The sequence below is a fragment of the Pseudoalteromonas rubra genome (assembly GCF_004212645.1).
Taxonomy (GTDB): domain Bacteria; phylum Pseudomonadota; class Gammaproteobacteria; order Enterobacterales; family Alteromonadaceae; genus Pseudoalteromonas; species Pseudoalteromonas rubra_G.
This window is the reverse complement of the sequence record NZ_PPUZ01000023.1, coordinates 57,672-143,461: the sequence shown is the minus strand read 5'-3', so window position 1 is coordinate 143,461 and position 85,790 is coordinate 57,672. Positions and strand designations below refer to the sequence as shown.

The window sequence follows — 85,790 nt, the reverse complement described above, 5'->3', positions numbered from 1 at the left end:
TCAATTTGACGGAGCAAATATGACGCTAACGGCGTTAAAAATTTCTCATTTAGAACAACTAAATAGCAAAATTTTTGCCTTGTTATCGACCATATTTTCTCGCCTCAAAATAGCACACTTAATTAAGCAAATTGGTATAAATTCTTTTTTATAGAACAAAAGGCGCGATTTTTAGAAATTTTAAAATCTAAAAACGAATTTATACTGTTTCATATCGGCTGAGGGGAAAACAACTAAGGGCGTTTCCCGCAGGCCCTGGCTTTGATATTACAAACTTGAGGAAACGGTAATGACTAAATTAATTCAACTATTCGACCAAAACGCTTCTTTATCTCATCTTGCAGCGCTGCTGGCGCGCGTTGGCCTGTCAGCGATTTTTATTCTGGCTGCAATGAACAAAATTCAATACTTCGAGGGCAACGCCCAGTATATGGCGTCAAGCGGTTTGCCAGCAGAGCTGCTGCCACTGGTGATTGCGTTTGAACTGATCGGTGGCCTGATGATCCTGGGTGGCCTGTTGACACGCCTGACGGCGATTGCATTTGCTGGGTTTAGTCTGGTTAGCGCCTTGCTGTTCCACTTCAACCTGGCAGATCAGATGCAGTTTATTATGTTCTTCAAAAATGTCGCGATGGCGGGTGGTTTCCTGGCGCTGGCGGCCCACGGTGCGGGTAAATTTAGTATTGACCAAAAAATACTGACATCTCAGGGGCTAGTAAACGGTAAACTTGCTTAATTAAACCAGATAAAAATGATTAACACGCGCGGTGGCTTAGCTCACCGCGCGTTTTTGCTGTTACTCTGCGGCCATTACGCGCTTACCATTGGCATCAACCACAAGCAGGTAAGATTTACCAAAATCACCGTTACACAGGTCAATGGCATTGCCGCCAACTTTAAGCCCGTCGGCACAGCTGCTCACCGCATAATAGCCCGTAACCTGGCCTTTTTCTGTGGTGGTCACTTTATCGCCGCCCACCATAACGTCGTAGCTGCCATTAGCAAACAGGCGTACGTTAAAGACATCGGCCTTGTTTTCCTGCTTTTTGCTTATCACAGACAAGGCACGATCGCCGCTTGATTCCCAGGCAATTACCCACAGGTTAGCGCCATCTTTGAGTGTGGTGTTCATGCGGTCTTGTTTTTCACCGCTGTTGCTGTCTTTAACGCCCAGGTTGATCATATTATTGATAGCCTTGTAGCTATAGCTGTAGGTCTTGCCAACTTCCTTGGCAGGCACATCTGCCGACACCACGTTATCGCTGTCGAATAAACCGCTGTAACCAGAACTGATAGAGCGTTTTTTGGCATGAAAATCGGCCATATAGTCTAGCGAGTTAACAAAAGACAGTTTCGCATCATGACTCAGCTGCTCGTCCAGCTCGTCGCTACCTTCACCGCAACCAGTCAGGGCCGCTGATAAACCCAGCAAAACTGTAAGCCCTAATCCTTTGTTGACGTTCTTCATAATCATCTCCGTAATTCCATTCAATAAAAAGTCATTCTCTCAGGCGCAGTGGGGCCTGAAGCAAGTTATATGCATCATCCGGCGCAAGCCTAAGGCAATACCAGACGGCGTTGTTTATGTGTGTCTACCCTTGTTTTTCATGCGCAAATATTAACATGTTTATTACCTTCGCCAAGGTTGCCAAGTGTACACAATTGTTTAATTTTGTAAGCTGAATGACAGCTCTGTCATTCAGTTTGCACAGCCGCCTTAAAAAACCAAAAAACACTTTAAAATCATAAATTAAAACACACCCCAAAGATAAGGCAAAAATATGACAAAAAGGTGATATTGCGCATTGGACAAACACCCGTATCAGGATAGGGCTGGCAGGTTAATCGCAGCTTAAAACATAGAAAATTCACAATAATGTAAAAATTAAAAGCAACCCGGGGGAGTTTACAATCGGGTTGCTTTTATCGGCTCAAATCTCAAGCACTTCTTCGTCTTCATCAATGTCACTGTCGTCAAAGGCAGACTGCAAAGCCATTTCGCTATGGATAAGCTCTGCCACCTGGCCCAGATACTGACACTCAAAGACCTCGGCCACACTGGGCTCAATCTGCCAGTGTGCCTTAATTTCGCTTATCAGTCGCATCATCAGCAACGAATGCCCGCCCAAATCGAAGAAATTGGCCGACATACTGATGGTGTCGGGATCAACCTCCAGCAGGCGTGCAACCACAGCAACCAGTTGCTGTTCAAGCGGTGTTTGCGGCGCGACATATTCCTCTGTCATACCTGTCAGTTCCACTTCGGGTAATGCCTTTCTGTCAATTTTGCCATTGGCAGTGAGCGGCCAAGCGTCGATCAGCAGCCAGGCCGACGGCACCATATAAGGAGGCAAACTGGCAGCCAGGTTGGCCCTTAACTGCGTTGTCAACTCGCTTTCAGGCAGCCCTGGTTGTGGCTCAACGTAGGCCACAATCAGGCCACGGGCTTTATCCACCGTAACCAGCGACTGCGCTACCCGCGAATCCGTGTTGAGTGCGGTTTCAATCTCGCCCAGCTCGACCCGAAAACCCCGGATCTTGATTTGGTCGTCCATCCGCCCGATGTACTCTAACAAGCCATCCGGGCCAAAGCGCACCAGATCGCCGGTTCGATACAGCCGCGTTGCCTGCCCCGACTGAGTAACATACGGATTGGCAATAAAACGCTCATTACTCAGCTGCGGCTGGTTCAGGTACCCCAGCGCCAGGCCATCGCCGCCCACGCACAGCTCCCCCGCCACACCACTTGGCAACAGTCGTCCCTGTGGACTGAGGATCAGGATCTCATCGCCCCGAATACCCCGACCAATGGGCACACCGGCGCTGATGTCCTTGTCTGCCGGTATCGGATAGCAGGCGGTAAAGGTGGTATTTTCAGTCGGACCGTACCCATTGACCACAGTCACCTCAGGCAGCGCAGTCTGCACCGCTTTAACGGCCTGAGGGTTAAGCACATCGCCTCCGGCCAGCACGGTTCGCAATGCCAGTGCATCGCCGGTTAATGTGCCACAGCGCTTGCTCCATTCGCTAAACAGGCCGGAAGTCAGCCACATGGCGGTGATCCCTTGTGCACTCAGCACTGTGTTGATCCCTTCCAGCGACAGATAAGCCTCGGGATACAGCACACAGCGCCCGCCGTTGAGCAGTGGTCCCCAGATCTCCAGCGTGGCGGCATCGAACGCAATATTGGCACTTTGCAGAAACACTGTCTCGCGGCTGAATGTCATAAAGTTGGGCTCGCACACCAAGCGATTCACAGCCCGGTGTGGTGTCATTACGCCTTTTGGTGTGCCGGTCGAGCCCGAGGTGTAAATCACGTAGGCCAGCGACTGAGCCGTTAACCCTGCAGGGCGGGGTAAATCTAAGGTGTCGAGCGTTGACCAAGGGGCATTGTTACCATCCAACACTACTTTAGCCACGGAGCTAAACGCCAGTGCCTGCTGCTGCGCCTGCTCGGTCAGGATCACGCTCAGCTGGGTGTCTTCAATCATATATGCCAAACGAGACTCTGGGTATGCCGGATCCAGCGGCACATACGCCCCACCGGCTTTTAAAATAGCCAAAGTCGCAACCAGCAGATCCAGTGAGCGGCCAATACACAAGCCCACTAAGATGCCGGTGCCAACCTGATACTCGTCACGCAGATACCGCGCCAACTGGTTGGCACGCGCGTTCAGCTCGCCATAACTGAGCGCCTGCGCATCAAGTTGCACCGCAATCTGTTCAGGGGTTACCGCCGCCTGCGACTCAAATAGTTCATGAATACAAGACAAGCGCGGATAGCTGGCCTGCTCACTTTGCCATGCGTTTTGCAGCGCTAATTCAGCCGCTGGCAGCACCGCCAGGGTCGCCACTGGCTGACTGCTGTTGGTGTTGAGTGCCGTAACCAGCGCATTAAGCGCCGTGTCCATCAAAGCAGCAATGCGGCTTGCCTCCACGCTTTGTTCAATCTGAAAATCCAGTGTAAAGCTGGCTTGCTCACCCAGGTCATTGACCGACAGATCAAACGGATAATTAGTCCGTTCACGGGTACTCAACAGCCTGGCAGTGCCTTCACCACCGGCCTCGGCGCTTGCATCGTGTGCGGTATGGCGATAGTTGAGAATGGCGCTGAACAAAGGCGTGTTGCCGCTCAGGCCGCTGTGGCTTTGCGCTTCGGCCAGCGACACCTGCTCGTAAGGCAGCAACGCTTGCAGTGCCGCGTTGACCTCGCCCAGCGCAACCTCAGCACTTTGCTGTCCCAGCGAAACGCGCAGCGGCAAGGTATTGATCAGCATTCCCATCATGCGCTCTATGCCAGGCATTGCATTCATCCGCCCCGACATCACAGTACCAAAGACCACCTCATCGCGGCCGGTGCAAGCGCTTAACACCTGTGCCCAGGCCAGATGGAACAGCGCCGCCGGGCTGCATTGTAAACGTCTGGTAAGCGCGCGGATCTGCTGTGACAGCTCCATGCCCAGCTCGGTACTGTATTCCGCCACAGCATTACCATCGCCGGTTACCTGAGACAAACCAAATGGCAGCGTGGGCGTATCAATGTCGCCAAGCTGCTCGGTGAAAAACGCCGCTGTGTCCAGCTCAGCGCTTTGCGCCATTGAGCGGGCAATAAAGTCACGATAAGGCAGTGGCGCAGGCAACTCGGCTTTATTCGGTGCGCTCAGCTCAGAGAGCAAAATTTCCAGAGAAACATGGTCGGTGATCAAATGGTGGAATTTAAGTAATGCATAGACTTTGCCCTGCTCATCCTGCGGTGACACCATCAGCTGAATAAGCGGTGCTGACTCCAGCTCAAAGCCGTGGGCGGCGTTGGCCACATAGTCTTCAAACTGGGCTTTTATCTGTGCGTGTTCGAATGGCAACTCTGACACCAGCAGCTGCACCTCACGCAGTACTACCTGTACCGCCTGTGCACGGCCGCGCCAAAAAATCGCGGTGCGCAGCACATCATGGCGCTTAATCACAAAGTTCAGCTCATCGATGAGCTGTGCCAGTTGGGCGCTATCTGCAAGCTCAAATGCCATGGTGCTGACATAGGGGTCGTGCAACTGGTTCAGGGTGTGCACAAACAACACCCCTTCCTGAAGCGGCGCCAGCGGATACATATCCTGCACGTTCGCCGCACCACCGGGCACCTTTGCAAGCATGGCATCGATCTCGTCCTGAGCCAGCTCAATCAGCGGCAACATCTCAGGTGTGATAGTGCTGGCCTGTTCGGGAATGCGGTTTGGCGGCACGCTGAACGCAAAATCAACCTGGGGTTGTGCATCCAGATGCGCGGCCATCGCACTCAAACTGCCCGCCTTAAACAAGGCTTGCGCCTGACACTGATAGCCCAGCTGTTTAACCCGTGACAGCAGCTGCATGACCAATAAAGAATGGCCGCCCAGCGCAAAGAAGTTGGCATCGCGGCTTATTTGCTCAACGGGCAGGTTAAGGACATCGGCCCAGATTGCCGCCAATGTGCGCTCTGTGTCGCTCTGTGGTGGCACATAATCGCCGCTTAAATCAGCTTGCTCAGGCGCGGGCAGCGCCTTGCGGTCAATTTTACCGTTAGGCGTTTGTGGCCATTCGTCAATCAGTACAAAGCTGGCCGGGATCATGTACTGTGCCAGTGACTTGCTGAGCACAGTGACAATCGACTCAATCAATGTTTGATCCGGCTGTTCGGTGAGCGGTTTAACGTAGGCCACCAGACGCTGGTTGCCTTGCGTATCTGAGAGCGCCATCACCAGGGCCGAATCAACTTCATGATGCTCACCAATGTGGTATTCGATTTCGCCCAGCTCGATGCGCAGGCCGCGAATTTTCACCTGATGGTCCATCCGGCCCATATATTCTATGCTGCCGTCATCACGAAAACGCACCAGATCGCCGGTTTTATAAAGCTGTGCGCTTGGCAATGTATCCGCAAACGGATTATCAATAAACCGCTCGGCCGTCAGCTCAGGGCGGTTGTGATAGCCGCGCGCCAGACCTTCACCACCAATATGCAATTCACCGCAAGCACCTTGCGGCAATAGGTTCAGTGATTCGTCCAAAATCACCAGCTGGATATTCTGAATGGGTTTACCAATGGGCACGCTGCTGCCGTATGGCTGGCTGCAATCCCAGTAGCTGACATCAATGGCCGCTTCGGTCGGACCGTATAAGTTGTGCAGTTGTGCGGATGGCAAACAAGCCCTGAACTGTTCAACATGGCTTATTTGCAGCGCTTCACCACTACAGAATACCTGATTGATGGAGGTGCAGCGCTCAAGGTTGCCGTGCTCCAGCATTACCCCCAGCATAGAGGGGACAAAGTGCAACTTGGTGATCCCCGCTGCGACAATCAGCTCGCTGAGGTATTCCGGCTCTTTGTGACCACCCGGTTTAGCAATCACCAGCTCCGCCCCTTTGAGCATAGGCCAGACAAATTCCCATACGGAAACATCGAAACTGTACGGGGTCTTTTGCAAAATTCTGTCGTCCGGGCCACAGCCGTATTCATTATCCATCCAGTCGATGCGATTATGCAGCGCCTGATGTTCAACCAGTACGCCTTTTGGCAGCCCGGTGGAACCTGACGTGTAAATGGTATAGGCAAGATTGCGAGCACTCAGGCCAATATCACTCACTGCAATATTGGTATGCGGATAAGCGCTAAAATCAAACTCATCCAGTCGCGTGACGCTTGCTTTGCCAAGGCTCACTCGCCCGGCAACCTCTGCTGTGCTGAGTACCACAGCCGCATTGGCATCTTCAACCAGATAGCTCAGGCGTGCCGGTGGCAGCTCAGGGTCCAGTGGTACATAAGCTCCACCGGCTTTGAGAATACCCCAAATCCCGATCACCATCTCCAGCGAGCGCTCAACACACAAACCCACTAACGCATCCGGTCCGATGTTATGCTCTGCCCGCAGATAATGGGCTAGCTGGTTAGCTCTGGCGTTCAGCTCGCCATAGCTCAGGGTCTGCTCACCAAAGCGCAGCGCAATCTGCTCCGGTGTGGCCGCAGCCTGCTGCTCAAACAACTCGTGAATACACAGCTCGCGGGGGTAATCCAGCGCCGTGTCGTTCCAGCTGTGCAGCTGTTGCTGGCGCTCCGCCTCGTCAAGCACACACAAGCCCTGCACCGCTGTATAGCTCTGGCTGTCCAGTAAATCCAGCACCTGATTCAGGGTCACTTGCAGGTACTGTGCAATGCGCGCCGCCGGAGCACGTTTGTCTACCTGAAGCTCAAAGCCAAAGCCATCGCCGAAGTCATCTACCGAGAGGTTAAACGGATAGTTGGTGCGCTCTTCACTGCTGATAACTCTAAATCCGGCACCCTGCTCCAGCTGCGATTCTTCCACCGCCGAGTGACGGTAGTTCAGCATCGCGCTGAACAGGGGCAGCTGGCCGCTTACGCCGCTACAGCGCTGTGCCTCAGCCAGTGACACCTGCTCGTACGGCATCAGTGCACGCAGGTCGTCATTAATTTGCGCCAGCAGGCGCATCGCATCCTGCTCGCTCAGCGACACCCGCAGCGGCAGGGTGTTGATCATCATCCCCATCAGCTGGCTGCTCAGGCCATCGTCGCTCATGCGGCCCGATAACACAGTACCAAACACCACCTCGGACTGACCGCTACACACGCCCAATACTTTGGCCCACACCAGGTGGAACAGCGCCGCCGGGCTGCTGTGGTACTGGCGGGTCAGGCGGCGAATGCGCTGCGCCTGTGCGTCATCCAGCGTAACATGCACGGTTTCAATGCCCGAGCCGTCATTCAGTACATCGGTCAGCCCATAAGGTAGGGTGGGTTCGCTAACGTCCCCCAGCATCTGAGTGAAGAAGGTTTCGGTATCCAGACTCGCGGTGCGTGCCAGGGTTCGGCCGACAAACTCCCGGTATGGCACAGGCTCACCCAGGCTGGCTTGATTGCCCTGCAGCAGCGCCGTTAGTTCATGGACCAGAATCTCCAGCGAGACGTGATCTGAGATCAAATGATGTTCACACAACAGCGCATAATGCTTGCCCTGCGCGGCGTCTTCACACACGCTCAGTTGCAACAGTGGCGCGTTTTCCAGTTCAATCCACAGCGGCTGCTCAGCCACATGCTTACTAAACGCGGCCCAGACATCTTCAGCCTCGCTAAAGTCCAGCTCAGTCACGGGCAGGTCGACCTGACGTTGTACCACCTGAAGCGCGGTAGTGCGGTTGCGCCACAGGATGGCGGTGCGCAGTACATCGTGGCGGGCAATCAGCGTATTCAGTGCCCATTTAAAGCGCTCAAGCGACTCGCGACTGTCGAACTCAAAGGTGGTGCTGGTGACATACGGGTCCTGCCCTTCGCTCATGGTGTGCACAAACAGCACGCCTTCCTGCAAAGGTGCCAGCGGGTAGATGTCCTGAATATTGGCCATGCCACCGGGGACGGTTGCCGCAATATCAGCAAGCTGTTGTTCATCCAGCTCAGTGAGCGTAACCATCTCCGGGGTGATTTTGCTGCAGTCCGCCGGAATTAAATTGGCGGGCACACAACTTGATTCCTCATTCCCAAGTGCCCGAACCTGGCGTGCCATGTCCTGTAGCGTGTGTGCCCTGAACAGGGCCTGCACATCAGCCTGATACTGACGTGCCCGCAGCTGACTGACCAGCTGCATGATCAGCAATGAGTGGCCGCCCAGCGCAAAGAAATTAGCGTGGACACCCACCTTATCGACGTCAAGCGACAACAAGGAGGCGACGATCTCGACCACCATTTTCTCGGCGTCGGTGTGCGGTGCCTGATAAGGCTGCTCCACCGTTTTAGCCGGCAGGGCCAGCAATGCACGCTTGTCCAGCTTGCCATTGGCAGTCAGCGGCCACTGCGCCACAAAGTTGTAAGCCGAGGGCACCATATAATCCGGCAGGTTGCCGCTCAAATGCTGTTGCAGTGCGTCAATTAAGCTGCTGTCTTGCGCACTTTGAATGAAAGCACGCAGTACCTTGCCGCCTCTGTTCGTACCATCAAGAGTACCAGCCTCGGCCAGGACCACTGCCGACTCCACCTGCTCATGGCTCATCACCTGGGCTTCTATCTCACCCAGTTCGACCCGGAAGCCACGGATCTTGACCTGATCGTCACTGCGCCCGACAAACTCAATTTCGCCATCTTCGCCCATGCGCACCAGGTCGCCGGTTTTGTATAAACGGGCACTCAGCGCTGGATTAGCCGGGTCGAAGTATGGATTACCAATAAAACGCTCGGCGGTGAGTTCGCTTTGATGCAGATACCCTCTGGCCAGACACTGACCACTGACATACAGCTCCCCGACCACACCCGGCGGGCATAACGTCAGCTGCTCGCTGAGCACCAGAGTGGCAGTATTGACGTTGGCGCGGCCAATGGGCACCGCACGGGGCGCATCGTACCCGCCGCTGATGGCATAGCCGGATGCCGTGACTGTGGTCTCAGTCGGACCATAAGTATTAAGCAATACAAAACCCGGTTTAAGCGTGGCCACCGATTGTTTATCCAGTGCTTCACCGCCGACAATCACCAGTCGCAGCGCCAGGGCTTCAAGCTCTGCTTCGCTCAACGCCAGCATATGCCAGAACGCCGTGGGTAAGCTGGCCACACTGATGGCATGGCTGTCGCAGAAGGCGATAAAGGCCTCGCGGCTCAGCGACACGTCTTCATCGCGCAGCACCAAAGTGGCGCCCTGAGTCAGCGTTGCCAGCCACTCTTCGACAAAAATATCGAAGTTCATGGTAGAGAACTGCAACACGTTGTCCGCTTCGGTGATTTCGTAGCGCTGCTCGCAGTTGGCGGCAAAGTTGATCAGGTTATGATGGCTAATCATTACGCCCTTGGGATTACCGGTTGAGCCCGAGGTGTACATCACATAGGCCAGGTTCTCGGGGCTCAAAACCACATCCGGGTTACTGATTGGGTAGCTTGCAAACTGGCTGGCATCATCCAGCTGCACAGCAGTGACGTTAAAGTCGTTCAGGATCCCGGCGACTTTTTGCTGGGTCAGCACCACAGACAGGCCGGTGTCTTCGACCATATACGCCAGACGCTCCTGCGGGTAATCCGGGTCCAGCGGCACATAAGCGCCACCGGCTTTGAGGGTAGCCAGCACCGCCACCATCATTTCCAGCGAGCGGCCCACACACAGGCCAACCAGGGTATTCGGGCCCACCTGATGCTCGGCCCGTAAATAATGGGCCAGCTGGTTGGCGCGTTCGTTCAACTGCTGATAAGTCAGTGTGCCATCATTGCTCTTGACGGCAATACGCGCGTGGCTTTGTGCGGCGCGTGTTTCAATCAGCTGATGTATCTGAGTAGACGGCAGGGGCACGCTCGGTCCACACAACTGTGCAAGATGTGCCTGTTGCTCCTGCTCTTCCATCAGTGTCAACTGAGCAAGTACAGTGCTGGCAGCACTGTCACTGAACAGTTGCAGTGCGCGAATTAGGTGACGATTCAGGGTTTCTATATAATCGGCATCAAACAGCGCCAGATCGTAGGTCCAGCGCAGTGTGTAGCCCTCATCCTGTGGGGTAATGTCGATATCTATGTCGTACTTCAGCGACACTATCTCGCGCTCATATTGCGCAAAGCGCAGTCCGTCCAGTCCAGCATTGGCCTGATCGCTGACACCAAACTCGCTGTCCATCGACAACATGATCTGAAACAGCGGATCGTGCGACAGGCTGCGCTCGACATTCAAACGCTCCACCAGTTGCTCAAACGGCACATCCTGATTGGCCTGCGCATTGTGATGTACATCGCGTACATGAGCAAAATAGTCGCCCAGCGTAGCGTGCCTGGTCTGAGTTCTGAGCACCAGGTTATTAACGAAAAAGCCGATCAGCGGCTCCAGTTCACTTTGCAAACGGTTGGCAACCGGTGTGCCGATCAGAATATCCTGCTGATTACTGTGTTGTGCCAGCACCCAGCTCAGTGCACTATGGACCAGCATAAAGGGCGACATGTCATTGCGCTTTGCCACTACCGTGAGCTGTTGGCTCAGCGCACTGTTTAGGCTAAAACTCTGGCACCCGGCAGCGTGTTGTTTTTCTTCCGGGCGCGGTTGTTTCAGCGGCAGACTGTGGACCGAGGGCGCATCGGCTAAGGTTTCCTGCCAGTATGCTAACTGTGATTCCAGTACGTTTTCCTGCAACCAGGTTTGCTGCCACAGCGCATAATCGGCGTACTGAATGGCCAGCTCTGGCAAGGGGTTCTCCGCTCCTTGTGCAAACGCGCGATATAAAGTCAGAAACTCCTGGCTGAGTAATTCAATCGACCAGCCATCGGAGGCAATATGGTGCATGTTGAACAGCAACACCCCTTGTTGCTGCTCAGTACCAGGGTTTGCCAGCAGAATATAGCGTGAGCGCATCATCACATCCTGAGTCAGATCGAATGGCGTGTTCAGCTCTTCGTCAATCAGGGCTTCAAGCTGCGCCGAACGAGCACTTGCTTCCAGTGCACTCAAGTCGGTCTGTGCAATGGCAAAGCGCACCTCGTCGCGAATGTGCTGCAATGCCCCGTTTTCACCGTCAACAATCACAGTGCGCAGCACTTCGTGACGATGGATAATGGCCTGACAGGCAAGCTCGGCCACCGCCAGATCAAGCGTTCCTGTGACCGTCATCAGGGCTGGCATATTATATTGTGCCGAGCCCTGTTGCAGCTGGTCGATAAACCACAAGCGGCGCTGCGAAAACGACAGCGGCGCTAAGGTCTGATACTGTTCATCGCGCGGCGTAACGGCCTCGCGCTTAGGCTGGGCTTCGCTGTCACTCAGATAAGCCAGCAATTGTGTTTTATTCTCTCTGATCAGCTGCGCTATCTCTGCGGTGACTGCGCCCTTTTCAGCTTCGACTACGAGCGACCCGTCAGAGACACTCACCAAAATCAACTTGTCCTGAAGCAGACTAACTAACTGTTGCGGTTTCATTAAAACACAATCCTTTCTACATTATCTGATTGTTCTAACTTAGCTTTTAGTGCTTTCGCGGCCAGCAGTTCGTCAATCTGCCCGGCTTGCTCAGCCACCGAGGTGTACTTAAATAACTGTTTGATGGTAAGCGTGCAGTCAAAGTGGCTTTCGATGTCCTTCATCAACTTGATCACCAGCAGCGACTGGCCGCCCACGGAGAAGAAGCTTGCCTGGGTACTGACTTGCCCTTCATCGAGGCCCAATACCTGAGACCAGATAGCCACCAATGCCTGCTCAGTATCGGTTTGTGGCGCAATATACTCGCCGCCCAATCCGGCATGCTCCGGGGCAGGCAAGGCTTTGCGGTCAATTTTGCCGTTCGGAGTTTGCGGCCATTCATCCAGCAATAAAAAACTGGCTGGGATCATATATTCGACCAGTGACTTACCCAGTTGCGACTTGATGGAGTCGATCAATACCTGTTGAGATGCTTCATCGCCCAGTGTATGCGGCTTCACATAGGCGACCAGATGTTGATTACCTTGGGGGTCATCGAGCGCCATCACCAGTGCTGAATCCACTTCATCATGCTCGCCGATGTGATACTCAATTTCGCCCAGTTCGATGCGCAGTCCGCGAATTTTCACCTGATGATCAATACGGCCCATGTATTCAATGACGCCATCGCTGCGATAGCGGACCAGGTCGCCGGTTTTATACAAGCGCTGACTGCTGCCAGCCTGGCTGTCGTCATAAAATGGGTTGGCAATAAAGCGCTCTTCTGTGAGCTCTGCGCGATTGTGATAGCCACGCGCCAGACCCTCTCCGCCGATGTGTAATTCACCACAGGCTCCCTGTGGCAACAGATTGAGTGCGTCATCCAGTACATAAAGCTGGATATTCTGGATTGGCTGACCAATGGGCACGCTGCTGCCATGTGGCTGCGCACAATCCCAGTAACTCACGTCGATGGCAGCCTCGGTTGGGCCATATAGATTGTGCAGCTGCGCCTCGGGCAACACGGCCCGGAACTGCTCGACATGGCTGATCTGCAATGCTTCACCACTACAGAATACTTGTTTAATTGAGGTACAACGGCTCAGGTCACCATGCTCCAGCATCACGCCCAGCATAGAGGGCACAAAATGCAGCTTAGTAATGCCAGTTTCGACTATCAGGTCACTCAGGTAATCCGGGTCTTTATGACCGCCCGGCCTAGCGATTACCAACTCAGCGCCTTTGAGCATAGGCCAGACAAACTCCCACACCGACACATCAAAGCTGTACGGCGTTTTTTGCAATATCTTATCGCCCGGCCCACAGCCGTACTCTTTATCCATCCAGTCGATGCGGTTGTGCAACGCCTGATGCTCAAGCAGCACACCTTTTGGCATACCCGTAGAGCCGGAGGTGTAAATGGTATAAGCCAGATTGCGGGCGCTCAGGCCAATGTCGCCCGGTGCAATATTGGCATCGCTGTGGGCGCTATAGTCAAAGCTATCCAGCTCAACAACCCGGGCTTCGCCCAGTGCAACGCGCCCGGCAACCTCTTGGGTGCTGAGCACCACATCAGCATTGGCGTCTTCAACAATGTACGCCAGTCTGGCGCTCGGCAGCTCAGGGTCCAGCGGCACATAAGCCCCACCGGCTTTAAGAATGCCCCAGATCCCGATAACCATTTCAAACGAGCGCTCTATACACAAGCCAACCAGTGAATCTGGCCCTACGCCGTGTTCGCTACGCAGATAATGGGCCAGCTGATTAGCTTTGCTGTTGAGCATTTCATAACTCATGGTCTGCGCACCAAAGCGCAGTGCCGTCGCCTGAGGTGCTCGGGCAACTTGCTGCTCAAACAGCTCATGAACACACCTCTGGCGGGCGTAATCGCGCGCGGTATCATTCCATTTGTGCAGCTGCTCATAACGCTCCTGCTCCGACAGCAGTGGCAGGGTATCGAGCGGATTGGCCAGCTGCGCCTGAGTGAGGCGTGCCAGATATCTGAGCACCCCCTGCAAATGTTGGTCGAGCGCCGCAATATGCTGCTCATTAAACAGGCCTGCGTCGTACAACCAGTTAACGGTCAGCCCGGCATCGTCCAGATCAATGTTTATTTCAATATCAAACTTGGTGGTACAGGCCTCTGGCAACCTTGGCGTAAACGCCAGCCCAGCCAGCCCCTGCTCGGGCTTGTCTGCCAGGGCAAATTCCGAATTGGTGGTCAGCATAACCTGGAACACCGGGCTATAGGCAGTAGAGCGCGGTATTTGCAGGGCATCGACCAGCTGCTCAAACGGCACATCCTGATGCGACTGAGCACCAATGTGCGCCTCTTTAACATGCTCAAGGTAATCGCCCAGATTATGATGGCGGGTGCTGACTCTCAGCACCAGGGTATTGGCAAAATAGCCGATAAGGCCAGCCACTTCGGGCTGGGCGCGATTTGCCACCGGTGTGCCAATCACAATATCCTGCTGATTACTGTGGCGCGACAGCACATAAGCCAGTGCGCTGTGTACCAGCATAAATGGCGTCACTCGGGCCGCTTCCGCAAAGCCTTTCAGCCCCTGACTCAGCGTGCCCGGTAACAAGCTGGTGAAGCCTTTGGCACTGAATGTTTTTTCTTCCGGGCGCGGTTTATCCAGTTGCAGGCCGTGCACAGCCGGTGCATCGCTTAAGGTTTCGCGCCAGTAATTAAGCTGCGTTTCCAGTGCTTTGGCGCCACCATGCTGATTGTTTAGCCACTCGCGCTGCCAGAGTGCATAGTCGGCATACTGGATTGCCAAAGGTGGCAACGCAGCCACAGTGCCCGAAGCAGCCGCTTCATAGAGCGCCATAAACTCATTGGACATCAGCTCCACCGACCAGCCATCCGAGGCGATATGGTGCATATTGAACGCCAGCACACCGCGCTGGGCCTCGCCCTGTTCGGCATAATTGAGCAGAATATACTGAGCACGCAGCATCAGGTCGCTATCCAGCTTGAATGGCGTCAGCGCATCTTCGCTCAGCAACTGGTTCAAACGAATGGTTTTGCCATGTTCGCTCAGCTCGCTTAAGTCGTGCAACGTCAGCGTCAGCTGCGCCTCTTTACGGATCAGCTGAACCGGCTCGGCATCCTGCTCCAGATAAACCGTGCGCAAGACTTCGTGACGCGCAACCAGGCTGTTTAACGCAGCCTGGGCCGCATCCAGGTCTAAGGTGCCTTCCACATCAAAGGCCACCGGCATGTTGTACTCGGCACTGCTGCCATTAAGTTTGTCGATAAACCATAAGCGTTGCTGGGCAAATGACAGCGGCAGGTGCGCATTGTCTTCACGCGGCTGCGCCACGATTGGTGGCTGCACCACAACATCAGTTTGCTGTGCAACACGCTCGGCCTGCTGTGCAATTGTTGTTGCGGCAAAAATATCCTTAACACTGAGCTCGCATTGCAGCTGAGTTCGGATCCCAGCCAGCAGTTTCATCAGTAGCAGTGAGTGTCCGCCCAGTTCGAAAAAGTTAGCCTCCACGCTTATCTGACCGGGCTCCAGCTTGAGTAAATCAGCCCAGATCCCAACCAGGGTATATTCATTGTCGTTGCGCGGCGCAACGTACATTTTCTCGCCCAGTCCGGCATCGGGCGCTGGCAGCGCACGTCTGTCGACTTTCCCATTGGCTGTCAGTGGCCACTGAGTCACAGTAACAATAGCGCCCGGTAACATGTAAGCCGGTAACAGCTCACCAAGCGCGGCTTTTAGTTCACTCAGCCATTGCTCATCGGTGTTGGTTTCAGCACTTTTCACGTAAGCAACCAGTTGCAACGTGTCATCCGCCAGAGGCATAGCCTGCACCAAAGCAGAGTCAACCATGGCCAGCTCAGTAATGCGATTTTCCACTTCGCCCAGCTCAATGCGGTGACCACGAATTTTAACCTGATCGTCCTGACGACCCAGATAATGTAGCTCGCCATTTTCGTCATAACGGGCCAAATCGCCCGCACGATATAAACGCTCCCCAAGCCAGGGATAGCGTTCCTGGTCGAACGGATTGTCAATAAATCGCTCGGCACTGAGTGCTTCGCGGTTAAGATAGCCCAGGGCCAGACCTGCACCACCGACATAAATTTCACCCGCACACCCATGAGGCACCAGCTTCAATGCATCATCGAGCAACACAATGTGCTGATCGCGCAGCGGTCTGCCAATGTTGATCGGCGCATTGGGTTCTAACCGTTTATAGGTCACATGCACTGTGGTTTCTGTGATCCCATACATGTTAATGAGCTCAGTTGGCTGCTGTGCAAAGTGCGTCCACCACTGGCTGACATGACTTGGTGTAAGCCCTTCACCACCAAATACGATACTGCGCAACGAGGGCAGCGCCTCCCCTGCCGTCACCAGATAGTCGGTCAGCTGTTTAAAGGCGCTTGGTGTCTGGTTGAGAATAGTAAGTTTATGGCGCTGACACAAAGCCACAAACAACTGGCTGTCTTTAACTTCATCCAGACTGGGCATCAGCAGCTTGCCACCAAACAGCAAAGCACCCCAGATCTCCCAGACACTGAAATCGAAGGCGAAGGAGTGGAACACACACCAACTGTCATTTTCACTAAAGTTAAAGTCGGGCTGAGTCACATCAAACAGGCGACCCACATTGCGGTGCGTTTGCAACACCCCTTTGGGTTTACCCGTAGAGCCCGAGGTGTAAATCACATAGGCCAGATTGTCCGATGTCAGCCCTGCCTGCTGCACGTTATCCGTGCTGAACTCCGTCAAAGCCAGCTGATTCAGGTCGATAATAGGCGTGTCCTGAAGTGCCAAAGCATCAGCCACCTGATCTTCGCTCAGCACCAGCGCCACACCCGCGTCCTGACAGATAAAGTCGAGACGCTCCTGCGGATAGTTTGGATCAAGCGGCACATACGCACCACCGGCTTTAAGAATAGCCAGTATGCCCACAATCATGTTGACCCCGCGACCCACGCACAGTCCTACCAGCGTATCCGGGCGGATATCGTGTACGTCAACCAGATAGTGTGCAAGGGCATTGGCCCGTGCGTTCAGTTGGCGATAAGTCAGCGACTCTTGCTGATACACCAGTGCAGTGCGCTCGCCAAATTTGGCCACCTGACGCTCAAATCGCGCCTGAATGCAGCTTGTTGTGTCTGTGTCAACGGCATGTGCTACATTCGCGCGCAGCAGCGCATCTTGTTGCGCCTCGCTCAGCACACTGAGTTTTGCCACCGGAGTGTCAGACTCGTCATGCAACGCACGCAATAACTGTTCAATGGCGCACGTCACATACTCGCCTATTGCGTTGATGTCGACTGAGCGGTCAACTTGCAGATTGAACGAGAAATCCCTTCCCCAGTCATCCACACATAAATTAAACGGATAGTTAGTACGCTCTTTAGCAGCGATGGCCTGTGCGCCCCCCTGCGCTGGCGCTTCTGCCAGGCGGGAATGACGATAATTGAAAATGGCGCTGAATAATGGCGCTTGTGTACCAACACCACTGCATGCCTGCGCTTCGGTCAGCGACGCCTGTTCATACGGCATCAAACCGAGCAGGGCCTGGTCGACCTGCTGCAATAGAGTATCCGCCGCTTCATCGGCCAAATTAACACGCAGTGGCAGGGTGTTGATCATCATCCCCATCATCTGCTCTATGCCCTGCTGGCCACTCATGCGGCCCGACAACACAGTACCAAATACCACATCCCGGCTCTGACTACAGGCCGATACCACCATGGCCCAGGCCAGATGGAAAAATGCCGCCGGACTTATACCGCGTTGCTGCATCTGGGTGCGGATCTGCGAAGATTGTTGCTGACTCAGCTCAACATGCAACTCGTTGCAGTGCAGCTCGTCGGCCTGGGTGCTGTCCAGCCCAAACGGATGACACGGCGTGTCGATATCACCCAGCTGTTCGGTAAAGTACTTGCGACTATCCAGGTGCGCCACATTGTGCAGCGTCTGGGCAATAAACTGTCGGTAAGGTATGGCATCAGGTAGCTGTGAAAAGGCTTGCTCATCCATCGCCAGCTCAGCCATGATCATTTCAACGGAGATATGGTCGAGCAGGATATGATGCTCCTTGAGCACCCCGCAGTATTTATTCGTTTTTGGATCATGGGCCAGTTCCAGCTGAACCAGCGGCGCCAACTCCAGATCCATACGATGTATGCCCTCGGCAACATAGGCATCGAGCTTTGCCCGGGCGTCCGTCTGGCCAGAAAACGACAGCCAGGTTGGCAGCAGCTCACAGTGGCGCAGCACCACCTGTAAAGGGGCTTGACACTCTCGCCAGGCAACCTGCGTGCGCAGCACGTCGTAGCGTGCAATGATCTGATTAAAGCGCGCAACAAAACTGTCTATGTGGGCTTCACTGTCAAATTCCAGCGTGATGGTGGTGACGTAAGGGTCGGATTTTTCCGTCGCACTGTGGACCAGGAATATGCTTTCCTGCAAAGGGGCCAGCGGATAAATGTCCGCAATATTAGCCGCCCCACCCGGAACACGCTCGCTTAACGAATCAAGCTCGCTCTGAGTCACCGAGGCCAGCGTCACCATATCCGGGGTGAGCCGCGCACAGTGTGCCGGGATGCCATTTTGCGGTAGCTCAGGCTCGATCTGCTGGGTGGCGGCTGTGATGGTTTTGGCCATTTCACCCAGCACCCGGGCGTTAAACAACGCCTGTACCGAGGTGCTCAGGCCTTGCTTTTTCAATCGGCTGACCAGCTCCATCACCATCAGGGAATGGCCACCCAGCTCGAAGAAGTTGGCCGCCATGCTGACTTCGCCAGGTTCAAGATTTAACAGCTCGGCACACAGCGCTGCCAGCGCCTGCTCCTGCTCGGTAACCGGGGCGAGATACTCCACTTCATAGTCCAGACTTTGCGGTACCGGCAGTGCTTTACGATCAATTTTACCATTTGGCGTTTGCGGCCATTCGTTAAGTACCACGAAATTCGATGGCACCATATAATCGGCCAGCGACTCGCTCAGCTGATTTTGCACCGAGGCTACCAGCGCCTGTTGCGTCTCATCCGTCAACTCGCTGCTGGGCTTAACATAAGCCACCAGTCGCTGATTGCCTTTGTCATCACTCAGTGCCATCACCAGCGCAGAATCGACCTGTTGATGCTCGCCAATGTGATATTCAATTTCACCCAGCTCAATACGTTGACCCCGGATCTTAACCTGATGGTCCAGACGACCTATGTATTCGATGTTGCCGTCTTCACGAAAACGCACCAGATCGCCGGTTTTATACAGGCGTTTGCTGGGGCTTTGCGGATAAAACGGGTTGTCGATAAAGCGCTCGGCCGTCAACTTGGGGCGATTGTGATAGCCACGCGCAAGACCTTCGCCGCCAATGTGCAACTCACCGCAGGCGCCCTGAGGCAACAAGTTAAGCGCATCGTCCAGTATGTATAACTGAATATTCTGGATAGGTTTACCAATGGGGATGCTGCTGCCATGGGGCATCGCGCAATCCCAGTAACTGACGTCGATGGCCGCTTCCGTCGGACCGTAGAGATTATGCAGCTGAGCGTTGGGTAACAGTGCCTTAAACTGCTCAACATGACTGATTTGCAGGGCTTCACCACTACAGAATACCTGCTCAATTGAACTGCATGTGGCCAGGTCGCCATGTTCCAGCATCACGCCCAGCATAGAAGGCACAAAGTGCAGTTTGGTCACACCGGTTGCGACTATCAACTCATTGAGATAAGCCGGGTCTTTGTGTCCGCCCGGCTTGGCAATCACCAGCTCGGCCCCTTTAAGCATGGGCCAGACAAATTCCCATACCGACACATCAAAGCTGTAAGGCGTTTTTTGTAAGATTTTATCCTGCGGCTTACACCCGTATTCGTTATCCATCCAGTCGATGCGGTTATGCAGCGCCTGGTGTTCCAGTAATACGCCTTTGGGTTGACCCGTCGAGCCCGAGGTATAAATAGTGTAGGCCAGATGCTGTGCCGTCAGGCCAATGTCGCTAACCACAATATTCGAGCCCGGATAGGCGTCGAAGTCGAAGCTGTCCAGTGCAATGACCGCCGCATCGCCCAGCGATACCTGTTCAATGATCCCCTGTGTGCTCAACACCACCTGGGCGCTGGCATCTTCAACTAAGTAGTTCAGACGACCTGATGGCAGTTCCGGGTCCAGTGGCACATACGCGCCGCCAGCCTTGAGAATACCCCAGATCCCAATCACCATTTCAAATGAGCGCTCGGTGCATAAGCCAACCAGCGCGTCCGGGCCAATCGCATGCTCAGTGCGCAGATAATGGGCCAGCTGATTCGCCTTAGTGTTGAGCGTGTCATAGCTCATGGTGCGCCCGTCAAAGCGCAGCGCGATGGCATCTGGCGTGGCTTTGGCTTGCTGCTCAAACAGTTCGTGCACGCAACGCTCGCGCGGGTAATCCAGCGCCGTGTCGTTCCAGTCAACCAGTTGCTGCTGACGCTCAGTCTCAGACAGCAGTATTAAAGTATCGGGCTTGGCCGATAAATCAGCTGGCTGCAACGCAGCCAGTTGTGACAGTACAGTATTTAAGTGAGCAGCAATCGCAGTGACACGTTGTGCACGATACAAGGCGGTATCGTAAGTGATCTCTATCGCTACGCCCTGCTCGTTCACTGCCACTTCAATTTCTAAATCAAACTTAGTGGTCACACTACTGGCAGAGCGCTGCGCGATTTGTAAACCATCCAGCGCCAGTTGCTGATCTCTGACACCATAATCAGAATTGGTGGTCAGCATGATCTGAAACAGCGGCGCATGGGCGCCGCTGCGGGGAACCTTGAGCTTTTCGACCAGCTGCTCAAACGGCACATCCTGATTGGCCTGAGCGCCCAGGTGTACGGATTTTACATGGGCAAAATAGTCGCTAATGCTGGGCTGCTCGGTATTAACGCGCAGCACCAGGGTATTGGCGAAATAGCCAATCAGGCCTTCTAATTCTGCATGCCCCCGATTGGCGATGGGCGTGCCAATCACAATATCACAGCTGTTGCTGTGGCGTGATAACACGTAGGCCAGCGCGCTGTGGATCAGCATAAAGGGCGTTAGCTGATGCTGGCGGGCTAAGTTTTGCAGCGCCAGTGCTTCATCGGCCCCCAGCTCTCTGCGTACCAGTGCACCATGCAGCTGTTTGGTCGCTGGGCGCTCAAAGTCGGGAGTGATCCCGTGGACAGCCGGCGCATCCGCCAACGTCTGTTGCCAGTAGATGAGCTGCTCGGCAAGCGCTTCTTTGGTCAGGTGCTCGCGCTGCCAGTGCGCGTAATCCGCATATTGCAGTGGCAATGGTGCCCAGCTGGTAACCTGTCCGGTGACTCTGGCCTGATAGGCCTGCACAAACTCGCGGGTCAAAATTTCCATCGACCAGCCATCGGACACTATATGGTGCATATTCAGTAGCAATACACCCTGCTGCGTGCCATCACTGTGTTTGTGCGTGCACAGATAGGTCACTCTGAACAGCACATCTTTTGTTAAATCAAATGGTGTCAGGGTATCGTGCTCTATCTGTGCAGCCACTTCTGCTGCCAGGTCGTCGCTATCACACAAATCAATTTGGTGGATATTAAGCGCCACATCATCGCGGATAATCTGCCTGGGTCCATCCTCAGAATCATAGTAACCGGAGCGCAAAATCGTATGGCGCATCATTATGTCGTTGAATGCATCTTCTACGGCCGCCAAATCCACGCGGCCCTGCACATCCAGTGCAAGAGGGATATTGTACTCGGCCGATGGCCCTCGTAGCTGTTCTAAAAACCATAAGCGCTGCTGTGAGAAAGACAACACACTTTGCGTTAACCCCAGAGCGGGGATCGCACCCCCGGATTGGGTTAACGCATTTGGTTTTACTGCCTGCTGGCTTAACAGCTCAATAAGCTGAGTTTTGTTTTCCTTGAGTGCGCTTCTCAGCTCATCAGTCATACTGCCTTTTGCTGCTTTAAACTTGAGTTTGCCCTGCTCGACATACAGGTGAACGCCCTGTGATATCGCTAACCCGAAAGCCTGATGTACATTCATTAAATCTCACCATCCTCAACTAAATCCTGATCGCAGATACTGTCTGCCGCCTGTGCATTGAGCTGTTGCATTCGCAGCAGGTCGATGTGCTGGGCCAGCTGGGCCAGTGACTGCGCCGTAAAAATGTCCTGCATGTCTATCTGTTGTAGCTGTAATTCCGGGTCAGATGTGATTGCTCTGACCAACTTACTGACCAGCAGAGAGTGGCCACCCAGCGCAAAGAAATTGGCTGAGGTGCTTATTTCACTCTCCGGCAAGTGCAGCAGTTGCGCCCAGATGGCAACCAGACGTTGCTCGCTGGGTGTTGCAGGCGCAATATATTCCCCTTCAACGGCGGCCAGGTCCGGCTCTGGCAGCGCCCGTTTGTCTATCTTGCCGTTGCTGGTCAGTGGCCATTGGGATACCGGCACAAACATCCCCGGCACCATGTAGTCCGGTAGTTTGTCGGCCAGCTCCGTCTTGATCCGCTGGACAGCCGCCTTATCATCATTAATATTTTCATGGCCAGAGGCACTATTTTTGGCATGTTTGTTGTTCAACTGCACATAGGCCACTAAGTGTTTGGCACCCGTTGCACTGCTCGCAACAGTCACCACGGCCGCATCCACATCAGGGCACTCGCTCAGCAAGCCTTCAATTTCACTGATCTCAATCCTGAAACCGCGGATCTTCACCTGCTGGTCGATCCGACCCAGGTATTCCAGCTCGCCATCAGGTAGATAACGAACCAGGTCCCCCGTTTTATACAAAGTTTCGGTTACACATTTATTGTGGCCATCGAAATAAGGATTCGGGATAAATCGCTCTGCGGTTTGCTCAGGCAGCTGGTGATAGCCGCGCGCCAGTCCCACACCACTGATGTACAGCTCACCCACCACGCCCGGCGATAGCAAGGCCTGGTTGCTGTCGAGCACAAAGGCACTGGTGTTTTTCAGCGGCTTACCTATGGTGACTTTCTGACCGGGACGTAACTCTGCCCAGGTGGCGCAGATAGAGATCTCGGTCGGGCCGTAGGCATTGACCATGCGATACGCGCCGCCCCACTGTTCAACCACTTCCTGATCGCAGGCCTCACCGCCCACAGCCAGCGCTTTCAGTGCTAAGTCATCACGAAACTCCATCATGGCCAGGAACGCCGGTGGCAAGAGCACATGGGTAATGGCTTCACTGTGCAGCAGCTGACCTATACTCTCCGGAGACAAACGCTGAACGCTGTCAGCAATTACCAGAGTGGCGCCGCTCAGCAGTGCCATCACATATTCCCAGGTGCCGGCATCAAAGCTCATAGAGGCGAAGTGCAAGACCTTGCTTTGCTCATCGACTTTCAGATAGTGGCGGTGGTTAAATGCAATATTCACAATCCCTTTGTGTTCAAGCAGCACGCCCTTTGGCTTGCCGGTTGAACCTGAGGTATAAATGGCATAGGCCAGGTTTGACGACGTCAGCCCCCTTACCAGCTCGCTTGGGTTGTGGGTGGGGTAATCGACAAAGGTCTGTACCACTTGCTCATTACCCAGGCCATCAATGCAGACGCTGTGATAATCGGTTAAGTCAAGCTGCTCAATAATAAAGTGGGTTGAAAGGATAATTTTAACGCCGGAGTTTTCCATCATGTAGGTCACACGCTGGCGCGGATAGGCCGGATCTAACGGCACATAGGCTGCACCGGCTTTGAGGATGGCCAGAGTACCTATGATCATTTCCAGCGAGCGCTCAACACATAAGCCGATAAAGGTATCCGGCGTCACCTGATATTCACGAGTCAGGAAGTGGGCCAGCTGATTGGCACGCTCATTCAGTTCGCGATAGGTCAGCTGTTTGTTACCGAACTTAACGGCAAGCTGATCCGGGGTTTGCAGCGCCTGCTCTTCGAACACTTCATGAATGCATTTATCGACCGGGTAATCCGCCGCATTGTTATTCAGACCGTCGATCAAATAGGATTCCAGCTTGTCACCCAGAATAGACAGTCGGTTTAATGGTAAGGTACGACGCGCCTGCGGCGACATATCCGCCAGCGCGATCAAAGCGTTATTAAAGTGCTCACTCAGCTGCTCAACAAATTCAGCGTCGAACAGGGCCACATCATAGTTCCAGGTGGTCTCAATCTGGTTGTCGCTGATATTCAACGCAATTTCCAGATCGAATTTAATTGCCGGATGACTGCCTTGCAGCGGTGACAGGCTCACGTCTGGCAGTGCCATCAGGGCCGACTCGTCGTTACCATCGGTAAACTTATCATTGGTGGTCAGCATGACTTGCACCAGAGGCGTATATGATGAGGTGCGCGGCAAGTTCAGTGCATCAATGAGCTGCTCGAACGGCACATCCTGATTGACCTGGGCGTTCATATGCACCTGGCGAACATGAGCCAAGTACTCAGTCAAGGTGCTGTGACAAGTATTAAGGCGCAGCGCCAGGGTATTAACAAAACAGCCAATGAGCGGGCTCAGCGCCTCATCGGCGCGGTTTGCCACCGGCGTACCAATGACAATATCTGACTGGTTACTATGACGGCTAAGTACCACACCCAGCACGGCATGCATGAGCATAAATGGGCTCAGCTGGGCCTGTCTGGCCACCGCGCCCAATTGCTGTGCCACAAATGCAGGCAAAGTGGCCGTAACATGTGCCCCCTGGGTTTGTTTGACTTCTGGCCGATGATGCTGGGTTGGCAGGCTGTGTGTTAGTGGCGCATCTTCCAGTGTCTGCTGCCAGAATGCCAGCTGTTTCTCAAACTCGCCGCCCTGCATTTTGTCTCTTTGCCAGACGGCAAAGTCGGCATATTGCAGTGCCAACTCAGGTAACGGGTTAGCCTGCTCAGCTGAATAGGCCCGATACAAGGTCACAAACTCATTGATCAGCACGTCCATCGACCAGCCATCAGAAGCAATGTGGTGCAGTGTCAGTAACAACACGCCACGCTGATCATGACCCGTGCCCAAAAGCTTGAGGTACTGTCCGCGGATTGACAGCTGCTGGGTCAGATCAAATGGGCGTTGTGCTTCTTCAAGCAGGCACTGAGACAACTGCGCCTGCTGCTGTTCACCCTGACTGTCACTGAGGTCGACAAAGCCCAGCGAAAAGTCGTACTCAGGCAGAACATGCTGGCGCACTTCATCATCCTGTTCGCGATAGACAGTACGTAAAATCTGATGGCGCGACACTATAGTGCTAAGCACCTTTTCAACCAAAGTCAGCTCCAGCGCACCTTCCACATTCAGCGCCACCGGCATGTTGTACTGACTCTGACCGAATTGCATTTGCTCAAGCAGCCAGAAGCGCTGCTGAGTATAAGAAAGCACACAGCCATCCGGATAGTGTCCGGGTTGCGGCCCCTGCGCATTGCCGGACGCCCCTGCTGCATGCGACAGAAATGCAATGATCTCTGCCTTGTTTGCGATGATGTCCTGCTTGAGTGCGGCCGGAAATTCGGCCACCGTCAGGTCAAAATGTAACGCGCCCTCTTTGGCATACAGATAGACGCCCTGATCTGCTGCCGACTTAACTAATTGTGCAATCATTATAGTGTTCCACTCATCATTACCGATTCATTGGCTTTTTTGTCTTCGAGATATTTTTGTGCCAGCTTGCTCTCAATTACCTGCGAAAGGACCGCTAATTCTGCAGCGTCGAAAATTTCCCGTAATGTCAGCTCGATTTCGAACTGGGTTTTAATTGCCCCCGCCAGCTTGATCAGATACAGCGAATGGCCGCCCAGCTCGAAGAAATTCGCACTGGTACTGATCTGCTCGCTGTTGAGGTCGAGTAGTTCCGCCCAAATTGCCACCAGGGCATGCTCTGTCTCACTTTGCGGTGCAATGTATTCCTGACCTGCCAACATACCTTGTGGTGCTGGCAGGGCTTTTTTATCTATTTTTCCGTTTGGCGTCAGCGGCCATTCCTCTATCAGCACAAACTGACCCGGGATCATATGTGCCGGTAAATCGCCTTCCAGTGCGTTTTTCACATCAACCAACCAGGCTTGTTGGCGTGTCTCATCGTTTGTCTCACACGTGAGACAAGGTTGCAGATACGCCACCAGATAGTGGCCTCCATCACTGTGTTCGCGCGCCATAACCAAAGACGTGACGACATCCGGATGCGCATTGAGGCGATGTTCTATTTCACCCAGCTCAATCCTGAAACCCCGGATCTTGACCTGATCGTCTATCCGGCCAATAAACTCAAGACGACCATCTTCGCGGTAACGCACCAAATCGCCGGTACGATACAAACGCTTGCTGTTATTGACCCCCGTCGCTTCATAGTAAGGGTTATCAATAAACCGCTCCGCCGTCAGCTCAGGACGATTTAAATACCCTCGCGCGACACCGGCACCACCCAGATAGAGCTCACCCACACTGCCGGTCGGTAACAATTCCTGAGCACTTCCCAGCACATACGCCTGACTATTCGCAATCACCCGGCCAATATCCGGCACCTGGTTCAATGCGGTAGTAAAACGAGCCGCCGTAGAGTAAGTGGTGTCTTCCGACGGACCATAGAGGTTACATACGGCAACCCCCGGACAGGCCTCTAAAATCTGATTCACCTGTTGCGCGGTCAGAGGCTCACCCGCGAGGTTAATCACTTTAACCCCTGACGGCACCGCCCCGACTTCCAGCAGGGCCTTCATCGCCGACGGCACGGTGTTGATCATGCTGATATCCAGCTGCTGCTCGGCCAGTGCCATGGCATTTTGCACAATCACACTTTGATAGCCAAAGCACAGCGGCAAGAACAGCTCATAAATCGACAAGTCAAAGTTCAATGACGTCGAGGCGAGCACTTTGTCCAGCTCGACATCGCTGTAGGCTTGTTTCGCCCACTGCAACATAGCCACGGTATTGCCATGCTCAATCATCACGCCTTTTGGTTTACCGGTCGACCCCGACGTGTAGATAAGATAAGCCAGGCTCTGAGCACACACGCCCGTTTCTGCTCGCGTTAAATTGTGTGCAGGATAAGCCGAAATTATGTCGTGATTATGAGACTCTGGTGCGTCCAGTAAAACGACGTTAGCATATCCCAGCGATACCTTATCTGCAACATTCTGTTGACTTAATACAACATTTAGACCGGCGTCTTCAATCAGATAGGCCAGGCGCGATTGCGGGTAGTTAGGGTCCAGTGGTACATAAGCCCCACCGGCTTTGAGGATACCCCAAATGCCTATCACCATTTCCAGTGAACGCTCTACACATAAACCCACTAACGAATCCGGTCCGATATTGTGCTCGGCGCGCAGATAATGGGCCAGCTGATTGGCTCTGCTATTGAGTTCACCATAGCTCAGCGTCTGCTCACCAAAGCGCAGCGCAATCTGCTCCGGCGTGGCCGCGGCCTGTTGCTCAAACAACTCGTGAATACACAGCTCGCGTGGGTAATCCAGCTCCGTGTCATTCCAGCTATGCAGCTGTTGCGTACGCTCCGCTTCGTCCAGCACACACAAACTCTGCACCGCAGTGCTGCTCTGGCTGTCCAGTAAGTCCAGCACCTGAGTCAGGGTCACTTGCAGATACTGGGCAATGCGCGCAGCCGGGGCACGTTTGTCTACCTGAAGTTCAAAACCAAAGCCATCGCCGAAGTCATCTACCGAGAGGTTAAACGGATAGTTGGTGCGCTCTTCACTGGCAATCACCTTGAATCCGGCATCCTGTTCCAATTGAGACTCCTCTGTTGCCGAGTGGCGGTAGTTCAGCATCGCGCTGAACAGGGGCAGCTGCCTACTCACACCGCTGCAACGCTGCGCCTCGGCCAGCGACACCTGCTCGTAGGGCATCAGTGCACGCAGGTCGTCATTGATTTGTGCCAGCAGATTCATCGCATCTTGCTCACTCAGCGACACCCGCAGCGGCAGGGTGTTGATCATCATGCCCATCAGCTGGCTGCTCAGGCCATCGTCGCTCATGCGGCCCGATAACACAGTACCGAACACCACCTCGGACTGACCGCTACACACTCCCAGCACTTTGGCCCACACCAGGTGGAACAGCGCCGCCGGGCTGCTGTGATACTGGCGGGTCAGGCGGCGAATGCGCTGCGCCTGTGCGTCATCCAGCGTGACATGCACGGTTTCAATGCCCGAGCCGTCATTGAGTACATCCGTCAGGCCATAAGGCAGAGTGGGTTCGCTGACATCCCCAAGCATTTCACCGAAGAAGGTTTCGGTATCCAGACTCGCGGTGCGTGCCAGAGTGCGGCCAACAAACTCCCGGTATGGCACCGGCTCACCCAGACTGGCTTCATTGCAGTTCAGCAGCGCCGTTAATTCATGGACCAGAATCTCCAGTGACACATGATCTGAGATCAGATGATGCTCACACAACAGCGCATAGTACTTACCCTGTGCGGCGTCTTCACACACGCTCAGTTGTAAGAGCGGCGCGTTTTCCAACTCAATCCACAGCGGCTGCTCGGCGACATGGGCACTGAACGCGGCCCAGACATCGCTTGCCTCGCTGAAGTCCAGCTCAGTCACGGGCAGCTCCACCTCGCGCTGTACCACCTGTAGTGCAGTAGTGCGATTGCGCCACAGGATGGCGGTGCGCAGCACATCGTGACGGGCAACCAGCGTATTCAGTGCCCATTTAAAGCGCTCAAGGGACTCGCGGCTGTCGAACTCAAAGGTGGTGCTTGTGACGTATGGGTCCTGCCCTTCACTCATGGTGTGTACAAACAACACCCCTTCCTGCAGCGGTGCCAGCGGGTAGATGTCCTGAATATTGGCCATGCCTCCCGGGACGGTTGCCGCAATATCAGCAAGCTGTTGTTCATCCAGCTCAGTGAGCGTAACCATCTCCGGGGTGATTTTGCTGCAGTCCGCCGGAATTAAATTGGCGGGCACACAACTTAGTTCCTCATTCCCAAGTGCCCGAACCTGGCGTGCCATGTCCTGTAGCGTGTGTGCCCTGAACAGGGCCTGCACATCAGCCTGATACTGACGTGCCCGCAGCTGGCTGACCAGCTGCATAATCAGTAGTGAGTGGCCGCCCAGCGCAAAGAAATTAGCGTGGACACCCACCTTATCGACCTCAAGCGATAACAGGGAAGCGACAATCTCAACCATCATTTTTTCGGCGTCGGTTTGCGGTGCCTGATAAGGCTGCTCCACCGTTTTAGCCGGGAGGGCCAGTAGTGCGCGCTTGTCCAGCTTGCCGTTGGCGGTCAGCGGCCACTGGCTGACAAAGCTGTAAGCCGACGGCACCATGTAATCCGGCAGGTTGCCGCTCAGGTGTTGCTGCAGTGCATCAATCAGGCTGCTGTCTTGCTCACTTTGAATGAAAGCGCGCAGCACCTTGCCGCCTCCGTTCGTACCATCAAGAGTACCGGCTTCGGCCAGCACCACCGCCGACTCCACCCCAGAGTGGCTCATCAGCTGAGCTTCTATCTCACCCAGCTCGACCCGGAAGCCACGGATCTTGACCTGATCGTCGCTGCGTCCGACAAACTCGATTTCGCCATCTGCGCCCATACGCACCAGGTCGCCGGTTTTGTATAAACGGGCGCTCAGCGCTGGATTGGCCGGGTCAAAATAAGGGTTATCAATAAATCGCTCGGCGGTGAGTTCGCTTTGGTGCAGATAGCCACTGGCCAGACACTGACCACTGACATACAGCTCACCGACCACGCCCGGCGGGCATAAGGTCAGCTGCTCGCTGAGTACCAGAGTGGCGGTATTGACGTTGGCGCGGCCAATGGGCACCGCACGCGGGTCATCGTAGCCGCCGCTGATGGCATAGCCGGATGCCGTAACTGTGGTCTCGGTCGGACCATAGGTATTAAGCAGCACAAAGCCAGGTTTAAGGGCAGCCACCGATTGTTTATCCAGCGCTTCACCGCCGACAATCACCAGTCGCAGCGCCAGCGCTTCAAGCTCCGCCTCGCTCAGCGCCAGCATATGCCAGAACGCCGTGGGCAAGCTGGCCACGCTGATGGCATGACTGTCACAGAAGGCGATAAAGGCCTCGCGGCTCAGCGACACGTCTTCATCGCGCAGCACCAAAGTGGCGCCCTGAGTCAGCGTTGCCAGCCACTCTTCGACAAAAATATCGAAGTTCATGGTAGAGAACTGCAACACGTTGTCCGCTTCGGTGATTTCGTAGCGCTGCTCGCAGTTGGCGGCAAAGTTGATCAGGTTATGATGGCTAATCATTACGCCCTTGGGATTACCGGTTGAGCCCGAGGTGTACATCACATAGGCCAGGTTCTCGGGGCTCAAAACCACATCCGGGTTACTGATTGGATAACTTGCAAACTGGCTGGCATCATCCAGCAGCACTGGCGTGACGTCAAAATCGTTCAGGATCCCGGCAACTTTTTGCTGAGTCAGCACCACAGACAGGCCGGTGTCCTCGACCATATATGCCAGACGCTCCTGCGGATAATCCGGGTCCAGCGGTACATAAGCGCCACCGGCTTTGAGGATGGCCAGCACCGCCACCATCATTTCCAGCGAGCGGCCCACACACAGGCCAACCAAAGTATTCGGGCCCACCTGATGCTCGGCGCGTAAATAATGGGCCAGCTGGTTAGCACGCTCGTTGAGCAAGTGGTAAGTCAGGATGTCATCGTCATAGCTGACGGCAACGCGGCCCATCGTTTTCGCGACCTGCAGCTCAAACAGCTGATGTACCGAAGCGTGTGGTAAAGTCACAACCGGCCCTTGCTGTGCACTCAGTAACGCCTGGCGCTGCTTCGCAGAATAGGCTGTCCAATGAGCCGGTGATTCCTCGGAGTCGCGCATGGCGTGGTGTAATAAGTTGTCGATGGCAGTATTCATCAAGTCTGCCACCAGCGCCAACGGCACACGCGCATCCGCCTGGAAGTCGAGGGTGAAGGCATCACCAAAGTCATTCACCGACAGGTCCAGCGGATAGTTACTGCGCTCACGTACCGCGGCAATGTCGTACAGGCTGCTTTGTTGCTCATCGAGGTTTTCGGAGTGGCGGAAATTCAGCGTGGTGCTGAACAAAGGCGAGCTGGCATCCACCTGCGAATGACGCTGCGCCTCGGCCAGTGCCACCTGCTCGTAAGGGATCAACCCCTGTAGCTGCTCGTGCACCTGAGTCAACAAAGTTCTGGCATCCACATCCGCAAGCGTTACACGCACCGGCAAGGTATTGATCAGCATGCCCAACATGCGTTCTACACCTGCTTCACCACTCATACGCCCGGAGAGGACAGTACCAAACACCACATCCTGCATATTACAGCAGTGGCTTAGCACCTGTGCCCAGGCGGCATGGAACAGCACCGCCGGGCCCATTTGTAACTGCCGCGACAACTGACGAATACGCTCACCCAGCTCAGGTGCCAGCGCATAGCTAAGCTCCTGCGAATTCGACCCGTCGCCCAGCGTATCGGCCAGACCAAAAGGTAAAGTTGGCGTATCGACCTCCCCCAGACGCGCCGAGAAAAAGGCCGCGCTGTCGAGGGTTTTAGCAATGTGCTGTGATTTGGCAACGAACTCGCGATACGGCACCTGAGGTGGCAAGCTGGCCTGCTCGCCCGCCACACACATGGCCAGCTCTTCCAGGATCAGCTCGACGGAGACATGGTCGGTGATCAGGTGGTGATGCTTAAACAAAGCGTGCACTTTGCCACTGGCCTCGTCCCGAACAACCTGAATGCGTACCAGCGGAGCCTGCTCCACATCAATTTTATGATTGCCGTGTTCAACAAAGTCATTAAATGCGGCCAGTACATTTTGCTCAGCACCAAAGTCCAGCCACTCAACCAGACTGCCCACTTCGCGCTGTACCACCTGCACCGCCCGTTCACGGCCGCGCCAGAGGATCACGCTGCGCAAGATATCATGGCGTGCAACCACCTGCTCCAGCGCCGTAACGAAGCGCTCAAACTTGGTGTCATCCGCAAAGGTTAGTGCTGCAGAAATCACATAAGGGTCAAACTCTTGCTGCAAAGAATGGGCAAACAAAATGCCTTCCTGCAGGGGTGCCAGCGAATAGATATCCTGAATGTTCTGCACACCGCCGGGGATCTGCGCACAGACTGAATCAATCTCGCTTTGGCTCAGAGAGATCAAGGGCAGCATCTGTGGCGTAATAACCTTGGTATCAGCCGTTATCCCATTTGCGGGCACATGCCAGCTACTTTCTTCTTTCAGCTTAGTCACAGTGGAAGCCATCTCGGCCAGCGTCTGGGCCTTAAAAATAGCCGCCGCCTCTGCCGTAAACCCGGCCTGTTTAAGCCGGGCATGGATCTTCATCACCAGCAGTGAGTGTCCGCCCAGTTCAAAGAAGTTTGCGGTGCGGCTGATGTTGCTCGCTTCAATCCCGAGCAACTGCGACCAAATGTCGCTGAGCAGAATTTCCGTGTCCGTTTCGGGCGCTTCGTACTGGCCCTGCCCTGCGGCCATATCTGGTGCCGGCAGTGCACGTTTATCAATTTTGCCATTGGCATTGAGTGGCCATTGCGTCATTGCCACAAACGCACCGGGGACCATGTAAGCCGGCAAACTATCGCCCAGCGCCTCACTTAACCACTGACCGATTGTCTGGCCCTCAGGCACCTGAGTTGCAGGCTCCACATAGGCCACTATCATGGCATTATTGCTGAGGTCTTTGCGGGCAACGACCAATGCCTGCTCAACCTGCTCCAATGCATTGAGCGTGTGTTCGATTTCGCCTAACTCAACGCGAAAGCCGCGGATCTTGATCTGGTCGTCTACCCGACTAACGTACACAATCTGACCCTGCTCATCGTAGCGTACCAGGTCGCCGGAGCGGTATAAGCGCTGAGGCTGTCCGTCACGCCCGGCAAAGGGATTATCAATAAAACGCTCAGCACTGAGCTCAGCCAGGTTGAGATACCCGAGCGCCAGTCCGTCACCACCAAGGTAAAGCTCGCCCACAGCGCCCACCGGCAGCAGTTGTTGCTGTGCAGACAAGATATAACAGCGGTCGCCACAAATCCCGCGGCCAATCGGCAACACGCCACGGGCGATATCGTCGCTGTTCACCGCATACCAGGTTGAGAAAGTGGTATTTTCTGTCGGCCCATAAACATGTATAAAGCGACAATTCGGATTACTGGCCAGGGCTTTTTCCCAGCTGTTCAGACGAGCGGCTTCACCACCAGACAACACACAACGCAGAGAAGCCTGCGTAACGCCGGTGCGGCTCCATTCATCAAACAGCCCGGTGGTCAGGAACATATCGGTGATCTGTTGCTCACCAATCACCTCATCCAGACGAGACACTGTTAAAAACTCATCCGGGAACAGCACACAACGACCGCCGTTCAGCAGCGGCCCCCAGATCTCTATGGTCGCAGCATCAAAGGCGATGTTGGCACATTGCAAAAACGCCGTGTCGCTTCCCAACTCAATAAAATCCGGGTTATCCACCAAACGCACCACCGCACGATGGGGTGTCATAACGCCCTTGGGGTTGCCGGTTGAGCCTGACGTATAAATCACATAGGCCAGAGACTCGGGCGATTGGGTATTGGCATACTGCGGATTGTTCGTGGCATACTGCGCAAAGCGTGCGCCATGGGTGTCCACGGCCAGTAATTCGGCATTGCTAAATGCCAGTCGTTCGATAAGCGCCTGCTCCGTCACTATCACCTGCGCACCGCTGTCTGCCAGCATATATTCAAGCCGGGACTGGGGGTAGTTGGGCTCCAGTGGCAAATAAGCACCACCGGCTTTCACAATGGCCAATGTCGCCACCACCATCTGAATGGAGCGGCCAATGCACAGGCCCACTAAGGTGCCATCAGTCACCTTATGTTGCTCACGTAAGTAATGGGCCAACTGGTTTGCCTGCGCGTTAAGCTCACCATAGCTGAGTGTTTGTTCATTGAGTTGCAGCGCAATGGCATCGGGCGTCTTTGCGGCCTGTGCTTCAAACACCTGTTGGATCTGTATGTCGTTGCGATACCAGGGCGCATTCCCCTGCCACTGCACCAGCTGTTGCTGCTGCGCCTGCTCAGGCAGCACGCTGTAAGCAACGGGTTGCTCCGGTGTGTCTGCTAATGCTGTCACCAGCTGCGTCAGCGCATTAGTGAGATAAGCGGCAACCTGCTGTACATCGACTTGCCGATCGATTTGATATTCCAGCGAGAAGCCTTGTCCCAGGTCGTTCACCGACAGGCCAAACGGATAGTTGGTGCGCTCTTTGGCGCTCAGCAAAGTCCAGGCAGCATTGTCCTGCTGCACTGCAGGCGTGTCATCCTTTGCCGCAGAATGGCGATAGTTCAGCATGGCGCTGAACAGGGTGGCACCGCTGGCAAGACCACTGTATTTTTGCGCTTCGGCCAGCGATACCTGCTCGTAAGGCAACAAGGCTTTAAGGCTCTGATCAACGCGCTTAAGCTGAGTCAGCAGCGGGGCATCATCCAATGAAACACGTAGCGGCAGGGTATTGATCATCATCCCCATCATGTTCTCAATGCCCGCCATGCCATTCATCCGACCCGACATCACACTGCCAAACACCACCTCCTGGGTGCCACAACAGGCCGCAATCACCTGCGCCCAGGCCAGGTGGAACAGGGCTGCCGGACTCAGTCTTTCGCGACGGGCCAGGGTGCGGATTGCGTCACTCAGCTCAGCCGGTAATGTGTCATGGTGATCAACGATAGTCTCACCACTGCCTGTCACCTCACTCAGGCCAAAAGGCAGCGTGGGGGTTTCTATATCGCCCAGTTGCGCCGAGAAGAAACCAGCAACATCCAGATTGCGGTTATGCTCCAGAGTATGGGCAATAAAAGCACGATAAGGCAAAGGCGCAGGCAACTTGCTGTCGGGGTCATCACATAGCTGTTGTAATTGAGAGACTAAAATATCCAGCGACACGTGATCGGTAGTCAGGTGGTGGAAGGTTAAAAGCGCATAGTGCTTGCCCTGCGCATCGGCCTCGGTGATTGCCAGCTTGATAAGTGGTGCAACTTCCAGGTCTAAGGTGTGCGGATGCGCCGCCACGTAGGCTTCAAACGCCGCTTTGATCGGCTCCTCGGTATCAAACACCAGATGCGATACGCTCAATTGTGCCTTGCGCAGGACCACCTGTACGGGGGTTTCGCGTTCGCGCCACATAACGGCGGTGCGCAGCACATCGTGGGTCGCAACCATCTGTTGCAGTGCCTGCTGAAAATTCGCCAGCTGCGTTGTCCCATTAAACTCAAACGCCGCCGTGGTGACATACGGATCAGCCTGGGTATTGAGGGTGTGCACGAATAGCACCCCTTCCTGAAGCGGTGCCAGCGGATAAATATCGGCAATATTGCCATGCTCGCCCGGTATTTTTGCCACTATTTCGTCAATGTCCTGCTGACTCAGTTCGACCAGGTTGAGCATCTCTGGCGTCACGCGTGCGCAATCCGCCGGGATACCATTAACAGGCATAATATAGGTTTGTGCTTGTTTGCCCTGTTTATCGAGCAGCTCGGCCATCTCCCGCAAAGAGGCCGTTGCAAATAAATCGTGTACCCGAGCCTGCCAGCCCAATGCCTGAAGCTGACTGGCCAGCTGCATCAGCAACAGTGAATGCCCCCCAAGCTGGAAGAAGTTGGCCGTTGCACTCACCTCTTCCACTTTCAGTAACTCAGACCACAACGCAGCCAATGTGATTTCAATCTCCGTTTGGGGCGCCAGATATTCCCCCTGCAACGCAATGGTTGTGCGGGCCAGCAGGGCTTTTTTATCAATTTTACCGTTCGGGGTCAGCGGCCACTGGGTCAGTAAGGTGAAATGGCCGGGCACCATATGTGCGGGCAGTGCCTGCTCCAGTTCGCGCTGTAAAGCAAAGACAAATTCAGCTTGCTCCGACTCGGCCACCGGGTGCTGCGGGATCACACAAGCCAGCAGCTGATTAGTGCCGCCCTGACGTTTTGCCAGCACCACGCAAGAGTGCACCGCCGACAGTGCGTTCAGGCCATGCTCAATTTCCCCCAGCTCAACCCGAAAACCCCGTACCTTGACCTGATCGTCGGCGCGGCCAACAAACTCCAGCTCGCCATTGGGCAGGTAACGGACCAAATCGCCACTGCGATACAGCCGGGTTCCGGTCTGTGGGTTTTGCAGATAAAAGGGATTAGCGACAAACTTCTCTTCGCTTAATTCAGGGCGATTGAGATACCCCTGCGCCAGCCCGGCACCACCAATGTATAACTCACCAATCGAGCCAACCGGCAGCATTTTCTGGTATTCATCCAGAACAAACAAAGACACATTATCGAGCGCCTTACCGATGCGGATGGCACTGCCAGGGTTCAGCTTACACACAGTCGCACAGACCGACGCTTCTGACGGTCCATAGGCATTGTAAAAACCATAGCGCGCCGACCATAAGTCGACTAGCTCCTGCTCACAGGCCTCACCGGCCACAATCAGGCATTGCAGCGCATAATCGTCGCGACATGCCATGGTGGCCAGAAATGCCGGTGGCAAGGTCACATGGGTGATCTGCTGCTGGACAAATAAATCGGCCACTTTAGCCGGTTCAAGACGCGCCTCATCACTACAGATCACTAAGGTGGCGCCGTTGAGCAGCGCCATGACCCAGTCCCAGGTGCCCGCATCAAAGCTGATTGAGGCGTAATGTAACACCCGGCTTTGCGCTGTGATGGCGAATCGGGCTTGCTGATTCTGCGCCAGATTGACGATACCTCTGTGAGTACACATCACCCCTTTGGGTTTACCCGTCGAGCCCGAGGTGTAGATCAGATAAGCCAGTTCGTCGCTGTGCTGGTGTATCTCTTTGCTGAGGTTGTGCGGGCTGCACTGATCCCATGCGCAAACCTGAGTGTCCAGCGAAATCACTTTGTCTGTGGCAAATGTCAGCGACGTACGGCTGCGCTCATTGGTGAGGATCACGCTCACCGCTGAGTCTGCCATCATATAAGCAAGACGCTCTGCCGGGTAGTTGGGGTCCAGTGGTACATACACGCCGCCCGCTTTCAAAGTGGCGAGTATCGCTATCATCATTTCAGCAGAGCGGTTAATACACACGCCCACATAGCTGCCCGGTGTCATCCCCTGGCTTACCAGATAGTGGGCCAGCTGATTGGCCCGCTCATTCAATGCCCGATAGCTCAGGGAGGTTTCTCCAAACACCAGGGCGCAGTGCTCTGGGAGCGCAGTAACTTGCTGCTCAAACACTTGCTGTATCGTTAACCGAGACGCATAGTCGACCTGGTTGCCATTCCAGTCGAACAGCTGCTGCTCGATTTCCTGCTCCGTTGCCAGCGTGTAATCACCAATCAGCATGGTGGGGTTGGCCACCACATCGGCAATCATGGTGGTCAGGCGACTGACATGGGCGTCAATTTCGTCTTCATTAAAGAAGTTGCGGTCAAAGTTAAACTCGACATGGACGTTATTAATATTATCATGGCTGCGCACGTAGATAGACAAAGGATAGGAGCCAAAGCCACTGTTCAGAACCACCTTGTGACTTTTCACTTCGCCAAACTGGGTATCCGAAGGGTGATCTTCTACAGACAACTGAATGTCGAACAGCTGGCCTTCGCCCTCATTCATCGGCCTGAGGTCGCGGATCATTTCATGCAGCGGGTATTTTTGATATTTGTAGCTGCGCTTAAGCTCGGCGGCCACCGCTTTGAAGGTATCGGCAAAGCTGTCGCTACGTGAAAAGGCAACCCCAACCGGGATCACCGAGGCCATCATGCCGATGGTTTGACGTAATTTGGCCGAGCTGCGGTTGTGCACCGGCATACCAATATGTACCAGCTCACGCTTGTCGTTCATCTGCGAAAAATACACCGCTATCAGGGTGGTGAAAAAGTGTGTGGCCGAGCAGCCATAGCGCGCAGCAACGGCCCCTATCTGATTGTACTGTTGCTGCGTAAATTCGTATTCACGACGGGCGAATGGCTGGTCATCAAACTGATTGGTTTTCTTCAGCAGCAGCGGATCCGGTAAGGTTTTAAACTTCTCCAGCCAAAAAGCCCGGTCCTTTTCAAACCGGCTACTCTGGCGGTAGGCCAGGTCTTTTTCAATAAATTCGCTGTACGACGGGCGTTCAGGAACGTCTTTAACAAAGCGCCCCTGAGCATCCATTGCCAGATAGGTTTCGCTGAGGTATTCCAGGAACAAACTACCGGCAATACCATCCACTATCAGGTGGTGGAACACCATACACATGGCACTTTCCTGCTCAGAGATTTTTAACCAGTGAATGCGCCATAAACAGGGGCCATAAATATCAAAGGGCGTAGACATCTGCTCCTGGCAGTAGTCTGACGCACGCTGATGCGCATCCGGGTAGTCACTTAAATCGATGCACTTCCAGTCCAGTTCTAAATCATCATTGATGATTTGCCATGGCTGAGTGCCTTCGAGTACCAGATTGATGCGGTAGGCATCGGTGTTTGCCACAACATGATCCAGTGCATGTTTAAAGCGGATCGGGTCCAGTGCCCCTGTTAATACAAACCGACCCCCAACGTTATACAGCGGGGACTCACTTTTGAATACTTGCTCCATCCAGACGGGTTGCTGGGATGATGTCAGGGGATAACGTCTATTATTCATTATTGGTCTATCCATACTCACTGGCCCCGGTTTGCGGGAACCTTAATAATACTCTGGCCAAAAAAGGCAACGAAACGTGGCGGACCTGCGCCCGCCAATCTGGCGGTTAAGCCAGGGCGACAGGCTGATGTTTATCAACGGGCTGTGTCGCCGGGAATGACGCGGTGACGTCTTCCATCTGACCGGCCTCAAACTTGAGGATGCGGTCAGACAGCGAGAAGTAATGCTCGTCATGACTGATCACAAATACCGTCTTACCCAGCGATTTCAGCTCGGGTAACAGCTCGCGATAAAAGAAGTTTCTGAAATACGGGTCCTGATCGGCAGCCCATTCATCAAAGATGTACAGCGGCGTGTCTTCCATATAAGACAACAGCAAACCCAGACGCTTTTTCTGACCCTGAGACAGCTCAGTGGTGGACAAAATGCCCTTGTCTACCGTGACCTTTTGGTCCAGTTTGAGTTTGCTCAGGTACTGGCGAATTTTATTGTCGTCTGCCAGCATGCCGTTGGCGTCGATCACTTGCTCAAACAGGTAAAAGTCAGAAAAGATGGTGCTAAAGTGGCAACGATACCAGTCCATCGCCTGTGCGGCATCGCGACCGTCAAGGCGAATACGACCCTGAGTTGGGGTATACAAACCACACAGCACTTTGGCGAAAGTGGATTTACCGCAGCCATTGCCGCCGATCAGAAAAACGATTTCGCCGCGCTGAATTTGCGTACTAATAGGCCCGATGGAAAAGTGATAGTCGTCGCTGTCATCGCGGCGGTATTCATACTCAATGGCCTCAATGTCGAGAGTTTGCCAGTTGTGCTCCGGATTCAGCGTGTTATCCAGCTGGTCGGTCAGGATCTCCTCAGACAGTTGCAGCTTTTCAATTTTCTGACTCGATACTATGCCCTCAGCCACCACAGAATAGGTGTTGATCAGCACCGTCAGCGGCCCTATCACATACACCAGCGTCAGTACAAAGCTCACCACCACGGCCGTGGCAATGCCGCTCAAAAACAGCTGTGACATAAACACCACAGAGCCCAGAGCCAGAAACAGGATTAAGTTGGTCCAATTGCTCAGAATAATGAAAACAATGTGCGCCGAAATCGTCGACTTTTTAATTTCCTGAATATTCGGCGTCACCACCTCTTTGTAGAAAAAGCGCTTGCGGTTGAAGTTAATGTTGAGCTCTTTGCCGCCGTCGATCAGCGCACGAAAGTTTTTAAATAAGCTGTCATCGAGCTCCCGGACCGCCTGAAAACGCTGTATGCCCAGCCCCATCAGCAGCTGTGCGACCACCATGGCCAGTAATAAAACGCCGCCGACAAACAAAAATAGTTGCCAGGACTGATAGGCCATGTAGGCAAAACACAAAAGCACGGTTGCCAGGTTATACGCAACATGGGGCACCGCACTGAGGGTTGCGGTGAGCGATTCTATGTCTTTGGTCAGGGTTGCAAATATGCGATGGCCGCCAACGCGCTCAATCTGCTCATAACTGGTAGAGAGTACCCGCTGTACCAGGTTTTCGCGAATACTCACCATGATTTGAACCGACAACTTGGTCAGTATGTATTGAGAAATCACGCTGAAGGTTAAAAACCCCGTCAGCGCAGCGAAAAAGATGGCCAAGCCCAGGAGCACATCCGAGTCGGGGTTAGACACATTTTCTATCTCCGCATTGACCAGTGAGATGATACCAATGCCGGATAAGGCACTGACCACACTCAACAAAGTGGCAAGAATGAGGAGTTTCTTATGAGATAAAACGAGCCGGTATAACATAAAACAGCCTTGTAATGGTTACTTAAAACTAAAATGGGTGTTACTCAGGCTGAGGCACGATTGCCTCAGCCTGCCTGTTTGGGTCAAAGAACCCGCTTTTTGTGCTGTTCACTCATGCCAGTAGCGTCATGAGCTTATCTGCCAGACCACTGACATAAGGGCTTTTCACCATAGTGACGTGTTTGCCCTGGGTGTTAATGGTCGTAATTTGGGTGCTGACATACGCCTGCAACTGCGTCTGTGTTTGCTGCCAGTAATCCTCTCCCAGCTCGGGGGTAATGATCATGCAGACCGCGCCCTGAAGACTGGCCTCGGGCTGATAGCGCCGCGACCAGTCAACCTGCTGGAAATACACATTGAACAAGCGCTGGGTCATGGCCAGACTGAGCCAGGATAACAACTGCTCCTCGCTGTCTTCGGGTTTCAGTTCTCTGGCGTAAGACAGCATGAGTTCGTGCTTTTCGGCTTCGCTTATCTCGAACTCGGTCTCATCATCGGTTGCCACCAAACACTCACACAGTAGCAGCTGTGTTTGACACCCTAATGACTCCAGCTTCAGTGCCGTTGCAAATGCCACGGCGCCGCCAGAGCTGTGGCCCATCAGCACCACGGGCTCCGTCTGTGCACCACGCGCATTGCGCTCGCTGATAATGGCGTCGGCGTAACAGGCTATCAGCCCATCCCAACTGTCGATTTGCGGGTCCTGCTCGCTCATACCCACAGGCTCCAGACTCATCAATTGCACCTGAGGTAATGCCCGCGCCAAGTCCATGTATCCGCCGCTGGTCATGCCTGCCCCCGGTGCCAGATAAATCGTTGCTGCCGGGTCAAAGTCCAGTGATAACACAGGGCGAATGGCCTGCCATTCATAGTCGTTGTGATCTGTGATCAGCTGCGCCATGGCGCTGAGAATAGGTCGCTCAACCACCTTGTTGATGGCAATACCATGGGTTTTGAAGATTTGGTCGATGTTCTGTACCAGCTTCATCACCAACAGTGAATGGCCACCCAGCGCAAAGAAGTTAGCATCGCGACTGATCTGCTCGGCCGGCAGCTTGAGTACATCGGCCCACACCTGCGCCAGCATTACTTCCGCGTCGCCCTGTGGTGCTTGGTATGCGCCAGCCAGAGCAGATAATTCAGGCGCAGGCAGCGCTTTGCGGTCAATTTTACCGTTGGGGGTTTGTGGCCACTGACCGACAAACACAAAGCTGTCGGGCACCATGTAGTCGGCCAATGCCTCGCTAAGCTGCGCTTTGATGGCGGCGGTGAGTGCCTGCTCATCGCACTCGTGCAGTGGCTTCACATAGGCCACCAGGCGTTGATTGCCATGCTCATCCGTTAGGGCCATCACCAGCGCCGAGTCTACCGCGCTGTGCTCACCGATATAAAACTCAATTTCGCCCAGCTCAATACGCAAACCCCGGATTTTTACCTGATGGTCCATCCGGCCCATATATTCAATGTTGCCATCCTCACGGTAGCGCACTAAGTCGCCGGTTTTGTATAGACGCGGGCTGCTGTTTGCCGCGCTGGCATCGAAAAAGGGATTGGCAATAAAACGCTCTTCAGTCAGCTCCGGGCGATTGAGATAACCACGGGCCAGGCCTTCACCACCAATGTGTAGCTCACCACACGCGCCCTGTGGCAGCAGATTGAGTGCTTCATCAAGGATCAGCAGCTGAATATTCTGAATGGGTTTACCAATGGGCACGCTGCTGCCATGAGGCTGCGCACAGTCCCAGTAGCTGACGTCGATGGCCGCTTCCGTTGGCCCGTACAGGTTGTGCAGCTGCGCCGTTGGCAAGCAGGCCTTAAATTGTTCAACATGGCTTATCTGCAATGCCTCACCGCTACAGAACACCTGCTGTATCGAGGTGCAGCGGCTCAAGTCGCCGTGCTCCAGCATCACCCCTAACATTGAAGGCACAAAGTGCAGCTTAGTCACGCCTGTGGCTGCGATCAGCTCGCTCAGATAGCTGGGGTCTTTGTGTCCGCCCGGTTTAGCAATCACCAGCTCGGCACCTTTGAGCATAGGCCAGACAAACTCCCACACCGACACATCAAAGCTGTATGGCGTCTTTTGCAAAATTTTGTCTTTGCTATCGCAGCCATATTCCTTGTCCATCCAGTCGATGCGGTTGTGCAGCGCCTGATGCTCCAGCAGCACGCCTTTGGGTTTGCCCGTGGAGCCGGAGGTATAGATCATATAAGCCAGATGGCGCGAGGTAAGACCGATGTCGCTCACCGGGATATTACGCTCGTCATGGCCGTCATAATCAAAGTCATCCAGCGCCACGACGGTGGCCTCGCCGAGTTCAACGCGACTGGCCACAGCGCGGGTGCTGAGCACCACATCGGCACTGGCATTCTCAACCAGATAATTGAGTCGTGCTGCGGGCAGCTCAGGGTCCAGCGGCACATAGGCCCCACCGGCCTTAAGAATGCCCCAGATGCCAATCACCATTTCCAGGGAGCGCTCCACGCACAAGCCAACCAGTGAATCCGGGCCAATGTGATGGGTGTCTCGCAAATAATGCGCCAGCTGATTGGCCTTGCTGTTCAGCGCGGCATAAGTGAGGGTCTGTGCCTCGAAGCGCAGTGCGATATTCCCAGGCGTCGCCGCAACTTGGTGTTCGAACAGCTGATGCACACACACCTCGCGCGCATAGCTTTGCGCGGTATCATTCCACTGGCTCAGATAACGATGCTGCTCGTCATCTGGCAACACTGGCAGGGTGGCAACCGGCTGCGGTGAGTCGCTTTCAAGCGCGTCCAGCAGCTGAGTCAGCGCCGCTATCAAATAGCCATTCATGCGCTGGCCCCCTACGCTGCTGTCGACTTGCAGCGTCAGGGAAAAATCACCGCCAAGGTCATCGACTGACATCACGCATGGGTAGTTAGTGCGCTCTTTCACCCCTAACAGTTTCAGCTCGGCCTGTTCATCGGGTGCGCTGACATCGTGCGAATGGCGATAGTTGAGCACCGCGCTGAACAGCGGCATATTGCCCGCCACGCCCGAGGCCTGCATGGCCTCAGAGAGCGGTGCCTGCTCATGGGGCAGCAGCGACTGAAGGGTGGCATGGGTATCGTGCAGGGCCGTGCGCGCGGTGCGCTGATCCAAAGTCACACGAATGGGCAGGGTATTGATCATCATGCCCAGCATCTGTGCCAGCTCGGGGCCACCTTGCATCCGTCCCGATAACACAGTGCCAAACACCACATCCTGCTGACCCGCGCAGGCTGCAACAACCCGCCCCCAAGCCAGGTGGAATAAGGCCGCCGGGCTCATCGCCTGGCTTTTTGCATAGTCTCTTACTTTTCTTGCAAGCTCGCCCGTAATACGCTGTTTAAATTCATCAATATGACCACCGTCACCGTTTACCTCACTGAGCCCAAACGGATACGCCGGCTGATCAAAATCCCCCAGTTGCGCTTTAAAGTACTGCTGAGCGTCGTGATTTTGTTGGTCGTGCAACACCCGGGCAATAAAGTGGCGATACGGAGTAACGGCAGGCAGACTCGCTGCTCCCTCGCTTTCTATCTGCGCCAGCTCGGCCATCAGAATATCCAGCGACACATGGTCAATCAGCAGGTGATGTACTTTAAGCACCGCATAAATTTGCTGCGTCTGCTTATCCTCCATGGCCTGCAACTGCATCATAGGGGCCGATTCCAGCTCAAGGCGGTGCGCGCCATGTGCAACGTAGTTTTCGAATACCGTTTGTACATCCTGCCCCGCCTTCACCGGCAACCATTGCGCGGCAATGTGCGCTGCTCGCAGGACCACCTGAAGCGGCTCTGTGCGACCGCGCCATAAAATCGCGGTGCGCAATACATCGTGGCGGGCGATAAGCGTATTGAGCTGAGCTTCCAGCAGCGTCAGTAATTCCGGCTGCGAGAAGGAAAATGCCATGGTCGTGACATAAGGGTCACGGCCATCGCTCAGGGTGTGCATGGCCAGGATCCCTTGCTGTAGCGGTGCCAGCGGATACATATCCTGAATGTTAGCCGCCCCGCCCGGCAGTTGTGCCGTGATCTCATTTATCTCATTTTGGGTTAGCGTGATCAGATTCAGCAGCGCCGGCGTTAATTCAGTGCAGCCCGGTTTAATTGGATTCTCGGGCACCACAAACCCCTGCCCGCGGTCTTCTGTCAGTAAACTGGCCATCCCGGCCAGGCTGCTGCTGGTAAACAGCGCCTGACTGTCGACCTGATAACCGCGCACTTTAAGTTTGGCTATCAGCTGGATCACCAGCAGCGAGTGGCCGCCCAGCGCAAAGAAGTTAGCCGAAGTGCTGAGCTGCGCCGGGTCGCGCTCAAGCAGCTCAGCGCAGACTTCGACCACCGCCCGCTCAGGCGCAGTCACAGGTGCAATATACGTTTCGTGCGCCTCGATAAAGTCGGGCTCTGGCAGTGCCCGGCGGTCGATTTTACCATTGCTAGTCAAAGGCCACTGCGCCACCAGCATCAGAGCGTCCGGCACCATGTAGGCAGGCAGAATACGCGCCAGCGTCTGACTTAGCTGGGCGCTGTCGGTGCTGCCATGCTCGCGAGCAGTGGCGGTCAGCTCAACATAGGCCACCAGACGCTTGTGGGCATCGCCTTTTACAACCACCAGCGCACTGGCGATGGCATCAAGCTGTGTGATTTGTTGTTCAATTTCGCCCAGTTCAACCCGAAAGCCGCGGATCTTGATTTGATTATCGCTCCGGCCAATGTATTCCACCACGCCATCATCACGCATACGCACCAAATCGCCGGTGCGATACAGACGCTGATAGACTGCTGGCTGGGTCTCGTCATAAAACGGATTGGCGGTGAACTTTGCTGCGCTCAGCGCCGCTAAATTCAAATAGCCCAGCGCCAGTCCGGGACCACTGACACACAGCTCGCCCACACAGCCATGTGGCACTAATTCATTGCCATTAAGCACCATCACGCTGTCGCCCTGCAGCGCCTTACCAATTGGCACGGCACTGGCCGGGTCAAAGTCGGCAGGAAGCCGATAACAACAGGTGAAGGTGGTGTTTTCCGTCGGCCCGTAGCCATTGACCAGCTGCACGTCCGCTAGTGCCCGCTGCACCCGCGCCACCGCCTGCGGCTCCAGCACATCCCCCCCCGCCAGCACAGTGCGTAAAGTGCGCAACTGCTCAGGCGCATCTGCACAGCTTTTGCTCCATTCGCTGAACAGTCCGGCGGTCAGCCACATGGCATTGACCTGCTCAGTGGCGATGACCTGGTTTAAGGTATCCGGCGTGATATGTGTTTCAGGATAGATCACGCAACGCCCGCCATTGAGCAGCGGGCCCCAAATTTCTAAGGTGGCCGCATCAAAAGCCACGTTCGCAGCTTGCAGGAAAACCGTATTCTCATCCAGCGTCATAAAATTCGGCGACATCACCAGCCGGCTGATAGCCCGGTGTGGCACCACCACGCCCTTTGGCAAGCCGGTCGACCCTGAGGTATAAATCACATATGCGGCACTGTGTGGCTCGCTCTGACACTCGGTTACGGGCGCTGAGCCAAATCGCGCAAACGTCTCACACCCGGCGATGCTCAGTTCGGGCGTTAATACCAGCGCCTGCGCTTTACTACCTTGCAATAACTCTTTGTGGACTGCACAAGTGATCACCTGTTGCAGGTTGGCATCTCTAATGATGTGGTCAATGCGGGACTGCGGATAATCCGGGTTCAGCGGTACATAGGTTGCGCCGCTTTTTAGTACCGCCAGCATGGCCACAACCATTTCGATACCCCGCGGCAATAATAAGCCAATATGGGTCTGGTGGCCTTGTGCCAGCAGATAGCGCGCCAGCCGGTTAGAGGCGCTGTCAAGCTCGCCATAACTCAGTTGTTGCTCACCACACACCAGCGCAATCTGCTGCGCGGCACGCGTTGCGCTGAGGCCAAACAGCTCGGTCACCGTTAACTGAGCGGCGTCGCTCAGCGCCGAGGGCGTCATCAGGGCTTGTTGCTTGGCCAGCTCATCCGGATGCAGTGCGGTTATCTCACTCAGCGGCAGTGCATTGGCATGGCTCGCGGCATCGGCCAGACGCTCGAGAATGACCATCAGCTGCGCATTAAAGCGAGCGATCAATGCCGCGCTGAACAGCGCCTTGTCGTATAACCAGGTGATCTGCACACCCGACTCATCCAGGCTCAGGTTAAGCTCAATATCAAACTTACAAATGGGTTCATCGCTCATCAGCGGTGTCATGCTCAGCTCAGGCAGGGCCACACCGGCGGGCTGCTCAGCGGTCACGCCATAGTCCGAGTTGGTGGTCAGTACAATCTGGAACACCGGCGTGTGCGCATTATCACGCTCAAGGTTCAGCGCCTCCACTACCTGATCAAAAGGCACATCCTGATGAGACTGCGCCTGTTGATTCACGCTGCGAATATGGGCTAAAAACGCTGCCAGCGTTTCGTGCTCTGTGTTTGCTCTGAGCACCAGGGAATTGACAAAAAAGCCGATTAAGTCTCTGAGCTGAGCATCGTTACGATTGGCAATCGGCGTACCAATAACGATATCCGAGCCGCCACTAAAGCGCGCTAAGGTCAGCGCCAGCGCGCCATGCATCAGCATAAAGGGGCTGAGCTGATGTTGCTCGCAAAGATTGCCAAGTGCGCTTGCGAGCGTCGCATCCAGCGCGGCATCGAGTTTAGCGCCCAGATAGCCCTTTTGCGCCGGTCTTGGGTAGCTCAGCGGCAGGCTATGCAGCGCCGGGATATCGGCAAGCGTCGAGCGCCAAAAATCCAATCCGTAGGCGAGCACCTCATCGCTCAGCCAGTCACGCTGCCACTGCGCATAATCTTTGTATTGCAGTGTTAATGGCGGGAGCGGCGCGCTTTTGCCCTGTGCAAGGCTGGTGTACAAAGCAAAAAATTCCTGGCTCAACACCGCCATCGACCAGCCGTCCGAGGCAATATGATGCATATTCAGCAGTAAATAACCCTGCGCCTGAGTAAGGTCTGCGGATAAACCCAGATCTACCCAGGTTGCCCGGATCATCAAGTCCTGACTTAAATCAAAAGGTGTTCTGGCATCCGACTCTATCAATCTATCCAGCGCCTGCTTCGCCGCCTGCTCGTTATGCGCACTTAAATCGACACAGGTTAAGGTAAAGGTCACCTCATCGCGCACTACCTGAGTTGCCTGTCCCTGATGCGACTGATACACCGTACGCAGCACCTCATGGCGCGCCACGATTTGCGCCAGTGCCTGCTCGACCAGCACGGGCTCCAGCTGGCCTGCTACCCGATAGATCTGCGGCATGTTGTAGTGTGCACTACCGCCGTGCAATTCGTTAAGCATCCACAAGCGCTGCTGGGCAAAGGATAAAGGCGCCCGGTTAGCGGTGGTTTTGACCAGTACCGGACGCTTGTTACTGCGAGCATAGAGCTGGTGTAAAAACGCCTTGAGTGCGTCTTTGTTCTCTGCCAGCTGGCGCTTTAGCTGGCTGTCCATCTGTTTGGGCAGCTTGAGGGTGATTTTCTCGTCCTGTGACTGAAAAATAACGCCCGCCTGTTGCAGTTGTTGAAAGAGCGACTCCACACTCATAGCTCAAAATCCTCAAATTCATCGTTGTCTTGTTGCTGTGGCAGGGCCTGGTGATGAATGGCCTGCACCGACTCTATAAACCCGGCTATCTGCTGAATGTTCTCGCAGCGGTATAAGTCGGCAATTTGCAGCTCAATCTCCAGCCGCTGGTTGAGCAGCTGAAGCAGCTTCATCACCAGTAGGGAGTGGCCGCCCAGCTCGAAAAAGTTCGCGCCCGTGCTTATTTGCTCCGGTGGCAGGTCCAGTAGCTCAGACCAGATGGCCACCAGCATATCTTCAAGCTCGCTGGCCGGGGCCACATACTCGGCCTGCATCAGGCTGAAATCCGGCTCTGGCAGTGCCTGCCGGTCAATTTTGCCGTTGCGGGTTAACGGCCATGCTTCTACCGGCACAAACGCCGCCGGAACCATGTAAGCGGGCAGCTGTGCGGCCAAAGCCGCCGCCAGTGCCTGCATCTGGGCACCCGAGTCTGACTGCTCGCAGCCGGGGGGTAATTCAACATACGCAACCAGTTGCTTGTCGCCTTCACTGCGCGCCCTGATGGTCACCAGGGCCAGAGAGACATCATCCAGCGCTTCGAGCTGGCGTTCAATTTCACCCAGCTCGACCCTAAAGCCCCGGATCTTGATTTGATCATCGAGGCGGCCAACATAGCTGATCAGCCCATCATCCGTGCAGCGCACCAAATCGCCGGTGCGATACAGCAGCTCGGGTTGTCCGGCTTCGCTGGCATAAGGGTTGTGAATAAAGCGCTCTTTGCTCAGCGCGGGCTGGTTCAGATAGCCCAGTGCCAGGCCATCGCCGCCCACGCACAACTCGCCGACTACGCCCTGTGCAGCCCGGCGGCCCTGCGGGGTTAAGATCAGGAGTGTATCGCCCTGAACACCACGGCCGATTGGCACCCCGGCACTGATGTCACTGTCTCTTGGCACCGGGTAACAACAAGTAAAGGTGGTGTTTTCCGTCGGCCCATAGCCGTTAATTACCGTAACCTCTGGCAGTGCTTGCTGCACCGCGCTAACGGCATGCGGGTTCAGCACATCGCCCCCGGCCAACACATGTTGCAGCGCAAGCGAGTCAGTACTGAGTTCACTGCAGACCTTACTCCACTCAGTAAACAAACCAGAGGTCAGCCACAGTGCCGTGACTCCTTGCGTGCTCAATACGGTATTGAGCCCGTCCAGGGTGATCTGGCTGTCGGGATACAAGACACAACGCCCACCATTAAGCAGCGGTCCCCAGATCTCCAGTGTCGCGGCATCAAAGGCAATATTGGCGCTTTGCAAAAACACGGTGTCTGCGTTCAGCGTCATAAAATTCGGCGTATGAACCAGACGGTTCACCGCGCGATGGGGCGTCATCACGCCCTTTGGTGTGCCTGTGGAGCCGGAGGTATAAATCACATAGGCCAGCGACTGAGGCGTCAGCCCGGCGGCCCGTGGCAGATTCTCATCACTGAATGATGACCAGGCGCTGTGTGGATCATCCAGCACTACCTGGGTAATAGGACTGAATGCCAGCGTTTGCTGCTGTGCCTGCTCGGTCAGCACCACGCTCAGCTGGGTGTCTTCCAGCATATAAGCCAGTCGCGATTGCGGATAGTTCGGGTCCAGTGGCACATAAGCACCGCCCGCCTTAAGTATCGCCAGGCAGGCCACCAGCATGTCGAGCGAGCGGCCAATACACAATCCAACCAGAGTACCGGCATTGACCTGATGCGTCTCGCGCAGGTAGCACGCCAGCTGGTTTGCCTTGGCGTTCAGCGCCGCATAGCTGAGCGTTTCGCTGCCCAGCTGCACGGCGATGCTGTCGGGCGTGGCTTTGGCATGCAGCTCAAACACATCATGAATACAGGCACCGCGCGGGTAGTCGGCATCCTGACTTTGCCAGCGCTTAAGCATAGCTAGTTCAGCGTCGCTTAGCACCCCAAGCGTGGCAACGGGCTGCTCGGTGTGCTCAACCAGCGCCGCAAGCAGCGTCGTCAGTGCGGTGTCCATCATAGCCGCAATGCGCGTTGCCGGAACACTGTGCTCAATCTGATAATCGAGACTAAAACTGTCGTTCTCACCCAGGTCGTTCACCGACAGGTCAAACGGGTAATTGGTGCGCTCACGGGTGCTGAGCAGGGCAATGCCAGGGTCGGCTTGCTGTTGCGTGCCCCCAGGCGCTGAATGCGTGGCTGAGTGGCGGTAATTTAAAATCGCACTAAACAGTGGCGCATTGCCGTCAATTCCGCTGTAACTTTGCGCTTCGGCCAGCGACACCTGCTCATAGGGTAGTAGCGCTTGCAACGCCTCGTTGACTTGTTGCAGTGCCATATGGGCTGACTGATGGCCCAGAGATACGCGGATCGGCAAGGTGTTGATCAGCATGCCCATCATTCGCTCTATGCCTGGCATGCCATTCATCCGGCCCGACATCACAGTGCCAAACACCACCTCGTCGCGGCCACAACAGGCACTTAAAACCTGAGCCCAGGCCAGGTGGAACAATGCGGCGGGGCTGCACTGATGGCGCTTGCAAAGGGTGCGGATCTGCTCAGACTGCGCGGCACTTAACGCCTGGGTGTATTCCACCGCCGCGTTGCCATCACCGGCGACCTGCGCCAGCTCAAACGGCAAAGTGGGGGTATCTATATCTCCCAGCAGTTCGGTGAAAAACTCGGCCGTGTCGAGCTGCGCACTTTGCGCCATCGAGCGGGCAATAAACTCCCGATACGGCAAAGGTGCAGGCAATGCCTGTATGTCGTCGGCTTCCAACTCGCCCATCAGGATCTCTAGGGAAACATGGTCGGTGATCAAATGATGGAACTTGAGCATGGCAAAGATATGGCCCTGCTCATCCTGCGGGCTGGTGATTAACTGGATCAGTGGCGCAGACTGCAGGTCAAAACCATGTGGACCGCTTGCCACAAATTCGCCGAACTGCGCTTTGAGGTTGTCCCCGCTCAGTGCCAGCTCAGTCACAGCTAATGTCGCTTCACGCAGTACCACCTGCATCGCCTGCTCACGGCCGCGCCAAAATATGGCGGTGCGCAGCACATCATGGCGCTGCACTAAAGCGTTCAGCTGGGTCACAAACTCGGCCAGCTTGTCTGCCGAGGCAAACTCAAAACTGGCCGTAGTCACATAAGGGTCGTGCTCCGGGTTGAGAGTATGGACAAATAATACCCCTTCCTGAAGCGGCGCTAACGGGTAGATATCCTGAATGTTGCGCATACCGCCCGGCACGGCAGCGGCAATGACCTCTATCTCGTCTTGCTCAAGGCTTGCCAGCGTCAGCATCTCGGGCGTGATGGCCTCACAGTGCGCTGGTATTTTATTTTCGGGGACTGTGAATGCCTCGTCGGCGTTGTCAATCACGGCAGCCATCGCGGCCAGGTCTTTGGCCTGGAACAGTTGTTGCGCGCTGCTGCTAAGCTGTTGCTGCTGGAGTCTGGCCAGCAGCTGCATGATCAACAAAGAATGGCCACCCAGCTCAAAGAAGTTGGCGGTAGCACTGATCTTGTCCTGCTCCAGCCCCAGTAATTCGGCCCATAAACCTGCCAGCAGCCGAGCCCGCTCAGTCTCTGGCGCAACATATTGGGCACTGCTTTGCTGCAGTGCGTCGGGCACAGGCAGGGCTTTTTTATCAATCTTGCCGTTGGGTGTCAGCGGCCACTGTAGCATGACGACAAACAGGCCGGGCACCATATGGGCAGGCAGTTGTTGCCCCAGGCGCGTTTTAATCTCGGCTATCCAGTCTGCCTGTTGCGTCTCATCCTGAGCTGTCTCACACGTGAGACAGGGCTGCACATAGGCCACCAGCTGCTGTTGGCCATCGTTCAGTGTGCGCGCCAACACCTGCGACAGTGCAATGTCGTCAAGCTGATTGAGGCGATGTTCAATTTCGCCCAGCTCAATACGGAAGCCCCGGATCTTGACCTGATCGTCGCTGCGACCAATAAACTCCAGTCGTCCATCCGCGCGATAGCGCACTAAGTCACCGGTGCGATACAAGCGCGGGCTGTTATCGTGCGCACTCGCCTGATAATAAGGGTTGGCAATAAAGCGCTCCTCGGTCAGGTCGGGTCGATTCAGATAGCCGCGCGCGATACCTGCGCCCCCCAGATACAGCTCACCGACACACCCCACGGGCAAGCGCTCCAGTGCGTTGCCCAGCACATAAGCCTGGCTGTTGGCTATTACCTGGCCGATATCCGGCACGGAAGTCAATTCACCGCGAAAGCGTGCACAGGTTGAATACGTGGTGTCTTCCGAGGGACCATAGAGGTTACACACTTCAACCTGAGGCAAGGCAGCAAAGATCTGATTGACCTGCTGGGCCGTGAGTGGCTCACCGGCCAGGTTCACGGTTGTCAGGCTCTGCGGCAACGCGCCAACATCCAGCAAGGCATTCATTGCAGAGGGAACGGTATTGATAAGACTGATATCCAGCGCCTCATCCGCCAGCGCCAACGCGTTTTTGACCACCACCACTTCAAAGCCAAAACTCAGCGGCAGGAAGATTTCAAACACCGAGAGGTCAAAGTTCAGCGAGGTCGAAGCCAGTACCCGGCGCAGCGCCTCATCGTTAAAAGCAGCGCGCCCCCAGTACAGCATGGCCACGGTATTGCGGTGTTCAATCATCACCCCTTTGGGTTGCCCGGTGGAGCCTGAGGTGTAGATCAGATAGGCCAGATGTTGTTCCGTCACACCGCTTTCGTTGCGGCTGATATTCGCGGTGGAATAACGCGAGAAAGCACTGCCCTCGGTATCCAACTCATCCAGCATCACCGCCTGAGTACCGGGCAGCGCCACTGTGCTGGTCACACTTTGCTGGGTCAGCACCACACTCAGGCTGGCGTCTTCAATCAGATAAGCCAGGCGCTCTGGCGGGTATGCCGGGTCGAGCGGCACATAGGCCCCGCCGGCTTTAAGAATGGCCAGCATGGCGACTATCATGTCTGTACCACGCTCAAGGCAGACACCCACCGGACAATCCGGGCCGATATGGTGCTCAAACCGCAAATAATGCGCCAGCTGGTTTGCCCGGGCGTTGAGCTCACCATAGCTCAGCGTGGTCGCGCCGTGATGCACGGCACTGCGCTCGGGATGTTGCGCTGCGCGTGCTTCAAACAATTCATGGATACAAAGCGCTTGCGGATAAGCCAGGGCGTTGTCGTTAAACGCGCAAAGCTGTGCAATCTCGGTATCGCTCAGCATAGGAATAGCCGCGGTGCTCAGTGTGCTATCGGTATGCAGCTGTGCCAGAAAAGCCAAAGTGTTGTTCAGATGCTGCGCCAGCGTTTCAATGCGCTCGCGCGTGAACAGTGTCACGTCATAGGTCCATTCAATCACGCCGCCTTCATCACTCAGCGAGGCATTGATGTCGAGATCAAACTTGGTTGTTGCGCCACTGCCGCTCATGGGCGTGATGGACAGGCCCGCCAGCTCTGTGGTGTCGGCATGGGGCTCGCTCATGCCATAGTCTGAGTTGGTGGTGAGCATGATCTGAAACAGCGGACTGTGCGCGGTGCTGCGGGGTACTTTCAGCACCTCGACCAGTTTTTCGAACGGCAGATCCTGATGGGACTGGGCATCTAAGTGCACTTGTCTGAGCTGCGCCAGATAGTCGTTAAGAGGCTGGTCCTGCGTGTCGACCCTCAGGATCAGGGTGTTGACGAAAAAGCCAATCAAAGCTTCCAGCTCAACCTGACGGCGGTTGGCTACCGGCGTGCCAATCACAATATCATGGTGATTGCTGTTGCGGGACAACACCAGCGCCAGTGCGCCGTGGATCAGCATAAACGGAGTCAGGGCATAGCGCCTGGCCAGGCTCGACAGCTTTTGACACAGCTCGGCACTGAGCGGCTGCGAGACCACCTCTCCCTGATATGCCTTGACCTCAGGCCTTGGAAAATCCAGTGGCAGGGCATGCACCCGGGGCAATTCGGCCAGTTGTTGTTGCCAGTAATTGAGCTGGGTGTCCAGCACCTCCCCTTGTAACCAGTCGCGCTGCCACTGGGCATAATCGGCATACTGAATTGCCAGCTCGGGCAGCGGGTTGGGCTGGCCATAGCCATAGGCGTGGTAGAGCGTAAAAAACTCCCGGAGCAAAATATCCATGGACCAGCCGTCGGTGGCGATGTGGTGTATATTGATAAACAGCACCCCGGCGTCTTCGGTGCTCAGCGCCAAAAAGCGCACGCGTAGCATAAAATCCTCAGCCAGATTGAAGGGCTGTGCGGCCGCATCATCAATAAACTGCGCAATCCCCGCGGCTTCATCTTGCTCGGTCAGGGTTTCTTGTGCCACACAAAAATCTTGCGGGTCGAGCAGTGACTGCTGCACGCCCTGCTCAGTCTGAGTAAAGACCGCTCTGAGTACGTCATGGCGTGTCACTATCTCGCGAAATACGCGCTCAATCAGCGCCACATCAATTTGGCCACTGAGCCTGAACACCATCGGCATATGGTATTCGCTGGAACCGCCCTGAATTTGGTCCAGCGTATACAAGCGCTGCTGAGCAAAGGATAAGGGGTAGCTGCTGAGGTCGTCCCGATGAGTCACCGGACTCACCATAGTGGCTTGCTGGTGCTGGGCCAGGGTCTCAACAATGGCGCTTTTATGTTGTTTGATCTGCTTTGCGATATCGGCCGTGATGGCCCCTTTTTTGGCTTTCGACTTTAATGCCCCATCTTGCAGAAATAGTCGGATCCCCGCCTGCTCGAGCTCAACGAGTAGCTGTTTGATGTTTTCCATAATGACTGACTAACTCATATCTGTGTTTACTGCAAAAGCGCTGTGCCTGTGGCTAGGTGTTACCCGGGTCCCGAATAACGCCCAGTCACAGGCTTTGCCTCTACGACTTAACACCAGCCTGCGTTGCCAGGCCGGCAGCTTGTTTACTTGTTTGTATGTGTGCTTGTTTATCAGGCCTGTGGCCTGACTCGGTTACCAGTCCATTTCCTCCAGCTCGGCATCATCTTCTGCCTGCGGGTCGCTCTGACGACTGAGCAGATAATCTATGTGCAATGCCTGCTCCTTTAGCTGTGGCTGTGCAAACAACTCTTTGACAGCAAACTCGACGGCGAAGCGATGGCGGATCTGGGTTTCCAGCCGGGTGACCAAAATAGAGTTGCCACCTTGCTCAAAAAAGCGTGCATGACTGCTTATTTCGCTGATCTCTATACCCAGCAAGGCTGACCAGACTTCTGCCAGTGCCTGCTCGGTGGCCGTCTCGGGTGCTACAAAAGGTTGCTCACTGTCTGAACCCGCCACCTCAGGCAGCGCTTTTTTATCTATTTTGCCGTTGGGCGTAAGCGGCCACTGGGGCACCACCACAAAGCGGCTCGGCACCATATATTCCGGCAGCTGTGCATGCAAATACTGCTCAACTTGCTGGATAATCGAGGCGTCGTCCTGTTCGCTGCGCGGCTGAATATAAGCGATCAGCATATCCGTACCATTACTGGCTTGTTTGACCAGTACCACGGCCGAGTCGAGCTGCTCACAGCGGTTAAGCTGAGCCTCCACTTCGCTCAGCTCAATACGAAAACCGCGAATTTTCACCTGCGCATCGAGACGACCGACAAACTCTATGTTGCCATCGGGCAGCACCCGGGCCAGATCGCCGGTTTTATACAATCGCGTGCTATCGCGGTGGGCCGGATAATAATAAAAGGGATTCTCAACAAACTTTTCGGCGCTCAGCTCAGGGCGCTGATGATAGCCGCGCGCCAGCCCGTCACCACCAATGTGTAGCTCCCCTATCACCCCCGGCGGCACCAGCGCCATCTGGCCATCCAGTACGTAAAGGCTGACATTGTTCAGTGGTTTACCTATGGTGATGGGAGTGCCGGGATACAGGCGCTGATAGGAGGCACACACAGAGGCCTCGGTCGGACCATAGGCATTAAAGAAGGGATAATGTGCCGACCACTGATTGACCAGCTCCGGCTCACAGGCTTCCCCAGCAACAATCAGGGCCTGCAATGCCAGCGAGGTGTCGAGCGGCATCATGGCCAAAAAGGCCGGGGGTAAAGTCACATGGCTTATTTGCTGCTGCGCCAGCAGTGCGGTAATGGCCTCGGGCGAGCGCCTTTGCTCGCTGTCGGCGATCACCAGCGTGGCACCATTGAGCAGCGCCATGGCATATTCCCAGGTGCCGGCATCAAAGCTCATTGAGGCAAAGTGCAACACTTTGCTGCGCGGCGAAATGGCAAAGGCACGGCGCTGGTTGTCGGCCAGGTTCACTATGCCCTGATGTTCCAGCAGCACACCTTTTGGCTGACCCGTCGAGCCAGAGGTATAGATTTCGTAAGCCAGACTGGTGGGCAGCAGCCCCAGTGCCCTGCTGTCTAAATTCTCTGCACTGCAATGACTGAACTGACCTAATCCGGTTTCCTCAAGCAGATCATCCAGGGTGATCACGGCAAACTCAGCGAGGTTCACCGCAGCCAAAATCGCCTCACAGCTGATAATGGTCTGTATGTTGGCATCTTCCAGCATATAGCTCAGTCGCGCAGGCGGATAAGCCGGGTCCAGCGGCACATAAGCGCCACCGGCTTTAAGTACCGCCAGCGTCGCAATGATCATTTCCAGCGAGCGGTCCAGCGCGATGCCAATCAAAGTATCTGACGACACACAGCCCTGCTCACGCAGGTAATGGGCCAGCTGATTGGCCTTGCCATTGAGCTGCGCATAACTCATTTGCTGGTCAGCAAAGATAAGCGCGGTGTGGTTCGGATTACGCTCAACCTGTTGCTCAAAGGCCTGATGAATACACAGCGTGCGATCATACTCATGGTAGTTATCGTTGAGGGCATTGACCAGATACTGACTTTGCTCGCTCGCCAGCACGCTCAGCTGCCCCGGCGGAGTGTTGAGGCTCTGGGTCATCTCGGTTTGTACCAGGCGCTCCAGCAACAGCATCAGGTGCGCGCTCAGGTCGCTGATATGTACCTCTGAAAACAAGGAGGTGTCGTAGATCCAGTTGACCTGCAATGCCGTTTCGCTTAATGAAAACTCCACTTCCAGGTCGAATTTTGCCACGCACCCGGCCTGCATCAGCGGTGTAAAAGTCAGCCCCTCAAGCGCAGTGTGATCAGCCATGGGCTGGGCTTGGGTGCTGTTAAATGAGGCCATGATTTGGCACAGCGGCGCATGGGCTTCGCCACGGGGGATCTGCAAGGCATCCACCAATTGTTCAAACGGCAGGTCCTGGTGGCTTTGCGCATCCAGGTGCACATCTCTGACATGTTGTAAATAACTGTCCAGCGAAGGCTGATCCGTGTTCACCCGCAGCGCCAGAATATTCACGAAAAAGCCAATTAGTGGCTCCACTTCGGCCTGCAGGCGGTTAGCCACCGGCGTGCCAATCACCACATCCATACTGTTGCTGTAACGGCTGATGGTCAGCGCCAGCACCGCATGCAACAACATAAACGGCGTCATCTGATAATGCGCGGCCATATTACGTAATTGCGTTGCCAGCTGAGCGGAGGCTTTGCCCGACACCATGGCACCCTCGTAACACTTTTCAGCCGGTCTTGGGTAGTCCAGTGGAATAGTGTGTACGCCGGGTGCATTGCTCAGCTGAGCCTGCCAGTGATCCAGTTGCTGCTGTAGCACATCGCCCTGTAACCAGTTGCGTTGCCACTGAGCAAAGTCGGCATACTGAATATCGAGTGGGGCAAGCGGATTGTCCCGGCCGTCCTGCAAGGCGGCATATAAACGGAAGAATTCATTGCTGAACACGTTCAGTGACCAACCGTCCGAGGCAATATGATGCATATTAAGCAGCAACACGCCCCGCGCCGGGCTCAGGCTGATAAAGCTGGCGCGCAGCATCAGATCAGTGGCCAAATCAAACGGCGCCTGTGCATCTTCCGCCAGCAAGTGTTCGAGCTGTTGCTGTGCCTGTGCCCCTGCCAGATGCTCCAGCTCTAGATGGCGGATAATCACAGCTTGTGGCGCCAGGATCACCTGCACCGGTCCATTCGGCCCTTCCTGATAAACAGTGCGCAACACTTCGTGCCGTGCCACTATCGCGCTCAGTGCCTGTTGTGCCACGCTTAAGTCAAACGGGCCGTCGACCTCAAAGGCTAACGGCATATTGTACTGGGCCGAGCTGCCCTGAAACTGATCGATAAACCACAGCCGCTGCTGGGCATAAGATAACGCAAAGCTGTCGGTATCGCGCGGCAATGCCTCTATCACGGGTCGTGATGCCTGAGCACTTTGCTCAATCAGCGCAGCCAAAGCAGACAGCGTACTTGCAGAGAAAACCTGCTTAACGGCAATGTCGACCTCAAACTCACTGCGGATCAAGGACACCAGCCGTACCGAAAGCAAAGAATGGCCGCCAAGCGCAAAAAAGTCCGCATCCCGGGTTAACTGCTCGACGTCACACGCCAGCAATCCTGCCCAAATCTCGGCCAGCACTTGCTCCGTCCTGATATTGGGCGCTTCTCCCTGGGCTTGTTGTATGTGCACCGCAGGCAAGGCGCGCCGGTCAATTTTACCATTTGCCGTGAGTGGCCATTGCTCAACCACCACAATCGCCGTCGGTACCATATAAGCAGGCAAGACGGACCTGAGTGCGCTCAACAGCCTGGCGGTCAATTGTTGCTCTGCGTCGCTTGTCTCACGCGTGATACAAGGACGTACATAAGCGATCAGCTGCTTGTTGTCGGCCTCGCCGATTGCCAGTACCAGTGCCGACTCAAGCTCATCAAAAGACTCCAGCACGGCGCTGATCTCACCCGGTTCAATGCGAAATCCGCGAATTTTTATTTGTTCATCGCAGCGACCGAGATACTGTAAATTGCCCGAACTGGTCATGCGGACCAGATCGCCGGTTCTGTATAGTCGCGACGAGGTTGCCGGTAACGCCTGTACATGTACCGCATCAATAAAGCGCTCATCCGTCAGTGCCGGGTGATTGTAGTAACCCAGGGCAACACCCGGCCCGGCAACATACAACTCGCCGACACAGCCGCTGGGCACAGGCGCCAAATCGGTATCCAGAATCAAACACTGAGTATTGGCAATCGCCTGCCCTATGCTGGCTTCGTCCTGATCAAACTGAGTAACATGGCAGGTTGTGGCAACATGGGTTTCGGTAGGGCCATAATGATTGTACAAGTCACACTGAGGATGGCGCGCCATAAACTGGCGAATGCTGGGGGTCAGCTTCAGCACATCACCGGCAACACATACCTGTCTGAGCGCCGTCATGTCGATGGCCGGACTGCTGCCCGCCTGCTCAGCCATTAAATCAAAAACCGCGGGGGGCACAAATAAGCGCGCTATCTTTTGCGCCGCCACCAGGCAGGCCAGGTCCTGTAACTGATCTTTTTCTTGCTGCGACATCAGCACCAGACATGCGCCGGTACGCCAGCTGGTCGCTAATTCCTGCGCCGACACATCAAACGTCAGCGGGGTAAACTGCAAGGTCCGGTAGGGCTGAGTCATGCCATCCACCTGCGCCTGATGGGCAGTCAAATTCACTAAGGTGCTGTGACGCTGGTGGACGCCTTTTGGCCGACCGGTGGAGCCGGAGGTATACAGAATATACGCACTGTGATCGCCGCCCACTTCAGGCAGTGCAGTCGTGTGTTCCGGTGGCTGCCATAAGTCCGCCTGGTCCAGTCGCACACAAGGGAGTCCGGCAAAGGTATCTTGTGTGTGTGCCAAAACCAGCGAAAGCGATAACTCGTCGATAATGTAATTGAGTCGTTCCTGCGGGGCATCGGGGTCAAGTGGTACATAGGCTGCGCCCGCTTTGAGCAGGGCCGCTACAGCACATAGTGTGTCAATACTGCGCTGCGCCACAATGGCTACAGGCTGCCCTACCGTGACGCCATATTCCGCCACCAGACGCATCGCCAGCGCATCGGCACGGGCATTGAATTCGCCATAAGTCAGCTGCCTTGCCTGCGCCTGCACCGCAATGGCATCCGGGTTATGCCGGGCCTGATATTCCAGCAGCTGATGCACGGCTTGCCACTGGCAAGTGATCGGTGCGCCACTTGCCAGTGTCAACGCCTGCTGCTGCTCTTGTTCACTGACCATAGCAATAGCAGCCAGCTTAGTCGGGCCTTTTTCTGTGTGAGCCAGCGCCGCCATTGCGCTTAGCACGTTGCACAAATGCTGATTGAGCTGGCGAATATGGGCTTGTTCAAACAGGGCCACATCATAAGTCCAGCCGACGGACACGCCTGTCTCATTCAGTGATATATGAATGTCTAAGTCAAACTTGGTGGTCAGGCTAACTTCCGACATCGCCTCCAGTGACGCGCCACCCAGCTGGACCTGCTCAGCATGCTGCGCGCCTGCACTAAATTGGTTATCTGTAGTCAGCAAAATCTGAAACAACGGGCTGTAGGCGTTATTGCGCGGCACATTTAATACTTCAACCAGCTGCTCAAATGGCACGTCCTGATTGCTTTGCGCCGCCAGATGCACGGCCCTGACATGTGCCAGATAATCGTGCAAAGTGTCAAAGTCCGTATTCACCCGCAGCACTAAGGTGTTGACGAAAAACCCGATCAGCGGGGCCAGCGCCGGATCCTGGCGATTGGCAACCGGACTGCCGATAACAATGTCCTTGCTGTTGCTGTGACGACTAAGCACCAGCGCCAGCGCGCCATGCAGCAGCATAAAAGGGGTCAGCTGGCAGGCTCTGGCAAGCGCTAGTAGCTCGCTGGCGACCTGGCTGCTCAGTTGCGATGTGACAAGCTCACCCCGGTATTGTTTTTCGGACGGGCGACTGGCGTCCAGTGGTAATTGGTGCAGCGCTGGCACCCCTTGCAGTTGCTGCTGCCAGTACGCCAGCTGTTTTTCCAGCTCGCCTTGCGCAAAGTGCTTTTGCTGCCAGTGCGCGAAGTCGCGATACTGGATAGCCAATGGCGTCAGTGGACAGGGCACGCCTTGTTCAAGCGACTGGTAAATGGCAAAAAATTCTTTGCTCAGGACGTCCATCGACCAGCCGTCGGAGGCGATATGATGCATATTAAAGCTTAAAATCGCCTGACAGTGCGCAGTCTCATCGTGTGATAATTGCAAATAGCTGGCCCGCACCATCAGATCCTGACTGAGATCAAACGCGCGGTTGGCTTCGCGAACCAGATAAGCGTTGGCAGCTTGCTGCGGCGCATCCTGCTCACTCAAGTCCAGCACTGTGATGCTCAGGTGGGTGTCTTCCAGCACACGCGGGCAGGGTGTGCCCGCTTGCTCATCAAATACCGTTCTTAGCACCTCATGGCGCTGCACTATGGTATTCAGGGCTTGCTCAACTTTGGCCACATCCAGTTGCCCGTGCACTGCAAATGCCATCGGCATATTATATTCGCTGGAGCCACCATTAAGCTTGTCAATAAACCACAAACGCCGCTGCGAAAAAGACAATACCGGCGGCTCGTCTGATGGCGCTTTGGCAATCCTAACTGGCGACTCAACTGCACCACTTTGGCGCAGCTCTATTGCGTGGATGATCTCTTGCTTATTGTTCTTCAGAAAATCTTTTTCACTTGCAGTCAAAGCCTTAAACTTGCCTCTGACCAGTAGCTTACCCTGATCATCAACACTGAGTTTGATCCCTTTCTCGCCGAGCTGTAAAAAGAACTGTTTCATATTTTCGCTTTTGCAATCAAATTGATGATAAAGAAAAATACCGGGATCAGCCCCCCAGATAGCGGGCGGTGATGTCGCCAGTACACAAATCCAATCAGTCTTAATCCTTTTGCCATCTGAATGGCACGTCCAGCATGCAACGCATAGAGGCTTTTTCAGTGCTTGCTCGCAATTGAGTTACTTTGCTGCTGCGCACCTTTCGCTCCACAATAGCGCACCTAGTTAAGTGAATTGGCATAACAAAGCCCTGCATATCAGTGCAGCCGGCTCTGTCGTTTTTATTTTGCTATTATTGTCCGTCAGCGGCGCTAAGATATGTATAAATTCATAGCCCGACTTATGCGTCAAGCTCGCTTCCACTTAATGAACGCAGTGACGAATCCGGGCAAACGTATACACCACTACAACCGTCTTTGTAACCAAAGTCATAGGCCAATTTGAAGATATGATGGAGCAGCTGTACATCAACCGCACCTGAATTGGTGTTGTGACTATTCAGATTGATACTCAACTCTGTCAATGCGTCATTTTTCATCTTATCAGTCCATGTTAAATAGTATTGCAAAGTGTTAATTTTTTAAGAGAACGCATTATTATGTGTTCTGCACTTTTTTTCTACACTTTTATTTATGAAAATTATAAAATTCATAAACCAAATTAATAGGCTTTTAAGTTTATTGGCTTGAGCGAAACGCTTGCACTCTGCCTTTAAAACTGGCCTTAATTCGGCTAAGAATAACGAACCATAAACTTACAACAATTAACAACCACGCCTGTCAAAGGCGCCTTAGCATGCAGACTCCTTACCACAACTGATACAACACACCCTCAAGTCAGGTCCGCAAACTTCATTGGGGAAGTTATACCCCATTCATCGGGACAATAACATGACGGTTTGAGGAATTATATGTTGCAAAATGATCCAAAAGAGACACAAGGGGCCTAAACACGACCTTTGATAAACCGTGTTTATACTGCTTACCAGGCTGATTATTTTGCAGATTATATTTATACGACAACTGACATAATAAAGTCATAATAAATAGACTTTTTACTGTCATAGTCTCAAATATCGCGTATTTATTGGCACAATTGCAAAACTGGCACAATACCAATTTGCTTAATGAAGTGTTCTATTTAGAGGCGAGGACATAGGGTCAATAACAAGGTAAAAAGGAAAGGCCCTGAGCTGCGCGGATTACGCCGCGCTATTCTATGGCTTGTTTGACTGGGCAGAAACCTCTGCCCATAGGTCTAATTAGGCTTGTTCGAGATGAGCAAGCACCTGTTCCAGTGCCGCTGAAACCGCTTTTTTATCCTGCCAGTCGAGTGTTGACCAGTCGACACCCGATGCCAGTTGGGTGACATCCTGCGTCAGCAACTTTTGCAGTGCTGTGGGCGAGTTGAATGATGTGGTGATGAACGGCGTGTTGCTTTTTGCGGGCTGCTTTTTAATGCCTTTGAGCTGCTGCTCAATGAGATCTGAAATGGCGCGCTTATCCAGTGCGTTTAAGGTCGACTTGTCGTGCTCAGCTTTATACTGCGATTCTACCGACAAAATCAGCCGCTTCATTTTAACAAAAGAGTAATTACACCCGGACTCGTAGGCCGACATCACAACAGGATAGCGCGACAACACATTGTAGTTATCGAATGCGCCCATCGAAATACCAAGTTTAGGCACAATCGTTCTGACTGTAAGGCGAGACAACCCGGCTTGCAGGCGTGCCTTGTTAAGTTGCTCAATTTCCGTCATGGCCTGAGTGAATGCCTGCAACTTTCCATACTGAGGTAAATCCTCGCGGCTGGCATTTTCCTGAAATTGCTTCACCTTGGTCAATAAGGGCTTACTGTCATAGACCTTAAACTGAGCGGCAGCCCCATACCCTTTGGCATACACCAGGGCAAAGAAACGCCGGTGGCCGGTCAATATTTGAAAGCGCCCTTCTTCCAGCGGATATACAGTGGGCACCTGGATCATCTCGGAGACCGAAATGTTATTGCCCAGCTCAATGATTGAGTCTATGGTCTGAGACGCACGCTTCCAGTCTTCTGTGCCGTGCTTCAGACAATTAATGATAATCGATTTGCCGATCAGCACATGGTTTTCTCCCTGGTACAGCTTGGTCAGCAGTGCTTTGCTCAGCTTGCGCGCCACAAATAAACGCGCGTCTTCATCGCTGACAAAAATCGAGGGTAAAAACCGGCCATTGGTAGGGTCTGGTACAACGGAGCTTAGAAAAATGCTTTTGTATTCAAAAGACTCATCATTGAGTTCGGTTTTATTGTTCAGGTTGCTCAGCAGCATTTGCTCTAACATAATGATCACTCTGTTGACTACTGACTCAGGCCGTCAGTAAGGCGCTCGCCAGCAGCTAAAAACAGGGGTTCCTCTCCTTTGTCACTGGCGCATTGACTCTCGGCTTTAGTTTAACTGAAACGGCGCGCTGCAACAATCTGCGCAGCTCAGCCTGCCAAACCGACTAAAGTAAATGCCACATTGTGGGTTCGGTCAAGGCAGGAGATTATTATTTTGTTCGCTATACCAATTTGCTTAATTAAGTGTTCTATTTTGAGGCGAGAAAATAGGGTCGATAACTAGGCAAAAATTTTGATATTTAGTTGTTCTAAATAAGAAATTTTTAACACAGTTAGCGTCATATTTGCTCCGTCAAATTGAACAGGTATTGAGTGAAATTGGTATCACAGAGCGTCTATCAGGTTGTTGATGGCCTGCTGCTGCGATACCTGACCTGCCATATAGGGCTGCCAATATTGGTTTAGTTTAGCAAACGGGTCCTGGCGGTTTTTATATAACCCCTTCCAGTGCGCATAGGGCACAAAGGTCTGTCCCTGTTCGGCGAGCGTCTGTCGGGTTACCTCACCAACAATGTAAAACAACATGGGGTGCCACAATGACTTAAATTCAGCCTGCTTGCCTTGCGCTTTCGCCCGGCTTTGCAGCGCCTGATACAAAGGAGAATCCGGGAAGCTGGTGTGTGCTACCTCATGAAACAACATTTCGAGTGCAAACCAATCTTTAAAACCCGCCTGATAGGTATTAATAAAGGTGATCAAGTTCCTGCCAGAGGTAAAAGCACCGCCGTGTGTAAACGGCCGGGCAACGGTTAAAACACGGTGCTGCTGCGCCACAATCACACTGGTCCCAAATATATCAGTCAGTCGCGAACAAACCTGTTCGCCATACTTATCAAGCAATGCGATGCTTTGCTGCGTCCAGGCCTGATTCTGAGCCTGATGTTGCGGCCATATCTCGTCCCGATAGCTGCTCATTACCGCAAAATAGCCGCGCGTCAGGTCGTTGACCGGCAAGTCGGTCACCGCACTGCTGGCATCAAACAGATGCTCCGTCAGCTCACTCAGTTCCGAGTCACTGAACAGAGGGTGGAACCTGGGCTGGCTTGTATGTAACTGGTATTGTTCGATGGCGGCATGCCATTTTTGCCTGTCCTGCGCGTTCAATCCGCCCGGAAGAGCGCTGGGGTTGCGCGCCAGAAAGCTCAGATAGGCATGTAAGTTGTTTTCGGCTTTATTATTAAACACCAGCGCCTGCTCATTGCACTGCCAGCGTGGCTCAGATGCCTTTGCAGCAACGGGAGCCTGCAAAACAACACTCACTATAGCAGCAAGTAATCCGATTTTATTCATTGTGCTTTCCTTACATTGGGTCTTTCACTGTTGGTCGCACTCAGGCGTACCTTATTATTATACGCCGCCAGTATCTAACCGCTCAACTGAGCGGCTCCTGAACAGTTTAAATTCTATTAAAACGAACAAAACCTTCAATATTTGCAAATTTCATTCTCGCATTGCCATTGCTAAAGTGAACTCATCAGGCAAACACAGCGCATTGGACTAACTTTAACTGATGGCGCAGGCAACGAGGTTTTTATGCAAATTATTCGTATCAATAAAGCGCAGGCGACGCAGGATGGCGCAGGCGTGAATATCAGCCGTATAGCAGGCTTCGATGGCAAAAGTTTAGATCCCTTTTTGATGATCGATGAACTGAAATCGGACAACAGCAGCGACTATATGGCGGGCTTTCCGCCCCACCCGCATCGCGGTATTGAAACCTTTACCTACATTCGTAAGGGCGGCTTTGAGCATCAGGATCAGATGGGCAACAAAAAAGCCATTCGTGCCGGAGATGTGCAATGGATGAGCACCGGACGCGGCGTGATCCATTCGGAAATGCCACTCAGTGACGCCGAACAGGGCATGCATGGTTTTCAGATCTGGCTCAATATGCCGGCCAAAGACAAAATGCGTGCGCCCCGCTATCAGGACACAACCGAGCACAAGGCCCCCGTGATCACCACCGACTCCGGTGCAGAGCTTAAAGCGCTGGCAGGTAGCTGGCAACTGGACGGGCAAACTATTCAGTCGCCACTGAATGACTTAGCCGGTAGTGGCGCCATTGCCGATGTTACTTTGCCAGCGGATCAGCAAATCACGCTGGATATGTCGGGCTACGGCAAAGTGCTTATTTACATTCACAGCGGCACATTGGCAGATACGCGTCTGAGCGCCACTTATCAGCTGGAGCTGGACCCGGCTCATCCAGTCACACTGCAAAGTGGTGCCCAGGGCGTTGGCTTACTGGTACTGGCGGGTCAGCCAATCGGAGAAAAAATAGCCCATATGGGTCCGTTTGTAATGAACACCCAGGAAGAGTTGCAACAGGCCGTGCGTGACTATCATGCCGGCAAATTCGGTAGCATCTAAAACTCAGCGCAGTAAAGATTTAAACAAATTAAGAGGACAAGACAATGGGACGATTAATTGAAGGTAAATGGCATGACGTCTGGTACGACACCAAAAGTAACCAGGGCAAGTTTAAACGCGAAGACGCGCAACTGCGCAACTGGGTAACGGCCGATGGCAGCGCCGGGCCAACTGGCGACAGTGGCTTTAAAGCCGAGTCTGGCCGCTACCATTTGTACGTATCGCTGGCCTGCCCCTGGGCGCACCGTACTCTGATCTTTAGAAAGTTAAAGCAACTTGAGGCACACATTGATGTATCTGTGGTCAGCCCGGATATGCTCGAACATGGCTGGACCTTTGATAAAGCAACCGGCAGCAGCGGCGATGCTCTGTTTGAGCAAAGCTATATGCACCAGTTGTACACGCGCAACAAGGCTGATTATTCGGGCCGTGTCACTGTGCCTGTGTTGTGGGATAAACACACACAGCGCATTGTCAGTAATGAGTCGAGCGAGATTATTCGCATGTTTAATTCGGCATTTAACGAGCTGACCGGCAACACCGATGATTATTATCCTGAGGCACTGCGCCAGGACATCGACGACATCAATGAATTTGTTTACCACAAAATCAATAACGGGGTTTACAAAGCCGGGTTTGCCACTGAGCAGGCGGCCTATGAAGAGGCAGTACAAGCCCTGTTTGACGCACTCGAACAGTTAGAGCAGCGACTAAGCACGCAACGCTATCTGGTCGGCGATACACTCACGGAGGCCGACTGGCGCTTATTTACCACGCTGATCCGCTTCGACAGCGTCTATCATGGTCACTTTAAATGTAATCTGAAACAGATTGAAGACTATCCCAACCTAGCCGGTTATATCCGTGAGCTTTATCAGTGGCCGAATGTCGCCGAGACGGTGGATTTTTACCATATCAAGCGTCATTACTACTTTAGCCACACCATGATCAATCCAACGCAGGTGGTGCCGGTCGGCCCGGATATCGACTACACCCAGCCGCATAATCGTGGATAAGCCCCGTATACAGCCACTGTAAACCCCGTTTACAGTGGCTTTGCATTGCCCCTCATAACCTATCTTTGCTTGTGCAGCGCTCACTGCTGTCTTTGTCATAAAAGAGTGTTTAAATAAATGGCACACCGCATCATTTGGTGATAAATTAATCGCTCGTGACTTTAAGGAGTGAAATCATGAAAGTTGATAAAGAAGCCCGTAAAAAAGCCGCCAGCAAAATTGGCGTCAGTATGGCCACCGGAGTGGCCGTTGGCACCGCTATTGGCGTTTCTTCCGGTGATATCGGCAACGGGGTTGCGCTGGGTATCGCAATCGGTGTCGCCGTGGGTATGCTGTTGGATATTAATGGTTAGGGTGTGATCTTAAAAGTTCAGATACTCAGGGCAACAAAAGCAATATCGATGCTCGTATCGAATCTAATGTATCAACACTATTCGTACCCTCGTTACTGGGCATATCTTTTGTGCCTATCCATATTGGCCTACTTCAGTCACCCGTTAGAGCAGTTTTTCAGCTTTGTCACACTAAATTTCCTGCTCGGATTATTCAATCTGGTCCAGATGAACAACTACAAACTGGGGTTACCTCTCTTTATCGGCCCTCCCGAATATACCTGCCCCAACAAGCCTGAGTTTAAGCAGCTGCGTAAAACCTGGTATGCGGGTTATACGATAGTTTTTTGGTGCGGCATTATCATTCAGCTCACCATGATTACAGTTCACTTACTGACATAGCACAGCAAACTTATACAAATACGTTCTGACTCAGTGAATATATTGCGAGAATTTACCTGCGAGGCAAACGCCCCACAGTTTCAGTCATCACTAAGCACATCTGCAGCTATCGCAAACACTTTTTCTAGGTTACTGCGCTCGCCCGGTTGCGATAATTTATAGTGCCTCGGGCTGTCAATATGAAAGACTTGATGATCTTCAAGCATTTTGATCCGCAACATTTCACGCTCTTTGGCGCTAAGGTGGTTTTCGTGCAGCTTGTCCAGCTCGCCGGTATCAAGCCAGATCCCGCCACAACCCGGGCACTCGTCAATTTCAACGACCCGTAACGGGCTAAAATAACGCCGCATCATAACGATTTGTGGACATTTGGGGCAGTTTACTCGCGCGCTTTCATCACCCAGAGGAGCAGAAAACTGACGCAGGTGTTTTGCCAGCACTTCTGCACGCAGATCAGCCGGGTTGGTAAAGTTGCTCAGCACCTGGTTGTCGAAAAAGACCCCTCCACTGCGCTCGGATATATACACCACAATGCCACCCACTTTGGCTGGCTTCAGCGGGTGTGAGGTTCTGGGACACTGCATGTTAAGACTCCAATCAACTACGCTGGCTAAAATCAGCAGTATACTTTTTGTGCCCTGAATTGGAAAGTACCCGGCTGAGGCCGCTATTTATCTAATCACAGCCCAGCCTCTTTGGGTTTATCAAACAAATACCCCTGCGCATAATCCACACCCAGCTGTTTGGCAATATCCAGCTGCTGGGGCGTTTCTATGCCTTCTGCCAGCACCTTGCCACCATACAAATGTACCGTATCAACCACTTGTCTGATCTCGTCGATGATCTCAGCGCCATAGTCCAGGCGGCTGATAATAGTAATACATAGCTTCACCACATCGGGCTTAACGGTATTGATCAAGGTCAGCTCAAAGAAACCACAGCCAACATCATCGAGCCAGAAGGTATAACCCAGCTGACGCAGCGCTGCCATTTTTGCTTTGACGGGCGCCCAGTCATCCACCGGCAGGTGCTCTGTCAGTTCAATACACAGCAGATGCGCATATGGGTAATTTTGTAGTGTGTCTGATACCTCATTATCAAACAGCAAACCCGGAGAAAGATTGACGGTTAACCTCTGTGCACCATGATGCTCACAATAACGTGCATGGGTGGCCAAATGAGTGCTCAGTGCCAGCTTTTCCATCTCATACTGCTGCCCCTGTGCCATGGCAGCGCCAAAGAGCTTATCCGCTCGGTGCAAAGGCGACGCTTTCGGGCCGCGGATCAAGGCTTCATAACCAAATATACCCTCACTTTGCACCCGCTGAATGGACTGCCAGTAAGGCAGCAGATTTTTGTTGGCAAATACCCGCAGCAGATCCTCTTTACTGTCCGGGTAAAGCGCATTCAGTGCACAGGCCGCATCTGAGCGAATACTCAGCTCCTGCGCGGCTTGCTCAGTCACGGCGGCCGAGCTTACCTGAATTTCCGCCTCATGCACCAGCTGGCAATCTAACTCGCTCAGCAGCTGCTTCGCAACAGCCTGACTCAACGCCTGCTGTGCCTGCGCCGGGGAGGAAAATTGCTCGGTTTCGAACCACAGCTCGCCCAGCTCAAAAATGTCCTGCTGCAAGCCATATTGCGCATTTTGCGACAGTAAAGCCGCTAACGCATGCCATACTTTCTGCGCAGTTGACTGACCAATGCGCTCAATGATGTCGGGCCATCCCGACAAAGACACTAAAGTTAACGTACGCAAGCGACCTCCAGGTATTTGATGCTGCTGTCCGGTTGCAGTATAGCAGGGCAAATGAAAAGCAGCCCTGAGCATTGGGTTTTGCACGCTTTGTACACGCCTGGTTAAAGCCCATAAAACTCAAGGCATTAAAAACAATGTTCTCAAAAACAGAACGCTTTATCCGGATCTTTGTTGCATTCATGCTCACATCAAGCTGCTACCATCGCTGGCAATAACAAGTCTTTATCTGGAGCAAACCTGTGAGCATTAAAAACACGGCACGTGACTACGGCACCATTGCGAAATGGCTACACTGGGGCACCGCCCTGCTGTTTCTGGCCGCCTATGTCAGCGTCTATTACCGTCAGTGGTTTACTGAAGCCAAAACCCCACAAAACTGGACCGCATTGCAGCTCCACTTGTCACTCGGTGTGTCGATTGCCGTGATTGTTGCACTGCGGCTCATCTGGCGCTGGCTGAATACCCAACCCACAGCAGAACCCGGCACCCGCATCGAACATCTGGCGGCGCACCTTGGGCACTACGCCTTGTATGCAGTGATGATCATTGCCCCACTGACGGGCTATATTGGTACGGGCGTAGATACCGAGTTTTTCTTTTTATTCGATATTCCTAAGTTTGAAAGTACCGCGTTATTCACGGCACTTGTCGAGCAAGGCATGGGCCTGTCGTTTGCCGAATTTGAAAAGCCCATCGACTTTATTCATAAGGAGATTCTGGGCGCCTGGCTTATCTGGATACTGATCCTCGGCCATATCGCAGCCGCGCTGTATCATCATCTGGTCAAACGCGACCGGACATTACTGAAAATGACCCACGGTGGTGAGCGTTAAGCTCACCTAAAAACAAAAAACACACTATGTGACGCACATCTTGCCAATACAACAACGGCCATATATTGGATTAAAGTAACCACTCAATTAACAGGTTGCGCATAATTTTGCCATTGTTTTTTCATCTCTAAAACGGGAAAAATCCGCATTACAGGAGAAAATAACCTAAGGAAAACAATGAAAAAGCTACTTCTACCCTGCATCATTGCCGCAACATTTAGTGCGCAAGCCAACGAACAACAACTGCCGCACACCTTCCAGGCAAATACCCCTGCAAAAGCTGCTGAAGTCAATGAAAACTTCAACTACCTGTTACAAGCCATCACCACAACACAAGATGATACCCAGGCCCAGGTAAACACACTCAATGGCACATTGGTGCAACTGACACAAGATATAGAACAGCAGAATCAAACACTGACATCAGCTGGCAACACGCTAACAACGCACGGTACTAATATCAACGCGCTTCAGGCGCTGACCACAGCTCAGTCTGAGCAGCTTACTGAGCTGCAAACCAGAACGGCCAACCACACCGTTTATTATGGCGAGCTGGCCAGTGCATTAGGCGCACAAAGCAGCAGCCTTGATGCACTAAGCAACCAGCTAAATAGCGTACAATCGAGCCTGACATCAGCAAACTCACAGTTAAACTCAGTTCAAGGTACAGTCGGCAACCATAGCGAGTTACTAACGGTTCAGGGAACGTCGATTGCCAACAACGCCAATAGCATCACCCAACTCAATACCCAACTAGGTGACCTGAATACACAAGTGGCCACGGCCGCAAATCAGGTAACGATAAATACCGGGCAAATTAGCCAGCTATCTTTGGAAACGGCGACACAACGAGCTGTACTGACAGACATAGCGAATACAACAACCAGCCACTCAAGCACCTTAACGGCCTTAACGACTGAACAATCCGCGCTGTCAGCTAAGCAGCAAAAACTGGATCAGGACCTGGGCGCTCTGGACACCAGTGTTATGGACCTAAGCAACGCCGTAAACAGCAACACCAGCGCCGTTGCGTCAATGCAAACATCGGTTAATTCGGTGCAAGGGTCAGTCACTCAGCAAGAGAGCAGGCTCAGCGAGCTGGAAAGTGAACGTGTTAAAAAATACATAACGCCAAAAGACGTACATAATCACGATGCTGAATTTGTCTACAACTATCGACCAACGACTCCAGGACAGCAGATTTCACTTCAGGGCCATACCTATCGCATGTACCGCCTCCCAATAATCGATATGGAGACAGGACAGAAATACGCGGTCGATATACCTATGGCAGAACATAGCATATATCGCTCTCAACGTTGGAGTACTAGCCATCAATGCTCAACTTTTATGTATAACCCATCCGTAGAAGTCGGCGCAGGTGCGCTTGCCGTATTCTCGCCTGAACGGAGAGACCAGCGAGAGTATTGGCTGAGTTCAGACAAGTTTTCAACAGAGTATGAAGGCGAGCTACTTGGCCCAACCGTGCACATTAGAATTGGCGAAGCTACCTGTACAACTTTCTATATGCCGCGTACTCAAGATATTGAAGAGGGCGAAACAACAGTGCAAAGTGATGATTATGACCTAACCGACAACATAGATTGGATCACCAAAGGTGACCGACAGGATGAGTTTCCTGACTTGAGCGAGTTGCTGCATTATATCCGTGTTGTTGCGCTATAAGGAAGCTATCATGATGCGTTTTATTTCGATTTTATGCCTGAGCCTGGTGCTGGCAGCCTGCGGTGGCGGCGGAGGGTCCGATAGCCCGTCGTCTGGCAGTGCAGCATCAGGCAACAAAAACTCAGCCGACACAGGTAGCACAGGCAATGATACTGGCGGTGGTGATGCTGACAACGGTAATACTGACAGCGGTAATACTGACAGCGGTAATACTGATGGCGGTGATACTGACGGTGGTGATACTGATGGTGGTGGTACTGGCGGTGGTGATACTGACGGCGGTTCGGGAGACAAAGATACCGTCCCGGCAGAAAAGAGTCAGTGGGAAGCTGCCAGCTGGGACACGCTGGAATGGCAGTAACACGTTTGCCTTAAAAATATGGGCGGATTAACAGCCCATATTTTTGCTAAATCAAAGCAGCCTAGGCTGCTTTTTTATTGTTACGGTTAGCGTGTGCAGCCGCTATCAACGCCAAGCAGCTTCCAGACCCCCCAGGTGCCCGACTCGCTTGGCACATCACCACGCGTCCACCAGCGCGCTTCATACTTAAAACCCTGATAAGTCACCTGATCGGGTGTGTTGTAAATCTTGTTCGCATCCCAGTTGCCAGGGCAGCCGGTATCGCCACCAGACGTAACGGTTGCGGTGGCTTTAGCGCTGTAATTCACCTGGCTTTCTTCCAGCGTAAAGTTCACAGCAACACCGGCTGAGCCGCTGCGGCTGGCACCAAACTCCACACCGACCTGACAGCTCTGATTAGCAGCCAGCGTGCTCGCGCTACACGTATCAACCGGCTTAACCAGACCAGAAGTGACACCACTGGCGGTTACATTTAAGGTCTTAAAGCTAAATGACGTGTTACCTGAGTTAGTGATGGTGAAGGTATGTGCTTTGGTTTCGCCAACCTTAAAGCCGCTCAGTGTATCGTTTTCTTTAAACGACACAGAAACCGGCTCTGCGCCCCCTTTAACGCTGTCTATCCAGCTGCGCAGTGCCGCTACATCTGAGTAAACGCCATATTTGGCAGGACGCGCACATCCAATCCCCCAGCTGACGATCCCCAGCTGCACAACCTGGCCGCCAGAGTTTGCGACGATCGGGCCACCACTGTCGCCGCTGCAAGAGTCTTTCTGACCCTCCGGGTAGCCTGTGCAAAACGCCACGCTGCCCACATTCTGATACGAGCCGCCGGATTGACGACACACCTGATCAGAAACCAGCGGCACGTCTACCTCATATAGGTTCGTCGGGCGGCTGCCGCCTTCGCTCAAGCGGCCAAGGCCCGCCACAGAAATTAAATCGCCAACCCGCACATATTGCTCAACATTGCCCTGTGCCAGCGTAACGCTTGCGCCCTGAGCTGGGGTACGCACTAACTTAAGCAGGGCAATATCATGGTTTAGCGTGCTGCTGCTATATTGTGGATGCACGTATTTCTCGGCCACTGCGATACGGTCGCCATCATTACCACCAAGCACAAAGCCCGCCACCTTAACATTGAGGCCACTTGCCGATCTGCCACTCACACAGTGTGCCGCAGTCAGTACATAACCGTCACCCACGTAGCTGCCACCACAAAATGCCGTGGTGCCATTGGCACTTAAAATTTGCGTATAAAACGGCCAGTCGCCGTATTTGCCGGGTTACCACCGACAATTTCAGGCTCATAGTAATCGCTACCCACCTCGGCAGGCTGCGCCATCAACGCACTACTCGCGCCCAGTGCAAGCAGCACGGACAACGCTGTCATAGAAAGTGTTTTTTTAACCTTTAACATGTGTATACCTTTATTTTTCCTTTATTGGGAACTTAAAAATATAAACACTTAATTTACACTTGTAAATAAAAAACAGTCAGCAATTGCTCATTTTTTTATCATTATTCGGACGAAGTAAGACCGATGATTAAATATCGTCGCAGCTTGCTGAGGTGAGGTCATGGATCCATATGGGTGTGGAAAAGTAGAATAATGCAGGAGCAATTATCGAGATGAGCGATGGGCGAAACAAGACCGACGATTAATTATCGTCGCAGCTTGCTGAGGTGAGGTCACGGACCCACACGGATGTGGGAAAGTAGAATAATGCAGGAGCAATTATCGAGATGACCGATGGGCGAAGCAAGACCGACGATTAATTATCGTCGCAGCTTGCTGAGGTGAGGTCACGGATGACCGATGAGCGCAGCTACACGGATGTATTCCAGCTCGGTGCTTATTGTTGCTTCGTACGATCCCCTCTTGTGCGGGGAGCACAACTTGGCTGTTTAACAATGCCTATGTATGCGAGCTGTCTCAATCCCCTCTCACGCGGGGAGCGCAGCCGCTGGTTAAGACTGACATTAATTATGCTGTTACGTCTCAGTCCCCTCTCGTACGGGGAGCACAACCACGCATCACTATGGAACCGTACGTTCCTAAACCGTCTCAATCCCCTCTCACGCGGGGAGCGCTGCAGACATTGTTGGAAACGCGTTCGAGACCAATAAAGTCTCAATCCCCTCTCACGCGGGGAGCACAGCCGTTACAAGTATCAAGAGACAAATAGAGCGAAAAGTCTCAATCCCCTCTCATGCGGGGAGCGCAACAAATTATTTCAACAATGTGCTTTGGATTCATCCATGAAGCGCTAAGTAGCGCGTTCGCCAGAATCGGCATCCATTGCCTGTTTTACTGATTTGCTGTCCATGCAAATCACCAAAACCGGCTTTCGGCTTCCCGCCTACAGTGTTCAAAGTCATTTAAGCGTTGCTTAAACAGCATGACTTTTCACCGTTCACGCCTGAAAAAGCGGCGCTTTTTCCGAGCGGCGTTCACCCTCTCACGCGGGGAGCACGGCTACTTATTTCAACAATGTGCTTTGGATTCATCCATGAAGCGCCAAGTAGCGCGTTCGCCAGAATCGGCATCCATTGCCTGTTTTACTGATTTGCTGTCCATGCAAATCACCAAAACCGGCTTTCGGCTTCCTGCCTACAGTGTTCTAAGTCATTTAAGCGTTGCTTAAACAGCATGACTTTTCACCATTCACGCCTGAAAAAGCGGTGCTTTTTCCGAGCGGCGTTCCCCCTCTCACGCGGGGAGCACAGCAGGGCAGATCGCATACACGGGATATGAAGACCTCGTCTCAATCCCCTCTCGTACGGGGAGCGCAGCTGACGTACCTTTCTGCCCTGAATGTGGCAAAGATGTCTCAATCCCCTCTCTACGGGGAGCGCAGCGTGGAAAGCATGGCCTTGTAAGGCTAAGCGACCTGTCTCAATCCCCTCTCGTACGGGGAGCACAACTTTGTAAGGTTAGGGAGTTAATTATGATACACGGTCTCAATCCCCTCTCGTACGGGGAGCACAACAGAATGCCGCGAACTCATGATCTACAAAGACAAAGTCTCAATCCCCTCTCGTACGGGGAGCACAACCCATATTGGTAAAACGCAGCTCAAGTGGGATGATGTCTCAATCCCCTCTCGTACGGGGAGCACAACACATTATCGACGTCGATAACAGCGGCGTTTGGGTGTCTCAATCCCCTCTCGTACGGGGAGCACAACAAAAATATCTACACTCAATGGCAGGCAATGGATGTCTCAATCCCCTCTCGTACGGGGAGCACAACGTCCTGCTTTAAACCCCGCATTATACAAGGCCAAAATCGGCTTTTTGCGCTAACCTAGGTCAAAATTGCCAAACGCAACTGAATTTTGTGTAACAAGATTACACAATACCATAATAAACATCAACATACAGAAGCGCTAACCTCCCGGGGTTTTTATGAGAACCAGGGGTTAGCGCAAATAACATGATTGACTGGGAAAATTGGCCTCAGGCACACAATGACAAAGCACAGTACAGCAGGGGCAGAGCCCTAAAGTCAAACGCCCACTCCGTCGTCTTACCGACAATCACGATTCTCAATAAGCAGATTATATATCTGTGCCAGAGTTCTACCCAGCTTCAATGTTCATAATACGGAAAAAACAACCGTACCCGCGCGCCCTGCCCGTCAGGGTTATTGTCGAGTTTAATGCTGCCGCCGTGTGCGAACATGATCTGCCGGCACAGGGCAAGGCCAATGCCGCTGCCTTGTGCTTTGGTGGTGTAAAAGGGCACAAACACATTGTCGGGGTTTGCTATCCCGCTGCCGTTATCCGCCATGGTCAGCACCAGCTGACCGAGCGAAGTTGCAGAAGATAAAGTGATTTCAACGCGCTGGCCACTCGGTACAGCCTCCTGCGCATTCTTGGTGAGGTTCAGCAATACTTGCTCCAGCTGCTGTTGATCAGCCAATACGGCAACAGACTCGTCCAGTGCAAACTGCCAGTGTATTTCGGGATAAAGCGTTTTCAGTGTACGACTAACAAATCCCAGTTTGAGCGGGGTTTTGTTGGGCTGAGGTAAGTGAGTGAGGCGAGTATAGCCTTCTAAAAAGCGGCTCAGCGACCCGGCGCGTTCACTGATAATGCCTACGCCCTGGCGCAGGCTGTCGGTTGAGGGCTGGTTATCTGGCTGTGCCAGGCGCTTGTTAAGCTGCTGCGCTATGGTACTGATGGGGGTGAGCGAATTATTTACTTCGTGACTCAATACCCGCAGCAGACCCTGCCAGGCCGTGCGCTCTTTTTCCATCAGCAAACGCTCAGCATTGCTGATAATTAAAAACTGCTGTGTTTTGCCCTCGCTGATAAAGCGCTCCCGTAATACCAGATACTCGCCACTGATCTGGCCATCGTCCAGCATCACAATTTTGCTGTCAGACTCGAGCAGTTGCCGACCCACCTCGTAGCTTTCAAGCGCCAATGGCTGCGCTGCACTGGGCGTGCTTTTGAGCAGCACCGTTTGGGCGGGCTGATTGGCCATGATCACCCGCGCCTGGTCATCCAGCACCAGCACCATGGCGTCCATCTGATCAATGAACTTATTGAGCATCAGGCGCGATTCTACCGCCTGAGTTTTATGATGACCGAGGCTCTCAGCCAGCAGGTTAACCTGGCTGAGTAAATCAGACATGGCCTGATCGCCGCTCACCCGCCCGCGCAGCGAATAATCTCCCATTGTCATTGCTTCAATCAGGTTTGTTAAAGTGCGCAGCTGATGGGCCACCAGAGTCTTGCTGGCCACCACCAAACAGCTCAGCAGCAGGGCAAACACAGTGGCGATAAAGATCACCAGATAACCGTTCCAGTTGGCCAGATACAAACCGGCAACCATCAGCAGATAACAGGGCAGACAGATCGCTATGATCAGCTGTTGCAGTTTGGTCAGGGCAAACCCTGAAAGCGTGCTCATTCGTGTTCAGCCAGACCAAACTTGGCCAGTCTGCGATAATACCCACTGCGGCTGAGCCCCAGTGAACGAGCGGTTTCGCTGGCATTGCCCTGATGATGGCGCAGTCTATGGCGCAGCACCGCCTGCTCGATTTCATCGAGCGTCAGGTTAGGATCATCGATGTTGGCTACTACCTCTTCCCCGCTTGTAATGGCCAGATCATCCGGTGTGATTTGCGCTGCACGACACACAAACAGCGCCCGTTCCAGCACATGGCGCAACTCGCGAATATTGCCCGGCCAGTCGTAATGGCGCAGCGCAACCTGAGCGGCCTCACTCAGTTGTGGCACAGGTTTGTTGTACTTTGCTGCGAACTGCCGCAAAAAGTGCTCCGTCAGTGGGGTTATGTCTTCTACTCTTTCTCTGAGTGAGGGCACTCTGAGCTCCACGGTGTTCAGCCGGTAGTACAGATCCTGGCGAAACGTGCCCGCCTGGATCTGCGCCGGTAAATCACCATTGGTGGCCGAGATCACCCGCACATCAGCCACCTGCGACTGACTGCTGCCCACGGCCTCAAACTTACGCTCTTCCAGCACACTTAACAGCTTGGCCTGTTGCGACAACGGAATATTGGCTATCTCGTCCAGAAATAGGGTGCCGTGGCGGGCCATTTCAAAGCGCCCGGCTCTGGCGGCCTTGGCATCGGTAAACGCCCCTCTGACATGGCCGAACATTTCACTCTCGAACAGGTTTTCGACAATTGCGCCCATGTTGGCCGTTACAAAAGGCTGCTCAGCACGTGCCGAACAGCGGTGGACATAGGCCGCCAGCATGCTCTTACCCGTGCCGTTATCGCCGGTGAGTAAAATACTCATATCACTTTGCGCCAGCTGCTCAAGCTGAGTCAGCAACTGCTGCATTGGCTGAGAACAGGCGACAATGTCACTGCGCAGTTGCGGGTGCGCCGCTTGTTGTAACAACTGGTTTTGTTGTTTAAGCCGCTCATTCAGCCCCTGTGATTGGGCAAGCGTGATGTGTGTCTGCAATGTGTGCAGCAAACGCTCGTTATCCCAGGGTTTTTGCACAAAATCCTGAGCACCACTGCGCATGGCATCTACCGCCAGCTCAATCGTTGCCCAGCCAGTCATCATGACGATTGGCAAATGGCTGTCGAGCTGCCTGAGCTCGGTGATAAGCGCAAGTCCTTCTTGCCCTGAGGTGGTGTCCTTAGCAAAGTTCATGTCCAGCAAAGCGCAGTCAAACGACTGCACTTTGACTTTTTCCAGCGCGGCCTGAGCCGTGGTAACACAACTCACCTCATAGCCTTCGTCCTGCAACAAAAAAGATAAACCAGCAATGACGTTCATATCGTCATCGGCTATCAGAATATGTCGTTTTGTGCTCATGCCGACTTTTATATTTCCTTCATTGTTAAAGGGTTATTCATAACGCAGCGCTGCCACGGGTTCAAGTCTAATCGCCCGTTTGATGGGGATATACACCGCCAGCAACACCACACCCGCGAGTGCCACACTCACCGCCACCGCCATCGCAAAATAGGCACCAACCGGGAATAAGCCCTCGGTAAACTGCTGAAAGCCCATTGCCAGCAGTGCAAACAGGAGCAACGCCAGGCCAAGACCAATCGCCAGCTGAACCGCGCCCTGACGCATAAACAACCGAACAATGGTGCTGTCTCGCGCCCCCACAGCACGGCGAATGCCAATTTCGTGGGTACGTTGTGCCACGGCATTGGCCGTCAGGCCATAAATGCCAATCACCGCAAGCACCAGGGCAAAAGCGCCGGTTGCAAACGTCAAATTTGAAATAAACTTCATTGACTCGCGCATTTTATCGCGGTTTTTAATGGCCGGCATAACCGTTTGTACGATCTCCAGGTTAGGCGCAACTTTGTACATCGCCTGATAAAAGATCTCATCGGCATTGCGCGTACCGGGCAAAATACGATACGACAGCTTTTGCAGGGTTTGCACAAACTGACTGCCGCTGATGTAAATTTCATCGGCCGAGTCGAGTTTACCAAACAGAGATTTCGGGTTCATCAGGTTAGAGACCACGCCCACCACAAACACTTGCTGCTTTTTACCCTCCAGTTCCATGGTAAAGTGTTGCTCCAGCGCCGATTGCCCCGGCCAGTAGCGCTTGGCCATAGACTCACTGATGATCACCACCTTGCGCTTATCCGTGGTATCGCCCGAATTAAACAAACGCCCCTCGAGCAATTGTACGCCGGTGGCCTGAAAATCTCCCAGCATAGAAATGGTATCTATGTCGGTGCCCTTTTGCTCGTCGCTATAGGCTTTATCGGCAAAATACACAACACGTGGGCCCAACCACTGTGCCACCGATACGTGTGTCACCGCATTGTGATTTTGCACCGCATTCATCAGCGCATAGGTCAGGTTCAGGCGCTGTTGTGCGCTGGGGTAGTCGTGCTCTGGAGTACTGTAGCGGGTACTCATCACGTTCTGATAATCATCGCCCAGGTCAAGGTTAACAAACTTATTGGCGATAAGCGCTGATACGGAGCCGATCAGCATTAATATGGCCACTAAAAAGACCTGAGTGGTTACCAGGATACGAGACAAGCGACCGGCTTTGCGACTTTGCGCGCCTCGGGTGCCATCTCTGAGCGTGGCATTGATATCCTGACGGGTACTGCGCCAGGCGGGTAAAAAGACCGCCAAAAACACCGTGCTCAGCATATACGCCAGCGCCATCAACAGCGTTGCGCCATCCAGCCCATATTGCCACCAGAACAGTCCGGCGCCGGGCAACCAAGAGCGCAGCGCAACGTTAACATAATCCAGCACAGCACCGACCAGGCAGACACTCAAAAAAGTGCCCAGCAGGGTGATCAACACGCCTTCCCACATCAGCTGGCCGATAAGGCGTCGTGAGCTTGCGCCCAGCGCGTTGCGAATGGTGGTTTCTTTTTGCTTTTCAAGTATTCTGGCCAGCAGCAGATTGCCCACGTTGATACAGGCCAGCAGTAGCACCACCCACGAAACCGCGCTCAGAAAGAAAAACACCGTAGCGCCTTCTCCGCCGGTTTGGGCCATCTGAAAGGTAAGAATACGGGCCTGCTTTTGTACCGGCTCCATGCCATAATGCTGCTGATTTTGCTGTTGCAAGGTGTGCAGGATTTGCGTTATCTCGCGCTCTGCCACCGCAATGTCAACGTCCTCCTTGAGGCGAATATAAGCGTTAAACTGCTCGCTCACAGGTGCCTGGGCGTCGAACACTTTGTCTGGCAGCGGCAACCAGATCCGCGCAATATGCGGAAAACGATAGCCGCTTGGCATTATCCCAACCACCTCGGTTTGCACGCCATTAAGCTCAATGGCCTGACCCAGCAATTGCGGGTCGCGGTTAAACTCATCGTCCCAGATCTCTTCACTCAGCACCGCTACGGCTGGTGCGCCTGGCTGGCAGTCTTGTGCATTCAGAGTTCGCCCTGCCAGCACTTTAGTGCGGCTGAATTCAAAAAATCCGCCCTGCACCGAGGCACCAAAAAAGTTGCGGCCCGCATCACCTTTGCTCAAACGCACGTCCTGATCACGAAAAATACCTATCTCAGCGAAGCTGTTGGCACTTTGCGTGATGGCCTGAAACTCCCAGGCCGTGGGCATATCAAACTCGCCGTCGTTATACACCACCAGGCGCTTTGCTGTTGCACCATCCGGTAAAGGCAGTGGCTTGTAGATAGTGGTATACAAAAACGAAAACGTGAACAGAGCTATCGACAGACCACCTAACAGCACGCCCAGCGTCATCGCACTAAAGCGGGGCGACTGATAGAGCTGTCGCAGCGCGTATTTAAGATCCAGCAACAAGGCCATCATAGTGCCTCCAGATCCAACGTGTTATTTGTCATCAGCTGTGGCGTGTTTGAATTGCGGGTATCCCCCACCAGGCGACCGTCAAACATTTCCAGGCTGCGCTGTGCCCGCTGTGCCGATGCCGGGTCGTGGGTGACCATACAAATAGTGGCACCTTCTTGATGCAGCTTGTCGAACAATTCCAGCACCGCTGTAGCGTTTCTGGAATCCAGGTTACCCGTGGGCTCATCGGCCAGGATAATGGCAGGGTCGTTCACCAGCGCCCTGGCAACCGCAACACGTTGCTGCTGACCACCGGACAACTGGGATGGAAAATGCGCAGTGCGATGGCTCATCTCTACTTTTTCAAGCACTTCCTGCGCCTTGGCCAGCATGGTTTTGCGATTCACTCCGCTCTGGTAGCTTAAAGGCAGCATGACGTTTTCTGCCACGGTAAGGTCAGAAATGAGATTGAACGACTGAAACACAAAGCCAATTTGCTTACTTCGGATGGCTGCACGCTCATCGCGCGACAGACTGGATACATCCTGGTTGCTCAATATATAGCGTCCCTGTGTGGGAGAATCCAGCAAGCCCAGCAAAGACAACAGGGTTGACTTACCGCACCCGGATTGCCCGGTCAGGGACACATATTCCCCCTCTGTGATACTCAGGGTGACCCCGTGCAACGCCTGGGTTTCTATTTCATCGGTGTAAAAACTTTTACTGATTTCTTCTAATCTTATGAGTGCGCTCATGCATGACTCCATTTCAGAGCCAACAGGGTGCAGCAAACCACCTCTGTTGGCAAGGTTAAGGCGTTACGGCCAGCTTGTTTCTTTACTAGAAACGCATTAATTCAGTTTGATTTCGGCATGATCCTGCCAGTCGCTGCTGTCGGATATGATCACTTCATCTCCAACGCTCAGCCCAGAGACTATCTGCACCCGGTTAACAGACACCTGGCCCAGCGCCACCGCCGTTTTATGGGCAAAACGCCCTGCTTCATCGAGCTTATAAAGCTGGATCTGAGTGGATTTGGGGGCGTAGGTTGGACGCCGGACATACAAAGTGTTGCTCAGGTGGCTGATCTGAACCTGAGCGTCTACGGTCAACTCAGGGCGGGCATCTGCGGGCAGGCTTGCGGGTAACGCAACATCAACCAGCACCATGCCGTTTTCTACCGCCGGATCAATGCGCGCAACCGTGCCGGTTATCTCGTTGTTGCGGGTGTCCAGCGTCACGCTCTGGCCAATCTGAATATCCTGAACTCTGACTTCCGGCACTTGCAGCTCGGCATATAAGTTTTGCTGGGATGCCAGCAGCGCAATGCTGCCACCCAGGCTGACCTGCTCACCCAGCTCCAGCGAAATTTGCTGCACTACGCCCGCTTTGTCGGCGCGTACCTGCAAAGCATCAACCTGTTCCTGCATCCGCCTGAGGTTGTTCTCTAAAAGACCAGAGCGGGCGGTTTGTGCCGCTTTGGTTGCCGCTATTTCGGCGCGCATCTTGAGTGCTTTTTGCCTGGCCGCCTGCCACCTTTGCTGCTCGCGTTTTACCGCCAGCTGACTTTTTTGGTAATCAAGCTGCGATACCGTGGCATTGCCCTGTTCGATTAACAGGGTTTCGGCGTCAAGCTTCAGCTTTTCGGCCTGATGACCCAGCTCTGCCGAGACCACCTGGTTGTCGAGCTCGACCAGTTGAGATTCCAGCGCAACAATGGTGGCGTTATTCTCGGCCCTGGCCGCTTCGAGTTCCCAGCGTGCCTGCTCAAGCTCACGTTGCAACTGCGGATTAGATAGCTTGAGTAGCAACTGCCCCACCGTGACCTCGGCACCCGCTTTAACCAGCACCTGTTCAACCCGACCCGATACCTGTGCCGCCACCCAGCGGATCTCAGCGGGCTTTAGCACCCCGGTGGCCCGAACATTCACCTGAAAATCGCCCTGCTCCACTTTGGCCGTGACAACCGTTTCCCTGTCAACAAAGTAAGACGCATCACCGGTAAAGCGCTGCACGGCATAATAACCCAATGCCAGCACCACAACCGGCAGCACGTAACTCAGTTTTTTCCACCGTGCAGGCTGTTTAAGCTCTCTTTGTATATCCATCTACTTTTCTCTTCTGTTATGGATCGGTTTGCAGAAGGTGTTACAAGGGGTATGCCAGAGTTGAACCAAGACTATTGCATTGTTTTTATTTGATTTTATTTTCTATCTTGAAAAATAGCAGAAGCAGGTGTGCCGATACTGGCACAGGTGAAACAGACAGGTGTGTCGAAATTGAGACAGGTTCTTGAGTGTGCATAAAAGGCAAATCAGCACCGGCAACGTAATCTTATACCAATTTGCTTAATTAAGTGTTCCATTTTGAGGCGAGAAAATATGGTCGATAACAAGGCAAAAATTTGCGAACTCATACCTTAGGTAAAGGTTCTAAATGAAAGATTTTTAACACAGTTAGCGTCATATTTGCTCCTTCAAATTGACCAGGTATTAAGTAAAATTGGTATTAAGCCAGGTAAGGCCATTAAAGAGCCTCCGGGCTTTGATCCTTACACTTTGCGGTCGATTAAGTGGCTGTCAGTTGTTTTCATTTTGTAAAAAAGCGGGGGGATGTCCTGAGCCGTTTTCCAGTTTCATCTATATTCCTTATAAATCAGTGGAGACTCTCCTCATGTCGGCGTCAAACAGGAATGCTTTAGCGGCAGTTAATGATTTGAGTGGGCTTATTGGATGGAGATCCACAGGAAATCTATGCTCGGCTTAACATCGGTGAGGCGTCTATATGAGTGTTTTTCCCTGTATGTTGATATATGATTGTAACGGGTGTGAAGATCTTCATTGGGATTTCAAATGATAGCAAAAATAGCTTTACCTTTAATTTTTTTATCATCAAGCGCGTTTGCAGGAAGTTCCACGTTTAAAGGGACAATCAACTCTATCGTATGTCATGCAGATAATATATCGCCAGTCTGCCATGTTAAAGTCAATGGTACTCCGGCAAATTTAGGTTGTGGGACTTCAAATTGGCACTACACATTTGACGCCACCACTACAGAGGGACAAAACTTCTTGTCTATTCTTCTAGCCGCTCAATTATCAGGTAAAACCATTAGTGTTGCTGGGCAAGGTACGTGTAACTTATCTGGAGGTAGTGCTGATTTAAGGCATGTGATTATTACCACAGAAAATTGACACTGACGTGGCGTCAAAGAATTTCAAAAACCTAATAGGTTGCATGACCCCAAAGTGCTCTACTGGACAGCACTCATATCAGGCTTGAATACACGCGAGGCTTTCTTCACCGTTCCGCCTCTCTAAACGCCTTGTGCCTGAAAACTGGCTCAAACTCATCACACGATTAACCAAAAAGGCGCACCGGATCGCAATCTCATACTCACTGTCTCACCGGTTTACTTCCGTGTGGTGTTTAAGTAGATCCCGGCTCGCAAGCGTCCGGGATGACAGTGTTGTTTGTCAGTTTTATTGTTAATCAGAGACTAAGGCATGGATTTAAACGGACTGTGTGTGCATCGACCATAATCGGCTACTCGGAAATGTGCGATAACATACTGTTTTAAACAGGCCTCTGCGAACATCAGTTTCGTGAGGGTGCCTTTTAAAAAACGCCCCCCAACGCATTGACAAACGCATCCGCCACTATACTGCTAAAGTTCCAGCTGGCCTCATTCCCAAATAGCTTGTCTGAGCCGTATCTCAGCGCACTGTTAGCTATTCCTCCTGCCGTATCAAACACCATATTGCCTGAGGTCATGCCCCCTGCCAGACTATCCCGGTTGCCCAGCCCAAGCTTACCACCTGCATATGCGCTCAGTGCCGACGCCGCCACATTGCCCCACCTGAAACTGGTGTCATTGCCCACGACCTTGTTGGCAACCACCGTACTCACCGCACTGGTGGCACCCAGCGCCGCTTTACCCACGCTACTGAGTTTGTACACCCCATCCAGCGCTTTGCCAGCACCATTAACGGCGTTAATCGCGTTACCTGCTTTGTCTGCCGCCGCAAACACCTCCATCCTTCTGAGCACATGTCCGGCACCTGCCGATAAGCCTGCCGTTAACCCCGAACCCAGCGCTGATTTTAATGAGAAGCCGTAAACCAGATAGCTTTCGCACTTATTATCTGAAATCAGGAGTACCACCAACAATACTATTGCCAAAGGCATCAGCTAGAGTTTATAACTATTGGATGCCTTTTAGGCTTCCAATAGTTAAGCGTTATTCCTTTTTTCTACTTTTAATATACAGGGAATATCCAATGGCCGCTTTTCGCCTTTAACCATTGCTGTCGGTCCTTCACCTTTAAGCCAGATATAATGTATTCTAATTTCACCTCCCAAAGAGAAATCTTTTGAACCAGAGACATACTCTTTCCAACAACCAACCTTCGCTGCATGATGGGTAGGACTAGGTCTAAATAGTTCAACATTTTCAACTATTACTTTCTCCCCTATGTATGGGTCATATGTA

Annotated in this window: 31 protein-coding genes and 1 CRISPR repeat array (1 of these 32 only partly in view); of the genes, 8 read left to right on the top strand and 23 right to left on the bottom strand. The window is 53.5% G+C overall.

All coding sequences use genetic code 11. The features are described from left to right. Positions 1-289: 289 nt before the first annotated feature. The gene (locus C3B51_RS09160; RefSeq protein ID WP_125717363.1) at positions 290-736 is read left to right on the top strand and encodes a DoxX family protein; all 447 of its coding nucleotides are present in this window, start codon (positions 290-292) and stop codon (positions 734-736) included. A 60-nt stretch (positions 737-796) separates the two neighbouring features. Here the strand turns inward: C3B51_RS09160 and C3B51_RS09155 are convergent, their stop codons facing one another. The 12 genes from C3B51_RS09155 to C3B51_RS09100 form a co-directional block, all read right to left on the bottom strand. Further along, on the bottom strand, positions 797-1,468 hold the full coding sequence (locus C3B51_RS09155; RefSeq protein WP_130244847.1) for a hypothetical protein: 672 nt from the start codon (positions 1,466-1,468) through the stop codon (positions 797-799). A gap of 463 nt (positions 1,469-1,931) precedes the next feature. Then, positions 1,932-11,915: a non-ribosomal peptide synthetase gene (locus C3B51_RS09150; RefSeq protein ID WP_130244846.1), complete on the bottom strand. Its 9,984-nt coding sequence runs from the start codon at positions 11,913-11,915 to the stop codon at positions 1,932-1,934. Further along, on the bottom strand, positions 11,915-21,922 hold the full coding sequence (locus tag C3B51_RS09145) for a non-ribosomal peptide synthetase (protein WP_130244845.1): 10,008 nt from the start codon (positions 21,920-21,922) through the stop codon (positions 11,915-11,917). Before C3B51_RS09145 ends, C3B51_RS09150 begins: the two co-directional genes overlap by 1 nt. After that, positions 21,922-25,446: a non-ribosomal peptide synthetase gene (locus C3B51_RS09140; protein WP_130244844.1), complete on the bottom strand. Its 3,525-nt coding sequence runs from the start codon at positions 25,444-25,446 to the stop codon at positions 21,922-21,924. The genes C3B51_RS09145 and C3B51_RS09140 overlap by 1 nt, the downstream gene beginning before the upstream one ends. Continuing rightward, on the bottom strand, positions 25,446-38,450 hold the full coding sequence (locus C3B51_RS09135) for a non-ribosomal peptide synthetase (protein ID WP_165389131.1): 13,005 nt from the start codon (positions 38,448-38,450) through the stop codon (positions 25,446-25,448). Before C3B51_RS09135 ends, C3B51_RS09140 begins: the two co-directional genes overlap by 1 nt. A 106-nt stretch (positions 38,451-38,556) precedes the next feature. Further along, positions 38,557-40,233 carry a cyclic peptide export ABC transporter gene (locus C3B51_RS09130; protein ID WP_130244842.1) on the bottom strand — a complete coding sequence of 559 codons (1,677 nt, stop codon included), beginning with the start codon at positions 40,231-40,233 and terminating at the stop codon, positions 38,557-38,559. A gap of 112 nt (positions 40,234-40,345) precedes the next feature. Then, entirely contained in the window at positions 40,346-47,797 is a 7,452-nt protein-coding gene (locus C3B51_RS09125; RefSeq protein WP_130244841.1) for a non-ribosomal peptide synthetase, read from the bottom strand. Beyond that, entirely contained in the window at positions 47,794-54,540 is a 6,747-nt protein-coding gene (locus tag C3B51_RS09120; RefSeq protein ID WP_130244840.1) for a non-ribosomal peptide synthetase, read from the bottom strand. The genes C3B51_RS09125 and C3B51_RS09120 overlap by 4 nt, the downstream gene beginning before the upstream one ends. A gap of 192 nt (positions 54,541-54,732) precedes the next feature. Then, positions 54,733-61,416 (bottom strand): non-ribosomal peptide synthetase, encoded by a 6,684-nt coding sequence (locus C3B51_RS09115; RefSeq protein WP_130244839.1) that lies wholly within the window; start codon positions 61,414-61,416, stop codon positions 54,733-54,735. Between the two features lie 337 nt (positions 61,417-61,753). Then, positions 61,754-61,951 (bottom strand): hypothetical protein, encoded by a 198-nt coding sequence (locus C3B51_RS09110; protein ID WP_046005128.1) that lies wholly within the window; start codon positions 61,949-61,951, stop codon positions 61,754-61,756. A gap of 723 nt (positions 61,952-62,674) precedes the next feature. Next, on the bottom strand, positions 62,675-63,736 hold the full coding sequence (locus tag C3B51_RS09105) for a hypothetical protein (protein ID WP_130244838.1): 1,062 nt from the start codon (positions 63,734-63,736) through the stop codon (positions 62,675-62,677). 383 nt (positions 63,737-64,119) lie between these two features. Continuing rightward, positions 64,120-65,085 carry a hypothetical protein gene (locus C3B51_RS09100; protein ID WP_130244837.1) on the bottom strand — a complete coding sequence of 322 codons (966 nt, stop codon included), beginning with the start codon at positions 65,083-65,085 and terminating at the stop codon, positions 64,120-64,122. Positions 65,086-65,328: 243 nt separating this feature from the next. Between C3B51_RS09100 and C3B51_RS09095 the strand changes: the two genes are divergently transcribed. The 3 genes from C3B51_RS09095 (at position 65,329) to C3B51_RS23565 (ending at position 67,534) form a co-directional block, all read left to right on the top strand. Further along, the gene (locus tag C3B51_RS09095; protein WP_130244836.1) at positions 65,329-66,165 is read left to right on the top strand and encodes a pirin family protein; all 837 of its coding nucleotides are present in this window, start codon (positions 65,329-65,331) and stop codon (positions 66,163-66,165) included. Positions 66,166-66,209: 44 nt separating this feature from the next. Next, positions 66,210-67,181, top strand: coding sequence for a glutathione S-transferase family protein (locus C3B51_RS09090; RefSeq protein ID WP_130244835.1), 972 nt, complete (start codon positions 66,210-66,212; stop codon positions 67,179-67,181). Between the two features lie 176 nt (positions 67,182-67,357). Further along, complete coding sequence (locus tag C3B51_RS23565) at positions 67,358-67,534, top strand: hypothetical protein (RefSeq protein WP_165389129.1); 177 nt, start codon at positions 67,358-67,360, stop codon at positions 67,532-67,534. 461 nt (positions 67,535-67,995) lie between these two features. Here C3B51_RS23565 and C3B51_RS09085 read toward each other — a convergent pair whose 3' ends face one another. Beyond that, complete coding sequence (locus C3B51_RS09085) at positions 67,996-68,499, bottom strand: zf-TFIIB domain-containing protein (RefSeq protein WP_125717377.1); 504 nt, start codon at positions 68,497-68,499, stop codon at positions 67,996-67,998. A 95-nt stretch (positions 68,500-68,594) separates the two neighbouring features. Next, positions 68,595-69,674 (bottom strand): EAL domain-containing protein, encoded by a 1,080-nt coding sequence (locus C3B51_RS09080; protein ID WP_206076619.1) that lies wholly within the window; start codon positions 69,672-69,674, stop codon positions 68,595-68,597. 239 nt (positions 69,675-69,913) lie between these two features. Between C3B51_RS09080 and C3B51_RS09075 the strand changes: the two genes are divergently transcribed. The 3 genes from C3B51_RS09075 (at position 69,914) to C3B51_RS09065 (ending at position 72,554) form a co-directional block, all read left to right on the top strand. Then, complete coding sequence (locus C3B51_RS09075; RefSeq protein WP_130244834.1) at positions 69,914-70,507, top strand: cytochrome b; 594 nt, start codon at positions 69,914-69,916, stop codon at positions 70,505-70,507. A 177-nt stretch (positions 70,508-70,684) separates the two neighbouring features. Continuing rightward, positions 70,685-72,193 carry a hypothetical protein gene (locus C3B51_RS09070; protein WP_130244833.1) on the top strand — a complete coding sequence of 503 codons (1,509 nt, stop codon included), beginning with the start codon at positions 70,685-70,687 and terminating at the stop codon, positions 72,191-72,193. Between the two features lie 10 nt (positions 72,194-72,203). Then, positions 72,204-72,554, top strand: coding sequence for a hypothetical protein (locus C3B51_RS09065; protein WP_206076617.1), 351 nt, complete (start codon positions 72,204-72,206; stop codon positions 72,552-72,554). A gap of 86 nt (positions 72,555-72,640) precedes the next feature. On the opposite strand, the gene C3B51_RS09060 is transcribed toward C3B51_RS09065, so the two are convergent. The 7 genes from C3B51_RS09060 to C3B51_RS09035 form a co-directional block, all read right to left on the bottom strand. Beyond that, entirely contained in the window at positions 72,641-73,801 is a 1,161-nt protein-coding gene (locus C3B51_RS09060; protein WP_240701876.1) for a trypsin-like serine protease, read from the bottom strand. Further along, complete coding sequence (locus C3B51_RS23885; protein ID WP_240701875.1) at positions 73,795-73,971, bottom strand: hypothetical protein; 177 nt, start codon at positions 73,969-73,971, stop codon at positions 73,795-73,797. The genes C3B51_RS09060 and C3B51_RS23885 overlap by 7 nt, the downstream gene beginning before the upstream one ends. Positions 73,972-75,446: 1,475 nt before the next feature. After that, positions 75,447-75,807: a CRISPR direct-repeat array (repeat unit 32 nt; unit sequence GTCTCAATCCCCTCTCGTACGGGGAGCACAAC). Between the two features lie 338 nt (positions 75,808-76,145). Then, complete coding sequence (locus tag C3B51_RS09055) at positions 76,146-77,474, bottom strand: sensor histidine kinase (RefSeq protein WP_130244832.1); 1,329 nt, start codon at positions 77,472-77,474, stop codon at positions 76,146-76,148. Next, positions 77,471-78,859, bottom strand: a complete 1,389-nt coding sequence (locus C3B51_RS09050) for a sigma-54-dependent transcriptional regulator (protein WP_130244831.1) — start codon at positions 78,857-78,859, stop codon at positions 77,471-77,473. The genes C3B51_RS09055 and C3B51_RS09050 overlap by 4 nt, the downstream gene beginning before the upstream one ends. Before the next feature lie 33 nt (positions 78,860-78,892). Beyond that, a complete protein-coding gene (locus C3B51_RS09045) occupies positions 78,893-81,319 on the bottom strand; it encodes an ABC transporter permease (RefSeq protein ID WP_240701874.1) in 2,427 nt (808 codons plus the stop codon). Further along, positions 81,316-82,053, bottom strand: coding sequence for an ABC transporter ATP-binding protein (locus tag C3B51_RS09040; RefSeq protein WP_130244830.1), 738 nt, complete (start codon positions 82,051-82,053; stop codon positions 81,316-81,318). The genes C3B51_RS09045 and C3B51_RS09040 overlap by 4 nt, the downstream gene beginning before the upstream one ends. A gap of 96 nt (positions 82,054-82,149) precedes the next feature. Further along, complete coding sequence (locus tag C3B51_RS09035; RefSeq protein ID WP_130244829.1) at positions 82,150-83,406, bottom strand: efflux RND transporter periplasmic adaptor subunit; 1,257 nt, start codon at positions 83,404-83,406, stop codon at positions 82,150-82,152. Between the two features lie 744 nt (positions 83,407-84,150). On the opposite strand from C3B51_RS09035, the gene C3B51_RS09030 reads away from it, so the two are divergent. After that, positions 84,151-84,492 carry a hypothetical protein gene (locus C3B51_RS09030; RefSeq protein ID WP_125717386.1) on the top strand — a complete coding sequence of 114 codons (342 nt, stop codon included), beginning with the start codon at positions 84,151-84,153 and terminating at the stop codon, positions 84,490-84,492. A gap of 424 nt (positions 84,493-84,916) precedes the next feature. Here C3B51_RS09030 and C3B51_RS09025 read toward each other — a convergent pair whose 3' ends face one another. Both C3B51_RS09025 and C3B51_RS09020 read right to left on the bottom strand, forming a co-directional pair. After that, a complete protein-coding gene (locus C3B51_RS09025; RefSeq protein ID WP_130244828.1) occupies positions 84,917-85,480 on the bottom strand; it encodes a hypothetical protein in 564 nt (187 codons plus the stop codon). Between the two features lie 51 nt (positions 85,481-85,531). Next, positions 85,532-85,790 carry the 3' portion of a hypothetical protein gene (locus tag C3B51_RS09020; RefSeq protein ID WP_130244827.1) on the bottom strand. Its footprint extends 221 nt past the window's final position, so the window shows 259 of its 480 coding nt (coding positions 222-480); the start codon falls outside the window, past its right edge — the gene reads right to left on this strand; its stop codon occupies positions 85,532-85,534.

Excerpts from the sequence above, each read along its gene's own strand:
- C3B51_RS09115 (WP_130244839.1), bottom strand. The coding sequence starts at position 61,416 with ATGAAACAGTTCTTTTTACAGCTCGGCGAGAAAGGGATCAAACTCAGT.
- C3B51_RS09125 (WP_130244841.1), bottom strand. The coding sequence starts at position 47,797 with ATGAGTGTGGAGTCGCTCTTTCAACAACTGCAACAGGCGGGCGTTATT.
- C3B51_RS09035 (WP_130244829.1), bottom strand. The coding sequence starts at position 83,406 with ATGGATATACAAAGAGAGCTTAAACAGCCTGCACGGTGGAAAAAACTG.
- C3B51_RS23885 (WP_240701875.1), bottom strand. The coding sequence starts at position 73,971 with ATGTTAAAGGTTAAAAAAACACTTTCTATGACAGCGTTGTCCGTGCTG.
- C3B51_RS09120 (WP_130244840.1), bottom strand. The coding sequence starts at position 54,540 with ATGGAAAACATCAAACAGCTACTCGTTGAGCTCGAGCAGGCGGGGATC.
- C3B51_RS09160 (WP_125717363.1), top strand. The coding sequence starts at position 290 with ATGACTAAATTAATTCAACTATTCGACCAAAACGCTTCTTTATCTCAT.
- C3B51_RS09145 (WP_130244845.1), bottom strand. The coding sequence starts at position 21,922 with ATGAATGTACATCAGGCTTTCGGGTTAGCGATATCACAGGGCGTTCAC.
- C3B51_RS09030 (WP_125717386.1), top strand. The coding sequence starts at position 84,151 with ATGATAGCAAAAATAGCTTTACCTTTAATTTTTTTATCATCAAGCGCG.
- C3B51_RS09135 (WP_165389131.1), bottom strand. The coding sequence starts at position 38,450 with ATGAATAATAGACGTTATCCCCTGACATCATCCCAGCAACCCGTCTGG.
- C3B51_RS09140 (WP_130244844.1), bottom strand. The coding sequence starts at position 25,446 with ATGATTGCACAATTAGTTAAGTCGGCAGCAGATCAGGGCGTCTATCTG.
- C3B51_RS09070 (WP_130244833.1), top strand. The coding sequence starts at position 70,685 with ATGAAAAAGCTACTTCTACCCTGCATCATTGCCGCAACATTTAGTGCG.
- C3B51_RS09045 (WP_240701874.1), bottom strand. The coding sequence starts at position 81,319 with ATGATGGCCTTGTTGCTGGATCTTAAATACGCGCTGCGACAGCTCTAT.
- C3B51_RS09050 (WP_130244831.1), bottom strand. The coding sequence starts at position 78,859 with ATGAGCACAAAACGACATATTCTGATAGCCGATGACGATATGAACGTC.
- C3B51_RS09130 (WP_130244842.1), bottom strand. The coding sequence starts at position 40,233 with ATGTTATACCGGCTCGTTTTATCTCATAAGAAACTCCTCATTCTTGCC.
- C3B51_RS09150 (WP_130244846.1), bottom strand. The coding sequence starts at position 11,915 with ATGAAACCGCAACAGTTAGTTAGTCTGCTTCAGGACAAGTTGATTTTG.
- C3B51_RS09085 (WP_125717377.1), bottom strand. The coding sequence starts at position 68,499 with ATGCAGTGTCCCAGAACCTCACACCCGCTGAAGCCAGCCAAAGTGGGT.
- C3B51_RS23565 (WP_165389129.1), top strand. The coding sequence starts at position 67,358 with ATGAAAGTTGATAAAGAAGCCCGTAAAAAAGCCGCCAGCAAAATTGGC.
- C3B51_RS09100 (WP_130244837.1), bottom strand. The coding sequence starts at position 65,085 with ATGAATAAAATCGGATTACTTGCTGCTATAGTGAGTGTTGTTTTGCAG.
- C3B51_RS09090 (WP_130244835.1), top strand. The coding sequence starts at position 66,210 with ATGGGACGATTAATTGAAGGTAAATGGCATGACGTCTGGTACGACACC.
- C3B51_RS09155 (WP_130244847.1), bottom strand. The coding sequence starts at position 1,468 with ATGAAGAACGTCAACAAAGGATTAGGGCTTACAGTTTTGCTGGGTTTA.
- C3B51_RS09055 (WP_130244832.1), bottom strand. The coding sequence starts at position 77,474 with ATGAGCACGCTTTCAGGGTTTGCCCTGACCAAACTGCAACAGCTGATC.
- C3B51_RS09105 (WP_130244838.1), bottom strand. The coding sequence starts at position 63,736 with ATGTTAGAGCAAATGCTGCTGAGCAACCTGAACAATAAAACCGAACTC.
- C3B51_RS09110 (WP_046005128.1), bottom strand. The coding sequence starts at position 61,951 with ATGAAAAATGACGCATTGACAGAGTTGAGTATCAATCTGAATAGTCAC.
- C3B51_RS09040 (WP_130244830.1), bottom strand. The coding sequence starts at position 82,053 with ATGAGCGCACTCATAAGATTAGAAGAAATCAGTAAAAGTTTTTACACC.
- C3B51_RS09065 (WP_206076617.1), top strand. The coding sequence starts at position 72,204 with ATGATGCGTTTTATTTCGATTTTATGCCTGAGCCTGGTGCTGGCAGCC.
- C3B51_RS09095 (WP_130244836.1), top strand. The coding sequence starts at position 65,329 with ATGCAAATTATTCGTATCAATAAAGCGCAGGCGACGCAGGATGGCGCA.